Raw genomic sequence first — 114667 nt, 5'->3', positions numbered from 1 at the left:
CACCGAACTGCCGATGGAGACGATACGGCTGGTATCCGCCACGCTCACGGTTCGACCGGCGGCGTCCCGGATGACACGCGCCGTTTCTGCCGCACCCCCGGGGTGCGAGGCGAGGCAAATGACCGCCAGAAAGATGGCGGCCAGACAGCTCCAATTTCGCGTATCTCGCGGCTTCATGTCCGACATTATCCGGCGATCTCTCACTTATATCCGTATCTTGTATCTATAAAATGTCTCTTTAGAATTTTTATATTCTAAATCTTGTGCGTTGATTCCTATAATAGTTGAAATATAAGTGCATCACCAGGGTAATATTGAAACATTCTCGCGAATCAACTTGACTCATCGCGGCGTGACCCATAGGCGGTAACGCAACGCTCGAGATGATGGTCAGCCTCGTCGGCGTCATCACGCGACGTATTTCAGTCGTCCCGTTCGGTCCGACCGCATGGGTTCACAGGCATTCCAGCCCGCCAAGCCTCCCTGGAGGCGGTAGCCAGCTGACACGACATCTGGAGACTTCTATGATTCGCGTCTTGGCGAAGGGCGGCGTTTGCCCGAGCTTCCGTTGCTTCTGGCTCTCCAGTGCCGCAGGTGCGGCGCTCCTCACGGGTCTCGCGACATCGGCATATGCGCAGACCGCGCCCACCGCCCCCGGTCAGCCGGTCGCGGCCAATGACTCGATCGCCCTCGATTCCATCACGGTGGTCTCCACCCTCACGGGCATCCAGACGGTGGATGCGCTCGGCCCCGTGAGCGTGCTGCGCGCGGATCAGTTCGAACAGCTGATGGCGAACCAGACCTCCGATCTGTTCCTCGGCATGCCCGGCGTCACCGCCATCCAGAACGGCAACAGCCAGCAGACCTCCATCAATATTCGCGGCATGCAGGATTTCGGCCGCGTCGCCGTGTTCGTCGATGGCGCCCGCCAGAACTTCACCCAGCTCGGCCATGCCAACGCGGCGGGCAGCTTCTTCCTGGAGCCGGCGCTTCTGTCGAGCGTGGACGTGTTCCGGGGACCGGCGTCCAACATCTATGGCTCGGGCGCCATCGGCGGCGTCGTCACCTTCCGCACCAAGGACGCGGACGACATCCTGAAGCCTGGCCAGACCTGGGGCGTGGAGAGCACCGGCGAGTTCGGCAGCAACGGGCCCATGGGCTTCGGCTCCATGTTCGGCGCGGCGCGCGTCGGCCAGAATGTGGACCTGTTCGTCGGCGGCACCTACCGCAAGGCGACCGACTATCAGGACGGCAATGGTGACGACGTTCCCGGCACCGCCTTCGACACCTGGACGGGCATCGCCAAGGCCACCTTCCGCCCGGCGGACTTCCATGAAGTGAAGGTGAGCGCGCTCAATTACAACTCGACCTATACGACCAGCAACGACGTTCCCACCCCAGGCCTCAGCCAGTATGGCACGCAGGTCATCAACCAGACCCTGACCGCCAGCTACAATTACGCCAATCCGGACGACAATCTGTTCGACTGGAACAGCACGGTTTACTGGAACCGGGTCGAGCAGAACCAGGTGAAGGTGGCGGGCACCCCGAGCGCCATCACCGGCGCCATCGGAAACCCCCGCTCCTTCACCATCGACACCACGGGCTTCGATGCGAACAACACGTCCCGCTTCGATTTCTATAGCGTGCGCAACGCCGTCACCATCGGCGGCGAGTATTTCAACGACAACGTGTCCAACATCGACAATTACGGCTTCGGCGACGGCTACAATCCGAGCGGCGAGCGTGATGTGGGCGGCGCGTTCGTGCAGTGGCAGGGGAATTATTCGAGCTGGCTCGAAGCCATCGCCGCCGTGCGCTACGACAGCTACTCCCTGAACGGCGGCAATACGTCAAACAGCGACAGCCGCTTCTCGCCGAAGTTCACCCTCGGCGTCACGCCGCTCCCGTGGTTCACGGTCTACGGCACCTATGCGGAAGCCTTCCGCGCGCCCACCGTCACGGAGACGCTGGTGTCGGGCGCACATCCCCCGGCCATCCCCATCGTGACCTGCCCGGATGGCAGCTACGGCACCTTCTGCTTCATGCCGAACCCGAACCTTCAGGCCGAGGTGGGCAAGAACAAGGAAATCGGCGTCAACATCAAGTATGACGACCTGTTCGTGAAGGGCGACAAGATCCGCCTCAAGGCCAACGCCTATCAGAACGATGTCTCCGACTATATCGAGCTGGTCCAGTATGGCCGGTCGCGGTACGGCACCACGGCCTATGCCCAGTATCAGAACATCGCGTCCGCCAAGATCACCGGCTACGAGCTGGAGAGCATGTACGACACCGGGATCTGGTTCCTGGGCGTGAACGGCACCATCACGCGCGGCGAGAATACCGAGGACGGGCAGCCGCTCTCCACCATCATGCCGGACAACATCGCCACCACCATCGGCGTGCGCATGATGGACGGAAAGCTCACCATGTCCGCCCGCTGGGTGGCGGTGGCGGCCGTGACGGCGGCGGACCTTCCGGTCGGCTCGGTCTATGATCCGACCTCGTCCTTCAATCTCGTGAACTTCTATGTGGGCTACCGCCCCAGCGAGAACGTCCTGGCCGCGGCCTCGGTGGAGAACGTGCTGAACGAGCAATACACGCAGTATCAGCAGTTCCTGCCCAGCGCCGGCATCACGTTCAAGGGCTCGCTCACCATCAAGTTCGGCGACGGCTATCTCGCCTCCCTGTCCCCCAGCGGCTTCACCCGGTGAAGCCCACTCCATGCGTAAGGTGAAATATCTCATGTTCATCGCAATGAACCGCTTCAAGGTGAAGCACGGATCGGAAGCCGAGTTCGAGCGCGTCTGGCGCGAGCGCGACAGCTATATCGCTGCGGTTCCCGGCTTCGTGACCTTCAACCTCATGAAGGGCCCGTCGCGGGACGAATATGTCCTCTACGTCTCCCATACGCATTGGCGGACCAAGTCCGATTTCGAGGCCTGGACCAAGTCCGAAGCGTTCCGCGCCGCGCACCGCGACGCCAGCAACAACAAAGTGAACTATATCGGCCCGCCGGAATTCGAGGGCTTCGAGTCGGTCCTCGCGCTGGAACCCGCGTGAGCACCTGCCGGGGCGTCGTCATCCGCCGCCCCGGCACCGGCCCCTCGGGGTCTTAAGGATGGGATGGAGCGCGAGGTTCGCTCCATCCGAAGTCATCCCGCCGACAGGGCCGAGCCGTCCGCGCCGAACGGCCTCACAGCACCTGGTCGGCGAGTGCGGCTGAGACGAAGTCCATCTGCACCACGAGGTCGTTGAAGTCGCGGTCGCCGCCGCCATGGAGGTCTTCCCAGCCCCAGGTGTTCAGGCCGTAATTCCACACATGGTTGACGCTCTCGCCGTTCACCGTCTCGTTGGCAGTGGCAAACATGTAGAAATCATGCCCGCCCGCGCTGAGGCGCATGGCGATCAGGTCGCCGTCATCCACACCGGAGAGGCGCGCCTCGCCATACTGGCCGTAGCCCGCCCCGGCGATCCAGACGGCCCCGCTATCGGTCTGGTAGGCATGGGAGCGGCTGGCCGCATCATAGCCCGCATCTCCCGGCCGCAGCCCGTCCACCATGCCGGTATAGTCGTCCACCGCGTAGAACATCACCTCCACGTCCTGCATGCCGTTCTGGCGCATGCGGATGATGGCCTGCTGGTCATCGGCCCCGCCCAGCGTGTGGGCGGTGGTGACGAGCCGCGCGACGCCCACGGCGCTGCCGCCGTCCTCGGTGAGGAAGTCCGCGAGGCCGAACGGGCTGGAGAGATCGGCATGGGGCGAGAGGGCCTGCGTGCCGTCGATCTTCACGTCCAGCCGGGCGCCCGCGCCCACATCGCTCTGGTGCGCCGCAGCCTGTGCGTTGCGGTCATAGGCGATGACGCTGGCGGGATCGAAGTCCGGCCGCAGCACCATCTGCGCGAAGGCCCGCGTCCAGGCGAGATCCTGCGTCATGCCGCCGGAGAAGCCGGTTGCCTCGTCTCCCGTCCCCACCGTGATGTCGGGATCCGCCCCGGAGAGGGACTGGATGGCGAGGCTCTGGAGCGTCGCGCTGGTCCAGCCGCCGGACCCGTCCGCGGTCATGAAGGCGGGGGCATCCGCATTCAGCCCCTGGGCGATCATGAGCATGGCGTTCAGCAGGCCGCCCGTATCGCCGGAGAGGCTGTCCGGGTCGAAGTCGAAACCGGCCGGGAGGACATAGCCGCCGGGTCCTGACGCGCCACCGGCGCCCCCCAGGACCCCGGGGAAGATCACCGAGAGGACGGGCAGCAGCACGCCCGGTTCACTCACCGTGAGGCCGATATTTCCCAGCGCTTCCTCGAACCGGGGAAGCAGGTCGGCGAGGACGGCGGAACTGGTGACCATGGCGGTGGCGGTTCCGCCCGCCGGGTCGGCCACCGTGTAGCTGAAAGTGACGGAGCCGGTCGTCCCCGCGCCGGGGGTGAAGCGCAGCGTGCCGTCTGTCGCGAGCGCCACCGCGCCGCCATCGACCGCCACGGCGCTGCCTGCGGTGATGGCATGGCCGTCAATGGCGGTGATCCGCAGGGTGTCGCCCTCCGGGTCGCTGTCATTGGCGAGGACGTCGATGGTGACGGCCTCTCCGGCCGCGAACGCGAAGCTGTCGCTCTGTGCCGCGGGCATCCCATTGGGGCCCGGTAGCGGGGCCACCGCGCCGGTCGGCGCGCTGGCGACGGCCTCGGCCGCCCCCATGGCGTCGGTGTAGCGCAGGGCGGCGCGGACCTGATGGCCGATATCCGCCTGGGTGAGGCTGTAGGTGGCCCCGATGGCCCCGGCGATATCCACCCAGGTGCCGCCGACCTGTCGCTGCCATTGATAGACGGGCGAAGAGGGCAGGCCGTCTTCATCCGCCACCGTATTCGTGGCGGTCAGGAGCGCGCCGGCCGTGGCGGCGCCGGTCACGCTCACCGTGCCGGTGGGCGCGGTGTTCAGGTGGGCAACGGACGCGGTGGCGGCGCTGGTCACCGTCTCCGCCGTGCCGAGGCCATCGGTGTAGCTGATCTGCGCCCGCACTTGGTGGCCCACATCGGCCTGGGTGAGGGCGTAGGTCGCGCCCGTGGCGCCGCCGATATCCACCCAGGCGACGCCGTCGAAGCGCTGCCACTGATAGGCGAACGAACCGGTCAGGCCGTCCGCGTCCGTGATGGTGTTGGCGAGGGTCAGCACCCCGTCTCGAACGGCGGTTCCGGTCACGGCTACACCGCCGGTGGGCGCGTCATTGACGTTCGACACGGGGCTGATGGCGGAACTGGTGACCGTCTCGGCGGTGCCCTGGCCATCGGTGTAGCGCAGCTCCGCGCGGACCTGATGGCCGACCTCCGCCTGGGTGAGCGTGTAGGTCGTGCCGGTGGCACCGGTAATGTCCACCCAGGTCCCACCGTCCAGCCGCTGCCACTGATAGGCGGGCGAAGCGGGAAGCCCGTCCGCGTCCGCAACCGTGCTGGTGGCGGTCAGCACCGCGCCCTGTTCCGCCACGCCGGCTACGCTGACCGTGCCGGTGGGAAGATCATTGACGTTCGCGATGGCGCCCGTGGTCGCGCTGGAGACGCTCTCCACGCTCCCCAAATCGTCCGTATAGCGCAGCTGGGCGCGGACCTCGTGGCCCACGTCGCTTTGGGTGAGGGCGTAGGTCGCGCCCGTGGCGCCGGAAATGTCCACCCAGGCCCCGCCGTCCAGCCGCTGCCACTGATAGGTGGGCGCGGCCGAGAGGCCGTCCGCGTCCGCCACCGTGCTTGCGGCGGTCAGCACAGCGCCTTCCTCCGCCGTACCCGTCACGGTCACGGCGCCGGTGGGCGCATCATTCACATTGGCGATGGCGCTCGTGGCGGCGCTGGTCACTACCTCGGCCGCGCCCAGGTTGTCGGTGTAGCGCAGTTGCGCGCGGACCTCATGGCCCACATCGTCCTGGGTGAGGGTGTAGGTGGTGCCGGTGGCGCCGCCAATATCCACCCATGTGGCCCCGTCGAGCCGCTGCCACTGATAGGTGAGGGACGCCGGAAGGCCGTCCGCATCCGCCACCGTGTCGCTGGCGGTGAGCACCGCGCCCTGCTCCGCCGTCCCGGCCACGCTGACCGTGCCGGTGGGTGCGGTGTTCAGGGGGGCGACCACGGCGCTGGAGGTGCCGGTCACCACCTCGGCGGTGCCCTGGTTGTCCATATAGCTGAGCTGCGCACGGACCTCGTGGCCCACATCGGCCTGGACGAGGGTGTAGGTGGTGCCTGTGGCGCCGCCGATATCCACCCACGCAGTCCCGTCGAAGCGCTGCCATTGATAGGTGAGCGAGGCCGGAAGACCATCCGCATCCGCCACCGTGCTGGCGGCGGTCAGCATCGCCCCTTCGCGCGCCGTGCCGGTCACGCTCAGTGTTCCGGTGGGCGCGTCATTCACGTTGGCGATCGGAGCGGTGCCTGTGCTGGTCACCACCTCGGCCGCACCCTGGGCGTCGGTGTAGCGCAGTTGGACGCGGACCTCATGGCCGACATCGGCCTGGGTGAGGGCGTAGGTGGTGCCTGTGGCACCGCCGATATCCACCCAACTGGTCCCGTCGAAGCGCTGCCACTGATAGGCGGGCGAGGCCGGCAGACCATCCGCGTCAGCCACCGTGTTCGCGGCGGTGAGCACCGCTCCCTGCTCCGCCGTCCCGCCCACCGTGACCGTGCCGGTGGGGGCATCGTTGACGGGCGCGAAGGTGACCGTGCGGGTCTGCCCGGCGAGGGTGCCGCCCTGTCCGTCCGCGACGCTATAGGTGAGCGTGACCGTCCCGAAGAAATTGGGGGTGGGAGTTAAGGTCCAGGTGCCGTTCGAATTGGCGACAAGCGTTCCGCCGGAGGCGGTGAGGCCGGTCACGGAAAGCGTGTCGCCGTCCGCGTCGCTGAAGCCCGTGAGCAGGTCGGCGGCCGTGAGGGTGAAGGCCGTGTCCTCCGTGCCGGAGAGCGGCGCCGCCACGGGCGTGCCGATGGGCCCATCATTCACGTTCGCGATGGCTGAAGTCGCCGTGCCGGCGACGGTCTCGGCCGCACCTTGAGCGTCCGTGTAGCGCAGGTGCACGCGGACCTGATGGCCCACATCGGCCTGGGTGAGGGTGTAGGTGGTGCCGGTGGCGTCGCCGATATCCACCCATGTGGCGCCATCGAGCCGCTGCCATTGATAGGTGCTGGCGGCGGAGCGCCCGTCCGTATCATCCACCAGGTCGCTGACCGTGAGAACCGCGCCTTGCGCCGTCGTGCCCGTCACCGTGAGAAGGCCGGTGGGGGCGTCGTTGACGGGCGCGAAGGTGACCGTGCGGGTCTGCCCGGCGAGGGTGCCGCCCTGTCCGTCCGAGACGGTGTAGGTGAGCGTGACCGTCCCGAAGAAATTGGCGGCGGGGGTGAGGGTCCAGGTGCCGCCCGAATTGGCGACGAGCGTCCCGCCGGAGGCGGTGAGGCCGGTCACGGAAAGCGTGTCGCCGTCCGCGTCGCTGAAGCCCGTGAGCAGGTCGGCGGCCGTGAGGGTGAGGGCCGTGTCCTCCGTGCCCGAGAGCGGCGCGGCGACGGGCGTGCCGGTGGGCGCGTCGTTGACGGCGGCGAAGGCCACCGCGCGGGTCTGCCCGGCAAGGGTGCCGCCCTGTCCGTCCGCGACACTGTAGGTGAGCGTGACGGTGCCGGAGAAATTGGCGGCCGGCGTCAGCGTCCAGGTGCCGTTGCCATTGTCCGTCAGCGTGCCCGCGCTGGTGGTGAGGCCCGTGATGGAGAGGGTGTCGCCGTCCGCGTCGCTGAAGCCCGTGAGCAGGTCGGCGGCCGTGAGGGTGAGGGCCGTGTCCTCCATGCCCGCGAGCGGCGTCGCCACGGGCGTGCCGGTGGGCACGTCATTGACGTTCGCGATGGCGCTGGTGGCCGCGCTGGTGACCGCCTCGGCCGTGCTCTGGCTGTCGGTGTAGCGCAATTGGGCGCGGACCAGATGACCCACATCCGCCTGGGTGAGGCTGTAAGTGGCGCCGGTGGCGCCGGAAATGTCCACCCAGGTGCTGCCGTCCAGCCGCTGCCACTGATAGGCGGTGGCCGTGGGCATGCCGTCCGCGTCCGCCACCGTGTTGGTGGCGGCGAGGACCGCGCCCTGGGTCGTCGTGCCGCTGACGGTCACCGTACCCGTGGGCGCGTCGTTCACGTTCGCGATGGCAGTCGTGGCGGCACTGGTGACCGTCTCGGCCGTGCCCTGGCCGTCCGTGAAGCTGAGCACGGCCCGCACCTGATGGCCCACATCGGTCTGGGAGAGCGTGTAGGTGGCGGCGGTGGCGCCGGAGATGTTCACCCAGGTGCTGCCGTCCAGCCGCTGCCATTGATAGGTCGCGGCCGTGGGCATGCCGTCCGCATCCGCCACCGTGCTGGCGGCGGTGAGGACGCTGTCTTCCTCTGCCGTGCCGGTGATGCTCACCGTGCCGGCGGGCGTGGAATTGGCGGCGGCGACGGCGCTGGTGGAGGCGCTGATGATCGTCTCGGCCGTACCCTGGCCGTCCGTGTAGCGCAGCACGGCCCGCACCCGATGGCCCACATCGTCGTCGGTGAGGGTGTAGGTGGCGGCGGTGGCGCCGCTGATGTCCGTCCAGGTGCTGCCGTCGAGCCGCTGCCACTGATAGGTGGGGGATGACGGCATGCCGTCCGCGTCAGTCACCGTGTGGCCGGCGGTGAGGACAAAATTCTCCCGCAGCGTGCCGGTCAGGCTCACCGCGCCGGTGGGCGCGTCATTCACATTGGCAACGCTCACCGTGAGGGAGACGGGGGTGCTCGCGGCGCCGTCGGCGTCGGTCACCACCACGGAGATGGTGCGCGGATCGGTGTTGGGGCTGTCGGAGCTGTTGGCATAGGCCACGAGGCGCAGCGCCGCCTGATAGTCGGCGGCGCTCGCGTCGCCCGACAGGGTCAGGGTATGGGTCGTGGGATTATAGCTGGCGGTGATGCCCGCCGGCAGGGTTCCGGCGATGGACAGCGTCTCGGCGGCGCCGTTGGGAGCGCTCGCGATGGTGACGGTGAGCGAGGCGAGCGTCCCGCTGTCGTCCGTGAGCGTCGCGATGGGGGCGATGAACACGGCGCCCGCATTCTCCGTGAAGCTCACGGCCGGCGCGACGGAGGTCGTGCGAACAAGCACGCCCTGAATGTCCGAACTTCCGTTGCCGGAATTGATGTCCTTCAGCAGAACGGTTCCCTGGCTGGTCCCGTCGCTGATCCACACTTCAGAGCCATTGGTCCCGTCATCCGCACCGAACAGGAAACGTCCCCCGCCGAGGGGTTATATCTGACCGGGAGACGAGCTTGCCGTGCCCGGTGCGATGTCCTTCAGGAGGACCGTTCCCTGCTCCGTGCCATCGCTGATCCACAGCTCGGAACCATGGACCCCGTCATTGGCCCGGAACACGAACTTTCCACCCCCGATATCCGTGATGCCGGAGACACTGGAGGGGTTGATGCCGGGATAGATATCCTTGAGGAGAAGGGTGCCCTGTGCCGTGCCGTCGCTGATCCACAACTCGCCACCGGTCAGTCCGTCCGAGGCCTGGAAGGCGAATTTGCCCCCACCCAGCGCCACGATGGCTGTCGGGTCTGAATGGGCCGCGTTCGGCGCGATGTCCTTGAGGAGGACAGTCCCTTGATCGGTTCCGTCGCTGATCCATAGCTCACGGCCGGTCGAGCCGCCATTGGCTTGGAAGACGAACTTGCCACCGCCGATATCCGTGAGACCGGTGGGATTGCCGCCGCCGGAGCCCAGCCGTATCTCCTTGAGAAGGCTCGTTCCCTGCGCTGTTCCGTTCGTGATCCACAGTTCCGTTCCAACCTCTCCGTCGTCCGCGGCAAACACGACCCTGCCGCCGCCGATGGCGATAAGGCTGGTCGGGTTAGAGGATGCGCTGCCGGAAGCAATATCCTTGAGAAGCGTGGTTCCACTGGTGGTTCCGTCAGAGACCCACAGTTCGTTGCCATTGGCCGAGGTGCCGTTACTGGCAACGAAGACGAAGGTGCCGTTTCCCAAACTGACGATTTTTCCGGGACTGGACGACAAGGCGCCGGCCGCGATGTCCTTCAGCAGCACAGTTCCCTGCGTGGTCCCGTCGCTGATCCACAGCTCGGTGCCACTGACGCCGTCCGTGGCTTGAAACACGAACCTGCCATTGCCGATGGGGGTGAAGTTCGTGGCACTGGAGGAGGCAATGCCCGGAGCGATGTCCTTGAGAAGCACGGTTCCTTCAGGCGTCCCATCGCTGATCCACGCCTCGGTGCCGGTGTCGGCGTGGTTCGCCCGAAAAACAAACTTGCCGCCGCCGATATCGGTAAAACCTGTGGCCGCGGAACCTCCACTGCCCGGATTGATATCTTTGAAAAGCCGTGTCCCTTCAGGCGTTCCGTCGGTGACCCACACTTCCGAGCCATTGGTGGCGTCGGTCGCCCGGAAGAAGATTGTCTGGATGCTTGCCCCACCCTCCAGTACGGGCGCGGCATTGGGCGCGGCGATGGTGACGGCCTGTGTCTGTCCGGCAAGCGTCGCGGTGCCGTCGGAGACGGCATAGGTGAGGGTGAGCGTGCCCATGAAGCCGGTGGCCGGGGTCAGGGTCCAGGTGCCGTCGCCATTGTTGACGAGCGTGCCGCCGGAGGCGGTGAGGCCGGTCACCTGGAGCGTGTCGCCCTCCGCATCGCTGAAGCCCGCCAGGAGGTCGGCGGCGGAAAAGACGTAGGCGGTGTCCACGGTTCCGCGCGCCAGCGTCGCGGTGGGCGCGCCGGTGGGGGCGTCGTTCACGGCGCTCACGGTCACCGTGAAGGAGAGGGGACTGCTGGCGGCGCCTTCGTCGTCGGTGGCCACCACGGTCAGGATGCGTGCGGCCGTGTCGGGGTCTTCCGAGCTGTTGACATAAGCCACGAGGCGCAGCGCGGCCTGATAGGCGGCGGCGCTGGCCGTGCCGGACAGGGTGAGGGTGTGGGTGGCCGCGTCATAGCTGGCGGTGATGCCCGAGGGCAGGACCCCCGCCAGGGACAGGGCCTCGGCGGCACCGTCCGAGGCGTTGGAGAGAGTCACCACCAGCGAGGTGAGCGGCGAATTCTCGGCGTCGGTAATGCTCGTGCTGGCGGCAATGAGCACCGCCCCGCCATTCTCCGTGAAGGCGGCGGGGACAACGGTGGGGATGAAGACGCCCGGCGCGAAGCTGGCCGGGTTCGATCCGTTGGAGCCTGGAAATATATCCTTAAGGAGGCCGGTGCCCGCTTCGGTGCCGTCCGTCACCCACAATTCGGCGCCGTGCGTCCCGTCCGTGACCCGGAACACCACGCGCCCATCGCCGAGGCTGGTAAAAGACGCGAAGGTGGAACCGGTTGCGCCGGGCGTGATGTCCTTGACCAGAAAGGTGCCGTCAGCTGTCCCATCTGTGACGTACAGCTCTCGGCCTTGCGTGGCGGAGATGGCGATAAAGACAAATCGCCCGTCGCCGAGCGCGGTGAAATTGTCGGGGGAAGAGCTGCCCGTGCCGGCATACAGGTCCTTCAGCAGGACCGTTCCGGCTTCGGTGCCGTCGGTGATCCACAATTCGCGGCCGGTGGTATTGGGGCCGTTTGTAACGCCGTCTTGGGCGGCGAACAGAACCTTGCCATTGCCGAGATATGTGAGGCCCGTGGGCGAGCTGCTGCCGGTGATATTGATATTCTTGACAAGGGTGGTGTTCGCCGTCGTCAGGTCGGTGATCCACACCTCGGCATCGCCGCCGGTGTTCGAGACGAACACGTATTTGCCATTCTCCAGCGACGTGATGCCGGAAATGCCGGAACTGCCGGATCCGACATAGGTGTCCTTGAGGAGAACAGTCCCGGCCTCGGTGCCGTCGCTGATCCACAACTCGATGCCCTGGGTCCCATTATTGGCGCCGAACAGGAAGCGTCCGTCGCCAATCGGCGTGAAGACCTGCGTCGTAGTCACACCATTTGCGGTACCAGGATTGATGTCTTTCACCATGCGGGTGCCGGCGGCGGTCCCGTCAGTGATCCACGTTTCGATGCCGTTAGTGCCATTCGTGGCCGTGAACACGACCCGGCCATCCCCGAGCGCCGTGAAATTGGCCGGGTTGGACGTATTGGTGCCGAGATTGATGTCTTTCAGCAGGACGGTTCCGGCCGAGGTCCCATCAGTGACCCAAAGCTCGTGGCCGGTAGTAGTCCCGCTTCTGCCGACAAAGACGAACTTCCCCTCGCCCACGGGCGTGAAGCTGGTGCTGGAGAACACGCCGTCATTGACGCCGGAGTAAAGCTCCTTGAACAGCACCGTTCCCGCTGACGTACCGTCTGTCACCCACAATTCGTAGCCCTGCGACGCGGTCATGGCGGTGAAGATGAACCGCCCATCGCCGAGGTCCGTGAAGCCGCGGGGAAAGGAGTCAGCGGTGCCGGAAGCGATATTTTTGAGCTGAACCGTGCCGGCCGTCGTCCCGTCGGTGAACCAGAGCTCCACGCCCTCGCCGCCATTGGCCTGGAACAGGAACCCTGAGAGCGGCTCGGCGGGACGCACCACGGGCGCGGTGTTTTCCTCGGTGAAGGTCAGGGCCAGCGACTGCCCGCCGAGCATGGCGGTGCCATCGGAAACGCCGTAGGTGAGCGTGATGGCGCCCGTGAAGCCGGCGGCCGGCGTCAGGGTCCAGGTGCCGTCGCCATTGTTGACGAGGGTGCCTGAGGAGGCGGTGAGGCCGGTCACCTGGAGCGTGTCGCCCTCCGCATCGCTGAAGCCCGCGAGAAGGTCGGACGCCGCGATGGTGTAGGCGGTGTCCATGGTTCCGCGCGGCAGGAGCGTGGTGGGCGCGCCGGCGGGCGCGTCGTTCACGGCGGTCACCGTCACCGGAAGGGAGAGGGGCGCACTCGCGGCGCCATCGGCGTCGGTGGCCACCACGGTCAGGTTGCGCGTGGCGGTGTCCGGGTCTTCGGAGCTGTTGGCATAGGCCACGAGCCGCAGAGCCGCCTGGTAGTCGGCGGCACTGGCGGCGCCGGACAGGGTCAAGGTGTGGGTGGCGGCATCATAGACGACGGTGATGCCCGCCGGCAGCGACCCCGCGATGGACAGGGTCTCGGCAGCCCCGTCCGGGGCGCTGGAGAGGGTGACGACGAGCGAGGAGAGGGCCGCGCTGTCGTCATCGGTGAGGCCGGCGGTGGCGGCGATGAGCACCCCCGCGCCATTCTCCGTGAAGGCGGCGACGGACGGCGTGGGGACATAGGTGAAGGGCGTCAAGGCGGTGGGCGATGATCCCGTGCTACCGGGATTGATGTCCTGGAACAGGACGGTGCCTGCGGCGGTCCCGTCGGTGACCCACAATTCGGAACCATTGGTGCCGTCATTGACTGTAAAGACGAACCTGCCGTCGCCCAGGGCGTGGAAATTCGCGGGTGCGGAATTGCCACTGCCGGGATTGATGTCCTTGAGCAAAACGGTTCCCGCAAAGGTCCCGTCGCTGATCCACAATTCGGCGCCGCTGCTGCCGCCATTGGCCTGGAAAATGAACGTCCCGTCGCCGATGAGCGTGATGTTCTGCGGGACGGAATGCCCGCTTCCGGGATTGATGTTCCTCAGCACATTGGTGCCCGCGAGGGTCCCGTCGCTGATCCACAACTCGCTGCCGCTCACACTGTCGCTGGCCTGGAACACGAACCTTCCGTAGCCGAGAGCGGTGAAGTTGGAAGGGTTTGAATTTCCGACACCTGAATAGATGTCCCTGACCAGGGTGGTGCCGGCTGCCGTCCCATCGGTGATGTAAAGCTCATTCCCATTGTCGGTGATGGCGGCAAAAACCGCCTTTCCGCCGCCAATCGGCGTGATGTTAATGGGGGAGGAGCCCGTAGCACCTGGGAGGATATCCTTCAGGAGAACCGTTCCGGCCTCAGTCCCGTCGGATATCCAGAGTTCATCGCCCGTGGTGCCGTCATCGGCGCGGAAGAGGAACTTTCCATCTCCAATGACAGCGAACCCGGACCGAAACCCGTTCGCTGTCCCGGGATCGATGTTCTTGAGCAGCACGGTGCCCGCAGCCGTCCCATCGGTGATCCATAGCTCACGTCCGGCTGCGCCGGTGAGGGCAGAGAACACAAACTTGCCGCCGCCGATGGACGTCATGTCGCCGAGACTGGAACTGGCACTTCCGGGATTGATGTCCTTGAGCAGAGTTGTCCCTGCCGCCGTCCCGTCCGTGATCCATAGCTCGGTGCCGTTGGTCGTGTCGTAGGCGGAAAATATGGCCCGTCCATCGCCTAGGGCTTGAAAGTCCGAGGGACTGGAATTGTTGGCACCAGCCCGGATGTCCTTGACCAGGACCGTGCCCGCCGCCGTCCCGTCCGTCACCCACAATTCATTGCCGTTGACGCCGTTATTGGCGGCGAACACCGCCTTTCCGTTGCCGAGATCGGTCAAAAGCTGCGCGCCTGAGCCCGATGTGCCGGAATAGATGTCCTTGACCAGCCTGGTGCCGCCGGCCGTGCCGTCGGTGAACCACAGCTCGGTGCCCGTGCCCGCGCCTGCAGCCTGGAAAAGGAGGCCGGAAACCGGCCCTGTTGCGCTCAGCACCGGGGCCGCATTGGCGGCGAGGCTGCCGACATCGGCGGGTGCGCGCAGGACGGTGCCGGCAAACGGCAGGGCATCGAAATCTCGCAGCACGGCAATCTCCTCGTCGCCCGGCAAACGGGCTTAAATTCATGCGCCGGACGCATTGGAGCCGTCCGGTCGTCCCAGAAAATGGGATCGCAATCAGAGAAAAAGTTTGCAGAGCGACCCAATGGCGCCCTCGTAGCAAGGATTCTTGAAATTAAGATGTATTAATATTGTATTTCTGATATATATTTTATTATAAGTTTAGTCGTATAAATAATTTTATTACATAAATTTCATAAAATTACAGGGCGTAAGCGAAACATTTTCAGATATTTTGCACGTACGTAAGTGTGTCGCCAAAGGAGATGTTTGCACGGCACCCAAAGCGACGCACGCATGACACATTCGGTTGATCATTTAAACTAATATTATATTTTAAAGCCGAATCGCAGGTGTGTTTGTTGTCCATTTGTCTATACGCTTAGTCAAATATACATAAAATATTTGAGTATCGACTGTGGACATAAAAAACTGAATTGGATATCCCCGCCGCATCGAAGCGGGGATGCATTAGGTGGCTGACAGTCATGGTCAGGCGGGCCCTGTCGGCCCCCTTTCGAAAGACACCTCTCGGGGCGAGGGGCGCGCATCGTTCCGCAGCCGTTTGAGGCGGCAAGTCCCGTCTTTCCTGCTTCGCTCAACGGCACTGGCCGGCACCCTCGCGGGTTTCCCCTTCGCCTTCTATTCGCGCGCCTATGCGCAGAATTGCAGCCCGGTGGTGGCGACCTATGCCGTCAGCGGTGCGAGTGCCGGCGGCAAGCCCAATACCAAGGTGCCCGCCGTCACCTTCAATTGCGTCGTGCCCGTTGACGACACGCCGCTGGACAGGCCCCGTTATGCCTATGGCGGCGCCTACAGCTTCTATTTCGCTCCGCCCGAGCAGGTGCGGCAGGAGACGAGCGGGAAAAAATACAGCTATGCCGGCGCCATCGCGGGCCAGCCGGGGCTCAACATCACGCTGACCAACGGCCTCTCTCTTGCGGTCGCCACGAGCTATTCCAGCTTCTCGCTCCTCGCCGCCGCCCCGCAGGCCAGCAAGCCGCCCCATAAGCCGCAGAAGCAGTCCTCCACGCTCTCGGTGGTGTCGCGCGGCAGCAATGCCTGGAGCACGCACGTAAAGGGCTGGTACACGCGCTATAGGGGCGGGACCGGCGGTGTGGTCACCATCGTCAATACGGGAACGCTGGCCAACACGACACCGTCCGGGGCCGCGATCTACGGTCTGTCGGTGGGTGGTGACGCCTATTACGGCAGCGGCGGCGCGGGCGGCAACGTCAGCATCACCACCAGCGGACAGGCGACCTCATCGAGTGCGGCCGTGGTCGGCATGAGCATTGGCGGGGCATCCGGCGTCACCAAGGGGCAGCATTTCGGCTCGGGCGGCATTGCGGGCGGCGCGGGCGGGCAGGTGGCCATCACCGTCACGGGCGATGTGGCATCGCTCTCGGCCGGCCCCGCCATTCTCGGCGCGTCCTATGGCGGAAACGCAACCTTCCAGACCAACGCCATCTATGCGTACGGCCTCAAGAATGCCTTCGCCATGGGCAATGGCGGCGCGGGCGGGCAGGTGGATGTCACGCTCGGCAGCACCGATGCCGCCTTCGCCGGAACCATCGCCTCCAAGAGCGTCGGCGTTGTCGCGAGCCGGCTGGCCATGTCCACGGGCGGCGCCATCGTCGCGCACAGCACCGGGGGGCGGGGCCTCGGCCATTACAAATATTCCGGCGTTCACTCCTATTACAACGGCGGAGACGGAGGCGCCGTCAATGTCACCGTTCACGGCGGGGCGGCGGCGCGGATCGTGACCATCGGCGATGCCTCGCCCGGCATCTATGCCCAGAGCCTGGGCGGCGGGGCCTATCACAATGGAACGGCGCCGAAGGTTGTCGGCGGCAATGGCGGCGCGGTGACCGTGACGCTCGCGGGTGGCGGCACCATCGCCACGGAAGGCCAGCATTCCTTTGGCATCCTCGCCCATTCCGTCGGCGGGCAGGGCGCCTATGGGGTGAAGGGCAGCGTCCATGCCGCGACCGGCGGCGTCGTCACCGTCACCAGCGACTTCTCGATCTATACAGTCGGCCGCTATTCCCACGGCATCGTCGCCCAGTCCACGTCCTCCACCCAGGGCGACGGCCTGTTCGTGAATTCCGGCAGCAAGAATATCGTCTGGGGCACGAACAACTCCTATGGCCCGGGAAGCAACGACGTCCACGTTACCAATAGCGGGAAGATCGAAACCTTCGGCATGGATGCGGGCGGCATCGTCGCCCAGTCCATCGGCGGCGGCGGCGGCCTGCTCACCTCCAACGGCCCCGCCGATCTCAGCACGCTGACAGCCACGAGCACGAGCACCGGCCAGCAGGTGGGCGGCAATGTGGGCACCACGCACGGCTCCGATGTGCATGTGGTCAATACGGGCGTCATCATCACCCATGGCGGCCTGATCAGGCAGTATTCCGCGGATGGCGGCAGCTATCTCCCGCCGGAAAGCGCGACCACCGGCGGGGGCATCGGCATCCTCGCCCAGTCCATCGGCGGCGGCGGCGGCACCAATACGGGCACCGGCGTTCTGGGCTTCATGGGCGGCGGTTCCGCCGCCATCAAGGATCTGGGCGGATCAAACGGCGGCTATGCCGGGGTACGCAATTACGGGTCCGTCTCCACCGCAGCGTCCGAGGCCCACGCCATCATGGTGCAGTCCATCGGCGGCGGCGGCGGCAGCGGGCGCAACAAGGCCGGGCTGGTGGTCACGGTGGGCGGGCGCGGCGGGGCCGGCGGCAATGGCGGACAAGCCTATGCCTACAATGCCGGTACGCTGCTCACGGTGGGCGACTATGCCAGCGGCATCATCGTCCAGTCCATCGGCGGCGGCGGCGGCAATGGCGGCCGGGCGGCCGGCTGGTCGCACGAGATCGGTGTCTCCGTGGGCGGGTCCGCGGGCGGGGGCGGCAATGGCGGCGCCGTCTCGGTCAAGACCTCCAAGACCAGCGATATCACCGCCCAGGGGACCATGGGCCACGCCATCCTCGCCCAGTCCATCGGCGGTGGCGGCGGCATCGGCGGCTCGTCGAAGCAGAGCACGGACAGCCTGCTTGTGGGCATGAGCGTCGCGTTCGGCGGCACGGGGGGCACCGGCGGGGCCGGCGGCTCCGCCAAGGTGGAGAATGCGGGCAAAGTCAGCACGCTCTACCAGAATTCCTACGGCATGCTGGTCCAGTCCATCGGCGGCGGCGGCGGGGCCGGCGGCGGGTCCAGCGCCCACAGCATGACCATCGGCGTGCCCCTTCCGCAGAACCCGAAGGAGACGGTGGGCCTGTCGGTGGCGGCCACGCTGGGCGGCACGGGCGGCACGGGCGGCGCGGGCGGTGCCGTGTCCGGCATTCTCGACAAGACCGGCTCCATCGCCACCCTGGGTGACGGCAGCAGCGGCATGGTGGTGCAATCCATCGGCGGCGGCGGCGGCGCGGGCGGCGATGCCTTGTCCTCGTCCACCGTCACCACCATGAGCAACATTCTCGGCAGCGCGGTTCTGCCGAAAATGCTGAAGTTCAAGGACGATGCCTTCACCATGGACCTGTCGTTCGCCTTCGGCGGAAGCGGCGGCACGGGCAATGTGGGCGGCACCGGCTATGCCCATAATCTCGGCCGCATCTCCACTTCGGGCGACTTCGCGGACGGCATCCTGCTGCAATCCATCGGCGGCGGTGGTGGCGCGGGCGGCTCCGGCGATGCCCAGAGCGTCTCCTTCATCTCCGCCGCGACGGCGTCGGCCGATCTGAGCGCCGGCGGCAAGGGCGAGACCGGCGGCCTGGGCGGCAAGGTGCAGGGGGGCGTGGGCAATACCGGCTCCGTCTATACGACCGGGCACAATTCATCCGGCCTCGTGGTCCAGTCCATTGGCGGCGGCGGCGGAAAGGGTGGCGCGGGCGCGGGGGCCGGGGCCGGCAAGACCGTCATCCAGATCGGCATCGGCGAGACGGGCGGCAGCGGCAACAAGGGCGGCCTCGTCTATGCCTGGAACAATGGCAGGATCGTCACCACCGGCGATGCCAGCGTGGGCCTGCTCGCGCAATCCATCGGCGGCGGCGGCGGGCAGGGCGGATCGGGCACAAGCTCGGTCTCCCAGAAGATCCAGATGACCCCCTTCCTGGCGGAGCAGGCGGGCGACAAGATCAACGCCGCCCTGAAGACCTATGTGGCCGACAATCTGAAGGTGGGCCTCAACTCGCCCTCCTTCACCGTCACCGGCACCATGCGCACCGGCTCCAATGGCGGCAGCGGCGGCGATGGCGGAACGGTGTTCGTGGGCGTGGCCAAGACCGGCACGTCCATTTCCATCGGCACGACCCAGACCGTCGGCACCTTCGCCCACGGCATCGTCGCCCAGTCGGTGGGCGGCGGCGGCGGCATGTCGTCCTTGGCCTCGCCCGCCAATTCCTATTCCCTCAGCCAGAGCGGCAACGCGCTCGGCCAATGGCTGCAGGACAATCTGAGCTTCGACCTCAAGAGCCTGAAGGGCACGGCGAGCTTCGCGACCTTCACCACCGGCTCGTCCAGCGGGGGCTCGGGCAAGGGCGGCGCCGTCACCGTCTATGCCAACAGCGTGCAGGCCGCCGGCTTCGGCGCCCATGGCGTGGTGGCGCAGTCCATCGGCGGCGGCGGCGGCAATGCGGAGTTTTCCGGCTATGCCGTCTCCGCCATCACGGCGTCGCTGGGCGCCACCTCCACCGACAAGTCGGACAATGCCTCCGGCGGCGCGGTGAGCGTGAAGACGCTGGGCAGCACCCACATCAAGGTCAGCGGCGACAATGCCAACGGCATCGTCGCGCAGTCCATCGGCGGCGGCGGCGGCATGATGGGGATCGCGCTCGGCACATCCGCGCGGATCAATGACGACACGCTCCAGAACATCGTGACCATGACGCTGGGCGGCACGATGAATCCCAACAATGTCAACACCCTGGATGGTGGCGTGGTCTCCATCGACCATGCCGGGACCATCGTCACCAGCGGCACGCGATCGGCGGGCATCATCGCGCAATCCATCGGCGGCGGCGGCGGCCTGCTGTCCATCTCGGAGGCCAACCTTGCCGATGTGAAGTTCGCCGCCGACCAGACGCGCGGCGCCGGCTATGCCGTGAATGTCTCGCTCAGCGGCAACGGCTCCATCGTCACCAGCGGCGACGGCAGCGCGGGCATCATCGCGCAGTCCATCGGCGGCGGCGGCGGGCTGGCGGCGGACATGAACGGCTGGATCTACGCCTATTACACCACCACCGCCGCCTCCCTGAGGAAGAATCCGGGCTATGCCCATGACCATCACGGCCGGCATTCCGGCATCGTGACCGTGGACGTGGCGGCGGGGGCCTCCATCACCACCACCGGCCGCTATGCCCACGGCATCGTGGCCCAGTCCATCGCCGGGACGGGCGGCATCTTCGAGCGCGGGGGCAAGCTCTATGCGGGCTCCCTGCACCGGAACGGGGACAACAACCAGGCGGGGGTGAAGGTCACCGTCGCCGGCAGCGTGACCACCACCGGCCCGGATTCCTGGGCCGTCTGGGGGCAGACGCAGAATACCTATGCGAGCGTGGTGGTGAGCCCCGGCGGCGCGGTGTCCGGCTATGCGGGGGCCTATCATTCCGGCGGCGCGGTGGCGCTGTTCGGCAATGAAGGCGCGGCGCTGACCATCACCAATAGCGGCCATCTGGCGGGCAACGTCATGCTGAATACCGGCAAGGGCGTGACAGCCGGGCGGCTGGTGACGGAGGGCACCGGCACCTTCCAGCCGGGCGTGATCGTGGACGTGGCCTATTCCACCATCAACGGCACCCTCAATGTGGGCGGAACCGGCACCACCCAGACCACCCGTTTCACCGGCGATCTCGTCACCACGGGCGAAGGCGCGCAGTTCCAGGCCCGGAGCTATTTCCGGGGTGCGCAGGCTCAGACCTGGAGCACCGCCACCTCCAGCCGTGGGGGCGTGATCGCCGATCTCGACGTGGACATGGCCGCAGGTACCAGCGACCGCATCATCGTGGACGGCCGGATGAGCGGCACATGGGGCCTGAGCCTGAAACCCACCACCTTGCTTCCCAACGCCAAGGTGAACTTCCTATCGGTGGCGGGCGAGAACACGGCGGATATCACGGTCCTGTCCAGCCACATCTTCAGCTTCACCACGCCATCCCAGGACGCGAGCGGGTGGACCGGGTTCAGCATCGCGAAGGCCGATTTCGCGGGGGCGGGGCAGGGGCTCGGCGCGAACAGCGCGGCGGCGGCCGGCGGATTGCAGAATGCCTGGGACGCGCTGGCCAGCGGCCGCGCACAGCAGGCGGCGACGGACGGCATCTCCATCGGCGCGGCTTTCGCGGCCTTCCACGGCTCCGAGCCGGCAACGGTCGGCGACATGATGGATGCGGTCTCCACGGAGACGGCGGGCGCGGTGAATGTGCTCGCGGTGGAAATGGCCATGATGACCGCCGCCAGCGTGCTGGACTGCCCGACCTTCACCACGGATGCCGTCCTGCAGGAGGAATCCTGCGCCTGGAGCCGCGGCATCGGCGGCATGGCCCGGCGCAGCGGCGCCTTCGATGCCAGCGGCTTCTCCATGGCCTCCGGCGGGCTTCAGCTCGGCGGCCAGACGGCGTTGGGGGAGGGCTGGTATCTGGGCGGCAGCGCGGGCGTGCTGTGGGGCAATTTCACGGGCACCGGCAATGGCGAGCAGGCGAGCGCCACCACCGGGCTTCTGGCGGTGGCCCTGAAAAAGGAGATCGGCCCCTGGCTCTTCTCGGCGGCCATGGGCGGCGGATATAGCTGGACCGAGAGCAGCCGCTTCATCAGCCTCGGCACCTACAACGCGCAGGCGGAGGCATCGCCGGAATCGGGCTTCCTGTTCGGCCGGTTGCGCGGCTCCTACGAGGTTCTGCTGGGCAACGACTTCTATATGCGCCCGACGGTGGATCTCGATGTGATCGCCGTCCACCAGCAGGGCTATACGGAGAGCGGGGCCGGGGCGCTGAACCTCAATGTCCGGAGCAACAGCCAGAGCTTCTATGCCATCACGCCCAGCGTGGAATTCGGCCAGCGGCTGAACCTGCCGGGCGGCGCGGGCCGCCTCTATCTCAGCCTCGGCGCCACCTTCATGTCCGGCGACGATTGGCAGACCAGCGCGACCTTCGCGGGCGTATCCGACATGGATGCCTTCAGCAGTTCCGTTCCCATTGCCGGAGACCTTGCGCGCATCGGCCTGGGTCTGGACCTGCCGCAGAGCGCGGGCTTCCAGGTCAAGGTTCAGTATGACGGGGCCATCGGCACCGATTTCCAGGCCCATGGCGGGTCCGTGTTCCTGAATTTCCGCTTCTGACCGAGGTTCGGGCCGGGCGCCGGGCGGCGGTCCGGCCTTTCCCCCTCATGGGTCGCCACGGCGCCAGCCGCACAGGATTTCCGATAATGACCACCGATGCTTCGGCCCCCGCTCCCGCAGATGCGGCGCAGGCCGACACCCTGCTGCAGACCAGCATCACCTGCTCGCGCGGGTTTGCCCAATGGCTGGCGATGCACAATTGCTCCATCGCCTTCACCTCCTACCAGACCGGGCAGCTCTTTCTCGTGGGCGTATTGCCGGACGGTTCGCTCTCCCTGCACCAGCGCAATTTCGTGCGCGCCATGGGCCTGTGGGCCAGCGCGCAGACGCTTCTGCTGGCGGGCCTCGCCCAGATCTGGCGCTTCGAGAATGTCCTCGGCCCCGAGGAGCGGGCCAATGAGCATTTCGACCGGCTCTATGTCCCCCGGCGCGGGCAGACGGTGTCCGATCTGGATGTCCATGAAATGGGCATCGATGCCGCCGGGCGGCTGATCTTCGTCAACACCCGCTATTCCTGCCTCGCCACGGACAGTGCTTTGCATTCCTTCAAGCCGGTATGGCGCCCGCCCTTCATCTCGCGCCTTGCGCCGGAGGATCGGTGCCACATGAACGGGCTTGCCATGGAGGACGGCGTGCCGCGCTTCGTGACGGCCGTTTCCACCACGGACGTGGTGGATGGCTGGCGCGCCCACCGGCGCGACGGCGGCGTGGTGGTGAATGTGGCCACCGACCAGATCGTCGCCGAAGGCTTGTCCATGCCCCATTCGCCGCGCCTGTATGGCGGGGCGCTGTGGCTGCTGGATTCCGGGAATGGCGCGCTTGTCCGCATGGACCCGAACGGGGGCGCACGCGAGACCGTGGCCTTCTGCCCGGGCTTCATGCGCGGCCTCGCCTTCCATGCGGGGCACGCCATCATCGGCCTCTCCCTCGCCCGCCACGAGGGGGTATTCTCCGGCCTCAACCTTCAGGACCAGCTGGACAAGCGCCGGACGGAAGCCTGGTGCGGCATCCAGATCGTCAACACCCGCAACGGCGATATCGTGGAATGGCTGCGCCTTGAGGGCGGCATCCGCGAATTGTTCGATGTGCAGGTCCTGCCCGGCGTGCGCTGCCCCATGGCGCTTCCCACCTTCGGGCCGGACCTTGCGAGCTTCATCACCATCGAGGCGCCCGATCGCCCCCTTTCCGAGCGGGGCTGGCTGGATCCGCTCGCCTCCTAAGGCCGGCGAATTCTCGGGCCTGTCCGCCGGCGGGGGGAGCGTCGCGCAGGCTTCATGTTTCCGGGGCTATCTGGGATGAAATCGACCGTGTGTGCTCAACTGGTCGTGAAGAGTCTTGCTCTTCTCTCGCTTGAACCGCACAGTCATTGACGTTGCGAGACGCATTTTGCTTCGTGGGAGTGCGATCCGGGCAGATGGGCTTTTCCCGCTCGGCGAACCGCCCTTTCCCTTATTGATCGGCGCTTGTTCCGGAGAGATCGGGGCCACCGCCCGAACGGTTTGCAGTCAGGGGATTTCCACATGCCACCGCACCGCAAGAAGCCGAGCCGCGATGCTGGAAGCCTCGATCCGAACCTGCCGCTGTCCGCCGCTGCCGCGGACTTCGCCCATCGCCTGAAGACCTGGCGGCGGCTGAACGGCATCAAGCAGGTGGCCCTGGCGAACATGCTGGGCGTCTCCCAGTCCGCCGTCTCCTTCTGGGAAACCGGGCGCGACATGCCCGGGCCCGTGCAGATGAGCCAGATCAACGACCTGATCGCGGCCTCCACGCGGGACGAACTCGCCATGGAAAAGGCGTTCACACGGCGGCAGGGCAGCGTGCGGGCGCTGTATGATTTCGACGGGGCGGTTCTGCTCACGGCGTCCGCCGGCTTCCAGGCGCTCTGGCCGCGATATGCCTCCCTGGAAGGCCAGTCCATGCGGGATCATCTGGTCAACGAGGTGCAGACGCTGGCCACCGACACGACGCTCTACCAGGACATCGTCAAAGGGGAGCTTGGCATTGTCAGCGGCGTCAGCGACCGCATGACGGACCTTGAGCTTGACCCGGCCGTTCGCCATCGCTGGCACATGTGCTTCCGCCATTCCGGCTATCACACCATCATCGAGATCGCCTACGAGCCGACGACGCTGGATGTTTCGACCGGGATTACCGACCTCATCTATCTGGACGGTTCTGCCGGCCCGAAGCGCGATTGACCTGCGCGCCGCGTGGGCGATGGCGGGCCGCCATCGAGGTGGGCAGAGCCGTCGGCGTGATCTGGAATGCCGACGCGGCCTGCATTGCGGGCCAGTGATGCTCCTGCTTTCTCTTCGCGAAGAGACGGACCTAACGCCCTCCCGCTGGCGCCTACATGATGAGCCGCTGGCTGTGCTCCTTGTTGGTGCGCTTCAGGAACTGCCAGACCGCCTGCACGCGGGCGATGCGCTTCAGTTCCACCGGCATCATCATCCAGTAGGTGCGCTGGAAGCTCACCTCGCCGCCCAGGACCGGGGTGAATTCCGGCCGGTCGCGCACCAGATAGGACGGGAGGATGGCGATGCCGCCGCCGGAAGCGACGATGGCCATCTGCGAGAAGACGCTGGTGCTGCGGATGCCCGGATGGTTGGAGGGCACCATCTCCCAGATGACCGGCAACCCCTTCGCCGGGCCGGTCTCCTCGATATAGCTCACGTAATGGTGATCCCGCAGGTCCTGGAGGCTCCGGATGGGTGGGTTCGCCTCCAGGTAGGAGCGGGCCGCGTAGAGCCGCAAGGTGTAGTCGTAGAGCTTGGTGATGAGATACGGGCCGCGCCCCGGCCGGTCGATGGTGATGACGATGTCCGCCTCGTTGCGCGCGAGGAGGATGGGGCGGGGCATGACGATCAGGTCCACGCGCAGGTTCGGATGGCGGGCGCGCAGCTTGTCCATGTCCATGGGGAGAACGCCCACGCCGTAACCCTCCGTGCAGCCCACGCGAACGATGCCGGACACGGATTCCGTAGGCGCGCTCTGCTCGCCGTCGATGCCGAGGAACAGGTCCTCGATGGCCTGGGCCTCCGCCATCAGGTTCTGCCCGCGCCGCGTCAGGTCGTGGCCGGAGGGCGTGCGGGTGAACAAGGGGGCGCCGATGGCCACTTCCAGGCGCTGGATGCGGCGGGAAACGGTGGTGTGCTGCACGTCCAGCCGCCGCGCGGCCTCCGCCAGGGTGCGGGTGCGCGCCAGCTCCAGGAAGAACCTCAGATCATCCCATTCCATCGGCGTCCGTCGTCCTTGTGCATTTTTGAACAGTAGCCTTGCGTGGAGCGTGGGTTCAAGCCCGCGACCTGCGTGTTACCAATTTCCCTGAGGGCACCGATCCCCGAGCGCGCCGCGAAAACCGCAGTGACGCTCAAGCCGAAGCCATGGGCGGAGGTGGAGAATGGACGGGCCCGGGGAGTGCGTATCAATGTCCAGGATTGCCTTCATTGGCCTCGGAAACATGGGATTTCCGATGGCGGCCAACCTCGTGCGCGCCGGTCACGAGGTCCATGCGTTCGACCTTTCGGTCGAGACGGTGCAGCGCCTCGCCGCCGAGGGCGCGCAGGCGGCGGAAAGCCCGCGCGCCGCCGCCGAGGGGGCGGACCTCGTCATCACCATGGTGCCCAACGGCAAGGTGGTCGCGGACCTCTATCTCGGCGCCGAAGGGCTGCTCGCGACCCTCCAGGGCCGACCGCTGCTGGTGGACTGCTCCACCATCGCCCCGGAGACGGCGCGCACCCTCGCCGCCGCCGCGCAGGAGGCGGGCTTCGCCATGCTGGATGCGCCGGTGTCCGGCGGTGTGCTGCGTGCCGCCGAGGGCACGCTCAGCTTCATGGTGGGCGGCACTGAGGATGCGCTCGCCCGCGTGCGGCCGGTGCTGGAGCAGATGGGCCGCTTCATCGTCCATGCGGGTGGAAACGGCGCGGGGCAGGCGGCCAAGATCTGCAACAACATGCTCGCGGCCATCGCCATGGCCGGGACTGCCGAGGTGATGGAGCTGGGCGCCCGCAACGGGCTCGACCCGGCCGTTCTCACCAGCATCATGCAGAAGAGTTCCGGCGGGAATTTCTTCCTGGAGCGCTGGCATCCCTGGCCGAACGTGCTGCCGGATTCCCCTTCGAGCAAGGGCTATGCGGCGGGCTTCCAGCTGGCCCTGATGCTGAAGGATCTCGGCCTCGCCCTCGACAATGCCCGCGCGCACGGCGCCGCCGCGCCCATGGGGGCGCTCGCCCAGAACCTCTACGCCCTGCGCTCCAAGGAAGAGGGCGCGCCCGCCTTGGACTTCTCCTGCATCCAGACCCTCTACACGCGCAACGCCTGACCGGCTCGCCGAAATCCCAAGGAGTTCCCTTCATGTACGGCATCGACCACTATATCGGCGGCGTGTTCAGCGCCGGTTCCGGCACCCGCTCCGGCCCCGTCTTCAACCCCTCCACGGGCGAGGAGATCTATCGCTGCCACTATGCCAACCGCGAGACGGTGGACGCGGTGGCCAAGGTCGCCGTCGCGGCCGGCCGCGCCTGGGCGCGCCAGTCCCATGCCCGCCGCCTGCAGGTCATCTTCAAGATGCGCGAGCTGGTGATCGGCCAGACCGAGGCGCTGGCCAAGATCATCGGCCTGGAGCACGGCAAGACCATCGACGACGCCAAGGGCGAGATCGGCCGGGCCATCGAGGCGCTGGAATTCGCCACCAATGCCCCGCAGGTCACGAAGGGCGAATATTCCATCAATGTGGGCGGCGGCATCGACACCTTCTCCATCCGCCAGCCGGTGGGCGTGGTGGGCTGCATCGCGCCGTTCAACTTCCCGGTGATGGTGCCCATCATGATGGGCTCCATGGCGGTGGCGGTGGGCAATTCGGTGATCGTGAAGCCGTCCGAGCGCGTGCCCGGCGCCACGGCCTTCGTGAGCGACCTGTGGAAGCAGGCGGGCCTGCCGGACGGCGTGTGGAACGTGGTGAATGGCGATGCCGAGGTGGTGGACGCGCTGCTGGAGCATCCCAGCGTGCCGGCCATCAGCTTCGTGGGCTCCACCCGCGTCGGCGAATACATCTACCAGAAGGGCTGCGCCCATAATAAGCGCGTGGCGGCCTATACGGGCGGCAAGAACCACATGGTGGTGATGCCCGACGCCGACCTCGAAGCGGCGGCCACTGCCTTCGTCAGCGCCGGATACGGCTCGGCGAGCCAGCGTTGCATGGCCATCTCGCTGCTGGTGGCGGTGGGCGACCAGACGGCGGACCGGCTGCGTGCGCTCATCGTGCCCATGGTGGAGAAGCTGCGCGTCGGCTCCTATGACGACAAGACCGCCGATTTCGGCCCCGTGGTCACCGCCGCCGCCAAGGCGACGGTGGAGACCGCCATCCAGCGCGCGGTGGACGAGGGCGCGGAATTGGTGGTGGACGGCCGCAATGCGGGCGCGGGCCTCAACGGCTTCTATGTGGGTGCCTCGCTGGTGGATAACGTCACCGCCGACATGCAGATGTGGAAGGAAGAGATTTTCGGCCCGGTGCGCGGCATCATGCGCGTCGCCTCGCTCGATGACGCCATCGAGCTGGTGAACGCCCACGAATACGGCAACGGCGCGGTCATCTTCACCCGCAACGGCCGCTCGGCGCAGCGCTTCTACATGGACGTGGAAGCGGGCATGCAGGGCGTCAACGTCCCCGTCCCGGTGCCGGTGGGCTACCACAATTTCGGTGGCCTGCGCCGCTCGAAGTTCGGCGACGCCCACATGTTCGGCCCCGACGCGGCGCGCTTCTACACCAAGATGAAGACCATCTCCCAGCGCTGGCCGGAGCCGGACGCGGAGCAGGAGCGCGCGCTCTCGCTCGCCTTCCCCAGCAACGACTGACCTCGCGCCCGCCGAACCGGCGGCCGAACCGGGGAGGGATGCGTGCGCGTCCCTCCCGTCCTCACGGACCAAAGGACGTGAGGACCCATAAAGACCAACAAATATAACTGGAGGAACGCCATGAAAATAATGACTTCCCTTGCCGCTCTCCTTGCGTCCGCGTCGCTGTGTCATGCGGCGGATATTTCGGGCGGCGTGGTCAAGATCGGCGTCTTGAACGACCAGTCCGGCGTCTATGCCGATTTCGGCGGCCGGACCTCCGTGGATGCCGCGCGCATGGCGGCCGAGGACTTCAACGCGAAGAACAAGAGCATCAAGGTGGAGATCGTCTCCGCCGACCACCAGAGCAAGGTGGACGTGGCCTCCTCCATCGCCAAGCAATGGTTCGAGGCGGAAGGCGTGGACGCCATCGCCGACCTGACGAATTCGGCGGTCGCCATTGCCGTCAACACGATGGGCAAGGACCTCGGCAAGATCACGCTGATGACCGCCCCGCTGACCACGGCGCTCTCCAACGAAAGCTGCTCGCCCACCGGCTTCCACTGGGGATGGGACACCTTCTCCCAGTCCGTGGGCACCGCCTCGGCGCTGCTCCAGCGCAATGAGAAGGACTGGTTCATCCTCGCCGCCGACTATGCCTTCGGCGCCGCCATGACCGCCGAGCTGGACCGCGTGGTCACGGCGAAGGGCGGCAAGATCGTGGGGCAGGTGAAGGCGCCGCTGGGCGCCGCCGACTTCTCCTCCTTCCTGCTGCGCGCGCAAAGCTCCAAGGCGCAGATCGTCGCCCTGGCGAACGGCGGCATGGACACCATCAACGCCATCAAGCAGGCGGGCGAGTTCGGCATCGCGGCGGGCGGGCAGAAGCTCGCGGGCCTCGCGGTGGTGATCAGCGACGTGCACGCGCTGGGCCTCAAGGCGGCGCAGGGCCTCATCGTGACCACCCCGTTCTACTGGGACCACAATGCCGAGACCCGCGCCTTCTCCCAGCGCTTCTATGAGCGCACCAAGCGCATGCCGGGCGTGGTGCAGGCGGCGACCTATTCCGCCGTGCTCCATTATCTCCAGGCCATCGCCGCCGCGGGCACCGACAACGGCACGACGGTCGCCGAGAAGATGCGCGCGACGCCCGTCCACGACGCCTACGCCCCCAACGGCCGCATCCGTCCCGATGGCCGCATGGTCACGGACATGTATCTGGTGGAGGTGAAGACCCCCGCCGAATCCAAGGGCGCGTGGGACTATTTCAAGGTCCTCGACAAGATCCCCGATGGCGACACCGCCGCGCCCCTCTCCGCCTCCAAGTGCCCCCTGGTGAAGGAAGCCAAGGCCACCGCCAAGTAGGGCTGGCCAAGTAGGGCTGGCCAAGTAGGGCTGGCCAAGTAGGGCTGGCCAAGTAGGACTGGCCAAGTAGGCCCGGAAGCAAGGCTTCCCTCCGGCCGGTCTCGTGCCGGCCGGAGGGAAGACAGGGAGACACCAACAGGCGCCATGGACCCTCCGCCGCAGGCCGGGGATACGTCGCGCCGGAACGGGGAAGCGCCGTGGCAAACATTGCATTCATCGGGCTCGGCAATATGGGCCATCCCATGTGCCGCCATCTCATCCAGGCCGGCCATGCCGTGTCCGGCTTCGACCTCTCGCCGGAGCGGCGCGCCGCCCTCGAACAGCTCGGTGGCCGGGCGGCGACGGATATCGGAGATGCGGTCCGCGCGGCGGATTGCGTGCTCACCATGCTGCCCACGGGGCGGCATGTGCGGGCGGTCTATGAAGGCCCCGGCGGCGTGTTCGCGCACGCTCCGGCCGCCGCCCTGCTCATCGACAGCTCCACCATCGACATCGAAAGCACCCGCGCCGTCTCGCGCGCGGCGGCCGAGGCGGGCTTCACCATGGTGGACGCGCCGGTCTCCGGCGCCGTGCCGGCGGCCGAGGCCGGGCGGCTCACCTTCATGGTGGGCGGCACGGCGGAGGGCTATGCGCGCGCCGTTCCGGTGCTGGAGGCCATGGGCCACCGCTTCTTCCATATCGGCGAGAGCGGTGCGGGGCAGGCGCTGAAAATCTGCAACAACATGATGACCGGCATCAGCATGGTGGCGATCTCGGAGGTCTTCACGCTTGCCGATCGGCTCGGCCTCGATCCCACCGTGGTGCGGGACGTGATGCTGGGCTCGTCCGGCAATTGCTGGGCGCTGGAGCATTACTGCCCCGTGCCCGGCCCGCTCCCCACATCCCCCGCCAGCCGGGACTATGCCCCCGGCTTCTCGGGCCACATGATGCTGAAGGACATGCGCCTGTCCCAGGAGGCGGCGACCGCCGCCTCGGCGGCGACGCCGCTGGCAGGCACGGCCGCCGCCATCTACCAGATGCTCGTGGCCAACGGCCATGGCGACCGCGATTTCAGCTATGTCTTCAAGATGATCTCCGGCCGCTGACCCCTGGGGTCCGGCCTTCCCACATCCCGCGCCGGACGGCTGAGGGCCGGCGGCGCGCACCTGCACACGGGGATGACCAATGAAATCGAAAGTTGTTCGGGTTCACGCCGCAGGCGGCCCTGACGTGCTGACCATCGAGACGGTGGATGTGCCCGCGCCGGGGCCGGGCGAGGTTCTGGTCCGGCACACGGCCATCGGGGTCAATCTCGTCGACATCTACCACCGCTCCAGCACCGCCGGGCAATATGCCATCCCGCGCCCCGCCACCCTCGGCGTGGAGGCCGCAGGCGTGGTGGAGGCGGTGGGGCCGGACGTGGAGGGCCTGAAGCCGGGCCAGCGTGTGGCCTACTGGAATTTCCTCGGTGCCTATGCGGAGCGCCGCCTCGTGCCCGCATGGCGCCTCGTGCCCATTCCCGACGCGGTGGACGACCGGCAGGCGGCCGCATCGCTCGTGAAGGGTGCCACCGCCTTCTATCTCCTCACCCGCATCTGGCCCGCCCAGGTGGGGGCGAGCATCGTGGTGCATGCGGCGGCCGGCGGCGTCGGCCAGCTCCTGTGCCAATGGGCGAGCCGCCTCGGCGTGCGCGTCATCGGCGTGGTGGGGTCCGATGAAAAGAAGGAGGTGGCGCGGGCGGCCGGCTGCGATCTGGTGGTGAACTACCGGGCGGAAAACTTCGCCGAGGCGGCGCGCGGCTTCACCGGCGGCGCGGGGGTAGACGCGGTGTTCGATTCCGTGGGCCGCGACACGTTCGACACGTCCCTGGATTGCCTGAAGCCGCTCGGCCTGATGGTGAATTTCGGCCAGGCCAGCGGCCCGGTCCCGCCGCTCGATCTGGGTGTCCTCGCCGCGAAGGGATCCCTCTTCCTGGCGAAGCCGACGCTCGCCACTTTCACCCGCACGCCCGCAGACATCGCGGCGCTCACCGAGGGCGTGTTCGATGCCATCGCGCGCGGCCTGATCACCCCCGCCATCGGCCTGACCGCGTCCCTGGATGATGTCCGTTCCGTCCATGAAAGCATGGAGGCACGGCGCACCACGGGAGCCATCGTCCTGGTGCCTTGAGGCGCGGCGCCCTCGGGCGCCCATGACGCCTCGGGTGGCGCGTCGCTGCGGGTGCGGCGACGCGCTACCGCCGTTTGCCTGCAGAACCGGCAGCGGGCGGCATTGGCAACGCCCGATCCGGGAGAGAGGGCTTTCAATCTCTTGCTGATCTGCGGATAAGCTGGCGCGCAGGTCTCATCCGATGGCGCCACGCCTCATGTCCGTGCGTCCCTCACGGAGGCAAGGCACGCCATGAGGGCCGAACCCACATGCTCGGCCACCACGCTTTGGGCTGACGCAACCTGTCGCGGGCCGTGAACCGGGCTCTGCGACCAGGCATTCGGCGTGGGCATTTTCCGGGTCCGGGAGTGGCGTGATTTCTTGAATTCCGACCACGGATCAGCAGGGCCCTTCGATCCAGAGAAGGACGATGCAACGCAAGCGCTTCTCGCGCGCGGCGATGAGGTGTCCTGCTCGGAACTGTTTCGGAAACTCGGCCCAACCAACCAAGCGTTGACGGTTTGGGACCGGAATGGCGCACCGACGTTGATAAAAGTGAGAACTACGTCTTCGCCGCGGCTCTCTAGGATGCGAATTTCAGTATGGCTGATCAGTACTAGTGAGAGCCCAGTTCGTATTCCTTTCGCGCTCTACTGCCCCAGCTAACAATATGAAAATACTGCTGATTTCAAAATGTCCTTAGCGCAGCTCCCCTGCGCGGAGCCTCCACGTCAATTGCTGTGATCGTTCTCTTTCCACGACCTCAGCCCCCACAGGTGGCAATGCCGCAGAGGGCGGCCGCAGAAGTTGCACGCTTAGGAAAAATAGGCCTTAGTACGGGAGGTACTTTTGGGGCTTTGGGGGTTCCGCTAGGTGTTGAGCGCGATATCTGTTGTTCGCACCTACCTCATCTCTCGAAGATGCGGTCGCTCGGGGAGGGCAAACTATGTCGGCGGTTGTTACTGTGATGAATATGAAAGGGGGAGTCGGAAAAACAACGGTTACCCTAAATCTCGCAGGCCTGTTAGCGCGGTACAACGTCGGAGGTCGGCCAGCTTTACGCGTGCTGATGATCGATTACGACCCTCAGTTCAACCTGTCCCAAGCCTACATACCGCCCAAGGAATATTTTGCTCTAGAAAAAAAGTATAAAACAACGCTAGCCATTCTAATGGATAGTGGAACCGCACTGAACCCCTATCAATTACAAGTATCTGGAAATCATTCGCCACCTAGCGTATCTTCTCTTGTCACAAATGTATTTGCGCATCACACTGGTGCCAAATTAGATATTGTGCCATCTACACTAAATTTGATGTACGTCGCGCTAGGTCAAGCAACTACCAATACCAAACCAATTGAAGAGAGGTTTGAGAAATTCATAGGTGAGTGCCGACTTCACTATGATCTTATTATGATTGACTGCCATCCCGCTGGATCTCTTTTTACGAAAACGTCATTGACCAATTCGGATTTTGCTCTGATCCCCGTTGTCCCGCAAAAATATGCGGTACGCGGTATAGGTCTGATGATGGAGTTTATGAAGGCTAAAAAGGCGGGGACGAAGGCTCCTGAGCCCCTAATCCTATTTAATTCAACCGGGCGAACCGGAACATCGTCCGAGGAGGCGACCATTCGCGCCGACGGAAAATATGCGCCGTACTGCCTCGCCAGTACGCTCAAATGGTATAAGGCGTTTGGGGAACCGGAGGGCGGCTCGGGGTTTGTGTGGCAAAGCAATAAGCCATACAGCACGTCTGCCTTCTTGAATCTATCTGCCGTCGCGCGCGAGTTTCGAACAAAGATCGCCTTATGATGATGCAAAGCACCCGATACAAAGCCCTGCTGAGATCACTCTTTGCGAGCGTGATGCAGTCCGAGCTGAGCGCTTCTGACCTGCGCTTGCTGGCAGAGGAGCTGAGGAGGGGGCGCTTGGGCGATGAACTCGCCTATATGGTCGAGGAGGCCGCATCCCATTTCCAGGACCCGATTAGAGAAACCAGCTCAGATTTGCGTGCGTTGGAGCGCCTTGTAAAAGATAAAAGACTTACGAAGGCGGCAATTCAAAACATTATTACCAGCATAGACGCGAGGTCGACCGCACAAGAAGCAGCCACAATGCGCCAAATCCTTCAGGAATTTTTACTATCCTCCTCTCCGCGACAGTTGGAGAAGTTTAAAGATATTATCACTTCCTCCGGGAACACTGATCCATATCTAAAGGGAATCTCGGAGAGAGACAAGTAATAATGTCTCTCTTGTCCGTTTTGAAAAGCGTCGACTGGCACAAAAACATCGATGCCGCGCTCGTCAACGCGGACGACTTAGCTCGCATCGAATCGGCTCTAATGCGGATTGCAGTTTGGTCGAAGCAACTGGAGATCTGCGACAAGGAAAACCCGGCCCTATGTTTTATAAGAGAGGCGCAGATAGCAGCACAGCAGGCTGCTGCGATACTAAGCCTCTGCATATATAAGGCATCAGCAGCCTCTTCCCGAGCTCTTTTCGAGACGTGCCTATATTACACTTATTTTCGTACCCACCCAAGCGAACTGGCTACATTGGTGCGAGTAGATAAGTACTATGTTAACAAGAGCGAGCTTATAGAATATCATAAGCTCCACACGCCAAATTTTACAAAACGTCAAGAGGCATTTGACCTTATAGGAAAGATCGAGAAATGGTATTCGCAAGTGTCGGCAGTGGTGCACGGCCAGGTCCCTGGTGCCTGGAATGCGCACTCTTCACTTGACAATATTAGCTTTTATAAATCAGCTCACGATCTTGCTCTTTCGACCTTTATACAAGGCGAGGAGTTAATGCACCACTTATTGTTATGTACCGCCGGTTTTGAACTTTGGCAGGGCTTCGCCCCTGATGCAAAAACGCATCTTTTGAAAGGTCTGCACGGCGACAAGAAGGCTATATTGGGTCTTGATGGAAAGTAGACCAGGCGTATTATTTATCATGTAATTTTTTAGTTTTTCATTGGAATGACTGATCTTGATCTGATCAGTCCATCCGATGATCGCGACATGATGATTTCTAAGTGTGAACCTATACCGATAGCATGCGCGCCTTCATCAACCGGACCGGACGCTGCACTGCCCCGTACTGGGCCTAGAAGCCCCGTGTCTCCAATCCCTGCTTTAGCATCGTGAGGACGGCTTCAAGCAGTGAAGTCGGCGGTATCATAACGCGGTAACTGCACTATGCGCGCAACGTCTCTACGAATGCGCCGCAGCTCCGGCCACGGGAATTGCCGCCCCTCCGCGCCCTCAGCCCCGACGGCGATCAAAGCGTCGAGTTTCGCCGAAAGGCCGCACAGAGAGGTGGCATCCGTTGCAAAGAGCGTCGCGATCAGTCGGTCTTCATCGACGGATGCAGCTGCCTCCGCGTTCCTAGTGGCGGTGTATCCGGTGGAGATCGATGAAGGCATGCCCGACGTGGCCGCTGGGTCCACGCCTATCGCGTTCGGCAACTTCGCGCTCGGCTACAGTTCATTCGGGACCGCATTCTCAGCCTTCCGGCTGCCAGCGCGGCTGACCTCTCTGCGAAGCTCAGGGTGTGGCGCAGCGTCATCGATGACTACGCCTGCATCTTGGATGCGCAACCCGAGATCTGGGCGCTTCTGGAGGCGGACTTCTGCGCTGTCACTGGCGCCACCAGCCTGCCTGCCACTGCGAGCCTGGAGGCGGCGGAATGACCCTCGTTCCTCTCCATCTCCCAACGCCAGCTTTCAGCAGTGGCGTGCGCATGGTCCAGGTCCGCGGCGACAATATGGAACCGGGACTTCGACGCGAGCGTGACTGGGTGGTGATGCTGCCCTGCGACGATCTCCAACACGAGGGCCTCTATGTCCTCGACATGGATGGGCGTGGCGCGGCTGTCAGGCGGGTGCAGCTATGGGGCAAAGGTGAAGTCGGCCTGATCTCCGACAATCCCGCCTATGGCGCCACGCCGGGCGCCAGAATGCAGGTCGTGCCCCGGGACTATTTTCGGGGCATTTGCTTGGGATTCGTCGTCGGGCGTTTGCTGATTGACGAACTGGCCACGCTCCGCGACGCGGGGTTCGAGATCGGCGTCTAATCGCTGGCCGTAGCCCCGTCGTGTAACGCGCAGGATCAGGTGTCATCTCTGACCCAATTCCGGACCTCGCCGGATTAAGCCGGGAATATCCGGATAGCGACAATGATTGTAAGGGTTTGCGGGATGGTCGCGGTGCCGCTCCATCTACGCGAGGCGCGCAAGATCAAATGTCACCCCTTTGCGTCGAAGGGGCCGCGCGCAGGATCATATGTCACCGCCGGAGATCGGCTAAAGCCGTTGAGCCACCAGCGTTCCGATGAGGGGCGCCCGCGACGTTGCCCAACAACAGGTGTTACGCACAGCCCGCCGAGCCGTTACATGCGCAACGGCTCGTAAGTGTCTATAAAATCAGTGGCTTAGGTCGATCCTTGCGGCGCTTTTCACTGGCACAGGTGTTACATTGCCCGCCGCCATCAGCCGCAACCAAGACGGGAAGCGCCAGTCGGCCATTTGCGCTCGGACACTGCCATTCGTGCCAACCCTTCCACACATAGGGTTGGCAAATCCGCAGGTAGGGTTGGCAGATGCCAAACCTACATTATCCCGATATTTCAGATGGTTGATCCGGTGGGCACTTCGTGCAGCATTGGCACTTGCTGCGCCTTGGTGGGGTGCATGGTCCTTTTCACCGGCACGTCACGCCGCTGAAACGGACGTATCCTCGGTTGAAAGCACTTTCAGCGGCCCAAAATCGTTAATCTGCGCCATTCTGACGGCGCGGCCCTGGATCGGTCACTGAAAGAGGCAGTTCCGGGCTGCTGTCGATCCGTAGGAACTATTACGGCGCAGGTAGGAACTGGTTTCGACCTACGAAAGTAATTGTAAATCAATTGTTTATATAGATTTCTGCATCCATTTCGGGCCGATCAGGTAGAAACTCACGGTTAGCGACGCGCACCACCCATTGGTTGTGATGCCCACGTGAGCTTGGCCCTGACATCCTGGTGATTCGCCTCCCGGTCTGGTCCGGCGAGGGTGGTTATGATTTAGGACTTCGCGGTTGGAACGCCGAAACGACGGGCAACAATCAAGGCGCTTTTTCGGAGTTGCGATATCACCTAAGAAACAATGGCTTAGCCGCTCAATCGTCCTAGTCTCCGGTGGGGAACTCCGAAATCGGCGAGTGGGGCCGTTCATCACCCAAGGTTGCGTATCGCACATGGAAAAGCCAGCCGCTCCGATTGGAGCGACTGGCTTCCAAGGTCTTTCTTACCTTTCACGCGGATCCGGGTCGGGTTGCGTGCCTTTCCGGGCCGTCAGCGTAGCCGGTTGAACGCAGTGAGAACTTCCTCCGGCGTCGGTAGCGGAACGGAGGGTGGCAGAGACACCGAGAGGCGGCGGCACGCTTCCTCCGGCGACAGATGCGCGTCGCTCCGCAGCAGCCGCATGAGCGGCAATAGCCAAGGCGGCTCCGCGTTCTCCGGAAGCACGCGGGGCGGCTGCACGGCCGCTGACTGGCGGGCTACTCCCGGTCCCGGTTCCCGCCTTTCCTGCGCCTGGTGCTCGGAAGGCGCGACGATGCGCCGGATCAGTTCCGCGAAGGCGTGGCGGGGCAGGCTCGAAAAGTGGAACTCGAACCGTTCGCCGCCGCGTCCCTCCGCCGTTCGGGTCTCCCAGTGTTCCATGTGAGCACGCCGCAGGAGCCCGCGCCGGGAGGTTGGAACGGTGGGTAGTTGAAGCGCCAGAAGGTCGCTCGCGGAAAACCACTCTCTCAATTGTCGCTGGCCGCGATACGCCTGCACCAAGGCGGCTTCCAGATAGCGCACGCGCATGTTCAGTCGGGACCATTCTTCCGCCGCGACTGTCACCTCAAGAGGCAATACGTCATCATCCATGACACCCTCGCCGGATGGGAGAGGACAAGAAAAAGGTGGGGCTTTCGCCCCACCTGCGGCATCACCGGGCCTCAGCCCGCAGCGGCTGCGGTGCCGCGCCCTCGCTCGGGCGGGGCGGGTTCCGACAGGTCCGGTGCGTCACGCCCTGCCTCGTGCCGCCGGAGCCGGTGTAGTTCCTCCACGAGCGCGTCCCGCTCGCGCTCCGTGGCGCGGGCGGCGGTCATCTCGCGTTCAACCAGCCGTTCAAGCTCGGTGAGGGACCGACTCATGCCCATAGCGATGTACATAAAGCCGCTGCGGGTACCTTCATGACTCAGAAGCTCGCGGTCGGGGCTGCCGAGGACAGAGGCGAAGGTGTCCGCGAAGTCACGCAGGATTTCGATGGTCTCGACCGCGCTGTCGAGCGACGGAGTGAGCTTGATCATGACGCCAGCCCTCCCCGCAGCGCGCCCGCCGCGTCGGACGCAGCAGGTTCCGAGAGATCGGGCGCGGGGTGGGCTCGCTGACCCTCCAGAGGGGTGCGCTCTGCCTCCAGCCGCCGCAGCTTGAGGGCAAGGGCGTCCGCCTCCTGCCGGGCGCGGTCGCGCTCGGCTATCAGGAACGTGGTGGAGCGAAGGTGATCCCCCATCCTGCCCTGGAATTCCTCAAGGCTTTCAGCGAGCGCGGACGCCATGCGGCCGAAGCCGCTGCGCACGTTCTCGCTCTCCAGAAGGTCGTCATCGTTGCACTGGAAAACCGCAGTGAGCGCATGCGCGACCTCGATCAGGACGTTCAGGCTGTCCAAGGGCGTGTCGCGGTATTTCGGGATGAGATCGGCCATGGTCAGACCCTCCCTTCCAGATAGTCCGCGAGCGGGCGTACGAAGGGATTGGTTTCTGCCGCCTTGCGGATCAGCGTGGCGACTTCGGTCAGCGTGAGTGCGGCCGAATCTTCGGAGGGAAACGGCGGAGGGAGAAGCAGTGGCTCCTGCCTTGTTGACGCCCACTGGCAGGCATCCAATCCCTGCCTCAGTAGCCGCCTAATTGCTTCGGATCGGCTGGGGCCGACCGGGCCGAACTCCTTCTCCATCCAAGCATGGATTTCCTCTACCATTGTTGGAGGCACTTGTGCTGCGACGGTTACAGAGGCGGCCATGTCACTTGCCCTCCCGCGCGAGGTCGACGGCCTGGAAAGCGTCGGTGAAGGGCTGAGGCGTGAGCACAGGGCGCGGTGCCGCGACCGTGAGAACGGAAGGGCGTCCCACCGGTGTGTGTAGGGCGAAGGCCTGAATGGTGGCGCGGCGCCCGCCTTCTGTGGGCACCGGCCTTCTGATACTGATGAAAATAGCCTTTTGCATGGGTCTCATCCGCGCTTGAGGTCAGACCGAATGCGGCGGTCTCAACGCCGCATTCGGTCGCAATGGTGCATTTGCACCAAAACACCATTGCACCACAAAGCGCCCTAGGCAAGCACCATTCGCACCATTGCAGCAGTGGTGCATATCAGTTAACTTCCGTTTATGAGCGACAAGTTTGATCCCCCAATCCGAAAGACCGTTTCGCTTCCGACCAGCCTTTGGCAGCGGATCGAGGACTATCAGTTTCGAGCCCGTATAAAGCGCGATGCAGAAGCCATCCGCAGGCTAGTAGAGTTGGGACTGAGGGCGGCTGAAGCTGCCGAGCCCCCAATCCCGCCAGCCCTTCCCCCGCCCTCGGACGTTCCCGAACCATCAAAACCTCGGCGCGCTCGCAAACCAGCCTCTGAAATATAGAGTGCTGGTCCGCACAGGATTGGAGACAGGAAGCGCGATGGCAGATATCGACCCCAAGATTGCCGAGATGCTCACGCCGGAGGGATTCGCGCGGAAGGTGATCACCATGCACGACGAGGTGGCGGCCTCTCTCGCCGCCGCGCAGGAGGCCGGCAACAAGAAACTGGCGGGCACATTCGCACGCGAACTGCGCAAGCTGGACAAACTCATTGAGCAGCGCGGGCTTAAGCGGCTAGCCCAGGGGGCATAGTCCGGGAAGGCGCCGGTCCCAGGTTCGCCGGAATGTGCGTTTAGCGGGCGCTTTGAGCTGTCAGGCGGCTCCCGGACCATCCTGGCCTTCGTAATCCCGCCGTTAAAGGGCCATTGAAAGCCCTGAGCGGCCGTTTTACGCTTTTCCGCGCTCAGGGTGCCCGAAGCTGAAATCGGACGCTGGCTGCGCTTGGAATTGTCGCCCATTCTTCTGGCAGACAGCCGCGTAGATCCTTCACGAGACGGATCAAAAGCACACCTATTTACTTGGTCACAAGCTGTTGGGTCTAAACAAACCCTTGCGACCAATTCATGATCTGTGCATGTACCAAGAATGGACATGCGGGAGTGGCGTCAAGCACAAGGCGCTCATTCCGGAGCACATCGCAAAATTTGTGCGCATCATTGGAGAGGATGACACCGCATCCCTCCTGCTCAATTTTGGTGGCGCCACGAGTTATTTCGCGGCGCGCCCGGAGAAGATTAGCGCGCTCAGAGAAATTCTGAGCGTCGAAAAAATTCAACTTCTTGCCGAGCATTTCGGCGGACGTGTCGAGCGCGTTCCTCTCGGCAATGCTTTCATCGCCCGCCATATGCGGTCGAAAGGCACGTCGATCCAGGAGATCGCCCGCAAGCTCCATGTCTCCGATGTGAGCGTGCGGGACATCCTCCGAAACGGGAGGAAGGGCGTGAAGGACACCTCCGACGCGCCCAAGAAGGTGCGCCGATGAGCGACGCACCTCCCGTCCAGACACCTTCGGCCTATGCAGCCGGAGCACCGCGCACGCGGCTTGCGGTACGCGTCATCAATGCCGGGCCTTCCGGCAACAACAACGTATATCCCGATGCCGTCTTGCGCGCGGCCGTCCCGCTCTTCGATGGGGTGCGCGTGTTCGTGAAGTCCGACGCGGAACACCTTTCGAAGGGTGGCAAGGACGTACGCAACCTCATCGGCCGCATCGTCGAGCCCAAATTTGTTCCGCCCGCTGGTTCCAAACCGGCTGGCATCGACGCGGTGCTTGAGCCCTTGGACCCGACCGATCCCATGGTTCGTCGCATGACCGAAGCGGTGCGCCAGAACATGACGGGCCTGTTCGGCCTCTCCATCGACGCGGAAGCGGCGTACCGGGCGCAAGGCGGGCAGCGCGTCGTCACCAAGTTCACCAAGGTCAATTCCGTCGATGTCATCGTCGCGCCGGGCGCCGGCGGCGCGGTGCTCGGCATCACCGAAGCTTTAGGAGCCACATTCATGGACGTCCTGTCCCCCCTTGAAATCGGCCGCCGCATTGAGCGCACCGCCCTGTGCGCGGGCTCGAAAGATCGTCTCATCAGCAACCTCGAAGAGGCCGATGACGTCACCGAAGCGCGCCTGACCGAGGCCATCAACGAAGCCTTGCAGCAGGAAGAGGAAATCGCCCGTTCCGTCAGCCATGCCGGAAAGGTGAAGGGCCTCGGCTCCAGCGCGCGGATCATCGAAGCCGAGGAAGACAAGCAAGGACGGATGCTCGACGCCTTCTTCGATCCCCAGGACAATTCCGTGCGCTCCATTCGCGAGTGCTATGTCGCGATCACTGGGGACCGGGACATCACCGGCCGGGTGCCACGTCACGGGCGGTTTTCGGAAGCGCTCACTACCGTAAGCTTCCCTGACGTTCTGGGGGAGGCCATCCAGCGGCGGATGCTCACGGACTACCGCAATCTGGGCATCTATGACGTGTGGCGCGACCTCGCGAATATCGTGCCGGTGAGCGACTTCCGCGATCAGCATAGGGTACGCTTCGGTGGATACGGCGACCTGCCGACCGTCAACGAGGCCGCACCCTATCTGCCCGTGGACAGCCCCACCGATGAAGAGGCGGTCTATCGGGTCCAGAAGCGCGGCGGCACGGAAACCGTGACGCTGGAAATGATGAAGAATGACGACGTGGCCGCCATGATCCAGGTGCCGCTGCGCATGTCGCGCGCGGCGAAGCGCACGCTGTCCAAGTTCGTCCTCGACTTCCTGCGGGTGAACGGCACCATCTATGACGGCAAGGCGCTGTTCCATGCCGACCATGGCAATCTTGGCACGGCCGCGTTGTCCGGCCCCTCCATCGCGGCCGGGCGGCTGGCGATGAAGGGCCAGAAGGAGAAGGACAGCGAAGAGGCGGTGGGCATCCCCCCTCGCTTCCTGTGGGTGCCCGACGCTCTAGAGCAGACAGCCTTCGATCTGTTCCGCCTCGGCACGAACAACGAAGCGAGCTTCGTCCAGTCGCTCCAGTGGCAGATCCGTCCCGTGTGGTACTGGACCGACGCCAACGACTGGTGCCTGTCTGCCGACAAGGCCGATATTCCCTCGGTGGAAGTCGGCTTTCTGGACGGGAATGAAGAGCCGCAACTCTTCGTGCAGGACAACCCGACCTCGGGTTCGATGTTCACCAATGACGTGATCACGTACAAGATCAGGCACGTCTATGGCGGGGCGATCACGGATTTTCGCGGCCTGTTCAAGTCGGTGGTGGCGGCATGATGGCGCCTCATGATCCGGTGGCCGAGCGCGTGACCGCGACCGCCCGCGTGCTGTACCAGCAGTTGATCACGCTCGACATGAAGGCGGCGGAAGACGCCATCGAAGATGCGCGCAAAATCCTGTGGGTGAGCCATTTCAGTGGCTCACCCCGTTCGGCGGTGGTGGAGCTTTATGCCCGTGCGCCCGTCGCCGCAACGCTCGCATCCGACCTGGGAGGGCGCACGCTCCTGGAGATCGAAGCGATCCTCCAGGAACTCCGCTTTGCGCTGTACGTGAACGCCTACGGGTGTTTGGAGAACACACACTTCGGCAGCCTTCTGAAGGCGCACCTGGAAGACGAGCGCGACGGGTTCGGTCCGATCCTGCGGCAATGACCTCAGGTTCCGCCTCTGCCTTCCACTAGCTTTAGGTGATGTTGAATGACCCTTAAACTCGCCATTGACATCACCGCCAATTCCGCCGGAGCGAAGAAGGGCATCGCGGAGACGCGGGCCGAACTCTCGGGTCTCAAGGGCGAGGCGGAGAAGGCGGCCGGCGGCATTGGCCGCCTCACGGATGCGCTCGAAGCCGAGGGGCATGCTGCGAGCCAAGCGACGGTGGCAGTGCGCCAACTCCGCGCGGCTGAACGTGAGGCGGCGCAGTCGATGCGGGGCGGCAACGCCAATGCCCGCCAGCCGGTGGGCTCCACATGGTCTCAGCTTCGGCCGGATCAGCGGTTCGGCGTGATGCGTCAGGCGCCCGATATCGTGGGCTCCCTCGCCATGGGCATGTCTCCTTCCATGGTGGCGGTGCAGCAGGGTCCGCAGATCGTGGAAGCTGTGGGCGGCTTCGGCAACGCGCTGAAAATCGCCCGTGAATCCATTCCGCCCGTGGCTGCCTTGCTGGGCGGCATGACCGTTGCGCTCGGTGTGGGTGCGACGGCATGGGTCGATTACACGGGGCGCCTCAAGGAAGCGCGCATCGCCGCGCAGGCGTTCGGGCTTGCGACCGGCACCACCGCCGCCGACATCGAGCGCGTGGCGGCCCAGGCGGCGGCGGCCGGGAATGTGTCGGTGTCCATGGCGCGCGAGATCGCCACCTCTCTGACACGATCCGGCAGGATCGGAGCGGACCAACTCCTAGGCTTGACCGCCATCGCCAAGGACTTCGCGGCGGTGATGAACACGGATGTCGCGAGCGCGAGCGGGAAGCTCGGGGACATCTTCGGAGACCCGGCGAAGGGTGCGGCCCAATTGCGCCAGATGGGCCTTTTGGACGGCGCCACCGAGCGCCTGGTCAAACGGCTGAACGACCAGAACCGGACGGTTGAGGCGGGCAACGTTCTGCTGAACGCCGTGACGCCGCGCCTTCAGGGAGCGGCCACGGCAACGACGGCCATCGGGCGGGCCGCCGAATGGTCCGCGCGCATGTGGGACAATCTCTGGGGTTCCATGGGGAGCGCCGTGGATCGGCTGTTCGGTGGTGGCCCTGACAGCCTGGAAGGCCGCCTTGCGCAGTTACAGGACCGCCTGCGCAACATGCCCACGCTCGCAGGCCGCCTTCAGAACCCCAATCAGCGGCAGGCTTTGACGGCAGAGATTGCCGACCTTCAAGAGCAAATACGCTTGCGCAATCGCGTTCAGGCGAACGCCACCTCGGCTGCGACCGACGATAGGCGCGGATCAGCTGCCCTTGATATCGCCCGAGGTTCGCCCGCCAACGACATGGAAAACCGGCGTCGCGAGTTGGAAAACCAGATAGCCGCCTTGCGCACCGGGCAGGGCGCGGGTGGCCTCAGCGACGCTGAAAACGAAAGCATCACTCGCGCCATCCAGGCGAAGGAGAACGCGCTGAAGGGCCTCACTACGGCCCAAGAACGCATGACGCAGGTTGACCGCCTGGACGTGCAGATTGCCCGCGAACGTGACCCGATCGCCCGCGCCGATCTGATCGCGCGTCGGGAGCGCTTGGCGCTGGCGGGTGAAGAGATCACGTCGGCCGAAGTTGAGGTTCGGGCCAATCAGGCGCGCTCCAGGGCGCTCATGGAAATGACATCGGCCTCGGGCGAGGCGGCGCGAAGCCTGTTGGCCACGCAGCGCGAGCAATCCGAGATGTTGCGGCTCGAAATCTCGCTTCTCGGGCAGAGCGAGGGCGCGCGCTCGCGCGCCATTGCCCTGTTGCAAGTAGAGCAGCAAATCCGCGCCCAAGGGATCGGCAAGGACAGTCCGGCGGCAGAGCAGTTGCGGCGGCAAGCCCTCGAAACGTCCGACATGCAAACGCAGCTTACGCGGCAGCAGGACGCGCTCCAGACCTTCCGCAATACGGGGGAACAGAGCATCGATTCCCTGACGGACACATTGCTCCGCAATGGTGGTTCCTGGAAGTCATGGGGTGATGTTGCCACAAGCGTCCTGGAGGATGTCGCCAGCAGCGCGATGAAGCTCGCGGTGACCAATCCGCTTAAGAACGCCCTGTTCGGGACCAACTACGGAACCATGGGTGACTTAGGCGGCGGTGGTGGTGGCGGGGGCGGTGGTTTGTTCTCTGGCTTGCTTGGGATCGGCGGTAGCCTGCTTTCCGGAATGTTAGGCATGCCCATGCCGATGTTCGCGAAGGGTGGCGTCGCGACGCGGGCATCCGTCTTCGGTGAAGCTGGCCCGGAGGCGGCAGTTCCGCTGCCTGATGGGCGGCGCATTCCCGTCGAGTTGAGGGGTGGGGGCGGCGCACAGCGAGGCGGGACGCAGGTCAACGTCAGCATCCAGAACAACCATGGGGGCGCCGCCGTCTCGACAGGCCCCGTCACCATGGGGCCGGACGGGACGCCTACGCTCACCGTAATGGTGCAAGAAATCGTTCGCGGCACCATGCTCGATGATCTGGCAGGCGACGGGCCTATCTCGCAAGGGTTTGGCGGAAGGTTCGGGGTTTCCGCTTCCGGTGGGCTTTACACATAGGCTTGTCGAATTGGGCGCAAGCGTATGTATAGGAGAGGGCCGGTCGCGAACCCTGAAATCGCGGTGAGCCCCGAGCGGGATGGCACCCTGACCGCCATCCCGCTCACTTCGCACAACCAATCATCGGTTGTATTTCACCCCGTCCACTGGGGGTGACATATGATCCTGCGCGCGATGACATTCGATTTTGCGCGCTACACGTCGCCTTCGGGCGGCGGGGTTTTTGATTCCGCTAGATAGCTGGCATTTCCGCCGCTGGTGGCGATTCGTTGTTTCGTCAGGGGAGTATGAAATAAGCTAAGCGCTTGATTTTATTGGCGCACCCGGCACGATTCGAACGTGCGACCTCTGCCTTCGGAGGGCAGCGCTCTATCCAGCTGAGCTACGGGTGCTGACGCCGAAGAACCCTCTACCCTATCGCCCGCGCGCTGACAATCGTCGGCCGGGGAGGCGGGCGGGAGAAACGGGGACAACAGGACCGGACCAGCCGCCGGTCAGGGCCATTTCACCACGGGCGGCATTGAGGAGAGGATCGAGGCGACGTTGCCGCCGGTCTTCAGGCCGAAAATGGTGCCACGGTCGTAAAGCAGGTTGAACTCCACATAGCGGCCCCGCCGCACCAATTGCTCCTCGCGGTCCTCCACGCTCCAGGGCGCCGCGAGGTTGGCCCGCACGAGGCGCGGATAGATGTCCAGGAAGGCGAGCCCCACATCTCGCGTGAAGGCGAGGTCCGCGTCGAAATCGCCGCTGTCCAGCCAGTCATAGAAGATGCCGCCGATGCCGCGCGGCTCGTTGCGGTGCTTCAGGTGGAAATATTCGTCGCACCACGCCTTCAGCTTCCCATAGTCCGCCACCGCATGACCCGCGCAGGCGCCCTCCATGGCCGCATGGAAGGCTAGGCTGTCGGGGTCGTCCTGGGTGCGGCGGCGCGCGAGGACCGGGGTGAGGTCCGCCCCGCCGCCGAACCAGCGCTTCGTGGTGGTGACGAAGCGGGTGTTCATGTGGACGGCGGGAATGTGCGGGCTCGCCATGTGGGCGATGAGCGAGACGCCGGTGGCCGAGAAGCGCGGATCTTCCGCGGCGCCGGGAATCTGGCCGCGGAATTCGGGGGCGAACTCGCCGAACACAGTGGAGACATGGACCCCCACCTTCTCGAACAGGCGCCCGCGCATCATGGCCATGGTGCCGCCGCCGCCGGGCGCGCCGCTATGGTCCGTGCGTTGCCACGGGGTGCGCTCGAACCGGCCGGGCGCGCCGGGATACAGCGCGTCGGGCGCTTCGTCCTCCAGCGCCTCGAAGGCGGCGGTGATGCGGCCCTGAAGGGTCTCGAACCAGGCCCGCGCCTGGGCCTTCTGGTCCTCGATGCCGGGGGGGAGCATGGGCGGTCCTTCCTGGGTGGCGTTCCTGGGGGCGATCCTGGGTGGCGATGCGTCCGGCTTTTAATCCGCTTCGGGCGGCGACGGAACCTCGGGCAGGGCGCCGGTCTGCCGCAGCGCCTCGGCCACCGCGATGCCGGCCGAAACAGCCACATTGAGCGAGCGCAGGCCCGGGCGCAGGGGGATGACCACCCGCGCGTCGGCGGCGTCATGCACCTCCGGCGGCGCCCCGGCGGATTCGCGGCCGAACAGCAGCACGTCGCCGGGCTGGAAGGCGAAGCGGTGATAGGGCGTGGCGCCCTTCGTGGTGAACAGGACGAGGCGACGCCCTTGCGCCTGTCGCCAGGCATCGAAGGCGGCGAAGGAGGGGTGGCGCACGAAGTCCACCACGTCGAGATAGTCCATCCCGGCGCGGCGAAAGGCAGCGCTGCCCACCGGAAAGCCCGCCGGCTCGATGAGATGGACGGGAACGCCCAGGCACGCCCCCGTGCGCAGGCAGGTGCCCGTATTCTGGGCAATGTCCGGGCAATAGAGGGCGAGGACCGGGGCGAGGCCGGCGGGTGCCGGAACGGGTCTGTCTGTCAATGCGGTAGAGCCCCATGTCCCTTGCGCGTTCATGCCGCTGCCACAGGACCGCGTGCCGCATAGTCACGATCTGGACAAGGGTAAAGGTAGGGTGCAATTAGAGGCAATCGAAAGTGGCAAACCTCTTCAAGAGGGCATTGTTGCTCATAAGGCCTCGCGTCGCGCGCGGAATGGGGCTTCCCGCGCATGAAGCTGTTTCCCGCTTTCATGCGTGCCGCGACGGTCTGGCCATATATAGACGAGTGAGGAAGAACGCCGTGGCACATACGGAGACCTCGGGAACCAACCGTCGAGACTTTCTCTACATCGCCACGGGCGCGGTCGGGACGGTGGGCGCGGCCGCCTTGGCTTGGCCGTTCATCTCCCAGCTCCAGCCCGACCAGTCGGTTCTCGCCCTCTCCACCACCGAGGTGGACCTGTCTCCCATATCTGAAGGGCAGATCGTGACCGTGCAGTGGCGCGGCAAGCCGATCTTCATCTTCAACCGCGCCCCGAAGGACGTGGAGGCGGCACGCGCCGTGCCCATGAGCCAGCTCATCGACCCCCAGCCGGACCAGGACCGGGTGAAGTCTGGGCACGACAATTTCCTAGTGGTTGTCGGCATCTGCACCCATCTGGGCTGCGTGCCGCTGGGCCACCAGGGCAATTATGACGGCTGGTTCTGCCCTTGCCATGGGTCCCAGTACGATTCCTCGGGCCGGGTCCGTGTCGGACCGGCACCGCTGAACTTGCCGGTGCCGCCCTACACCTTCACCTCCGACACCAAGATCGTGATCGGCTGACGCGCGCGTCGCCTCGCTCAAAGAAGGTTGGACCCCATGGAAGGACATTCCACCTACCAGCCCCAGGGAAAAATCGCGCGCTGGTTCGAGAGCCGGCTGCCGTTGGTCGGGCTGTTACATTCGTCGGCTGTTTCCTATCCGACCCCGCGGAACCTGAACTATCTCTGGACGTTCGGCGGCATCCTCACGTTCATGCTGATCTGCCAGATCGTCTCTGGCATCGTGCTGGCCATGCACTACACGGCCTATGCGCCGGTGTCGTTCGCGCGCGTCGAGCACATCATGCGTGATGTGAATTACGGCTGGCTGATCCGCTACATCCACGCCAACGGCGCCTCGATGTTCTTCATCGCGGTCTACATCCACATCTTCCGCGGCATGTATTACGGCTCCTACAAGGCGCCCCGCGAAGTGCTGTGGATCCTCGGCGTGATCATCTACCTGCTGATGATGGCCACCGCCTTCATGGGCTATGTGCTGCCCTGGGGCCAGATGTCCTACTGGGGCGCCACCGTCATCACCAACCTGTTCTCGGCCATCCCCTATGTGGGCGAGACCATCGTGCTGTGGCTGTGGGGCGGCTATTCGGTGGGTGACCCCACGCTGAACCGCTTCTTCTCGCTGCACTATCTGCTGCCCTTCATGATCGCGGGCATTGTCGGCCTGCACATCTGGGCGCTGCACCATGTGGGCCAGAACAATCCCGACGGCATCGACGTGAAGAGCGTGGCCAAGGACACGGTGCCCTTCACCCCCTACGCGACCATCAAGGATGTGTTCGCCATGGTGGTGTTCATCATGTTCTTCGCCTGGTTCGTCTTCTACATCCCGAACTATCTCGGCCACTCGGACAATTACATCCCGGCCAACCCGCTCGCCACGCCCGCGCACATCGTTCCGGAATGGTACTTCCTGCCCTTCTACGCGATCCTGCGCTCGGTGCCGGACAAGCTGGGCGGCGTGCTGGCCATGTTCGGCGCCATCGCCGTGCTGGCCTTCCTGCCCTGGCTGGACACGTCCAAGGTGCGCTCCGCGCGCTACCGGCCGCTGTTCAAGCAGTTCTTCTGGATCTTCGCGGTGGTGGCGGTGGGCCTGGGTTATCTGGGCGCCATGCCGGCCGAGGGCGGCTACGTCATCGCCTCGCGCATCCTCACCGTTTATTACTTCGTCCACTTCCTGGTCATCCTGCCCGTGCTCGGCCTCATCGAGCGGCCATCGGTCATGCCTGCATCCATTGCGGACGCAGTGCTCGCACGAGGGGCAAAGGGCGCTGCGGCGCCTGGTGCCAAGGCCTGAACGAGCGCGGGGAGAGAGACATGATCAAGCGTAGCATTCTCCTCGGCGCCCTGGCGGCGGTGGCGATTTTCGCCGCCCCCGCCAACGCGGCCGAAGGCACGGACCGTCCGCACCGGGAATCCTGGTCCTTCGCGGGGCCCTTCGGCTCCTTCGACCAGGGGCAGCTCCAGCGCGGCTTCAAGGTGTTCCGCGAGGTTTGCGCCTCGTGTCACTCCGCCAATTACTTCTACTTCCGCAACCTCGCCCAGCCGGGCGGCCCCGGCTTCTCCGAGGCGCAGGCCAAGGTGGTGGCAAGCTCCTACCAGGTCACGGACGGGCCGAACGACCAGGGCGAGATGTTCCAGCGCCCCGGCCGTCTCTCCGACCACTGGCCCGCGCCTTTCCCCAATGAGCAGGCGGCGCGCGTGGCCAATGGCGGCGCCTATCCGCCGGACTTCTCGGTACTGGCCAAGGCGCGCTCCTACCATGTGGGCTTCCCCGGCTTCATCACCGACGCCTTCATCCAGTATCAGGAGCACGGCGTGGACTATATCCACGCGCTGCTGATGGGCTATGTGGAACCTCCGGCGGGCACCACCGTGCAGCCGGGCCTGCACTACAACACCTATTTCCCCGGTCACCAGATCGCCATGCCCAAGCCCCTGTCCGACGGGCAGGTGGAATATACGGACGGCGCGCCGCAGACCGTGGACCAGTATTCCCGCGACGTGAGCGCCTTCATGATGTGGCTGGCCGAGCCCCATCTCGATGCCCGCAAGCGCATCGGCTTCCAGGTGTTCATCTTCCTCATCGTGCTGTCGGGCCTGCTCTACTTCACGAAGAAGAAGATCTGGAAGAACATCGCCCACTGAGGCTCGGTTCGCCGGATATGAGACGAGAAAGGCCGCAGGCACATGGTGCCTGCGGCCTTTCTGCTTTCGGGGGCCGGGCTTGGTCTCAAGCTTGCCGGGGCATCGGCGCGGGGCCGGAGCGCTCGCGCACCAGCACGATGGCCAGCGCCGCGAACAGGCAGAGCACGCCGGCCACGAAGCAAGCGGGCAGATAGGTCTGGTAGAAGGTCCGGCTGAAGCCCGCGCCATAGGCGGCCACGCGGCGGATGCCGAGGCGGTTCATGAAGGCGGCGGCGAACGGCCCCAGGAGGCCGAACAAAACGAGGCGCACCGCAAGGCGGGAAGAGATGTCGGCGGTGGCCCATCCGAACTCGGACTGAAGCGGGCCGATCAGGCTGTGGTCATACGCGCACTGATACCCGCTTCTGCTGTGTCTATCCACTCGCATCATGCTGTGGGATTGCGGAACGGGTGGTTTTCAAGGGCGCCGGGACGGTGTTGGATGGCACCTGACCCGAGGCGGCGCATCCCGCGCCCGGTCCGGGCCACCACCGGACGACCGATGCAAGTTCCCCCCGCCTTTGACCTGTCCCACGCCGTCCGCACCATCAAGGATTATCCGAAGCCCGGCATCCTGTTCCGCGACATCACCACCTTGCTGGGGGACGCACGGGCCTTCCGGCGCGCCATTGACGAACTGGTTCAGCCCTGGGCGGGAGCGAAGATCGACAAGGTGGCGGGCATTGAGGCGCGCGGCTTCATCGTGGGCGGCGCGGTGGCGCACCAGCTTTCGGCCGGTTTCGTGCCCATCCGCAAGAAGGGCAAGCTGCCCCACCAGACCGTGCGCATGGCCTACGCCCTCGAATATGGCGAGGACGAAATGGAGATGCATGTGGATGCGGTGGCGCCCGGTGAGCGCGTGGTGCTGGTGGACGATCTCATCGCCACCGGCGGCACGGCGGAAGGCGCCGTGAAGCTGTTGCGCAATATCGGCGCGAAGGTGGAGGCCGCCTGCTTCATCATCGACCTGCCGGACCTGGGCGGCGCGGAGAAGCTGCGGGCCATGGACGTGCCGGTGCGCACCCTGCTGAGCTTCCCGGGGCATTGATGCCGGCGTCCCAGCTGGCCCCACAGGTCGCGCCTCAAGCCCTGCCCATGTGAGGGAACGCACCGGAACGCGCTCAAAGCCCTCTCCCGCTCGCGGGGGAGGGTTGGGAGGGGGAAAGCACGAAGAGGCCCCGTCCCCCTATGGATCGCCCCCCGCCGCGTGCGGCGGGGGAGGGGCTTCACATATTGGGATAGTTCGGCCCGCCGCTGCCCTCGGGTGCGGTCCAGACGATGTTCTGGTTGGGATCCTTGATGTCGCACGTCTTGCAGTGGACGCAGTTCTGCGCGTTGATCTGGAAGCGCGGCTCGGCCCCGTTCTCTTCCACCCATTCATAGACGCCCGCCGGGCAATAACGGTTCGAGGGGCCCGCGAACACGTCGTGCTCCGAGCTTTTCTGAAGGGCCATGTCCTTCACCTTGAGGTGGATCGGCTGGTCCTCCTCGTGATTGGTGTTGGAGATGAAGACCGAGGAGAGCTTGTCGAAGGTGAGCACGCCGTCGGGCTTGGGATAGACGATCTTCTTGCACGCGGCGGCGGGCTTCAGGGTGGCCGCGTCGCTCTTGCCGTGCTTCAGCGTGCCGAACAGCGAGAAGCCCAGCGTGTTGGTCCACATGTCCAGCGCGCCCAGCGGAATGCCCGCGAAGGTGCCGAGCTTGGACCAGAGCGGCTTCACGTTGCGCACCTTGTGCAGATCGTGGCCGATGGCCGAGCCGCGCCAGCTCGCCTCATAGCTGGAGAGTTCGTCCTGTGCGCGCCCTTCCGCCAGCGCCGTCGCCAGCTGGTCCGCCGCCAGGATGCCGGACAGCATGGCGTTGTGGCTGCCCTTGATGCGCGGCACGTTCACGAAGCCGGCCGCGCAGCCCACCAGGAGGCCGCCGGGGAAGGCGAGCTTGGGTACGGACTGCCAGCCGCCCTCGGTGATGGCGCGCGCGCCGTAGGAGATGCGCTTGCCGCCCTCGAACGTGTCGCGGAAGAAGGGATGGGTCTTGAATCGCTGGAACTCGTCGAAGGGCGAGAGCCAGGGATTCTGGTAGTTCAGGTGGACCACGAAGCCCACCATCACCTGCTCGTCTTCCATGTGATAGAGGAACGCGCCGCCGCCGGTCTTGCCGTCCAGCGGCCAGCCGAAGCCGTGCTGCACCAGGCCGGGCTGGTGCTTGTCCTTCTTCACCTTCCACAATTCCTTCAGCCCGATCCCGAATTTGGCCGGTTCGCGGCCGGCATCGAGGGCATATTTGGCGATGAGCTGCTTGGTCAGGTGGCCGCGCGCGCCCTCGGCGAACACGGTGTAGCGTCCGCGCAGCTCCATGCCGCGGGTGAATTCCCCCTTGGGCGCGCCGTCGCGGCCCACGCCCATGTCGCCGGTGGCGATGCCGCGCACCGCGCCTTTGTCGTCATAGAGGATCTCGGAGGCCACGAAGCCGGGATAGATCTCGACGCCCAGCCCCTCGGCGCGGGTGGCGAGCCAGCGGCACACATTGCCGAGCGAGCCGATATAATTACCGTGATTGTTCATCAGCGGCGGCATGGCGAAATTGGGCAGGCGCACGCCGCCCGCCGGGCCCAGCAGATAGAAGCGGTCGTCGGTGACCTGGGTGGTCAGGGGCGCGTCGCCTTCCGAGGCCCAGTCCGGAAACAGGGCATTGAGCCCGATGGGATCGATCACGGCGCCGGAGAGAATGTGGGCGCCCACTTCGGAGCCCTTCTCCACGACCACAACGGAAATCTCTTCCCCCCGCTCGGCGGCAGCCTGCTTGAGGCGAATGGCCGTCGCAAGGCCCGCCGGCCCTCCGCCAACCACCACCACGTCATAATCCATGCCGTCCCGTTCGGGCAGTTCCGCCTCTGTCATTCCCGCGTCCTTGCGCATCGCATCAATCAACCTGGAGTTCTTCCATGGTTGAGGCTTTCTGACAATTCGCTTTCCACCGCACCCCGCCCACAGGCGGAATCGCGGTCCGCGCACGGATGCTCTATGGTGGGGGCAAATCTGCGCGGGCCCATGGATTCCAACCTTTCCTCCCTTAGCGACATCCTTGCCTTCCATGCGCAGGCCGGGGTGGATGCCGCCCTCGAAGAGGCGCCGGTGAACCGCTTCGCCACCGCCGCGGCGGCGCGCGATCTCAAGCGCGTGGCGCCGCAGGCCCAGGAGGCGCGGCCCGCGCCTGCCGGTGCCCGCCCGGCCGCCGCGCCCGTGGCGTCTGCGCGTCCCGCGCCGGCGCCTGCCGGTGCGTCCGTTCTGCCCATGCCCAATCTCGCCGCCCAGCCGCCCGACGAGGCGGTGATGGCCGCGCGCGAGGCCGCACGGGCGGCCGGCTCGCTGGAGGAATTGCGGGAGATTCTGGAGCGGTTCGAGGGGTGCCCCCTGAAGCGCACCGCCACCCGGCTGGTGTTCGCGGACGGCAACCCCAAGGCGCGGGTCATGCTGGTGGGCGAGGCGCCGGGGCGCGACGAGGATGCCCAGGGCCTGCCCTTCGTGGGCCGTTCCGGGCGCCTGCTGGACCTCATGCTCGGCGCGATCGGGCTCGACCGGACCAGCGCCTATATCGCCAATGTCATTCCCTGGCGCCCGCCGGGCAACCGCACGCCCACGCCCCAGGAGACGGCCATCTGCCTGCCCTTCATCCGGCGGCAGGTGGAACTGGCGGATCCCGATTTCCTGATCTGCCTGGGCAATCCCTCGGCCCAGACATTGCTGGGCGTGACGGAAGGCATCACGAAGACCCGTGGGCGCTTCTTCCCCTATGACACGGGCACGCGCACCATCAAGGCCATGCCCACCTTCCACCCGGCCTATCTGCTGCGCACGCCCTTGGGCAAGCGCATGGTCTGGCGCGACCTGCTGGCGGTGGAAGCAGCCCTGAAAGCGGGCGAGGGGCAATAAAAAACCCCTCCGCAAGGGAGGGGTTCTTTCGTCTCGCTCGCTTGAAGGCCTCAGGCCAGCTCGCTCTCGCGCTTGCGCTCTTCGCGCTTGCGGTCGTTGGGATCCAGCAGGCGCTTGCGCAGGCGGATGGACTTGGGCGTCACCTCCACCAGCTCGTCGTCCTGAATCCAGGCCAGCGCGCGCTCCAGCGTCATGCGGATCGGCGGGGTCAGGCGCACCGCCTCGTCCTTGGAGGTGGTGCGGATGTTGGTGAGCTGCTTGCCCTTCAGCACGTTCACTTCCAGGTCGTTGTCCCGGTTGTGCACGCCGATCAGCATGCCCTGATACACCTTCCAGCCGGGCTCGATCATCATCGGGCCGCGATCTTCGAGGTTCCACAGGGCATAGGCCACCGCTTCGCCCGCCGCATTGGCGATGAGCACGCCGTTGATGCGGCCCGCGATCTCGCCCTTATAGGGGGCATATTCGTGGAACAGCCGGTTCATGATGGCCGTGCCGCGCGTGTCGGTGAGCAGTTCCGACTGGTAGCCGATGAGGCCGCGGGTGGGGGCGTAGAAGACGAGGCGCTGGCGATTGCCGCCGGAGGGGCGCATCTCGATCATCTCGGCCTTCCGCTCGCTCATCTTCTGAACGACCGTGCCGGAATATTCCTCGTCCACGTCGATGAGGACTTCCTCGATGGGCTCCAGCATCTGGCCGGTGGCCTCATCCTTCTGGAACACCACGCGGGGACGCGACACGGCCAGCTCGAAGCCCTCGCGACGCATGGTCTCGATGAGCACGGCGAGCTGAAGTTCGCCGCGGCCGGACACGAAGAACGAATCCTTGTCCGCCGATTCCTCGATCTTGAGGGCGACGTTGCCTTCCGCTTCGCGCAGCAGGCGGTCGCGGATGACGCGGCTGGTCACCTTGTCACCTTCGGTGCCTGCCAGCGGGCTGTCATTCACGATGAAGGACATGGTGACGGTGGGCGGATCGATGGGCTGCGCCTCCATGGGCGTCGTCACTTCGAGCGCGCAGAAGGTGTCGGCCACGGTGCCCTTGGTGAGGCCGGCAATGGCGACGATGTCGCCCGCAATGCCTTCCTCGATGGGCTGGCGCTCGATGCCGCGGAAGGCGAGGATCTTGGAGACCCGGCCCTGCTCAAGCTGCGTGCCGTCGCGGGAGAGCACCTTGAGGGTCTGGTTGGGCTTCAGCGTGCCGGAGGCGATACGACCCGTGATGATGCGGCCGAGGAAGGGGTTCGCCTCCAGGATGGTGCCGATCATGGTGAAGGAGCCGGAGGCGTCCACGTTCGGCTCGGGGACGTGCTTGAGCACGAGGTCGAACAGGGGCGCCATGCCCTGGTCGCTGGGGCCTTCGGGGGCGTCCGCCATCCAGCCGTTGCGGCCGGACCCGTAGAGGATCGGGAAGTCGAGCTGCTCGTCAGTGGCGTCCAGCGCCGCGAAGAGGTCGAACACCTCGTTGATCACCTCGGAGGCGCGCGCGTCGGAGCGGTCCACCTTGTTGATGGCGACGATGGGCTTGAGGCCGATCTTGAGCGCCTTGCCCACCACGAACTTGGTCTGGGGCATGGGGCCTTCGGCGGCGTCCACCAGCACGATGGCGCCGTCCACCATGTTCAGGATGCGCTCCACCTCACCGCCGAAGTCGGCGTGGCCGGGCGTGTCCACGATGTTGATGCGCGTGTCCTTCCAGACCACCGAGGTGGCCTTGGCGAGGATGGTGATGCCGCGCTCCTTTTCCAGGTCGTTGGAATCCATGACGCGCTCAGCGACGCGCTGGTTCTCGCGGAAGGCGCCGGACTGCTTCAGCAGCTCGTCCACCAGGGTGGTCTTGCCATGGTCAACGTGGGCGATGATGGCGATGTTGCGCAGCTTCATGGGGTTCCAACAGCAAAAGGCGGGCCTGAATCCTCAGGTCCGCTCCAAGGGGAATTTTGCGGCGCAAAAATACACGAGAGCGGCCGCAAATCAATGCGCCGTCGCGGTTCGCGCCCGATTAGCCTCCGATCAGCTCCGCCGCAGCTCGAAAGCGCGGCGAATCTGGTCGGGCTTCATCACCTGCCCATCGGCCGTGCGCAGCCATGCCAGCTCCCGATTGGCGGGGGCCTGTGTGATGGCGAAGACGACCGCGTCCTCCACGGTCGCGAACCCATAGGGTTCGGGCCAGGCCTCCGGGGCGTTCACGCAATGGGATGTGGACCAGTATTGCAGCTTGACCGGCGCGGATTCGCGCGCCTCCATGCGATGCGACATGGCGGGTCTCCTTTTCCCCAGCCTCCCGGAACAACGGGGACGGCACGGGCGGGTTCCGCCCGGCGGGGACGAGGAGCGGGCGATGGGGGACAGTGCCGTGTTCAACGCCGGTTGGGTGCCGGTGGAACTGGTCTATGGCCTGTGCTTCAGCCTCGTGAACATCGCCATTCATTGCGTGGTGATCGTCTCCCTGGTGCGCTTCATGCGTGGCTTGCAGCGCAAGGATGTGCAGTTGCATCGCGTCCTCGCGCTGGCGCTGACCATGATGCTGACCACGGCCGTGCTCACCTTGTCCCATATGATCCAGGTGTGGATCTGGGCGGGGGCCTATACGCTGGTGGGGTCGGTGAAGGAAGGGGACGCCTATTATTTCGCCTTCGTCAATTTCACCACGCTGGGCTACGGCGACGTTCTCGGCGTGCCGCGGTGGCGCATCCTGGGGCCCATCACCGCTGCGAACGGCATGCTGCTGTTCGGCTCCTCGACGGCGCTCATGTTCGCCGTCCTGACGCGCGCGGGCACCATGCTGCATGTCTATGATCCGGCACCGGCCCGAAAGCGCCCGGTGCGCCGGAAGAAACCGGCCCGCATCGCCGAGGCGAGCATTGGCGGGCCGGTGGATATCCAGAAGGACGGGTAAAAGCGGGCAGGCCGCCTCCGTCAGGCGCCGGTGATCTGGGTGAGGCGCACGCTTTCCTGGAGCACCGTGCCGAAGGGCGTGGCGAGGGGGGTGATCTGCTTCTCCGCCACGATGTGCGGCGCCGTGACCGGCTGGCCTTCCGGGTTGACCGCCAGCAGGTTTCCGGCCCCGTCCGTCACATCGAACGACATGGGCAGGCCCGAAAGATAGGCGGTCAGCTTCTCCAGGCGCCCGGCGGCCACCTGGGAGCCCGACTGCCCGCGCTCTTCCGAAGAGGGGAAGCCCATGCGCGTGAAGTCGAAGCCTTCCACGGACACCACGACGCCGTTGTCATGGACCCGCGCCACCAGCACGCCGCCCACCTTGATCTCGTAGCGCACGGGGCTGGACGTGTAGGAGGCGTCCGTCAGGCCGGGAAAAACGCCGACGCCCGGCACGGACACGGTGCCGCTGGGGTGGGCCGTGGTGTCGATCTGGCCCGTGGAATTATAGATGAAGTCGCCCACGGTGGTGTCGCCGCCGATATAGACCGGCGGGATCGGCTCCAGGGCCGGAGCCTGCTGGAGGAAGGTCGCGGCCGCCTGGGCGGTGCGCAGGTCATCGTTCAACGGCTTCGCGGCGGAGGACGCTTCGTCCACCTTCCCGACAGCGCCTACGGGAGTGATCATCAACGCCTCGCTTCGGTTTCGTCGCGGACCCTGATCCGATCTCTTCAGATACGCATTGGCAAAACGAGCCAACTGAAAATTCGGAAATCAAAATAAAACTATGGCTCATGATCGCACGCGAAGCTTGCGCGAGGCTGGCGTCCCATCGCCTCAGGCGAGGGGCAGCACGTTGGAATATTTCACCTGCTCCAGCGCGAAGGAGCTTTCGATGGAGGCGATCCCCTCCACGCGGGTCAGCTTGGTCTTCAGGAAGCGCTCATAGCTGTCGAGGTCGGCCACCACGACCCGCAGCAGGTAATCGCGCTGCCCGGTCATGAGATAGCATTCCAGCACTTCGGGCCAGCGCCGGATGGCGTTCGCGAAGGCATCGAGCGCATCCTCGCGCTGGCGCTCCAGCTTGATGGAGACGAACACGCTCACCGGCAGTCCCGCCGCCCGCTGGTCCAGCACCGCCACATAGCGGTCGATCAGTCCCGATGCCTCCAGCGCCCGCACCCGCCGCAGGCACGGGGAGGGGGAGAGGCCGACCTTGGCGGCAAGGTCGGAAATGCTGATGCGGCCATCCTCCTGGAGAAAAGCGAGGATCCGGCGATCGACGGCATCGATCTGCATGTTCTTGCCAATCTGTTCTTCGTTTGCGCAAGGATAGTGCGCACTCAATGATGCGGCAGCAAAAATCGATGCATTTCGTGCGTATCCCCGGCGCTATGATGCGCGGATAAGAAAACCGGGGAGGCCGGTCATGGCCGTCGATGCGCGCACGCTGAAGATTCTCGCCGATTTGGAGCGCAAGGCGCTCTGGCTCGCGAGCTGGACCATCCATAACGCGAACCATCTCCGCGACAGCGTGGACGGGCTGAAGGTGGGCGGCCACCAGGCCTCCTCCGCCTCGCTCGCCACCATCATGACGGCTCTCTATTTCCACACCCTGCGGCCGCAGGACCGGGTGGCGGTGAAGCCCCATGCCTCGCCGGTCTTCCATGCCATCCAGTATCTGCTGGGCCAGCAGACGCGGGAGAAGCTGGAGGCGTTCCGTGCCTTCAAGGGCGCGCAGTCCTATCCCTCCCGCACCAAGGACACGGACGACGTAGACTTCTCCACCGGCTCGGTGGGCCTCGGCGTCGCCCAGACGCTGTTCGCCAGCCTCGCCCAGGACTATGTGCGCGCCCACGGCCTGCTGAAGCGGCCGGAAGGGCGGATGATCGCCCTGGTGGGCGATGCGGAGCTGGACGAGGGCAATGTGTTTGAGGCCCTGCTGGAGGGCTGGAAGCACGATCTGCGCAACACCTGGTGGATCATCGACTATAACCGCCAGAGCCTCGACGCCGTGGTGCGCGAGGGACTCTATGAGCGGTTCATCGGCCTGTTCGAGGCCATGGGCTGGCAGGTGGTGATCCTGAAATACGGGTCGCTCCAGCAAGCCGCCTTCCGCGAGCCGGGCGGCCAGAAGCTGAAGGCCTGGATCGATACCTGCCCCAACACCGAATATTCAGCGCTGACCTTCCAGGGCGGCGCCGCATGGCGCAAGCGCCTCATGGACGATCTGGGCGACCAGGGCGAAGTCTCGGCTTTGCTGGCGCGCCGCTCGGACGCGGAATTGTCCGCGCTCATGACCAATCTGGGCGGCCATGATTTGCCCACCATCATCGACGCCTTCGACGGCATCGACCATGACCGTCCGGTCTGCTTCCTCTGCTACACGGTGAAGGGCGCGGGCCTGCCGCTGGCGGGCCACAAGGACAATCATGCGGGCCTCATGACCGCCACGCAGATGGACACGCTGCGCGGCGCCATGAATATCCGCCCCGGCCATGAATGGGACCTGTTCGAGGGGCTCGCCACGCCCCCCGCCCAATTGTCCGCCTTCCTGAAAGACGTGCCGTTCCGCCGCGAGGGCACGCGCCGCTTCACCGCGCCCGCGCTCCCCGTGCCGCCGGTGGAGCCTCCGCGCAATGCGAGCCTCTCCACCCAAGCGGGGTTCGGCCTCATCCTGCAGGACCTCGCCAAGGGCGACAGCGACCTTGCCGCGCGGATCGTCACCACCTCGCCGGACGTGACGGTCTCCACCAATCTCGGCCCCTGGGTGAACCGGCGCGGCCTGTTCGCCGAGCGGGAGCTGGCGGATGTGTTCAAGCGCGAGCGCATCCCCTCCACCTTCAATTGGGAATTCTCGCCGGACGGCCAGCACATGGAGCTGGGCATCGCCGAGATGAACCTGTTCCTCATGCTCTCCGCGTTCGGCCTCTCCCATTCCCTGTTCGGCGCGCGGCTCATTCCCGTGGGCACGCTCTATGACCCCTTCATCTGCCGGGGGCTCGATGCGCTGAACTATGCCTGCTACCAGGATGCCCGCTTCATTCTGGTGGCGACGCCCTCGGGCATCACGCTGGCGCCGGAGGGCGGGGCGCACCAGTCCATCTCCACGCCGCTCATCGGCATGGCGCAGGACGGCCTCGCCTCGTTCGAGCCCGCCTTCGTGGACGAGCTGGCCGTGCTCATGGGCTTCGCCTTCGACTATGTGCAGCGCGACGGCGATGCCGAGCCCGATGCGCGCAACTGGCTGCGCGACGAGACCGGCGGCTCGGTCTATCTGCGCCTGTCCACCCGCACCCTGGAGCAGCCCGCGCGGAGCTTCACCGACCTTCAGCGTCGCCACATGGTGGACGGTGCCTATTGGCTGCGCGAGCCCGGCCCCAATTGCGAGGTGGTGGTGGCCGTGCAGGGCGCGGTGGCGCCGGAGGCCATCGCGGCGGTGGGCCTCATGGCGGAGGACCGGCGGGACGTGGGGCTGCTCATGGTCACCTCCGCCGACCGGCTCAATGCCGGCTGGACCGCCGCCGCGCGGGCGCGGGAGGCGGGGCACTGGGACGCCATGAGCCATGTGGAGCGCCTGCTGGCGCCGCTGCCGCGCCATTGCGGTCTCGTGACGGTGTTGGACGGCCACCCCGCGACGCTCGGCTGGCTCGGCTCGGTGCTCGGCCATCGCACGCGGGCGCTGGGCGTGGAGCATTTCGGCCAGACCGGAACGCTTCACGACCTCTACCGGCACCACGGCATCGACACGGCGGCCATCGTCTCTGCCGCCCAGTCCATCGCCCCCGGCCGCCCGGTGCGCCACCTGCGCGCGCTTTAGCCCGGACCTACCACCGTCATGGTCGGGCTTGTCCCGGCCATCCACGGGGTTCGGCCGGGTGCGCGCTCGACCCAGAGGCGTGGATACCCGGGACAAGCCCGGGCATGACGGGTGCTAAGGACGGAAGGCCCACGGCCACGGGCAAAGCCCGGCGCCGTCGATGTCACTTGCCGGTGATGGGGGCGCTGATGAGCGCGGAATTGCGGTAGCGGGGATCGTCGGTGACTTCCTCGCCGATCCAGGGCGGAAGGTCCACCACCTCCGCGCCGTGCACCAGTTCCACCTCGGCGACGATCAGGCCGTCATTCTCGCCCTCGAAGACGTCCACGGTCCAGAGCTTGCCGGCGAACGATACCTCGTAGCGGGTCTTCTCGATGAGCGGCTTCAGGCAATGGTCCCGAAGCATCACCTCCGCGTCGGCGGGGGGGATCTCATATTCGAACTCGGCGCGGGAGATGCCGGAGGTGGCGCCCTTCACCGTGAGATAGGCGCGCTCGCCTGCGTGGCGCACGCGCACCGTGGCATCCGTGGACACGCACAGATAGCCCTGCCGGAAACGTTGCCCCTTCGCGCCCTCACGCCACGCATCGGACGCGACCAGGAACTTCCGCTCGATTTCGACAGCCATGAACGCCTTCCACGCGACGCGAACCGCCTATCTCTGGCGTGCCCGCGCGGCGCGGGGAAGCGAAAAATGCCGCTGGCGCACCGTATTTTTTCCCAATGGTGGTCAGCGGCGCCCGGTGGGGGCGCCGCGCTGTTCTCACCGTCGTCCGGTTGCGGACGGCCGGTGAACCTACCGGGGTGGGTCAGGCCGGTTCCCGCACGCGGGGTGGCGGGGCCACGTCCAGCTCCACGTCGTGTTTGCTGGGCGGATCGGTGTCGCCGATGATGGTGACGCGCAGGATATTGGTGGTGCCCGGACGGGCGAAGGGCACCCCGGCCGTGATGGCGAGCCGGTCGCCCGGCGTGCCCAGCCCCTCATGCACCGCGATGCGCACCGCATTGTCCACCATCTCGCCGAAGGAATGGATGTCCTGCGGGGCGTGCACGGCGTGCACGGCATAAGAGAGGGCGAGGCGGCGGGCGGTCTCGATGCGGCTGGTGATGCCGAGGATGGGCTGGGCGGGCCGCTCGCGCGCGGCGCGCAGGCCCGTGGTGCCCGACAGCGTATAGGCCACCAGCGCCTTGGCGCCCACGGCGGTGGCGGTCTGGGTGGCGGCCTTGATCACCGCGTCGCCGATGCCCGTACCGCTGGGCGCGGGCATGGCGTCCAGCGTGCGGCGATAGCCGGGGTCGCGCTCCACATGGCGGATGATCTCGTCCATGAAGGCCACCGCTTCCACCGGATATTGTCCGGCGGCGCTCTCGGCGGAGAGCATCACGCAGTCCGCGCCCTCATAGACGGCGGTGGCCACATCCGAGACTTCCGCGCGGGTGGGCACGGGCGCCGTGATCATGCTTTCCAGCATCTGGGTGGCGACGATGACCGGGCGGCCGAAGCGGCGCGATTCCGCGATCATGCGCTTCTGGATGGCGGGCACTTCCGGCAAAGAGAGTTCCACGCCGAGATCGCCGCGCGCCACCATGATGGCGTCGGAGAGTTGCACCAGCTCGGTGAGATGCTCTACCGCGGCGGGCTTCTCCATCTTCAGCATCACCGCCGCCCGGTCGCCGATGATGGCGCGGGCCTCGTGGATGTCCTCGGGCCGCTGGACGAAGGAGAGCGCGATCCATTCCACGCCCTTGGACAGGGCGAACAGCAGGTCCGCATGGTCCTTCGGGGTCAGCGGGGAGAGGGGCAGCAGCACGTCCGGGATGTTGAAGCCCTTGTTGTTGGACAGGCGCGTGCCGCTGATGACTTCCGCGTCCAGCCAGCCCGGTCCCTTGCCCACCACCTTCAGGCGCACCTTGCCGTCGTCGCACAGCACCGTGGAGCCGAGCGTCAGGGCCTCGATGATGTCCGGGTGGGGAATGGGCACGCGGCTCTCGTCACCCAGCCGCTCCACTTCCGCGTCGAACCGCAGCACCTTGCCGGGCGCGAAGGTGATGGCGCCCTCGGTGAAGCGGCCGAGGCGCAGCTTCGGGCCCTGCAGGTCCGCGATGATGCCGATGGGGCGGCCCGTGTCGGTTTCCAGCGCGCGGATGCGGTCGATGACCGTGCCGTGGTCGGCCTGGGTGCCGTGGCTGAAATTGAGCCGGAAGACATCGACGCCGGCCAGGAACAGGGCACGGAGCTTTTCCGCGCTGTTGGAGGCGGGACCTACGGTGGCAACGATCTTGGTGGACCTGTTGCGTCGGATGGTCATGGCTTTCCTCCCTTTGATGGCCCTTTTGGCGTTGCGTCACTTATACCCGTGAATGCAGTCATTCGCGCGACAGGCATTCACGGTTGCGGCCGTTTCTCCTCCCCAGTCCTCCCCCGCAAGCGGGAGAGGGGGGATGTCGTGCGGATGACGTGGGGCTCAGGCGTCGGGGGCGACCGTGTGGTTGCCCAGCAGTTCCAGTGCCTTCACCATGCCGGAATGGTCCAGCTTCCCCCCGCCATGGGCGGCCACGGAATTGAACAATTCCTGGGCCGTGGCGGTGTTGGGCAGGGACAGGCCGAGCGCCCGCGCCGAGGACAGAGCGAGGTTCAGGTCCTTCTGGTGCAGCTCGATGCGGAAGCCGGGCGCGAAATTGCGCTTCACCATCCGCTCGCCATGCACTTCGAGGATGCGCGAATTGGCGAAGCCGCCCATGAGCGCCTGGCGCACCTTGGCCGGGTCCGCGCCCGCCTTGGACGCGAACAGCAGCGCCTCGCCCACCGCCTCGATGGTCAGAGCGACGATGATCTGGTTGGCGACCTTGGTGGTCTGCCCATCGCCGTTTCCGCCCACCAGCGTGATGTTCTTGCCCATCTTCTCGAACAGCGGCTTCACGGTCTCGAACGCGCCCTCCGGCCCGCCCACCATGATGGTCAGGGAGGCGGCCTTGGCGCCCACGTCGCCGCCGGAGACCGGCGCGTCCAGATAGTCGCAGCCCAGCGCGTTGATCTTTTCCGCGAAGCCCTTGGTGGCCACGGGGGAGATGGAGCTCATGTCCACCACGATCTTGCCCGCCGAAAGCCCTTCCGCGACGCCGTTCGCGCCGAACAGGGCCTCGTCCACATGGGGCGTGTCCGGCACCATGAGGATGATCACATCGGCACTCTTCGCCACTTCGGCGGAGGAGGCGCAGGCGGTGGCGCCCTTGGCCGTCAGCTCGGCGGGCACCTTCACCACGTCATGCAGGAAGAGCGTGTGACCGGCGTCGATGAGATGGCCGGCCATGGGGGTGCCCATGATGCCGAGACCGATGAAACCCACATTCATGTGCGTGCCTCCAGCGCTATCTGTTTTTGACGGCCCGGCCGGATGTTGCCCGGCGGGGGATGGACGGCGCGCCCGTGTGGGGGGCGCCCACCGGCCTCGGGTGTTCCCGATGCCGGTACGTGGCGAGATGTGCGGCGCGCCCCGCGCGGGGCGCGCCGCCCTGATGCTCAGCGATAGGTATCGAGCCAGCCGAGGCCGGCATCGGTGGTGGTCTTCGGCTTGTATTCGGCGCCCACCCAGCCGGTGTAGCCGGCATCGTCGATGGCCTTGAGCACGAAGGGATAATTGATCTCGCCCGTGCCGGGCTCGCCGCGGCCCGGATTGTCCGCAAGCTGGATGTGCTTGATGCGGGGCATGAGCGCGCGCAGCGTGGGGGTGAGGTCACCCTCCATGATCTGCATGTGATAAATGTCGTACTGCAGGAAGATGTCGTCCGCGCCCACCTCGTCGAACAGCGCCATGGACTGCTTGGTGCCGGTGAGGTGGAAGCCGGGAATGTCGCGGGTGTTGATGGCCTCGGCCACGAAGGGGATGCCCGCCTTCTTCAGCTCGGCGGCGGCGAACTTCAGGTTCGACACCAGCGTCTCGTGCACCTTCTCGGCGGGCACGTCCTTGGGGGTGAGGCCGACCAGCACGTTGAGCGTCTGGGTGCCCAGCACCTTCGCATAGTCGATGGCCTTGCCCACGCTGTCCTGGAACTCGCCCACCCGGTCGGGAAGCACAGCGAGGCCCCGCTCGCCGCCCGCCCAGTCGCCGGCGGGCAGGTTATGGAGCGCCTGGGTCAGGCCGTTCTTCTCCAGCTTCTCTTTCAGCTGTTCGGCCGGATAGGCATAGGGAAACAGATATTCCACGCCCGTGAAGCCGGCCTTGGCGGCTTTCTCGAACCGATCGAGGAAGTCGATCTCGTTCCAGAGCATGGTCAGATTGGCAGCGAACTTGGGCATTCACCTCTCCGCTTGGCTGAGCCTTGGTTTTTGGCCTGATGTTGGATGCGCCGCGCCGGCAGACGGCCGGTCGCGAAGAACCCTCCGGCTGATGGCCGGAGGGTTAGAGCCTGATCCGATCAGGTTGAATAAACCTGATCGGTGAATCAGCCTCTCATTTATCGAGAGAGCGATTCACATCCCATATCGAAGCAAGGCTTTGCTTCGATATGGGATGATCGCACTCTAGTTTACCCAATGTCCGGAGGGGAGGTCACTCCGCCGGCTCGGGCTGCCGGACCTTCTCGACGGGCAGGTCGAGAATCTCTTCAAACTCGTTGATCTTGTCGATCTCCACGCCCATGGCGATGTTGGTCACCCGCTCCAGGATGAACTCCACCACCACCGGCACCTGATGCTCCTTCATGAGCGTCTCGGCATGGGCGAAGGCGTCCTTGAACTCGTTGGGCGTGCGCACCCGGATGGCCTTGCAGCCGAGGCCCTCGGCCACCGCCACATGGTCCACGCCATAGCCGCCCGCTTCCTCCGAATTGATGTTGTCGAAGGCGAGCGACACCTCGAAGTCCATCTCGAAGCCGCGCTGGGCCTGGCGGATCAGGCCGAGATAGGAATTGTTCACGACCACATGGAGGTAGGGCAGCTTGTGCTGGGCGCCCACCGCCAGTTCCTCGATCATGAACTGGAAGTCGTAATCGCCCGAGAGCGCCACGATCTTCGCGTCGGGCCGCGCGGCGCGCACGCCGAGGGCGGCTGGCAGCGTCCAGCCGAGCGGGCCGGCCTGTCCGCAATTGATCCAGTTGCGGGGCTCATAGACGTTCAGGAACTGCGCGCCCGCAATCTGCGAGAGGCCGATGGTGGTGACATAGGTCACGTCGCGGCCGAACGCCTCGTTCATCTCCTCATAGACCCGCTGGGGCTTGAGCGGCACATTGTCGAAATGCGACTTGCGCTGGAGGCTCTGCTTGCGCGCGAGGCATTCGTCCGCCCAGTCGGAATAGTCGGGCAGCTTGCCCGCCGCCTTCCACTCCTTGGCGATGGCGACGAACAGTTCCAGCGCCGCCTTGGCGTCGGAGACCACGCCGAAATCGGGGCCGAAGACGCGGCCGATCTGGGTGGGCTCGATGTCCACATGCACGAACTTGCGGCCCTTGGTGTAGACCTCCACCGAGCCCGTATGGCGGTTCGCCCAGCGATTGCCGATGCCCAGCACGAAGTCGGACGCCAGCATGTTGGCGTTGCCGTAGCGGTGCGAGGTCTGGAGGCCGCACATGCCCGCCATGAGCGGGTGGTCGTCGGGAATGGTGCCCCAGCCCATGAGGGTGGGGATGACCGGCACGCCCGTCACTTCCGCGAGTTCCACCAGCAGGTCGGCGGCGTCCGCATTGATGATGCCGCCGCCCGCCACGATCAGCGGCTTCTTGCTGTCCAGCAGGAAGGAGAGCGCCTTTTCTGCCTGGGCGCGGGTGGCCTTGGGCTTGTAGGCGGGCAGGGGGGCGTAGGTGTCCTCGTCAAACTCGATCTCGGCCAACTGGACATCCACCGGCAGGTCGATGAGCACCGGGCCGGGGCGGCCGGAACGCATGACGTGGAAGGCCTGCTGGAACACCATGGGGACGAGCGCGGGCTCGCGCACCGTGACCGCCCACTTGGTGACGGGCTTGGCGATGGATTCGATGTCCACCGCCTGGAAGTCTTCCTTGTAGAGGCGGGCGCGGGGCGCCTGGCCGGTGATGCACAGGATCGGAATGGAATCCGCCTGGGCCGAATAGAGGCCGGTGATCATGTCCGTGCCCGCCGGGCCGGACGTGCCGATGCACACGCCGATATTGCCAGCGACGGCGCGCGTGTAGCCCTCGGCCATGTGCGAGGCGCCTTCAACGTGGCGCGCCAGGACATGGCGGACGGAGCCGCGCAGCTTCAGCGCGGAATAGAGCGGATTGATTGCCGCGCCCGGAACACCGAAGGCACAAGTGATGCCTTCCTTTTCCAGAACCCGGACCGCCGCATCGACGGCACGCATGCGAGCCATGGCTTCCTCCCGAAATTGCTTTTCAAGAGGGATACGCCCGGACCGTAATTGCTTCTATGGCAAGAATTGGAAGTACATTCGTTCCAAAATGGAAACAATCGCAGGGGAGGCCGCTCAGGCCACTTCCACCCGGTTCCGTCCGTTCTGCTTGGCGCGGTAGAGCGCTTCGTCCGCCCGCGCGATGGGGCGGTCGATGGCCACATGCTCCCCATGGGTGCGCAGCACATGGACGCCGGCGCTCACCGTGAGCGGCCAGCGCAAATCGCGGGAGGCGGCGATGCGCTTCAGCAGCCGCTCGGCGACGCTCTTCGCATCGGTTTCCGAAGTGTTGGGCAGGACCAGCAGGAATTCCTCGCCGCCGAACCGGCCCACCGCGTCGCTCTCCCGCGCGGCGGTCATGAGGCATTGCGCCACCACCTTCAGGGCGAAGTCCCCTTCCAGATGGCCGTGGGCGTCGTTGTAGGCTTTGAAGTGGTCCACATCGACCATGATGAAACCCAGCGGCGCGCCGGTGCGCTGGGCGTCCTGCATGTCGGCGTCCAGCCGCTGGCGCAAGGCGCGGCGGTTGAGCGTGCCGGTCAGGGGATCGTGCGCGGCGAGCTGGAGCAGCTTGCTGTTGGCTTCCTCCAGCTCCGCCTGCCGCACCGCCAGTTCCGCGCTCATGGAGCGCCGGGTGCTGATGTCCTGGATCTGCGAGACGAAGCAGCGGGGCGTGCCGTCCTCGAACCGCACGAGCGTGGCGTTGAGCTGGGCCCAGACCACCTCGCCGCCGGGCCGCACATAGCGCTTCTCGATCTGGTAGTCCTTGGCCTTCCCGGCCAGCAGCGCTTGCACCATCTCCAGGTCCCCCGGGAGGTCGGCGGGATAGGTGATGGACTGGAAATCCAGCTTCAGGAGTTCCGCCTCGCTGTAGCCGAACAGGGCGCAGGCGGCCTTGTTGACCTCCAGCAGGTGGCCGTCCAGGCCCACCAGCGCCATGCCGATGGGGGCGTTGGCGAAGGCGGCGCTGAACATGACGTTGGCCTCGCGCCGCTTCGTCTCGGCTTCCCGCCGCCGCGTTTCCAGCCCCGCGCGCTCGATGGCGCGCCCCAGCGTGTCGGCCAGGAGTTCCAGGAAGGCGCGGTCCGCTTCGTCGAATGGCCGGTCGCGCGGCTCGGGATCGAGCAGGCTCAGCACGCCGAAGATCGTGCTGCCCACGCGGATGGGGGCGGCGGCATAGGTCTCGAAGTTGCCTTCCAGATAGATGGGGTGGGCCCGCAGGCTCTCATGGGCTGCGATATGGTGGCACAGCAGGCTGGTATGCTGCTTCAGAGCGAGGGACACGAACAGCGTGTCCAGCGGGCGCGACGCGCCTTCCAGGAATGGAACGGGCACGTCCGAGCGCACGCACAGGAAGACCATGGCGTCGCCCTCGATCGCCCCGACGACGCCGGTCCGCAGGCCGAAAACCCGCCTCGCGGTATCGAGATAAGCATCGTAAAGAGCTTCGAGGCAGACATCGTCGAGGTTCAGCAATTCGCGAAGCGCACGCAGAGACTCCGCCCCGTCCCGCCGGCTTGCGGCGTGGGCGTCTTGCTCTTTCGTCACCTGCGTATCCCCGCCGCGCCGCGCCAAACTGACCCCTTCCCCTCGGTCAAGATTTTCGAAAAGGCGCCACCCCTTATCATTTCGTGTCATCTCAGCCGAGGATTATTTGATCCGCCGGATACCGCCCGCCGAACCGGCGCTTTTTTGCACTCCTGCCGCCGGAGCCGATAGGCGCGGGGCCTGTCCGCTGATATGTCAAAACGAAAATGGCGCGGGGGAGGCGGTTCCCCCGGAGCCCCGGCTGCGCCAATGTGGAGCCGATTCGGTTGGCAGGCCGCCCGGCCGGGCCGGCGGCACCCGCCGGTTGCCCGGGATGGTCCCTGGGATATGGTCATGATCGATATTGCGGCCCGCGTTTACAATCATACGTGGAAGATCGATCCCATCGTCCGGTCGGTTCTCGACACGGACTTCTACAAGCTCCTCATGGGCCAGGCGATCCATCGCCGCCATCCGGCCGTGCAGGTGACCTTCGGCATCCACAATCGCTCAAGCCATGTGCGCCTCGCCGAGATCATCGACGTGGGCGAATTGCGCGAGCAGCTGGACCATGTGCGCACCCTGTCGCTGACCCGGGGCGAGTCCACCTGGCTGCGCGGCAACATGTTCTACGGCAAGCGCCAGATGTTCTCGCCCGACTATGTGGCGTGGCTGGAGCGCTTCCGGTTCCCCGCCTACCATCTGGAGAAGCGGGACGGGCAATATGAGCTGACCTTCGAGGGCCCCTGGGTGGAAACCACCATGTGGGAAATCCCGGCCCTCGCCATCATCAACGAGCTGCGCTCGCGCGCGGTGCTCAAGGGCCTGGGCAAGTTCGAGCTGCAGATCCTCTATGCGCGGGCCATGTCCCGGGTGTGGGAAAAGATCGCCTTCCTGAAGACGCTGGGCCAGGTGAACGTCGCCGATTTCGGCACCCGCCGCCGCCACGGCTTCCTGTGGCAGGACTGGTGCATCCAGGCACTTATCGAGGGGCTGGGCGAGACGTTCCTGGGCACCTCCAACTGCCTCATCGCCATGCGCCGGGAAGTGGAGGCGGCGGGCACCAATGCCCATGAGCTGCCCATGGTCTATGCCGCGCTCTCGCGGTCCGAGCAGGAACTGAGCTGGTCGCCCTATCAGGTGCTGGCGGACTGGCAGGAGGAGTATGACGGCAATCTGCGGATCATGCTGCCCGACACGTTCGGCACCACCGGCTTCCTCGCCAATGCGCCCGCATGGCTGGACAGTTGGACCGGCATCCGCATCGACAGCAAGGATCCGCTGGAGGGCGGGGAGGAAGCCATCGCCTGGTGGCGCGCCCGCGGCCAGGACCCGCGCGAGAAGCTGGCCATCTTCTCAGACGGGCTGGATGTGGAGGAGCTGGCGCGCATCAATGCCCGCTTCTCCGGCCGCATGCGCCTGGGCTTCGGCTGGGGTACTTTGCTCACCAACGATTTCCGGGGCCTTGCGCCGGACGGGGCGCTCGACCCCATCTCCATCGTCTGCAAGGTGATTTCGGCCAACGGCCATCCGGCCGTGAAGCTCTCCGACAATCCCACCAAGGCCATGGGGCCGCCGGACGAGGTGGAGCGCTACAAGCGCGTGTTCAATGTGGGGCCGCAGGTGGCCCGGCGCACCATGGTGTGATCAGCCCGCCCCGCCGGGCAGGCCGACGCGCTGGCGCAGTGGGCGCGCGGCGACCGAGAGGAGCGAGCGGTAGCGGCGCTTGGCGTCGGTCACCGTGCCGCTGTCGCCGATGGCTGCCTCCTGCAGTTCGGCAAGGGCGAAGGGGCTCGGCTCGGCCGGGAGCACCACCACTTCCGGCACGCAATTGGCAAGGCCCAGCACGTCGCGGGCAGTGAGGGTGGACAGGGCCTTCGCCATGAGCGCGCATTGATAGGCCCGGCGGTCCAGGCTGAGGCGGTCCCAGGGCTCAAGCAGCGGGTAGCGCTCCCGCGCCGCCGTGTGCGCGCCCTTGGCCATCCGCTCCACCATATCCGCAGAAATCATCGCTCTGTCCCAAGGCCCGCCCGGAGACCGATCCGATCCGGTTGAAGCAACCTCACCGGAGAACCAGCCCCTGAAACATTGATGGAGAGCGTTTCACCCCCATGCCGAAGCCGGTATCCGCTTCGCCACGGTAAGATCAGGCTCCCGTATCACCCCCCTGAGAGTGGCCGGACGCTCCTTTCCCAACCCTTGCCGTGGGCGGGTGGTCACGCAACGTGGTGAACGGAGGGTTAGGCAATGGATTGCGCCCCACGGCCCGCCTGCTACACTCGTCGCGAATTTTAGCAATGTGAGCCTGGAATCCGTGTGCCCGTATGGCGCCGAGCCGGGTGACAAGGGGATTGAGATGAGGGACGAGACGCTCGGATCCTGCAGGGATCCGGCGCCGTCGGGCCAGAATCGCCCCCGCGCATCCCAGGGGGCGGAGGCTGCCGTCGCCCCCGGACCGGGTGCGCGGGACGAGCGCGTCTATGCCGCCGTCGATCTCGGCACCAATAATTGCCGCCTTCTCGTGGCCCGTCCCACCGGCCGCTCCTTTCGCGTGATCGATGCCTTCTCGCGCATCGTGCGCCTGGGCGAGGGGGTCGCCGCCAGCGGGCAGTTGGGCGCGGCCGCCATGGAGCGGGCGCTGGGTGCCCTGGACATCTGCGCGGGCAAGATCGCCGCACGGGGCGTCACGCGCGCCCGCATCATCGCCACCGAAGCCTGCCGCGCCGCCGCGAACGGCATGGAGTTTCGCGCCAAGGTGGAAGAGCGCACGGGCCTGCGCCTTGAGATCGTGGACCGGCGCACCGAGGCGTCCCTCGCCGCTGCCGGCTGCGCGCCCTTGGTGGATCCCACCTGCGACGGCGCCATCCTGTTCGATATCGGCGGCGGCTCCACGGAAGTGGTCTGGCTCGGCCGCCGGGCGGCGGGCGACGAAGGGCCGCCCCGCGCCCGCATCCGCTCCTGGGCCTCGCTTCCCACCGGTGTGGTCTCGCTCGCCGAGCGTCACGGCGGGGTCAAGGTCTCCCGCGAGCTGTTCGACGCCATGGTGGCCGAAGTGGCCGAGCGCCTGGACGGGGTCCGCCAGAGCTGGGGCCTTCGGGCGCCCGGCCGCATGCATCTTCTGGGCACGTCCGGCACGGTGACCACCGTGGCCGGCATCCATCTCGGCCTCCAGCGCTATGACCGCACCCGCGTGGACGGCGCGTGGCTGCGCGCGCAGGACATCAACCGGGTGGTGGACCAACTGGTGGGCATGTCGTTCGAGGAGCGCGTCTCCAATCCCTGCATCGGCGCCCAGCGCGCCGATCTCGTGCTCGCCGGCTGCGCCATCATGGAAGCCGTGCGCGAAGCTTTTCCCACTGATCGCCTGCGGGTGGCGGACCGTGGCCTGCGCGAGGGCATGCTCGTGCAGCTCATGCGCGCCGACGGCGTCTGGCGCCGTACGGCCGGGCCCTCCGCCGCCATGGAGCCCACCCCATGAGCACTTCGACCAAAGGCCCGGACGGCCGCCCCCTCAAAGTCCGCGTGAAGACCGCGCGCGGGCGCACCACCTCCTCCCAGAAATGGCTTCAGCGCCAGCTGAACGATCCCTATGTGGTGCGCGCCAAGCGCGAGGGATGGCGCTCGCGCGCCGCGTTCAAGCTCATCGAGATGAACGACAAGGTCCATATCCTGAAGCGCGGCATGCGGGTGGTGGATCTCGGCGCCGCGCCGGGCGGCTGGAGCCAGGTGGCGGCCCAGCGCATCGGCCTGGAGGAGGGCAAGGGCAAGATCGTCGCCATCGACCTGTTGGAGATGGACCCGGTTCCCGGCGTCACCTTCGCGCAGATGGACTTCCTCGACGAGGATGCCCCGCGCCGCCTCATGGAGATGCTCCAGGGGCAGGCCGATCTTGTCATGTCCGACATGGCGGCCAATGCCACGGGCCATCGGGCCACGGACCATCTGAAGATCGTGGCGCTGGTGGAGCTTGCCGCCGAGTTCGCCCGCGATGTGCTGGCGCCGGGTGGGGCGTTCGTCGCCAAGGTGATTCAGGGGGGCACGGAGGGCAGCCTCCTGACGAACCTGAAGCAGGACTTCGCCCAGGTGAAGCACCTGAAGCCTGCCGCGAGCCGCGCGGATTCGGCGGAGCTTTACGTGCTCGCCACTGGCTTCCGGGGCCGCGCGCGCCCGGCGAAGGACGATGCCGCCGATGAGGCGGACGAGACCGCGGCGCCCGAGACGGCCTGACGGGCCTCTGGCCCATCCTTCGAGGCGTGAGAAACGCTTGGCCCGGCCCCCATCAGGGACCGGCCCTGGCCTTCAGTCGATCTCGCGATCCACAGCCACCACGCGCCCGCGCTCCACGGCGAGGGCGAGGCGCCCGGCCTTGAGCGCGATGGCGCGCTCGCCGAACAATTCGCGGCGCCAGCCGCTCAGCGCGGGCACCGGCGCCTCGTCGTTCACGGCGATCCGTTCCAGATCGTCGGTGGTGGCGATCACCTTGGCGGCGACGCCGTGCTGCTCGGCGGTCATGCGCAGCAACACCTTCAGAAGCTCCACGGTGGCGGTGGCCCCGTTGGGCAGCGTCCGGTCCCGCTCGATGCGCGGCAGGGTCTTGGGGTCGCGCTCCAGCCCGCGCCGCACGGCGTCCAGCACTGCCTCGCCATAGCGCGAGCGCTCGAAGCCCTTGGGCAGGGAGCGAAGCTCGGCCAGCTTCTCGGGGGTCTGGGGCTGCTGGAGGGCGATCTCGCCGATCACCTCGTCCTTGATGATGCGTCCGCGCGGCTGGTCGCGGGTCTGCGCCTCGCGCTCGCGCCAGGCGGCCACTTCCACCAGCACCGCCAGTTCGCGCGGCTTGCGCACGCGGGACTTCAGGCGTTCCCACGCATGCTCGGGTTCCTGCCGGTAGGTGGCGGGGGAGGTGAGGACATGCATTTCCTCGCCCATCCATTCGCCCCGCCCGCGCCGCTCCAGGTCGCTGAGCAAGGCGAGGTAGATGTCGCGCAGATGGGTGACGTCCGCGATCGCATAGACGAGCTGGGCCTGGGAGAGGGGGCGGCGCGACCAGTCGGTGAAGCGCGACGACTTGTCGAGCGCGTGGCCGCAGATGCGCTGCACCAGCTGGTCGTAGGAGATGCTGTCCCCATAGCCCAGCACCATGGCCGCCACCTGGGTGTCGAACACGGGATGGGGGATCAGCCCGGCACGGTGCCAGACGATTTCGATGTCCTGCCGGGCGGCGTGGAACACCTTGGTGACGCGGGGATTGGCCATCAGCTCGAAGAAGGGCGTCAGATCCAGGTCCGGCGCGAGCGCGTCAACGATGACGGCCTCATCCGGCGAGGCCGCCTGGATGACGCAGAGTTTGGGCCAGAACGTCGTCTCACGCAGAAACTCGGTGTCTACGGTGATGAAGTCGTGGCGGGCGAGCCGGGAGCAGACCGCGGCGAGCGCCTCGGTGGAGGTGATGGGATCCATATGGGAACCATAGCGCGCCGGATGGCTGCCTTGAAAGGGCCTGATTAATGGGTCTCGCGCATTTCCCCGAGGAGCATGGCGGTCGCTTGCTCCTTTTCCACGGCGGCGCCCAGGTACCATCCCTGCACCAGGGTGCAGCCCTCCGCCTTGAGGATTTCAAGCTGTTCCTCGGTTTCCACCCCTTCGATGGTGGTCTCCAGCGGCAGCGCCTTGGCCAGCGCCAGCATGGCGCGCAGCACCGGCAGGCTCTGACGCTCGATGCCCAGCCCCTCCACGAAAGCGTGGTCGATCTTGATGCGGTCCACAGGCAGGGTGCGCAGATAGGCGAAGGACGAGTAGCCGGTGCCGAAATCGTCCAGGGCGATTCGGATGCCCTGGTGCCGGAAGCCCTCGATGATCTCGGTCGCCACGGGGCCCTCCTGCATGAGGGCGCTCTCGGTGATTTCCAGCTCCAGGCGGCCGGGCGGCAGGCCGGTGGCGGACAGCGCCTCCGCCACCTGGTTCGCCACGCGGTTCGCCCGGAACTGGATGGTGGACAGGTTGACCGAGATGAAGATGTCTTCAGGCCAGGAGAGGGCCGCGCGGCAGGCTTCCTCCAGAACCCAGCCGCCCAGCGGCAGGATGAGGCCGATGCTCTCCGCGGCGGGCAGGAAGGCGGCGGGGCTCACCACGCCGCGCGTGGGATGGCGCCAGCGGATCAGCGCCTCGAACCCGCGCACCCGCCTGTCCCGGCAGTCGAAGATGGGCTGGTAGACCACGAAGAACTGTCCGGTCTGCCAGGCGGCATCCAGGTCCAGTTCCAGCACGCGGCGTGCCAGGGCATTGCGCTCCATCTCGCGCTGGAACACGTGGGCCTGTCCTCGCCCGTCCGCTTTGGCGCGGTGGAGGGCGAGGTCCGCGTTCTTCAGCAATTCCTCCAGCGTCTGCCCGTGCTGGGGGGCGATGGCAATGCCGATGCTGCCGCCGACGACGATGCGGTTATGGTCGAGGTCGAAGGGCTGCTTGATGGCCTCGATGACGGCGCCGGCGATTTCGATGGCACGCTCCTCGTCCGTCGCCGGGAGCACGATGGCGAACTCGTCGCCGCCCAGCCGGGAGACGATGAGCGCATGGGACGCCACCATGCAGATGCGCTCGGCCGCCGCCCGCAGCAGGGCGTCGCCCACCACATGCCCCAGCGTGTCGTTGATGGACTTGAAATAATCGAGGTCGAGGAAGAGCAGCGCGAAATCCGGCCGCTCCCCGGCGGTGCCCAGCCGCCCGTCCAGGTTTTCCACCAGCCCCAGGCGGTTGGGCAACTCGGTGAGGCTGTCGCGCCGAGCCGCGGCCATCAGGGCCTCGGCCACCTTGCGCTGATTGTCCAGGCGCCGCTCGGTGAGGACCACGGCGGCGGCGATGCCCAGGCAGATCACCACGGCGAAGGCCATGATGGGGAGCGCCTGTCCCCATGCGCGCCGCATGAGGGCGTGCTCGCTGTCGGTGACCAGGATGCTCACGGGGTATCCCGCCAGCCTGCGCATGGCATAGACCCGGACGCGCCCGTCGATGAGACCCTCCGAGGTGATGCCGTCGATCTCGGCGCTGTCCAGGAGCCGGGCTGTGGCCGCGCGCGCCGCCGGGGTTTCATTCCGGTGGGCGGGAGCGTGCGGATAGCCGGCCAGATAGGTGCCGTCGGAGCGGAACATGGCGATGGCGGCCTCGCGGCCGAGATCGATGGTGCTGAAGATTTCCTCGAAATAGGACTGCCGCAGCGCCCCCAGCAGGACGCCGAGGAAATGGCCGTCCGAAGCGCTGATGCGCCGCCCCAGATAGATGGTGACGGTTCCCGTGGCGCGGTTCGCCACCGGCGCGCTTACGGCGATGCCCGGATTGTCCGGCTGAAGGAGGGCCTGGAAATAGTCCCGGTCCGAGACCACGATGGGTGGGATGGGCCAGTAGCGGCTGAAATTCTGCAGCCGGCCATTCTCATCGACAACCGTGATGGCATCCACATAGGGCAGGGCGTCGATCTTGTCCTGCAGCATGCGGTGCACGCTTTCCCTGCCCATGACGGCTTCGAACTGCTCCTGGGTTTGGATGCGGGCGGTGGCGATTGTGTCCATGATGGCGCGCTGCGCCAGTTCCACGCCCTGGAACGCGCGCTCGGTCTGGCCCGCCAAGGCGAGGGCGAGATTGCCCAGCTCGCGGGTGCGGTCGGACATGGCGCGCTCGCCCGCCTGCAGGGCCAGCAGCGCGGCAAGCGCGATCACCAGCGCGCAGACGCATCCGGCCAGGTAGCGGGTGCGCCGCGTCACCCGCTCATGGGGGGGGAGATGCGCCTCGATGCCTGGTTCCTCGGACGTTTTCTGCTCCTGCGCGCGCCCAGCCACCATCCGATCCCTTCGGCGTTCCAAGACAGGGGTGTGCCTCGATCCCGGTCCGATGCGGCTCCAACCTAACCTGAATTGAGTAAGGCCGCTTCCGTCAGTTCGTTCCTATCAAACTCTAAGATATTGTTTCGCGGCACAATTTGGCTTTAAGGCGTAGAGGTTCGCCCCAGCCCCCGAATGGCCGCTTCTAGCGGGGAATGCCACCTCCGTGCCGAGCCGCGCTTGACAAGGCAGGGCTCCCATGCCCTTTCCGGCGGCCTGTGGCGCCGCCCGGCGGCTGCCGCGCCGATCCTTCATGTCCGAAAGGCCGTCTCCATGCACCGCTACCGCACCCACACCTGCGGTTCGCTCACCGAGGCGCAGGTGGGCGAGACCGTCCGCCTCTCCGGCTGGTGCCATCGCATCCGCGACCATGGCGGCGTGCTGTTCATCGATTTGCGGGACCATTACGGCCTGACCCAGGTGGTGGTGGACCCCGACAGCCCCGCCTTCGCCGCCGCCGAGAAGGTGCGCGCGGAATGGGTGGTGCGGTTCGACGGCAAGGTGCGCCCGCGCCCGGAGGGTACGGAGAATCTGGACCTCGCCACCGGCAAGATCGAGATCTACGCCACAGAGTTGGAAGTGCTGGGCCCGGCCGCCGAGCTGCCCCTGCCGGTGTTCGGCGAGCAGGACTACCCGGAAGACATCCGGCTGCGCTACCGCTTCCTCGACCTGCGGCGCGAGCGCATCCACAACAACATCATGACCCGCGGGCGGATCATCGACAGCCTGCGCCAGCGCATGAAGGGGCAGGGCTTCTTCGAGTTCCAGACGCCCATCCTCACGGCATCCTCGCCGGAAGGCGCGCGCGACTTCCTCGTGCCCTCGCGCATCCATCCCGGCAAGTTCTACGCGCTGCCCCAGGCGCCCCAGCAGTACAAGCAGCTGATCATGATGAGCGGCTTCGACCGCTACTTCCAGATCGCCCCCTGCTTCCGCGACGAGGACCCGCGCGCCGATCGCCTGCCGGGCGAGTTCTACCAGCTCGACCTGGAAATGAGCTTCGTGGAGCAGGAAGACGTGTTCGCGGCCGTGCAGCCGGTCATCACCGGCGTGTTCGAGGAGTTCGCGAACGGCAAGCCGGTCACCAAGGACTGGCCGCGCATCCCCTATGCGGAGGCGCTGCGCAAGTATGGGTCCGACAAGCCGGACCTGCGCAACCCGCTCATCATGCAGAACGTCTCCGAGCACTTCCGGGGCTCCGGCTTCAAGGTGTTCGCGCGCATGCTGGAAGACCCCAAGAACGAGGTGTGGGCCATTCCCGGTCCCACCGGCGGTTCGCGCGCCTTCTGCGATCGCATGAATTCGTGGGCGCAGGGCGAGGGCCAGCCGGGCCTCGGCTACATCATGTGGCGCGAGGGTGGTGAAGGCGCCGGCCCGCTCGCCAACAATATCGGCCCGGAGCGCACCGAGGCGATCCGTGAGGCGCTTGGCTTGAAAGCGGGCGATGCCGCCTTCTTCGTGGCCGGCGACCCGTCCAAATTCTACAAGTTCGCCGGCCTTGCCCGCACCCGGGTGGGCGAGGAGCTGAAGCTGGTCGATCATGACCGCTACGAGCTGGCCTGGATCGTGGACTTCCCCTTCTACGAATGGTCGGAGGAGGAGAAGAAGATCGACTTCTCCCACAATCCCTTCTCCATGCCCCAGGGTGGCCTGGATGCGCTGAACGGGCAGGACCCGCTGACCATCAAGGCGTTCCAGTACGACATCGCCTGCAACGGCTATGAGATCGCCTCCGGCGGCATCCGCAACCATCGCCCCGAGGCCATGGTGAAGGCGTTCGAGCTTGCGGGCTATGACGAGGCCACCGTGGTGGAGCGGTTCGGCGGCATGTATCGCGCCTTCCAGTATGGCGCGCCGCCCCATGGCGGCATGGCGGCGGGTATCGACCGCATCGTGATGCTGCTGTGCGGCGTTACGAACCTGCGCGAGATCTCGCTCTTCCCCATGAACCAGCAGGCCCTGGACCTGCTCATGGGCGCGCCGTCCGACGTGGCGCCCAAGCAGCTGCGCGAACTGCATGTCCGGCTGAACCTGCCGCAGAAGTGAGGCGCGGCGGGGCGTTTCGTCCCGCGTGCCGGTTTCCGTTTCGAGCCCTTCCCCGCCAGCGGGGGAGGGCTTTTTTGTTTGTTTGATGGGGCTCGCCGGCGATGCGCCGCGCCCCCTCCCCCCTCGCGGGAGAGCGTTGGGGTGAGGGGGGCTTTTCCGCGCGCGCGGACGTCGGAAAGCCTGCGCCAGGCGGCACCGCCCCCTCACCCGCCTCGCTTTGCTCGGCACCCTCTCCCCCGGGGGGAGAGGGGCGCGAACGGCTGGCGGATGGCCGATTGGGGATGTTGCGCCCGGCGGTGCTCCAACCGCGTTCGGCCCCGCTCCGCTCGGAAAGTGAGGACGTGCGCAGCCCTCACGGCATCAGGCGCACCGTGCCTCCATCCCGCAGACATGAAAAAAGGCCGGGCAATGCCCGGCCTTTCGTCTTTTCGGGATGCGTCCGCTCAGGCGGGGCGAGGGGTCGCCTTCTTCGCCTTCTGCAGCTGGCCGTTGACGATGCGCGAGAGCACCACGATCACCAGAACCGTGCCGATATAAGCGAGCACCTGCATGCCCGTGGGCTGAGCGCGATAGCCCACCATGGTGCGCAGCACGCGGCCGACCGGACCGTCGTCGGACAGCAGCCAGGACGTGTCCCAGAGCGGGTCGGACAAGGACTGGATGAAGCCGGTATCCTGGAGGATGCCGACAGCCTGCGCCGCAAGGCCCGCCGCCAGCAGCGTGATGAGGATGGTGGTGGTCTTGAAGAGCGCCTTCACCGGAATGGCCACGAGGCCGCGATAGAGGGCGAAGGAGACCGCCGCGCCCGCCAGCACGCCCAGCGCGAAGCCCAGCGCCACGTTGAGGGGCGATTCGCCGCCGATGGCGATGCCGTACATGAACAGCACCACTTCCACGCCTTCGCGCAGCACGGCCATGCCGACGACGATGCCGACGGCGGCGAGAGGCTTGCTGCCTTCGCGCACCTCGCGGCCCACCGCCTTCATCTCCATGACCATTTCCTTGCCGTGGCTGGCCATCCACACCACGGTCCAGACCAGCATGATCACGGCCACGCCCAGGATGGCGGCGTTCAGCACGTCCTGGCCCGAGCCGTCGAACAGGGTCGCGATCTTTTCGGCGAACAGCGCGATGAGGGCGGAGCCCAGGACGCCGCCGCCGATGCCGAGGGCGATGACGCGCCCGCGCCCGGCGACGCCTTCCGTGGCGGCGAGCATGACGCCGACGATGAGTCCGGCTTCCAGCACTTCGCGGAAGACGATGATGAAGGCTGCGAGCATGGGCCCCCTCCCGCTCCGGGGCGGCCGGCGCACCCCATCGGCCGATCGCGTCGGCCGTACGTTCAAGACTCGACAGGTTGCCGAACCGACCTGCACAATCCGAATGCTTGGACTATATTTTTGGTACACGCGGGGATCGGGCCTGTCACCGCCTCCGACATTGATTGGAATTATTCAAATCTAATGTTTTGACCGGAGATGCTGGCAGCGGCCCGGAAGGCGCGTTCACAGCGCACAATTTCCGTTCCGGAAGAGCCTGGAAAAGCTTCAGCGCGGCCTTGGAATTCGCTCCTTGGCGGCATCATTATGCCGCACTCGCCGCAAAAGCGGTTCGGCGGCACCGCCCGCGAAGCCGCGTCTATATTGGAATCAGCGTTGTTTGCGAGAAGAACATAGAACTGTTCCATAGTCGCTTGGTAATCTTGTTCGCTCGCCATGGCAGCGTTTAGGGTGGGATCGGCGCGAAGCGGACCCATGCGGCCCCGTGCGTCGCCCGGCAGGCCCGTGGGGCAGCCGGTTCGTTCATCAGGGGAGAGTTTCATGCGCGCGCCATTCGCTGCCGCCGCCATTGCCTTTGCGGTCGGCTTGTCCGGCCCGGCCTTCGCCCAGGCACCCGCCTCGGCCCCGGCCAAGCCCGCGGCTTCCGCTCAGCCCGCAGCCTCGGCCAAGCCTGCGGCTGCCCCAAAGGCTCGCGACGTGGTCCTGCACTACGCCAATCAGGCGCAGGCCATGTACACCAATTCCTATCAGGCCGCGGTGGCGATGCAGACGGCGATCAACGCCTTCCTCGCCGCCCCCAGCGCCGAAACCCATCAGGCGGCCAAGGCGGCCTGGAAGAAGGCCCGCGATCCCTACCAGATCACCGAGGGCTTCCGCTTCGGCAATTCCATCGTGGACGAGTGGGAAGGCAACGTGAATGCCTGGCCGCTGGACGAGGGTCTGATCGACTATCTCGACAAGTCGCGCCCCCAGTCCTCCGATGAGAATCCGCTCTATGCGGCCAACGTGATCGCCAGCAAGACGATCCGCATCGGCAAGAAGACGGTGGATGTCTCCAAGATCACGCCCCAGCTCCTGCACCAGCTGAATTCTGCGGCGGGCGTGGAAGCGAACGTCGCCAGCGGCTGGCACGCCATCGAATTCCTGCTGTGGGGCAAGGACCTGCACGGCACCGAGCGTGGCGCGGGCGAGCGTCCGTGGACCGACTATGACCTGAAGGCCTGCACCGGCGGCAATTGCGACCGGCGCGCCCAGTATCTGAAGGTGGCCACCGACACCCTCGTGGCCGACCTGAAGGAAATGGCTGATGATTGGGGTCCGAAGGGCTCTGCCCGCGCGGCGCTGCTGAAGAAGAAGGACAAGGCCGCGCTGGCCGTCATCTTCACCGGCATCGGCTCGCTCTCTTATGGCGAACTGGCGGGTGAGCGCATGAAGCTCGGCCTGCTGCTGCACGATCCCGAAGAGGAGCAGGACTGCTTCTCCGACAACACCCACAACTCGCATTATTATGACGAAGTGGGCATCCAGGACATCTATTACGGCCGGTTCACCAAGATCGACGGCTCCACCATGAGCGGCCCCTCCGTAGCTGACCTCGTGCGCGCCGCCGACCCCAAGGTGGCCGACGAGATCGATGCCAAGATGGCCGCCGCCCTCGCCGCCATCAAGGTCATCAAGGACACCGCCGACAGCGGCGAGATGTTCTACGACATGATGCTCGCGGAGGGGAACGCCAAGGGCAACCAGATGATCCAGAACGGCGTCGATGCCCTGGTCGCCCAGGCCCACGCCATCGAGCGCGGCGTCGCGGTGCTCAAGCTGCAGATCAAGGTCGAGGGCTCGGACAGCCTCGACAATCCCGACGCTGCCAAGAAGAAGTGAGGCAAAGACGTGAGGCCATGGGCCGGCGCGTGTGACGCGCCGGCCCTCGGTCACTCCCGCACGGCGGGAGCCAAGCAGATGCGGTGCCGGTCCTGACCGGAGCCGCAGCCGGAGCGGGCGCCGTGCGCGCCCGCTTTATCTTCGGGGCCTCGGCCCGGCGTTCGAGAGAGAGGGGGCCGTACGCCCCCGGCGGGTGGGGCGATGATTTCACGGCGCGGACTGTTGCTCGGAAGTGCTGCGGCGGGGATGCTGAGTGCCATTCCCTCGGCCATAGGCCAGGTGCCCGCCTCCATCGATACCCTGCCACCCAACGCGCCGGTGAAGCGCCTTTCCCTCTCCGCCGGAGAGATGGACGTGCACCTGCTGGGCCCGGACAAGCCGGCCACCAAGCATTTCTGCGCCTATGACGGCGAGCCCTTCAAGATCTTCCGCTTCGAGCGCGGCACGCGCTTGGCGGTGGACTTCAAGAACAACCTGCCCGACCCCACCACCGTGCACTGGCACGGCATTCGCGGGCCCTATCTGTCGGATGGCGTGGCGCCGCTGACGCAGGACGTGATCCAGCCCGGCGGCACCTTCGCCTACAACGTGCCCCTGCCGGATGCCGGCTTCTATTTCTTCCATCCCCATTGCGACGAGACCGGACAGGTGGGACGCGGCCTGTTCTCGCTGCTGATCGTGGACGATGCGGAAGAGCGCAAGGTCAAGTTCGACGCCGAATGCTTCGTGGTGGTGAAGGACTGGCGCCTGGGCGATGACGGCCAGTGGATCGCCATGAGCACCGACGAGGGCGCCTCCACGGCGGGCACCTTCGGCACCGTGCGCGCCACCAATGGCAGCGTCACGCCGCCGCGCGTGGAAGTGCCGGCCTATGGCGATGCGCGCGTGCGCGTCATCATCGCCGATTCCACCCGCGTCATCGATCTCGGCACCGACCATGACGATGCCGCCCTCATCGCCGTGGACGGGCAGGCGCTGCTGCCGCCGCAGGTGCTGGACAATCTGCCGGACGGCATCTGGCGCATGGGCCCCGCCATGCGGGCCGATCTCCAGGTGCGCATGCCCGGGCCGGGCGAGGAAGTGAAGATCTTCGACTACCGCACCAGCGAGCCCTATCTGCTCACCACGCTGGTGGCGGTGGACAAGGGGCTGAAGAAGACCGCCTTCAAGCCGAAGGCGCTGCCGGCGTCCATCGCGCCCATGCCGGACCTCGCCAAGACCTTGCCGCTGGAATATCTGGTGCAGGTCTCCGCCGGGGCCACCATCGTGAGCCCGCCTCTGCCGGCGGACGATCCGCTCTCCAAGGCGCTGGTGGATTCCCTGTGCGTCGGCCAGAAGACCCATTGGGCCATCAGCCGGGATTCCTGGTCCACCGACGAGGCGCTGCGCCTGCCGCCGCCGCTCAGCCAATTGGCCACGGGCAGCAGCTATGTGGTCACCTGCACCAACGTGACCAAGCACGTGCATCCCATGCATCTGCATGGCCATGTGTTCAAGGTTCTGTCGTCTTCCAAGAAGAAGACCATGCCGCAATATCTGGCGGACACGGTGCTCGTGGAGCCCAATGAGAGCGTCCAGTTCGCCTTCAAGGCGGCGAGCGGCAACTGGGTGTTCCACTGCCATATCCTCGAACATATGGATACCGGCCTCATGGGCTGGTTCCGGATCGCGTGAGCGGGGCGCGGGCGGCGCTCGGCGCGGGGCTGGCTGCGGCCGGGCTGATCGCAGCCGGGTCCGCCGTCGCCGGGCTCGACGCCCTGGATGTGCAGATCGGCAAGGCGCTGTTCGATCGCGCCTGGGTGGTGGCGCCCGCCTCCACCAAGGCCGATGACGGCCTCGGCCCCCTGTTCGATGCGCGCGCCTGCGCCTCCTGCCATCCTCGCGACGGGCGCGGCTCCATCCATGTGGAGGCGGACGGCACGCTGGAAGGGCGCGGCGCTGTCCTGGCGCTCGGGCGGCCGGACGGGTCCGGTGACCCGGTCTATGGGCGTCGCCTCCAGATCGATGCGGTGCAGGGGTTGACCCCCGAGGGCGTTCTGGCCGTGGAGGAGCGTGTGCTGCCGGACGGGCGCAAGGCGCGCGTCGCCGCGCCGCGCCATCTGGCGTACGGCCCGCTCGATCCCGCCACCGGCCTGTCATTGCGCGCCGCGCCGGACCTGCGCGGGCGCGGTCTTCTGGAAGAGGTGCCCGAGGCGGCGTTGGCCGCCATCGCCGCCGCCCAGCCCGAGGCGGTGCGCGGGCGCCTGCGCCATGTGACGCTGCCCGACGGGACGAAGGCGCTGGGGCGCTATGGCTGGAAAGCCTCCCAGCCGAGCCTGGAAGCGCAGAGTTCGGAAGCCTTCTTCCTTGATATGGGCCTCTCCACCCCGCTCCATCCCGAGCCCTGGGGCGACTGCACCGCCGCCCAGGAGGCGTGCCGCGCCGCGCCCCACGGGATCGAGGCGGAGGGCCAGGTGGAAATTGCCCAGTCGCTGCTCGTCCGTGTGGTGGCCTATGTGGCCTCCCTGCCGGTGCCGCAGCCGGAGGGGTCAGCGAACCGGAAAGGCGCGGCGGTCTTCGCCGCCGCCGGTTGCGCCCAGTGCCACCAGCCCGCTCTGCCCACCGCGAGCGGCGGCACCGCCCGCCTGTTCACCGACCTGCTGCTGCACGATCTCGGCCCCGGCCTTGCCGACACGCTTTCCGAGCCGGGCGTCGCGGCGGGCGAGTGGCGTACCGCGCCGCTGGCGGGTATCTCCGACGCGCTCAAGCGCAAGACCGGCCTGCTGCATGACGGCCGCGCCCAGAGCGTGGCCGAGGCCGTCGGCTGGCATGGCGGGCAGGCGGATGGCGCGCGCCGCGCCTTCCAGGCGCTGAACGCGGCCGACCGCGCCGCGCTCGTCGCCTACGTTTCCAGTTTATGAGACCCTTCGACTATCCGAGGATGGGAGCCCATTAGGATGAAGACGATCACCGCCCGCCTTGCCCCCGCCGTTCTGGCGCTGGCGGCCTTCGTCCAGCCCGTGCAGGCCGCCCCGGCGCTGGATCCCGTGCCGATCATCGAGACCTGGCTCCTGCCGCGCTATGACACGCTGGTGTCCACCAGCGTGGACCAGCAGGCCGCCTGGACCACCTTCTGCGCCGCCCCCTCCGCGGCGGGCGTGGACACGCTGAAGGCCGCCTTCCTGAAGACCGCCGATGCCTGGACCGCGGTGGAATTCGTCACCATGGGCCCCATCAGCCTGTCCCTGCGGGCGGATCGCTTCAACTTCTTCCCCGACCGGCGCAACGCCATCCAGCGCGGCATGGCCGAGGTGCTGGCCAGCACCGACGAGGGGCGCTTCGAGGCGGAGCGCTTCGGCAAGTCCAGCGCGGCGGCCCAGGGCCTGCCTGCCATGGAGCGGCTGCTGTTCGAGCAGGGCGCGGCGGACGCGCTGGCTGCTGGCGCCGAGGCCAAGGTGCGCTGCCAGTACGGCACGGCCATCGCACTGAACCTTGCCTCTATCGCCAAGGACGTGCGGACGGGCTGGGGCGACAAGACCTCCGGCGCGCTCGGCGCCATCGTGTCCGGCAAGGGCGACCCGGTCTTCTTCCCCGATGTGGTGGCGGTTCCGGGCATGATCCTCACCGACCTGTCGGGCGCCTATCAGCGCGCTTCCGACACCCGCGTGCTGCCTGTTCTCGGCAATGGCGATCCCAAGCCGACCCTCGCGGAAGGCTGGCGCTCGGGCCGCTCGGGGCAGGTGGTGAAGGTGATGATCACCTCCGGCGACGCGCTGCTCCAGGAAGTGGCGAAGCAATTGCCGAGCCGCACCCAATGGGCCGTGAACAAGGCCGCCACCGCCGCCGACAAGGCCGCCGCCGACTTCCCCGCCGATCTCGGCGCGGCGGCGCAGACCAGCGACGGCGCGGCCAAGATCCAGGCGGCGCTCAAGCTCTTCAAGGGCGCCCAGATCACCATCTACCGGCCCATCGCCGCCTATTTCGGCATTTCCCTGGGCTTCAACGCCCTGGACGGCGACTGAGCCCATGGTGGTCCTATCCCGACGCGCCCTCATCGGCGCGTCCGCCGCTGCGCTGTTCCTGCCGCGCAGCGCGTTCGCCCAGGGTCTGGCTGAGGTCAACAACCAGATCCATGCCCGCTCCCACGCGCTGGAGGGCGGCTGGCTGACCACGGCGGGCGAGGGCGAGGGCTTCGGCGCCTTCGCCGTGGCGGACGGGCTGGACGCCGCCGCCAAGGCCCCCTCCGCCGCGCGCCTGCACGGCATCGAGGGCAGCCCCACCGGGCCGCTCGCGGTGGCGGTGGGCCGTCGCCCCGGCCATGTGGCCCTGGTGTTCGACCGGGTGAAGGGCGGGCAGGTGGGCACGTTCACGCCCGGCGCGGGCCGGGTCTTCGCCGGCCATGGCCGCTTTTCGCCGGAAGGCGACATCTTCCTCACCACCGAGATCGAGCGGGCGCCTGACGGGCCCGTGCGCGGCATGGGGCGCGGCATCGTCGCGGCCCGGCGGGTGGATGGCGGCTTCGAGATCGTCGCGGAATGGCCGAGCGCGGGCGATGGTCCGCACGATCTCATGCGCTCCGGCGCCTCCCTGGTGGTGGCCAATGGCGGCATCGAGCCCAACACGCCCGAGGCGCGGGACGCCGAGGTGACGGGCAGTTCCATTGCTCTGTTCGATCCCGCCAGTGGGGCACAGAAGGGGGAGGGCGTGCTCTCCGGGGATCTCGGGAGCCTTTCGCTGCGCCATCTGGCGCGCGATGGCCAGGGCTTCACCGTGGTGGCCGCGCAGGACCTTCTGAAGGACGGCGTTGCCCGTCCGCTCATGTTCGGCATCGCGGCTTCGGGCGCGCTCTCGCCCTTCGAGGCGCCGGACGAGGAATGGCGCGCGCTGCGCGGCTATATCGGCTCGGTGGCCATCGACCGCTCCGGCGCCTATGTCGCGTGCGCGACGCCGCGCGGCAACCGGGTGGCGGTGTGGACCCGCGCGGGCCGCTATGTGGGCGCCATCCCCCTCAATGACGGCTGCGGCCTCGCCTCCACGCCGGAGCCGGGGCGCTTCATCGCCACCAGCGGCTATGGCGAGGTGATCGTGGTGGCCGTGGAAGAGGGCCGCGTCGGTGTCGCCGCGCGCCATACCGGCGGGCCGCGCTTCGACAATCACATGGTGGAAGGCTGAGGTTTTCGCAGGGGTAGGGCGCGCATCGCCCGGCCCCTGCGACGCCGCGTGCGGCGGTTCAGCCTGTACAATCAGTGCGGGTATATTAGGGTGCTTCCCGGCGCACCGGGGGGCGGCGATGAGGGGCGAGCGCAGGCGACGCATTGCGGTGGGGATCGCGGCCTGCCTGTCGGTATTTCTGGCCCAGCCGGCGCCCGTGGCCGCGCAGACGCCCCGGGAAAAGTTCATCGCCGACAATCGCTGCGCGATCATCGTTCGCCTGCACATGATCCACAGCCAGCCGGGCGAGGCTCATCGCTACCTGGCGGTCTTCCCCGCGCGCTATCCCGGCGCCTATGTGCAATGCCTGCTGGAGGATGACAGCCGGCGGTTGCTCTGCGAGGCGGCGTCGGGATTCTTCTCCGTGCCGGAGGGCGAGACGCCCCCGCCGGTGCCGCCCGCGCGGCTGAAGGTGATGGGGGCGGCGGGTTTCTCCACCGACATATCGGCGGGCAATTTCCAGAGAGAATTTGTCATCACCCATCCGGGCAGGGATTTTCCGGTCATCGCCGATATGCTGCTGGGCATCCTCTATGACGGCTACGGCGTCCGGCCGGGCGCCCGCATGCGTTTCGACGCCCCGCTCGCGCCCCTGGAGCCGTCGAAGGGCGCCGACGCCTGCGCGCTCAGGGTGAGCAGCTTGTAGGAGGGGGGACTTGCCGGCTTCGTTCCGCCTCGGCCCGCTCCCTAGGCCGGATCGACATTTATGATTCCCGATATTGTTGCTGTCTGATTCATGAGGTTCCGTGTTTTGGCGCGGAGCGTGGGATGGGGATCAATCGATACGAGTTGAGCGCGCCGCAATGGCTGCGGATCGAACGCCTGCTGCCTGGTAAGGCGGGCGATCGAGGCCGGACGGGATCGGATAGCCGCTTGTTCGTGAATGGATGTTTGTGGATGCTGCGCTCGGGCGCGCACCGGCGCGATCTCCCGGGGCGCTACGGGCACTGGAAGACGGTGCACAAGCGGTTCAGCCACTGGTGCCATTCAGGCGTATGGGAACGGGTGTTCGCCTCGCTGGGGGCGGACCGGGACAACAAGTATCTGATGCTCGACAGCACCATCGTCCGCGCCCACCAGCAGGCAGCGACCGGAAAAGGGGGGCCTCGGATCAGGCGCTGGGGCGTTCCCGAGGTGGGCTGACCACCAAGATTCACATGCTCGCCGATGCGCTTGGCCGAACCGCCGCGCCAGCCCTGCTCGACGCGATGCCCACCGAAGCCGTGCTCGCCGATAAAGCCTATGGCAGCAATGCCTTGCGCGCGCTGATCGCCGGCATGGGCGCCGAGGCGGTAATCCCGTCGAACTGCTGCCGCAAGATCGCCATCCCGCATGACATCGCCAGCTACAAACACCGTAACCGCATCGAGCGATGCTTCAACAAGCTCAAGCACGTCCGCCGCTTCGCTATGCGCATGCGCCTCGTGCGGGCAGAGGGCGCGCTCGATGTGTGCGACGCGCTGGAGGCGGGCATCCGCACCACGAGCGCCGAGCATCTGGTGCTGATGGCGGGCGATGTGCTGCCGCGCACGCGGGGATGGCTCGGCCTTCTGGAGCGCGCCTATCGCGCGGGGCGGCAAGTGCCTCGCCGCGCCCACCTTGCTGTTCGAGGCCGCTTCCGTCCGCTGGGCGGGAACGGTGATGGAAGGGGAGGGCACCGCCCGCGCTTTGGTGGACCGCTATGTGGGCTATCCCCGCGCGGTGCTGGACATGGCCGAGCCCGACGAGGTGGCGGCGGGCGCGGTGCAATGCTGCATGCTGCCCCGCGCTGTCTTCGAGGCGGTGGGCGACGCCACCGTGTGGGACCGCCTGCGCGCCGGAATCCGGGCGCCGCAGGACCATCTGTCCTTCGCCCGTGCCCATCTCGACCTTTACCGGCGCCTGCGCGAGCAGCGTCGGCCCCCCGCGGAGGCTTCCCCCGAAGCAGCCGTGGTCCGTACCGCCTGAACCCAAGGGAGGCTTGAGTGGCGCGTGTCCTCGTGATGATCCCGTCCGGTGAAGTGTATGATCATGATTGCGTCCGCTGGTATAATTACAAGGATATCCAGCGGTCCATCGATCATGTCGACAATATCGGTGACGCCTTCGTCTTCGGTTCATCGCTGAAGCGGATGAATTACGACAAGCTCGGCGTGCTGCCCATCGCCAATCTCAAGATGGAGGATATCGAGCGGCTGCGCAGCGAATACGACTACGTGTTCCTGCGCGGGTCGAACTATGTCCATAGCGGCATGAAGTGGCAGAACACCATCGAGGAGGAGCATTGGGACCAGGGCCTGTTCGACAAGTTCAACCGCGCCTGGTTCATGACCTATCGCGAGATGAAGACCTTCCTCGACGAAAACGGCGTGGACAACAAGGTGGCGGACCTGAGGGGCGCGCGCTCTGTTGCCCTGCCGGTCCTGGAAGCCCCCCGCAAGGTGGCCTGACAGCGACTGCGGATGCCGGGTTCCCGGCATCCGCAGTCCGTTCTCACATATTCTTCTTCAACTGCTGGAGCGCCTTCGCGCAGCCGACGCTGATCTGCTGGCCATGGTTCTGCAGGCAGGCGAGGAGGCGGCCGTCCCCTGCGGGCACGCCCTTGCACAAGCGCGCGATGTCGGCCTGGCAATAGGTGACGAGGGGGTTCTGCTGCGCCAGAGCGGCGCCGCCGGTGAACAGCACGGAAACGAGGGCGAGGGTCATGACACGAATGGGCATGTGGGGATCCTGCCGGTTGATGACGACAGGCCGCGTCTAGCCCACGGATTCCACCCCCCGCCATGGCGAAGACTGACCGGGCCAAAAATCGCCGTCCCGCCGCGTGGCGATCAAGCGGCGGCGCTGGAGGAGGAGCGGAAGGCCCAGCTCACCATGCGCTTCTCAAGCGCGGCGAACACCGCGTACATGAGGATGCCCTCGATGGCGAGGGCCATGAGCCCGGCGAAGACCAGGGGCATCTGGAAGTTGGAGCCCGCCTGCACCATGAGGTGCCCCAGCCCCGCATTGGCGCCGATGGTCTCCGACACCACGGAGCCCACGAAGGCCAGCGTGATGGCCACCTTCAGCGCGCCGAACAGATAGGGTCCCGTGCGCGGGATGCCCACCTTGCGCATGATGTCGAACTTGGAGGCGCCGAGCGCGCGCAGCACGTCCTCCAACTCCGGCTCGGTGGTGGCAAGGCCGGTGGCCACGTTCACCACGATGGGGAAGAAGGAGATGAGGAAGGCGGTGAGGATGGCGGGGATCTCGCCGATGCCGAACCACATGATGAGGATGGGCACCACAGCCACCTTGGGGATGGAGTTGAAGCCGATCATCACCGGATAGAGGCCGCGATAGATGGCCCGCGACCAGCCCACCACAAGGCCGAGCGCGATGCCGAAGGCCACCGCCAGGAGGAAGCCCACGGCGGTGGTCCAGAGCGTGACGAAGGAGTTGCGCAGCAGCGGCCACCAATATTGCACCATGGCCGAGAAGATGGCCGTGGGCGCCGGCAGGATGAAGCTGTCGATGCGGAACACCACGCAGGCCAGCTCCCACAGCACGAACAGCGCCAGGGTGAAGGCGACGGGCGTGAGATCCTCGGCGGTCATCTTCATGCCTGCCTCACTTCGGCGATCTTGTTGCGCAGGGAATGGACGAGGTCGGTGAAGGCGGGCTCGTAGAGCACCTCCAGCGGCCGGGGGCGGGGGAAGTCCACGGTGCGGGTCTCCACGATGTGGCCCGGCCGGGCGCTCATCACATGGATGGTGTCGGCGAGGAAACCCGCCTCGCGCAAATCATGGGTGACGAGGATCACCGTGAAGCCGAGCCGCTGCCAGAGATCGCGCAGCACCACCCACAATTCCTCGCGGGTGAAGGCGTCGAGCGCCGCGAAGGGCTCGTCCAGCATGAGCAAGGCGGGCTCGTGGATGAGCGCGCGGCAGAGCGAGGCGCGCTGCTGCATGCCGCCCGACATCTCCCAGGGATAGCGGTCCGCGAAATCCCGCAGGCCCACCACGCCCAGCAGGTTCAGGGCCCGCTCGCGATAGGCCGCCTTGTCGCGCGAGAGGCGGCCGCGATGGGGCGACACGATCTCCAGGGGCAGCATCACGTTCTGGAGGACGGTGCGCCAGGGCAGCATGTTGGCGGCCTGGAAGGCCATGCCCGCGATTTTCACGGGGCCGGTCACATCCTCCCCGTCCACCTCGACCTTGCCCTTGGTGGGGCGGATGAGGCCGGTCACCAGCTTCATGAGCGTGGACTTGCCGCAGCCGGACGGGCCGACCACGGCGGCGAACTCGCCCTTTTCCACATTCATGGAGCATTGGGAGAGGGCGGTGACCTCTCCGGCCCGGCCCTGGTAGGAAAGCGTCACGTCGAGAAGGCGGATCACGGGCGGGCACCTCCAGCCAGATACCGGTCACTGGGCCGTTCAGCCTCCCCTCCGCACTCCGCAGGGGAGAGGAGGCCGTCCGTCATCGGCTCACTTCAGCTTGCGCTCGGCGGCGGGGGGCAGGAATTCCTCGGTGAAGATATCCATGGCCACCGGCTGCTTGTTCTTGAAGTCGTAGGTGACGGCGATCTGGTCCACGGACTTGTCCATGCGGCTCCGGTCGATGCCGCCGATGCCGTTGGCGCTCACCCATTCGGTGGCGATATTGTCCTTGATGGCCATCTTGAGCCGGGCCAGCTCGATCTTCTCGTCGCCGGTCTCGTTGCGCTTCATGACCGACTTGATGGCGTCCTCGGGATTGGCCACCGTGTACTGGATGCCCTTGATGGTGGCGCGCACGAAGCCGGCCACGGCCTTGGGATTGGCCTTGGCGAATTCGTCGTTCACGATCACCGCATTGCCGTAGAGGACAAGGCCGTAATCGGCCATGAGCATGACCTTGATGTCCTCGGGCTTCAGGCCCTTCTGCAGCAGGTTGAAATAGGAGGAGAAGGAGAAGCCGGTGATGGCATCCACCTTGCCGTCCGCCAGCATGGGCTCGCGCACGGGGAAGCCCACATTCTCGATCTTCACCTTCTCGGCGTCGATCCCGTTCTCCTTCACGAAGGCCTTCCACTGGGCGAAGGCGCCGTCCGGCGCGGGCGCGCCGAGCACCTTGCCTTCCAGGTCCTTGGGCTTGGAGATACCGGTCTTCACCAGGGTGACGATGGAGAAGGGCGGCTTGTCATAGACCATGAGCACGGCCTTGACGCCCTTGTCCGGATTCTGGTCGCGGAACTTCACCAGCGAATTGATGTCGAAGAAGCCGAGCGGATAGGTGCCCGCCGCCACCCGGGCGATGCCCGCGACCGAGCCGGGGCCCGTGTCGATGGTCACGTTCAGCCCTTCGGCCTTGTAGAAGCCCTTGTCGATGGCCACGAAATAGGGGGCGGAGGGGCCCTCGAACTTCCAGTCGAGCGCGAACTTGATGTCCGTGTCGGCCCGCGCGGGAAGGGTCGCGCCCGCAAGGGCGGCGCCCATGACGGCGGTGGCGACGAAAGTGGATACGAAGGACCTCATGGTGTTCTCCCGGGGGTTTCCCTGGGTGAAGCAATCCATGTGCCATAGGCCGGGCCAATACGGCCCGCGCGGCGGCGCGTCCGGCGCCCGTCGCGCGGGATCGGTTCTGCCTATAAAATGTGCAGTCGATCAGACGCCCAGATAGGCCGCGCGCACCTTGGGGTCTTCCAGCAGGTCGCTGCCCTTGCCTTCCAGCACCACATGCCCGGTTTCGAGCACATAGCCCCGGTCGGCGATGGCGAGGGCGGCGGAAGCGTTCTGCTCCACCAGCAGCACCGTGATGCCCTCGGCCTTCAGCTTCACCACCGCCCCGAGAATCTGGTCGATAAGCAGGGGGGCGAGGCCGAGCGAGGGCTCGTCCAGCAGCAGCAGCTTGGGCGCGGCCATCAGCGCGCGGCCGATGGCCAGCATCTGCTGCTGCCCGCCCGACAGGCTCATGGCCGAGATGCGCCGCTTCTCCGCCAGCACGGGGAACATGTCATAGACATGGGCCAGCGTGTTCTTGTCGGGGCTGCGGCGGCGGAAGGCGCCGAGGCGCAGATTGTCCTCCACCGAGAGCGGGCCGAACACCTGCCGCCCCTCGGGCGACTGGGAGATGCCCAGCGCCACGCGGGCATGGGCCTCCATGCGCTCGATGGGCTTGCCCTCGAACAGGATGCGGCCGGAGGCGGCGGGCTGCACGCCGGAGAGCGTGCGCAGCAGCGTGGTCTTGCCCGCGCCGTTGGAGCCGACCAGCGCGACGATCTCGCCCGCCTTCACTTCCAGGTTCACGTCGTGGAGGACGGCGATGCGGCCATAGGCCGAGTTGAGATTCTCAACCGTGAGCACGATCCGCCTCCCGGGTGCCGTGTTCGCCCAGATAGGCCGCGATCACCGCCGGGTTCTCGCGCACTTCGCGCGGAGGGCCCTCCGCGAGGTGGCGGCCCTGGGCCAGCACCAGCACGCGGTCGGAAATCTTCATGACCAGCTTCATGTCGTGCTCGATCAGCACCACCGCGACCCCGCTCTTGGCGATCTCGCCGATGAGATGGTCGATGGCTTCCGTCTCCACCGCGTTGCAGCCTGCGGCGGGCTCGTCCAGCAGCAGCACCTTCGGCTCGGCGGCGAGCGCGCGGGCGATCTCCAGGCGCTTCAGAACGCCATAGGAGAGCGAGCCGGCGGTGGCCTCCGCCACATCGGTGAGGCCGACGCGGGCGAGCAGCGCCATGGCGGCATCCCGCGTCAGGGCGTTCTGCCGCCCGGCGGTGGGCAGGCCGAGAATGTCGGAGAGGAGCGAGGAGCGTTCCGCCATGTGGCGGCCCACCATCACATTCTCCAGCGCGGTCATGCGGAAGAAGATCTGCAGGTTCTGGAATGTGCGCGACATGCCGCGCTTCGCCAGCAGGTGGGGCGCGAGGCTCGTCACATCCTCGCCCGCCATGGAGACGCGGCCCCGCAGCGGCTTGTAGATGCCCGTGACGAGGTTGAAGAGGGTGGTCTTCCCCGCGCCGTTCGGCCCGATGATGGAAAAGACCTGACCGGCTTCCACGTTGAAGCCCACATTGTCCACGGCCACGAGGCCGCCGAAGGAGATGCCGATGCCTTCGACCGAAAGGAGGCTCATGACAGGCGCTCCAGCAGCCATTTGCGCACGGTGGGGACGATGCCCGCCGGCAGGAAGATCATGAACGCCATGATGAGGAAGCCGAGCACGGCCTGCTCGTAATCGTGCATGAAGGTGAGGGCCTGGGGCAGCACCACCAGGAAGGCGGCGCCCACCACGGCGCCCAGCACCGAGCCGAGGCCGCCGATGATGACCATGGCCACCAGCTCGATGGAGTGCATGAAGCCGGCCGCGTCGGGCGTGATGAGGCCGTTCATGGCCGCCAGCAGTCCGCCGGCCACTGCCGCATAGACCGCGCCGATGACGAAGGCGGCGAGCTTCTTGGCGCTCACGTCGATGCCGGACCCGGCGGCGGCCACCTCGCTGTCGTGCAGTGCCTTGAGCGCCCGCCCCGTGGGGCTCGCGCCGATATTCAGCGCCAGCCACGCCCCGATGAGCAGCGCGCCGCCCGTGACCCAATACCAGTTGGCCGAGCCCGACAGGCGCCAGCCGAACAGGGTGACGCGGGCCACCTGCATGCCGTCCGGGCCACCGGTCCATTGGCTCTCGCTGTGGAAGACCAGGGAGAGGATGACGCCGAAGCCCAAAGTGGCGATGGCGAGGTAATAGCCCTTTAGCTTCAGGATCGGTCGCCCCACCAGGAAGGCGAGCACGCCCGCGATCACCGCGCCGATGAGCAGGCAGAGCGCCGGGTGAAGGCCGAACTGGGCCGGGCCGATGGCCACCGCATAGCCGCCGATGCCCAGGAAGCCCGCATGGCCGAGGCTCACCTGGCCCGCATAGCCCATGAGGACGGTGAGGCCGAGGGCGGCGAGCGCGAACACCCACACCACCGCCGCCACCCGCAGATAGAAGGCGGACGGGGCGAGATAGGGGATCACGCCGATGATGATGGCGAGGAAGACCAGCGTCGCGAGACGCGAATTGAGAAGCTTCGCCGCCATCACACGCGCTCCACGGAGCGCCCGCCGAACAGGCCGCGCGGGAGGAAGAACAGCACCAGGAGGATCACCACGAAGGCCACGGCATCCTTGTAGGTGGAGGAGATGTAGCCCGCGCCGAACGCTTCCAGCAGGCCGATGAGCAGGCCGCCCACCACCGCGCCCAGCGGATTGCCCATGCCGCCCACCATGGCGGCGGCGAAGCCCTTGAGCGCGAACATGGTGCCCACGTCATAGCGGGTGAGCGTGATGGGCGTGACCACCACGCCCGCAATGGCGCCGATGGCCGCCGAGACGCCGAAGGCGAGCGCGAGGATGATGGTGACGTTGACGCCCACGAGGCGCGCCGCGAGCCGGTTGGCGGCGGTGGCCAGCAGCGCCTTGCCCAGCAGGGTCTTCTCAAGGAAGAGATACAGCGCCACGAACAGGCCGAGCGCGACGCCCATGACCCACAGGCTCTGGGGCAGGATGGTGGCGCCGCCCACCTGGATGGGGGTGTCGCCGGAGAAGGCGGGCAGGGAATGGAACTGCTTGTCGAACACCACCTGGGCGATGCCCTTGATGAAGATCGACGCGCCGATGGTGATCATGATGAGGGCCACCGGCGAGGCACCGCGCGCGGGCTCGATGGCGAGCCGGTGCAGCAGCAGGCCGACAATGACCGCGCCCACGATGGCCATGAGGGCCGCGAGCGGCAGCGCGATGCCCGCAGCCGCCAGGAACACGGTGCCCATGCCCCCGATCATCACGAAGTCGCCCTGGGCGAAATTGATGACGTCCGAGGCGTTGTAGATGAGTGTGAAGCCGAGCGCGACGAGCGCGTAGACCGCGCCCACCGTCAGACCCGAAAACACCAATTGCAGGAACTCGGCCATGGATTGCTCGCGCGGGTCCTGTTGAAGGGGGCTCCTCTCCCGTGAGCGGGAGGAGAGACGATAAGGAAAGGGCTGCGGTTTTTGAAACCCAGGCGATGCCGCACTGCCTGGTCGGCCCCCTCCCAACCCTCCCCCGCAGGCGGGAGAGGGCTTTCCGTTACACCTGTCCCAGCTCCCTCTCCCGCGTGCGGGGGAGGGGTGGGGAGGGGGAAGGGAGGAGGGAGCTAGCGGCTCACTTGCCTTCGATGACCCAGTCGCCGCCCTTGATGAGGAGCAGGCGGAAGGAGTCCGTGCCGAGGCCGAGATGGTCCTTGGCAGACATGGTGTAGATGCCGGTCACGCCCACATAGTCCTTGGTGTTCTCAAGGGCGTCGCGGATCTTCTGCGGGTCGGTGGACTTGGCGGTCTCGATGGCCTTGACCATGAGCTGCATGCCGTCGAACGCATAGCCGCCGAAGGTGGAGACCGGCTGGCCCGTGGCCTTCTCGTAGATGGTCTTGTACTCCATCACGACCGCCTTCTGCCGGTCGTCTGCGGCGAGCTTGTCGGCCACCAGCAAGGCGGGGGCGGGCAGGCGCACGCCGTCGGCGGCGGGGCCGGCGAGGTCCACGTAGCTCTTGGAAGCGACGCCGTGGCTCTCATAGAGCGGCAGGGTGATGCCGAGCTGGGCGTAGTTGCGGGTCACGATGGCCGGGCCCTGGCCGAAGCCGGGGTTCAGCACCGCCTGGATGCCCGCGGTGTTCTTGATCTTGTTGAGCTGGGGCGTCATGTCGGAATCCGACGCGCCGTAATTCTCGTCCACCAGCACGGTGATGCCGTAGTCGCCGATCACCTTCAGGCACTGGGCGCGCATGGACTTGCCGAAGCCGTCCGTGCCCGAGATCATGCCGATCTTGGTGAAGCCCTTGGCCTTCATGTCCTCGAAGATCTTCTGGCACGCGGTCTTGTCCGTGTGCGGGGTCTTGAAGACGAATTCGCGCACCGGCTCGATGATCTCGATGGCGCCGGCCAGCGAGATGAAGGGCACCTTGGCATCCTCGAAGACCGGGATCATGGCCATGGTGGTGCCGGTGGTGGTGCCGCCGACCATGGCGACCACCTTGTCGTCCTCGACGAGGCGGGTGGCGAAGGTCTTGGCCTTGTTGGCGTCGCCCCCGTCGTCATAGAGCACAAGCTCGACGGGCCGGCCCAGCAGGCCGCCCTTCTTGTTCAGCTCTTCGACATAAAGCTTCAGCGTCTTCGCCTCGGGGTCGCCCAGGAAGGCGGCCGGACCGGTGGCGGAGACCACGGAGCCGATCTTCACAGGGTCCGCCGCGAGGGCGAAGCTGGATCCAAGGCTCGTGGAAATGGCGGCGGCAAGGGCGACGGCGCGCAGCGCCCACCGTCCGGTTACGGACGTTCGCATGTGGCGTTCCTCCCAAAAGGGTCCTGATCGATGGGAGCGGGTTTGGCCCGCCTCCCGGCCGCCACCTTAGGGAAGGACGGCGACGTTGCCAATCTAAGATTAACCGACCGATTGGTCAATCTTATCCGTGGCGGCCCCCGCGATGTTCCGTTACATTGATCGGCCAACCGGACAATGTTTGAAGGGCCGGACGGAATTCCCACGGGGGACGGGTTTTGGTTCCGGGCTCCGGTGAAGGATGGATGGACTTAAGGATGGCTCGCACCCGCGCACAGGATTACGACACCAAGCGGCAGGCAATTCTGCACAGCTCCGCGGAGCTGTTCGCGCGGTTCGGCTATTCCGGCACCTCGATCACCATGATCGCGGATGCGTGCGGCGTGTCCAAGGCCTTGCTCTATCACTATTATTCCGACAAGGAAGCGCTGCTCTTCGACATCATCTCGGCCCATCTCGAAAGCTTGATCCAGGCGGTCGAGGCGGCGGCCGCTGCGGCGGAGGGCCCGAAGGCGCGCCTCGAAGCCATCTGCGCGGCGCTGCTGGAAGCCTATCGGGATGCCGATGCCGAGCATCAGATCCAGATCGCGAATCTCAAGCTGCTGCCGAAGGAGCGCCAGGAAATCCTGCGCGGCATGGAGCGGACCATCGTGGTGCTGTTCTCCGACGCCATCGCCGAGGCGGTGCCGGAAGTGGGGCGCGGGCCGCTGCTGAAGCCGGTCACCATGTCCCTGTTCGGCATGCTGAACTGGCACTATCTCTGGTTCCGCGACGGCAAGGGCCTGACCCGCACCGATTATGCCCGGCTCGTCACCGCGCTCATCTCCGGCGGCGCGGCGCAGGCGATGGCCTCGGTGGGCGTCGAGGCGGAGGCAGTGCCCGCGAAGGGCGCGGACGCGCAAGAGAATGGCCAGGCCGCTGCAACACCGGCCCCCAGGCCCACGCCGGCGGCGGGCGTGAAGGCGCCGGCCAAGCCCCGCACGGCGGCCGCCAAGCCGCGCGCCACCGCCGCGAAAGCGCGGGTTCCGGCAAAGGCGCTCTGACGCGCCCACGGGACGGTTTGACCGCACGGATGCGTCCTGCATGGGCGTGACGGCTTCCGCAAGGTCTCGCGGGGCTTTATGGATCGGGCATGTCCCATCCCCTTGACGCCATCCTCGACCATATCCGCGCCGAGCCCTCGCGCACCTGGTCCATCATCGTGACCATCTATGGCGACGCCATCGTGCCGCGCGGCGGCAGCGTCTGGCTCGGCACGCTTTCCGCTTTCTTCAAGGCCATGGGCATTTCGGACGGTGTCGTGCGCACGGCCATGTCGCGCCTCGCCTCGGACGGATGGCTGGAGCGCACCAAGGTGGGGCGCAATTCCTATTACCGGCTGGCGGAAAAGGGCCGGGACGTCTTCCGGCAGGCCACGGCCCACATCTACAGCGCCGATCCGCCGCCCTGGGCTGGCCGGTTCGAGCTGGTGGCGGGTGATCCCGCCGCGCGTCCGGTCATGGAGGAGGCGGGCTTCGGCACGCTGGCGCCCGGCGTGTGGGTGGCGCCCGGCGGCACGCCTGTGCCGGACCTGGACGGGCTGGTGCGCCTCAGCGCCACGGGGGATGCGGCGCAAAGCCGGGCACTGGCGACGCGCGCCTTCGCGCTGGAGGCGACCGGCGCCGCCTATGGGCGCTTCCTGGAGACGTTCGGGCCGCTGCGCGCGGCGCTGGCCGAAGGCGATGCGCTCTCCGACATCGAATGCCTGCTGGCCCGTGTGTTGCTGATCCATGAATATCGCCGCATCGTGCTGCGCGATCCCATGCTGCCGGAGGAGCTTCTGCCATCCGCATGGCCGGGCGGCGAGGCGCGGCGGCTCTGCGCGGAGGTCTATGGCGCGCTGCTGCCGGGCGCCGAGCGCTGGCTCGATGCCCATGCGGTGAACGAATATGGCGAACCGCTGCCGCCGGGCGAGGAGAACTGGCGGCGCTTCAGGAGCGCTCCGGCGTCAGATAGCGCGGCGGGAACAGGTCCTCGATCATCGTCTTCGGCAGGATGAGGCCGAAAGCCATGGCGATGAGGATGGTCGCGGCATTGGTGCCGTTGACCATGGCCGCGAACAGGAGCGGCGGGGCCGTGGCGGCACTGGCATTCACCAGTTGAATGAGATTGTCGCACATGCGGAACACGAACGAGCCCGGCACCAGCGACACCACGGAGGCGAACGCCACCGCCGCGAACGGCAGGCGCAGGCGATTGGCCAGAGGCGTGACCACGCAGCCCACGAACAGGCAGGCGATGAAGGCCGGGAGCGCAAGGCCGAGCCCCGCGCTCTGGCCCAGCCAGTGAAGGGCGTGCGCCAGCATGCCCACCACCATGGGAAACGGCAGCATCCGCCAGGGCATGGAGAAGAAGGTGCCGTAGGCGGCGACCGCCAGGGCGGCGGCGATCATGTCGATGATGAGCGGCACGTCGTCCAGGCCGCCGGCGAGCGGTAGGTTCCGCCCGCCGGAGACCAGGCCGGAAATGAGCCCGATGGAAATCAGCAGGATGATCACGCTGCCATAGGCGAGCCGGGCCGCGCCCAGGGGAACGCGCAGATGGGCGATGTCCAGCGTTCCGTTCAGCAGGTGCGGCCCCGGCACCAGGACCATGCAGGGGCACAAGGCGATCAGGAACACGGATTCGGGCGGCAGGAACCAGGAGGCGGCGGTGGCCACAAGCCCTGCCAGGAAGGCCGCGCCCAGAGGCTGGGGCAGGGGGCTTGGGAAAGCGTGGGCGATGCCCCGGCGCAGGCACGCGCCCGCAAGCGTGCTGGCGAAGACGATGAGGAGCACGAGCGGCTGCGTTGCCCCGCCGATGACGGCCAGCGCAGAGGCGCCCAGGGCGGCCAGGAGGCCGAAGCGCAGCAGGGAGACCGGCTTGAGCTTCGCCACCTGATTGAGCTGCGTCAGCGCCGCGCCGACGGTGAGCGCCCCGCTGCACACCTTGTCCACGATATGGAGCGCCTCCATCACCTTGTGCATCTCGACGCCCATAGGGACGAGGGAAAGCACCGTGATCTGGTCGGAGCCGTCCTCTTCCAGGCTGCGCAGGGTGAACTCGCCCCAGCGGGCGGTGACTTCAAAGTTGAAGCCCAGATGCTTTCCGAGGCGCACCACCGCATGGACGGTACGCTCCGTTGTCTGGCCGTTCGTGAAGAGAAGGCGGGCCGTGGCCTCCACCAAAGCGAGCGCCTGCTTGCGCTCGTCGGTCGCTGTTGTCGGCATGGGGCCCGCCTTCATTTTCACACCTTCGGATAGGCGGGCTGGTAGGCCATCGCCTCGATATGGGCGGCGATATCGTCCGGGCGCGGGACGCGGGCGAGGCCCTTGTCATAGATGCGCTCGGCGATGCGCGCCGCCACATGGAGCGAGGCTTTGCGGATGTCGTTCTGCGGCGGATAGATGAGGCCCTTGTCCAGGTCCTCCTGCGTCACCAGTTCGGCCACCGCCTGGGCGGCGACGATGAACATGTCCTGGGTGACGCGGGTGGCCTGGGTGGCCAGCACCGCCATGCCCATGGCCGGGAAGATATAGACGTTGTTGCCCTGGCCGGGGACGAAGGTCTTGTCACCCAAAGTCACCGGCTGGAACGGGCTGCCCGAGGCGAAGATGGCCTGCCCGGCGGACCACTTATAGGCCTCTTCCGCCGTGCACTCGGAGCGCGAGGTGGGGTTGGAATAGGGGAAGATGACGGGCCGCGCATTGATGCGCGACATGGCCTCGATCACCGCCTGGTTGAACAGCTTCGGCACGGTGCTGACGCCGATGATGGCGGTGGGCTTGATCTGCTCGATGGCCTCCACGAAGGAGGTGCACGCCGCATGGTCGTGGGCGAACGGCTTCTGGAAGTCGGCGAGGTCGGTGCGCGACTTCACCATCAGGCCGTTAATGTCGAACAGCCAGTTGCGCGCATGGCCCTCCTCGATGGTGAGGCCCTCCAGCACCATGGCTTCGCTGATGAGTTCCGCGATGCCGGTGGCCGCGGAGCCTCCGCCCAGGAACAGGAAAGTCTGGTCGGTGAGCTTCTCCTTGGAGATGCGCAGCGCGCCATAGATGCCGGCCACCGCCACGGCGGCCGTGCCCTGGATGTCGTCATTATAGGTGCAGGTGCGGTCCTTGTAGCGCTCAAGGATCGGCACGGCATTGATGTTGGCGAAGTCTTCCCACTGCAGGCAGCACTTGGGATAAAGCTCGGTGATGGCGGTCACGAACTCCTCGATGAAGGCATCGTATTCCGCGCCGCGCACCCGGTTCTGGCGCAGGCCCAGATAGAGCGGGTCGTCGAGATAGAGCGGGTTGTTGGTGCCGACATCCAGGGTGATGGGCAGGGTCAGCTCCGGGGGAACGCCCGCGCACACCGTGTAGAGGGCAAGCTTGCCCACCGGAATGCCCATGCCGTTCACGCCGAGATCGCCGAGGCCCAGGATGCGCTCGCCATCGGTGACGACGATGAAGCGCACGTCCTTCTGCGGCCAGTTGGCCAGGATGGACTTGAGGCGCCCCTTGGCGGTGATGGGCAGATACATGCCGCGGCTGGCGCGCAGCACATGGTCGAACTTCTGGCAGGCCTCGCCCACGGTTGGGGTATAGACCAGCGGCATGAAGGTGGCCGGGTCCGACTGGAGCACGGCGTAATAAAGGGTCTCGTTGCGCGCCTGGAGGTCGCTCAGCAGCAGGTATTTCTGCAGGTCGTTGTCCAGGGTTTCGAGCTGCAGATGCACCCGGGCGATCTGGGTTTCCAGGGTGTCCGCCACGGGGGGCAGCATGCCCTCAAGCCCGAGGCGGGCGCGGTCGGCCTCGGCGAAGGCGCTTCCGCGGTTGAAGGTCGGACTGTGCAGCAGGGCTTGGCCGGTCAGAGTCTCGGACATGATGCGGTGTCCCTCATATGGGTGACCCGCCACCCGGAGGGGCGGCGGGAAAGGAGCAGACGGAGAGCGAGGCGGCTGTGGGCCTCAGGCATCTTCCTTGGCGACGTAGGGCGCCACCATCTTGGCGGGATCGACCACGCGCAGGAACTCCTCCTCGGTGACGAAGGCGAGGTCGAGCGCCGCCTCCTTGAGGGTGAGGTCGTTGTCCATGGCGTGGTGGGCGATCTTGGAGGCCTTGTCATAACCGATGACCGGGGCAAGCGCGGTCACCAGCATGAGCGAGCGGTCCACATATTCCTGGATCTTCTTGTAGTTGGGCTTGGTGCCCTCGATCAGGAAGGTGCGGAAGTTGGTGCAGCCGTCGGTGGCGATGGTGATGGAGTGGCAGATGTTGTGGATCATCAGCGGCTTGTAGACGTTCATCTCCAGGTAGCCGCTGGCGCCGCCGAAGCCGACCGCCACGTCGTTGCCCATCATCTGCACCGCGATCATGGTGAGCGCTTCGGCCTGGGTGGGGTTCACCTTGCCGGGCATGATGGACGAGCCGGGCTCGTTCTCCGGGATGATCAGCTCCGCGAAGCCCGCGCGCGGGCCGCACGACATCAGGCGGATGTCGTTGCCGATCTTGTAGAGCGAGGCCGCCAGCGTGCGCAGGGTGCCGGAGAACTGCACCAGGGCATCATGGGCGCCCTGGACCGTGAACTTGTTGGGCGCGGTCACATAGGGAAGGCTGGTGAGGCTGGCGATCTCGGCCGCCACCGCCTCGGCGAAGCCGGGGGCCGCATTGATGCCGGTTCCCACCGCCGTGCCGCCCAGCGCCAGGCGATAGACGCCCTTCAGCGCGTCGTTGAGGCGGTCCAGGTCGTCGGTGAGCATGCCCGCATAGCCCGACCATTCCTGGCCGAGGGTGAGGGGGGTCGCATCCTGCATGTGGGTGCGGCCGATCTTCACCACATCCGCCCATTCCTCGGCCTTGGCCGTGATGGCGTCGCGCAGGGCGGCGACCGCCGGGATGAGGCGGGTGGTGGCGTTCACGCCCACCGCGATGTGCATGGCGGAGGGGAACGAATCGTTGGACGACTGGGACATGTTGACGTGGTCGTTGGGATGGACCGGCGTCTTGCTGCCGATGGGCGTGCCCGCCAGCTGACAGCAACGGTTCGAGATCACCTCGTTCACGTTCATGTTGAACTGGGTACCGCTGCCGGTCATCCAGACGTGCAGCGGGAACATATCGTGGTGCTGGCCCGCCAGGATTTCGTCGCAGGTGGCGGTGATCAGCTTGAACTGCTCTTCGCCCAGCCGGCCACCCTTGTGGTTGGCGGCGGCGGCGCCCTTCTTGAGCGTGGCATAGGCCGTGATCATCTCGCGGGGGATGAGGTCTTTGCCGATGCTGAAATGCTCCAGGGACCGTTGGGTCTGGGCGCCCCAGAGCTTGTCGGCCGGAACCTGGACTTCGCCCAGGCTGTCGGTTTCAGTGCGCATCTCAGTCACGTTTGCCTCTTCGCGTTATGGGGAGGGGGCGGCGGCAGGAATGTGGCCAGCGTGGCTTGCCCGAGGGATGCAACTGCTTTGTGACGACCAAGGCAAGTCGAAACAGGGGCTTTTCGGTGTCGGGGATCCAGGAACCGCGCGTCGAGGTTAAAGCGTTACAGAATTAGATTGAGTTTAGATTTTTTGTTACATATAGTGATTCCAACATAGGGAGGAGCCACATGTACACGCAGGCCCTGAACGCCAATCCGGATGCCGGTGACCGCACCCTTGAGGATGCCGCGCTGGTGGCGCGCTTCCAGGAGCGCATCGATGACGAAGACCGCATCGAGCCCAATGACTGGATGCCGGCGGCCTATCGCAAGACCCTGACCCGCCAGATTTCCCAGCATGCCCATTCCGAGATCATCGGCATGCTGCCCGAGGGCAACTGGATCACCCGCGCGCCCTCGCTGCGCCGCAAGGCTGCGCTCCTGGCCAAGGTCCAGGATGAGTGCGGCCATGGCCTGTATCTCTATGCCGCCGCCGAGACGCTGGGCACCTCCCGTGAGGAACTGGTGGACCAGCTCCTGTCCGGCAAGGCCAAGTATTCCTCCATCTTCAATTACCCGACCCTCACCTGGGCGGATATCGGCGCCATCGGCTGGCTCGTGGACGGCGCCGCGATCATGAACCAGATCCCGCTGTGCCGCTGCTCCTACGGCCCCTATGCCCGCGCCATGATCCGCGTGTGCAAGGAAGAGTCGTTCCATCAGCGCCAGGGCTACGAGATCATGATCTCGCTGTCGAAGGGCTCCGCCGAGCAGAAGCAGATGGCGCAGGACGCGCTCAATCGCTGGTGGTGGCCCTGCCTCATGATGTTCGGCCCGCCCGATGCGGCGAGCATGCATTCCGACCAGTCCACCAAGTGGAAGATCAAGCGCTTCTCCAATGACGAGCTGCGCCAGAAGTTCGTCGATGCCACCGTGCCCCAGGCCCAGTATCTCGGCCTGACGCTCCCCGACGCGGACCTCAAGCTCAATGAGGAAACCGGCCACTGGGACTACGGCACCATCAATTGGGACGAGTTCAAGCAGGTGATCGCCGGCAACGGCCCCTGCAACCGCGACCGCATGTCCGCGCGCCGCCAGGCCCATGAGGATGGCGCCTGGGTGCGCGAGGCCGCGCTCGCCTTCGCCGAGAAGCGCCGCGTCCAGGCCGAGGCGGCCTGAGCGAAATCCCTGCGGCACCGGCCATGGCCGGTGCCGATGGTCCGAACCAACCGAGGCGGCCCGGGTCAGCCGGGCGCCCATCTTCCTGAGGAAACGCATCATGGCCGGCCAGACCATCCCGCTCTGGGAAGTGTTCATCCGTTCCCGCAACGGCCTGTCCCACAAGCATGTGGGCTCGCTGCACGCCCCGGACGCCACCCTCGCGCTCCAGTCCGCCCGCGATCTCTATACGCGGCGCGGCGAAGGGCTCTCCATCTGGGTGGTGCCGTCCAACGCCATCACCGCCTCCGATCCCTCGGAGAAGGGCATGATGTTCGAGCCCACCGCCTCGAAGATCTATCGCCACCCCACCTTCTATGAAGTGCCCGACGAAGTCGGCCACATGTGATCCGGTCCGCCCTTCGGGGCGGACGGAGGGCCTCTCCCGCCTGCGGGGGAGGACGGGGCGGGCGGGTTCCTCGCGGATGGGTGCGTCGCGCTTGAGGGCCGCCCCCCATGCCCCTCTTTAATGGAAGAGATCCCGGCCTCGCGCGTGCGGGCAGGGAGGAAGTTGCGGCGGCTGCGCGTGATGCGGCCGCGTTCCGATCCCGGATGCGGGACGGGCTGTCAGCAAATGAGGAAACACCAATGGCCGGAGCGTCCATTACCGTGGCGGAGACGCCGCTCGTCCGTTACCTCCTGCGGCGCGCCGACGACGCGCTGATCCTGGGCCATCGCCTGTCCGAATGGTGCGGCAAGGCGCCCATGATGGAAGAGGAAATGGCCCTCGCCAATATGGGCCTCGACCTCATCGGCCAGGCCCGCTCGCTCTATACCTATGCGGGCGAAGTGGAAGCTGCCGGCCGCGACGAGGATGCCTATGCCTATCTGCGCGACGTGCGCGGCTACGGCAACCTGCTGCTCGTGGAGCAGCCCAACGGCGACTTCGCCGCCACCATGGTGCGCCAGCTCTTCTATTCGGCCTTCATCGATCCCTATTGGCGGGCGCTGATGGGCTCCTCCGACGCCACCCTGGCCGCCATCGCCGCCAAGGCGGAGAAGGAAAGCGCCTATCATGTGCGCCATTCCGCCGAATGGGTGATCCGCCTGGGCGACGGCACGCCGGAGAGCCACCGCCGGGCCCAGGAGGCGCTGGACGGCCTCTGGGCCTTCACCGGCGAGATGTTCGAGACCGATGCGGGCGAGCGCTCGCTGATCGCCGAGGGGATCGTTCCCGATCCGGAGGCGCTGCGCGCCGTGTGGCTGGAGAGCGTCGCCAAGGTGGTGGCGCAGGCCGGCCTCACGCTGCCCCAGAACGCCTGGATGCAGAAGGGCGGCCGCAGCGGCGAGCATTCCGAGCATCTCGGCCACCTGCTGAGCGACCTGCAATACATGCAGCGTGCCTTCCCCGGGGCGACCTGGTGATGTCCGCGGCGCTTCACGATTCTGAGGCGCTGCGCGGCGAAGTCTGGCGCGTGGCGGGAGCCGTCACCGATCCGGAGATCCCGGTCCTGTCCATTGCCGATCTCGGCGTCCTGCGGGACGTCGCCATCGTGGACGGGCGCGTGGAAGTGGCCATCACCCCCACCTATAGCGGGTGCCCGGCCATGAACATGATCGCGCTGGAGATCGAGCTGGCGCTGGAAAAGGCGGGGATCGGCCCCGTCACGGTCAAGACGGTGCTCTCGCCCGCCTGGACCACCGAGTGGATGACCGAGGACGGGCGCCGCAAGCTCCGCGAATACGGCATCGCGCCGCCCGCCAAGGGCGGCGGGCGCCGGGCCCTGTTCGGCGAGGATCAGGTGGCCTGCCCGCAATGCGGCTCCACCAGCACGGCCGAACTCGCCCCGTTCGGGTCCACGTCCTGCAAATCGCTCTGGCAGTGCAAGACCTGCCGCGAGCCGTTCGATTACTTCAAATGCCACTGAAGGGTGACGCCATGCCCGCTACCGACAACGCCGCGCCGACCAAGGCCGCTGCCCCCAAATTCCACCGCCTCAACGTGCGCGACGTGAAGCGCGAGACGCAGGATGCCGTCTCCATCGCTTTCGACGTGCCGTCCGACCTTGCCGGCGACTATGCCTTCGCGCCCGGCCAGTATCTGACGCTGCGCGCCATGGTGGAGGGCGAGGATGTGCGCCGCTCCTATTCCATCTGCTCCGGCCCCGATGACGGGGAATTGCGCATCGCCGTGAAGCAGGTCGAGAACGGCCTGTTCTCCACCTGGGTGAACGACACGCTCAAGGCCGGCGACGCGCTGGAGGTGATGACCCCCACCGGCCGCTTCGGCCTCGCGGCGGCCGAGGACGGGCGCCTGCATGTGGGATTCGCGGCGGGCTCGGGCATCACGCCCATCCTGTCCATCGTGCGCGGCGTGCTCACCCGCGAGCCGCGCAGCCGCTTCTTCCTGTTCTACGGCAACAAGTCCACCGGCGACATTCTCTTCCGGGAGCAGCTGGAGGAGCTGAAGGACCGCTTCCTCGGGCGCCTGTCCATCTTCCATGTCCTGTCCAAGGAAGAGCAGGACCTGCCCATCCTCAACGGGCGCCTGGACGGCGAGAAGGTGCGCCTGCTGCTGACCGCCATGGTGCCGGCGGCGGCGGTGGACCACGCCTTCGTCTGCGGCCCCACGGGCATGATCGACGACCTTGAGGCGACGCTGAAGGATCTCGGCCTGGGCGAGGACAAGATCCATGTGGAGCGCTTCGTCTCCGCGCTGGGCGGCAAGCCGCGTCCCAAGCCCGTGGTCCAGGCCGACGCGCCGCCCGCGCACGTTGCTTCCATGATCGTGGACGGCAAGCGGCGCGACGTGCCGGTGGCCGAGGGCGAATCCATCCTCGACGCCGCGCTGCGGGCAGGCATGGACCTGCCCTTCGCCTGCAAGGGCGGCATGTGCTCCACCTGCCGGGCCAAGGTGGTCGAGGGCACGACCCAGATGGAGCTGAACTATTCGCTGGAGCCGTGGGAAGTGAAGGCGGGCTTCGTCCTCACCTGCCAGGCGCACCCCACCAGCCCGCGCGTGGTGGTGGATTACGACCAGATGTGAGACCGGGCTCCGGCCCCTTTGCGACTGCTGCCCCGGCCGACCCTCAGCGGTTTGCCGGGGCAGTTTCGTTTAGAAAAGGCGTATCCAGGATGCCTTTTGTGACGCGGGCGGCATTTGACCCTGCTCAAGGCGTGATTCTCGTGGTTCGGCGCAGGTGGGACGGTGCCACCGGCCCTTGCGTTTGCTGCGTCGTTGACAGTTGGTCGCAGCGATCCTACCACTGATGGGCCGGCCGGTTTGTAAGAACGGGAGGGGCACGGGGGAGCTTCCCGCGACCAACTCCAAAGGGGACCAAATCGCATGGCCTTACGCGTGTCGGGTAAGAATATCGACGTTGGAGAGGCGCTCCGCACCCGGTTGTCGGACCGCGTTTCCGAAGTGCTTGGCAAATATTTCGACGGCGGGTGGTCCGGACACGTCACCGTGTCCCGCGACGGCTCCGGCTATCGTTCGGAATGCATGCTGCACTTGGACTCCGGCGTGAACCTGCAGGCCCACGGAAGCGCTCACGACGCCAATGCCAGCGCGGATGCCGCCCTGGAGAAGGTGGAGAAGCGGCTTCGGCGCTACAAACAGCGCATGAAGGATCGCCAGGGCCACGGCAACAGCAATACCAACGGCGCGCTCGCCGCTCAGGCCTATGTGCTTGAGGCGGCGCCCGAGGGGGAGGAGGACGAAGACCTCTCCGGCTGGAGCCCCACCGTGGTCGCCGAGCAGGTGACCAAGCTGCGCGAGCTGACCGTGGCCGACGCTGTGATGGAACTGGAGATTACCGGCGCGCCGGTGGTGGTGTTCCGTCATGCCAGCCACGGGCGCATGAGCGTGGTCTATCGACGCCCGGACGGGCATGTGGGATGGATCGATCCTGCGGCCTTCTCCGAGGAAAAACATTGAGCCCCACGAGGGGCGGGGACGGTGTTGCGCCGTCCTACCCGCTCCGTCGCGTCGCCGACGCCACTCCGGCGCCGGCGCGGACGGTGCGTTAGAGCCTGATCCGCTCAGGTTGATTCAGCCTGAGCGGTGAATCAGTCTCTAAACCATTGATTACAGAGCGATTCACGTCCCCCTTGAGGTGCCCAGGCGCTTCGAGGGGGACGGTCGCGCTCTAGATCCGGGATATTGGTTCGATGCCCCTTGCCGATCTTCTCGCCCCCGAGGCGGTCTTCCCGTCCTTGCGGGCGAGCAGCAAGAAGCAGGCTCTCCAGGAGCTTGCGCTTCATGCCGCCGATCTCGCAGGGCGGGACCAGCGGGAAATCTTCGAGACGCTGCTCCAGCGCGAGCGGCTGGGTTCCACGGGCGTCGGGAATGGAATCGCCATTCCGCACGGCAAGCTGGCCGGCCTGCCGCGCCTGTTCGGGGCCTTCGCCCGGCTGGAGAAGCCCATCGATTTCGAATCGCTGGACGGCGAACCGGTGGACCTCATCTTCCTTCTGCTCGCGCCCGAGGCGGCGGGGGCGGACCATCTGAAGGCACTCGCCCGGGTCGCCCGCATGCTGCGGGACCCGGCGGTTGCCGAGAAGCTGCGCGCCACCCGCGATGGCGGCGCCATCCATGCGCTGCTGACGGCGACCTCGGCTTCCGACGCCGCCTGATACGGCGGCGGGTGTCTTTTTCGATCTGGCGGAAGGCCCGTGAGACACATCTCACGGGCCTTTTTGCGTCAGGGCGTGCGGACAACCCAGTGCTTGCGCATGGGCTCCAAGACCTCCCAGGTGCCCGCGAAGCCCGGTTCCAGCACGAACGTGTCGCCGGGGCCGGCCGTGATCACGGTGCCGTCGTCGCCTGTGACGATGCAGCGCCCCGAAATGATCAGGCAATATTCCCACTCGTCATAGGTCACGCGCCACTTGCCGACGCCCGCCTCCCATTCGCCGGCGCACAGGCGCTCGGCCGGGGCGTCGTAGGTGACGAGGGCGCGCGGATCGGGCGCGCCGGAGATCAGGGCCTCGGGCTTGACGGGGGCGTCGATGATGTCCGCCGTGGAGCGGTCGAGAGAATGCAGCTTCATGGGCGATCCCGGTTGCGCAAGGCGCGGTAAAGGCGAGCGACATTGGCCCTGCGCGCCGGGCCCGTCCAGCCCGAAGCGCCCTCGGCGAGGCCCCTTCGGGGCATGGCGACGCAGCGGCAGGGGGCGCCATGAAACGCAGGGCTCTTTCTCATCCCGCCATTCGGGTATAATTCCATGGGGGAAAGCGAACAGATGGGTCGAAAACAATGAATGTGGTGGTGCCCGTTCCTCAGGACGATAAGGTGCGCAGCCTGTGGACCCGCGAGGATGCGGAGCGTCTCTATAACCTGCCCCTGAACGATCTCCTGTTCGAGGCGCAGACCATCCACCGCACCCATTTCGATCCCAACAAGCTGCAGATGAGCCGCCTGCTCTCCATCAAGACCGGCGGCTGCCCCGAGGATTGCGGCTATTGCAGCCAGTCCGCCCTCGCCCCCACCGGGCTGAAGGCGTCCAAGCTCATGGAAGTGGAGCGCGTGCTGGCCGAGGCCCGCAAGGCCAAGGACGGCGGCGCGACGCGCTATTGCATGGGCGCCGCCTGGCGCTCCCCCAAGGAGCGCGACATGGACATGGTCATCGCCATGGTGGAGGGCGTCAAAGCCCTCGGCATGGAGACCTGCATGACGCTGGGCATGCTGGACCCGTTCCAGGCCAAGCGCCTCGCCACGGCGGGCCTCGATTATTACAACCACAATATCGATACGTCCGAGCGCTATTACAGCGAGATCATCACCACCCGCACCTTCGCCGACCGGCTGGAGACCCTCTCCAATGTGCGCGAGGCGGGCATGAAGGTGTGCGCGGGCGGCATCCTGGGCATGGGCGAGAGCGAGGGCGACCGCATCGACATGCTGCTCACCCTCGCCAACATGACGGTGCCGCCGGAGAGCGTGCCCATCAACATGCTCATCCCCATTCCCGGCTCGCGCCTCGCCAACGCGCCGAAGGTGGATCCCATCGAGTTTGTGCGCGTCATCGCGCTCGCCCGCATCCTCATGCCCACCTCCTATGTGCGGCTTTCCGCCGGACGCACGGAGATGAGCGACGAACTGCAGGCCATGTGCTTCTTCGCGGGCGCCAATTCCATCTTCATCGGCGATTGCCTGCTCACCGCCGACAATCCGGGCGAGGACCATGACACGGCGCTGTTCCGGCGGCTGGGCGTGAGCGCCGAGGAGCTGGACACCGCGCAATGAGCGCAGGGCGGCTCGGCCGCTTCACGGCAACCCTGGAGGGATTGCGGGAGCGCAGCCGGGGCCGCGCCCTGGAGCCGCGCACCGGCCACGATTTCGCATCCAACGATTATCTCGGCCTCGCCGTCGCGCCCCGCATGCGCGCGGCCATGGCCGATGCGCTGGAGCGGGGCGTGGATATCGGCGCGCGCGGCTCGCGGCTGCTGCGCGGCAACGATCCCGAGCATGAGGCGCTGGAGCGCGAGGCGGCGGCTTTCTTCGGCGCGCCCGCCTGCCTGTTCTTCGCCTCCGGCTTCGACGCGAACCTCGCCATCTTCTCCACGCTGCCCCGCCGGGGCGACCTCATCGTGCATGACACGCTGATCCACGCCTCGGTCCATGCGGGCATGCAGGCGGGCAAGGCGGAGTGCGTGGATGGCGGCCATAACGATCCCGGCCGGGTGGAGGAAGCGATCCGCGCCTGGCGCGCGGCGGGCGGCAAGGGCACGCCCTTCATCGCCGTGGAGAGCATCTATTCCATGGACGGCGACGCGGCGCCGCTCGCCGACCTCATGGAGATCGCCGAGCGCCATGACGGCTTCCTGGTGGCGGACGAGGCCCACGCCACGGGCGTGTTCGGCCCGGACGGGCGCGGGCTCGCGGCGCCCTATGAGGGGCGCGAGGGGCTCATCTGCGTGCACACCTGCGGCAAGGCGCTGGGCGTCTCAGGCGCGCTGGTGACGGCCCATCCGGCGCTGCTGGACTTCCTGGTCAACCGCGCCCGGCCCTTCATCTATGCCACCGCGCCCTCGCCCTTGGTGGCGTCGGGCGTGCGCGAGGCGCTGCGCATGCTGAAGGACGAGCCGGAGCGCCGCACCCGCCTCGCCGATCTGGTGAAGGTGGCGGAAGGCTCGCTGCGCCAGCGGCTTGGGGTTCCGGCCTCGGGCTCGCAGATCATCCCCGTTCTGCTGCGCTCCAATGCCCGCGCCGCCGCCGTCGCCGCCCGGGTGCGGGCGGACGGGTATGATTGCCGGGCCATCCGCCCGCCCACCGTACCCGAGGGCACGGCGCGCCTGCGCATCTCCATCACGCTCAACGTGGATGCGGAAACGGTCATGGGCCTCGTGGATTCCATCGCCCGCGCCATGGACGAGGTTCCCGCATGAGCCGCCTCATCGTGACCGGCACCGATACCGGCATCGGCAAGACCGTCTTCTCCGCCGCCCTCGCCGCCGCCCTTGGCGCCTTCTACTGGAAGCCGGTCCAGTCCGGCCTGGAGGAGGCCACCGACAGCGAGACCGTGACCCGCGTGGGCGGCGTCCCGGCGGCGCGCATCCTGCCCGAGGCGTACCGGCTCCAGCTTCCCGCCTCGCCGCATCTGGCCGCCGAGGCGGAAGGCGTGGAAATCGATCCCGACCGCCTCGTCTTGCCGCTGCACGACCCGCTGGTGGTGGAAGGGGCGGGGGGGCTCATGGTGCCGCTCACCCGGCGCCTGCTCACCATCGATCTGTTCGCCCGCTGGGGCTTGCCCGTGGTGCTGTGCGCGCGCACCACGCTCGGCACCATCAACCATACGCTGCTCTCCGTGGAGGCGCTGAAGGCGCGCGGCATTCCGGTGAAGGGCATCGCTTTCATCGGCGAGGAGATGGCCGACAGCCAGGCCGTCATCGCCGCCTTTTCCGGGGTGAAGGTGCTGGGCCGTCTGCCGCCCATCGCTCCGCTCACCCCGGACGCCGTGGCGGCCGCCTTCGGGCAAGCGTTCGAGATCCGGGACTTTCTGTGATGACCCAATCGCCCGTCTGGCACCCCTTCACGCAGCATGCGACGGAGCCGGCGCCCACCTTGATCCTGCGCACCGAGGGGGCCTATCTGGAGGCGTCCGACGGGCGCCGCATCCTCGACGCCATCTCCTCCTGGTGGGTGACCACCCACGGCCACCGCCATCCCACCATCATGGCGGCCATCCGCGAGGCGAGCGAAAGCCTCGACCAGCTCATCTTCGCGGGCTTCACCCATCCGCCCGCCGAGGCGCTGGCGCGGGAGCTGGTGACCCTCGCGCCGCCCGGTCTCACGCGGGTCTTCTATTCGGATTCCGGCTCCACCGCCGTGGAAGTGGCGCTGAAGATGGCGCTGGGCACCCACCGCAACCGGGGCGAGGCGCGCTCGCGCATCGTGGTGATGGAATCGAGCTATCACGGCGACACCATCGGCACCATGAGCGTGGGCGCGCGGGGCGTGTTCAATGCCGCCTACGAGCCGCTGCTGTTCGAGGTGGACCGCATCCCCGTGCCGGTTGCCGGCCGGGAACAGGAGGTGGTGGACGCCTTCGAGGCCATCGCCCGCCAGCGTCGCGCCGCCGCCCTCATCGTGGAGCCGCTGGTGCTCGGCTCGGGCGGCATGCTCTTCTATTCCCCGGCCGTGCTGAAGGAACTGGCGCGCATCGCCAGGGAGACCGGCACGCTGCTCATCGCCGACGAGGTGATGACCGGCTGGGGCCGCACGGGCAGCCTGTTCGCCTGCGACCAGGCGAATGTTTCTCCGGACATCTTGTGCACCTCCAAGGGCCTGACCGGCGGCGCCGTTCCGCTGGCCGCCACGCTCGCCACCGAGGAGGTGTTCGAGGCCCATTATTCGCCCGACCGCTCTCGCACCTTCTTCCATTCCTCCTCCTACACGGCCAATCCCATCGCCTGCGCGGCGGGGCTCGCCAATGTGAAGGTGTGGCGCGAGGAGCCCGTGGCCCAGCGCATCGCCGCCTTGTGCGCGGCCCAGTCCGAGCATGTGGCCCGGTTCGAGGAGGATGCCCGCTTCGAGAATGTCCGCTCCTGCGGCACCATCGCGGCGCTGGACCTGAAAGTGCCGGTGGGCGGCTATCTGGCGGAGGTTGGGCCGAAGCTGCGCGCCTTCTTCCTGGAGCGCGGCTTCCTCCTGCGCCCCCTGGGCAATGTGCTTTATGTGATGCCGCCTTATTGCGTCACCGGCGCCGAGCTGGGCGCCCTCTATGACGCCATCGACGAGGCCGGCACCCTGTTCGGGAGCGCGGCGTGAGCAATACGCGCCTTTTGGGGATCGGCCATGCTGCCCCCGCGCGGGTGGTGACGAGCGCGGAGATCGAGGCCAGCCTCGGCCTGGAGCCGGGCTGGATCGAGCGGCGCACGGGCATTCGGGAGCGCCGCTGGGCGGGGCCGGAGGACACGCTGTCGGGCCTCGCGCAGGAGGCGGGGGCCATGGCGCTCGCGGAAGCCGGGATCGACCGCTCCGACGTGGGACTGACCCTTCTCGCCACCTCGACGCCCGACCATCTGCTCCCGCCCTCCGCCCCGCTGGTGGCGCACCGGCTGGGCCTCACGAAGTCCGGCGCGGTGGATCTGGCGGGCGCCTGCGCGGGCTTCCTCTATGCCTATGTGATGGCGGAGTCGTTCGTGCGCACATGGCGGCGGCCGGTCCTCGTCATCGGCGCCAACCTTCTGTCCCGGCGCATCAATCCGGCCGAGCGCGGCTCCAGCGTGATCTTCGCGGATGGCGCGGGCGCGGTTGTCGTTGGGCCGGGCGGCGAGGGGGGCCTGCGCGGCATCAGCCTCGCGGCGGATGGTACCGGCTATGAGCTTGTCCATATCCCCGCCGGAGGATCGAACCGTCCCTTCTCCCCGGACCTGCCGGTGGAGGACACCCGCATGACGCTCACCGACGGCAAGGCGCTGTTCCTGGGGGCGGTGCGGCTCATGAGCGACAGCGCCCGCGCGGCACTTGCCGAGGCGGGCCTGAGTGTGGGGCAGGTGGACCGCTTCATCGCCCATCAGGCCAATGCCCGGCTGGTGGATGCGGTGGCGCACGGCCTCGGTATTCCCGACGAGAAGGTGGCCCGGTCCATTGACCGCTTCGGCAATTCCTCCTCCGGAACCATCCCTTTGTCCCTGTCCCTCTCCCACCAGGAACGGCCCCTGCGGGCGGGCGAGGTGGTGCTGATGACCGCCGCGGGCGGCGGGCTCACCGGCGGGGCGTGCGTGCTGACGGTGTAAGGGTTTTGCGGGCCGTGTCTGTGGGCGGTCTTTTCTTTTTCCTGCAACCTTTTCCCCCTCCCCAACCCTCCCCCGCAAGCGGGAGAGGGAGTTTTCGGCATGCGGGTGAGAAGAGGCCGTCTCGATAGAGAAGAGTGGGCTTG

At 66.4% G+C, this 114667-nt stretch carries 91 protein-coding genes, 1 tRNA gene and 2 pseudogenes (1 of these 94 running past the window's edge); 54 read left to right on the top strand and 40 right to left on the bottom strand.

Features of this window, described 5'->3' with window-relative positions; genetic code table 11:
* Positions 1–48, bottom strand: the 5' end (the start) of a protein-coding gene (locus EJJ38_RS18790; RefSeq protein WP_164738579.1) for a heme/hemin ABC transporter substrate-binding protein. 789 nt of this gene lie to the left of the window's left edge; only the first 48 of its 837 coding nucleotides appear in the window; it begins with the start codon at positions 46–48; the stop codon falls past the left edge of the window.
* A 476-nt stretch (positions 49–524) separates the two neighbouring features.
* Here EJJ38_RS18790 and EJJ38_RS18785 point away from each other — a divergent pair, with 476 nt between their 5' ends.
* Positions 525–2717 (top strand): TonB-dependent hemoglobin/transferrin/lactoferrin family receptor, encoded by a 2193-nt coding sequence (locus EJJ38_RS18785; RefSeq protein ID WP_127091969.1) that lies wholly within the window; start codon positions 525–527, stop codon positions 2715–2717.
* Positions 2718–2748: 31 nt separating this feature from the next.
* Positions 2749–3066: a heme-degrading protein HmuQ gene (gene hmuQ / locus EJJ38_RS18780; protein ID WP_127092223.1), complete on the top strand. Its 318-nt coding sequence runs from the start codon at positions 2749–2751 to the stop codon at positions 3064–3066.
* A 133-nt stretch (positions 3067–3199) separates the two neighbouring features.
* On the opposite strand, the gene EJJ38_RS18775 is transcribed toward hmuQ, so the two are convergent.
* A complete protein-coding gene (locus tag EJJ38_RS18775) occupies positions 3200–9124 on the bottom strand; it encodes a cadherin-like domain-containing protein (RefSeq protein ID WP_127091968.1) in 5925 nt (1974 codons plus the stop codon).
* A gap of 141 nt (positions 9125–9265) precedes the next feature.
* Positions 9266–14644: an ELWxxDGT repeat protein gene (locus EJJ38_RS18765; protein ID WP_164738578.1), complete on the bottom strand. Its 5379-nt coding sequence runs from the start codon at positions 14642–14644 to the stop codon at positions 9266–9268.
* A gap of 598 nt (positions 14645–15242) precedes the next feature.
* On the opposite strand from EJJ38_RS18765, the gene EJJ38_RS18760 reads away from it, so the two are divergent.
* From EJJ38_RS18760 to EJJ38_RS18750, 3 genes are all read left to right on the top strand, one after another.
* Positions 15243–22004 carry an autotransporter outer membrane beta-barrel domain-containing protein gene (locus tag EJJ38_RS18760; RefSeq protein WP_127091966.1) on the top strand — a complete coding sequence of 2254 codons (6762 nt, stop codon included), beginning with the start codon at positions 15243–15245 and terminating at the stop codon, positions 22002–22004.
* Between the two features lie 86 nt (positions 22005–22090).
* On the top strand, positions 22091–23224 hold the full coding sequence (locus tag EJJ38_RS18755) for a TIGR03032 family protein (RefSeq protein ID WP_164738577.1): 1134 nt from the start codon (positions 22091–22093) through the stop codon (positions 23222–23224).
* Positions 23225–23524: 300 nt separating this feature from the next.
* Positions 23525–24202, top strand: a complete 678-nt coding sequence (locus tag EJJ38_RS18750) for a helix-turn-helix domain-containing protein (RefSeq protein WP_127091964.1) — start codon at positions 23525–23527, stop codon at positions 24200–24202.
* A 151-nt stretch (positions 24203–24353) separates the two neighbouring features.
* Here the strand turns inward: EJJ38_RS18750 and EJJ38_RS18745 are convergent, their stop codons facing one another.
* Positions 24354–25241, bottom strand: a complete 888-nt coding sequence (locus EJJ38_RS18745; protein WP_127091963.1) for a LysR family transcriptional regulator — start codon at positions 25239–25241, stop codon at positions 24354–24356.
* 163 nt (positions 25242–25404) lie between these two features.
* Between EJJ38_RS18745 and mmsB (EJJ38_RS18740) the strand changes: the two genes are divergently transcribed.
* The 9 genes from mmsB (EJJ38_RS18740) (at position 25405) to EJJ38_RS18690 (ending at position 35414) form a co-directional block, all read left to right on the top strand.
* Positions 25405–26325, top strand: coding sequence for a 3-hydroxyisobutyrate dehydrogenase (mmsB, locus tag EJJ38_RS18740; protein ID WP_338021898.1), 921 nt, complete (start codon positions 25405–25407; stop codon positions 26323–26325).
* 32 nt (positions 26326–26357) lie between these two features.
* Complete coding sequence (locus tag EJJ38_RS18735) at positions 26358–27857, top strand: CoA-acylating methylmalonate-semialdehyde dehydrogenase (RefSeq protein WP_127091961.1); 1500 nt, start codon at positions 26358–26360, stop codon at positions 27855–27857.
* Between the two features lie 120 nt (positions 27858–27977).
* A complete protein-coding gene (locus EJJ38_RS18730; RefSeq protein WP_127091960.1) occupies positions 27978–29198 on the top strand; it encodes an ABC transporter substrate-binding protein in 1221 nt (406 codons plus the stop codon).
* A gap of 197 nt (positions 29199–29395) precedes the next feature.
* Positions 29396–30283 carry a 3-hydroxyisobutyrate dehydrogenase gene (mmsB, locus tag EJJ38_RS18725; protein ID WP_127091959.1) on the top strand — a complete coding sequence of 296 codons (888 nt, stop codon included), beginning with the start codon at positions 29396–29398 and terminating at the stop codon, positions 30281–30283.
* A gap of 79 nt (positions 30284–30362) precedes the next feature.
* Entirely contained in the window at positions 30363–31346 is a 984-nt protein-coding gene (locus EJJ38_RS18720) for a quinone oxidoreductase family protein (RefSeq protein WP_127091958.1), read from the top strand.
* A 925-nt stretch (positions 31347–32271) separates the two neighbouring features.
* A complete protein-coding gene (locus EJJ38_RS18715; protein ID WP_127091957.1) occupies positions 32272–33141 on the top strand; it encodes a ParA family protein in 870 nt (289 codons plus the stop codon).
* Positions 33138–33572 carry a hypothetical protein gene (locus EJJ38_RS18710; protein ID WP_127091956.1) on the top strand — a complete coding sequence of 145 codons (435 nt, stop codon included), beginning with the start codon at positions 33138–33140 and terminating at the stop codon, positions 33570–33572. Before EJJ38_RS18715 ends, EJJ38_RS18710 begins: the two co-directional genes overlap by 4 nt.
* Positions 33573–33574: 2 nt before the next feature.
* Positions 33575–34273, top strand: coding sequence for a hypothetical protein (locus EJJ38_RS18705; RefSeq protein WP_127091955.1), 699 nt, complete (start codon positions 33575–33577; stop codon positions 34271–34273).
* Positions 34274–35027: 754 nt separating this feature from the next.
* The gene (locus tag EJJ38_RS18690; RefSeq protein WP_164738576.1) at positions 35028–35414 is read left to right on the top strand and encodes a S24 family peptidase; all 387 of its coding nucleotides are present in this window, start codon (positions 35028–35030) and stop codon (positions 35412–35414) included.
* 1256 nt (positions 35415–36670) lie between these two features.
* Here the strand turns inward: EJJ38_RS18690 and EJJ38_RS18685 are convergent.
* The 4 genes from EJJ38_RS18685 to EJJ38_RS18670 form a co-directional block, all read right to left on the bottom strand.
* Positions 36671–37249 carry a DNA-binding protein gene (locus tag EJJ38_RS18685; protein WP_127091952.1) on the bottom strand — a complete coding sequence of 193 codons (579 nt, stop codon included), beginning with the start codon at positions 37247–37249 and terminating at the stop codon, positions 36671–36673.
* Positions 37250–37320: 71 nt separating this feature from the next.
* A complete protein-coding gene (locus EJJ38_RS18680; RefSeq protein WP_127091951.1) occupies positions 37321–37674 on the bottom strand; it encodes a hypothetical protein in 354 nt (117 codons plus the stop codon).
* The gene (locus tag EJJ38_RS18675) at positions 37671–38069 is read right to left on the bottom strand and encodes a hypothetical protein (protein ID WP_127091950.1); all 399 of its coding nucleotides are present in this window, start codon (positions 38067–38069) and stop codon (positions 37671–37673) included. Before EJJ38_RS18675 ends, EJJ38_RS18680 begins: the two co-directional genes overlap by 4 nt.
* A gap of 2 nt (positions 38070–38071) precedes the next feature.
* Positions 38072–38383, bottom strand: a complete 312-nt coding sequence (locus tag EJJ38_RS18670) for a ribbon-helix-helix domain-containing protein (protein WP_127091949.1) — start codon at positions 38381–38383, stop codon at positions 38072–38074.
* A 653-nt stretch (positions 38384–39036) separates the two neighbouring features.
* On the opposite strand from EJJ38_RS18670, the gene EJJ38_RS18660 reads away from it, so the two are divergent.
* The 5 genes from EJJ38_RS18660 to EJJ38_RS18640 all read left to right on the top strand — a co-directional run bounded on the left by EJJ38_RS18660 (position 39037) and on the right by EJJ38_RS18640 (position 44690).
* Positions 39037–39249 carry a hypothetical protein gene (locus EJJ38_RS18660; RefSeq protein ID WP_127091947.1) on the top strand — a complete coding sequence of 71 codons (213 nt, stop codon included), beginning with the start codon at positions 39037–39039 and terminating at the stop codon, positions 39247–39249.
* Positions 39250–39571: 322 nt separating this feature from the next.
* Entirely contained in the window at positions 39572–39979 is a 408-nt protein-coding gene (locus EJJ38_RS18655) for a helix-turn-helix domain-containing protein (RefSeq protein ID WP_127091946.1), read from the top strand.
* A complete protein-coding gene (locus tag EJJ38_RS18650) occupies positions 39976–41757 on the top strand; it encodes a phage major capsid protein (protein WP_164738575.1) in 1782 nt (593 codons plus the stop codon). The genes EJJ38_RS18655 and EJJ38_RS18650 overlap by 4 nt, the downstream gene beginning before the upstream one ends.
* Positions 41754–42131: a hypothetical protein gene (locus EJJ38_RS18645; RefSeq protein WP_127091944.1), complete on the top strand. Its 378-nt coding sequence runs from the start codon at positions 41754–41756 to the stop codon at positions 42129–42131. The genes EJJ38_RS18650 and EJJ38_RS18645 overlap by 4 nt, the downstream gene beginning before the upstream one ends.
* Positions 42132–42482: 351 nt before the next feature.
* The gene (locus tag EJJ38_RS18640) at positions 42483–44690 is read left to right on the top strand and encodes a phage tail length tape measure family protein (RefSeq protein ID WP_420836898.1); all 2208 of its coding nucleotides are present in this window, start codon (positions 42483–42485) and stop codon (positions 44688–44690) included.
* Between the two features lie 315 nt (positions 44691–45005).
* On the opposite strand, the gene EJJ38_RS18635 is transcribed toward EJJ38_RS18640, so the two are convergent.
* The 3 genes from EJJ38_RS18635 to EJJ38_RS18625 form a co-directional block, all read right to left on the bottom strand.
* Positions 45006–45082 (bottom strand) — tRNA-Arg (locus EJJ38_RS18635).
* A gap of 102 nt (positions 45083–45184) precedes the next feature.
* Entirely contained in the window at positions 45185–46069 is an 885-nt protein-coding gene (hemF, locus tag EJJ38_RS18630; RefSeq protein ID WP_127091942.1) for an oxygen-dependent coproporphyrinogen oxidase, read from the bottom strand.
* A 60-nt stretch (positions 46070–46129) separates the two neighbouring features.
* The gene (locus EJJ38_RS18625; protein WP_245454328.1) at positions 46130–46651 is read right to left on the bottom strand and encodes a tRNA (cytidine(34)-2'-O)-methyltransferase; all 522 of its coding nucleotides are present in this window, start codon (positions 46649–46651) and stop codon (positions 46130–46132) included.
* A gap of 257 nt (positions 46652–46908) precedes the next feature.
* On the opposite strand from EJJ38_RS18625, the gene petA reads away from it, so the two are divergent.
* From petA to EJJ38_RS18610, 3 genes are read left to right on the top strand one after another with little or no spacing between them, the layout of a single operon-like run.
* On the top strand, positions 46909–47433 hold the full coding sequence (petA, locus tag EJJ38_RS18620) for a ubiquinol-cytochrome c reductase iron-sulfur subunit (protein WP_245454327.1): 525 nt from the start codon (positions 46909–46911) through the stop codon (positions 47431–47433).
* A gap of 36 nt (positions 47434–47469) precedes the next feature.
* Positions 47470–48729, top strand: coding sequence for a cytochrome b (locus tag EJJ38_RS18615; RefSeq protein ID WP_127091939.1), 1260 nt, complete (start codon positions 47470–47472; stop codon positions 48727–48729).
* A 20-nt stretch (positions 48730–48749) separates the two neighbouring features.
* Complete coding sequence (locus EJJ38_RS18610; RefSeq protein WP_127091938.1) at positions 48750–49580, top strand: cytochrome c1; 831 nt, start codon at positions 48750–48752, stop codon at positions 49578–49580.
* A 187-nt stretch (positions 49581–49767) separates the two neighbouring features.
* On the opposite strand, the pseudogene EJJ38_RS18605 reads toward EJJ38_RS18610, so the two are convergent.
* Positions 49768–50010: pseudogene (locus EJJ38_RS18605) on the bottom strand (hypothetical protein); the annotation flags it as partial.
* Between the two features lie 111 nt (positions 50011–50121).
* Between EJJ38_RS18605 and EJJ38_RS18600 the strand changes: the two are divergent.
* Positions 50122–50667: an adenine phosphoribosyltransferase gene (locus tag EJJ38_RS18600; RefSeq protein WP_127091937.1), complete on the top strand. Its 546-nt coding sequence runs from the start codon at positions 50122–50124 to the stop codon at positions 50665–50667.
* A gap of 178 nt (positions 50668–50845) precedes the next feature.
* Here EJJ38_RS18600 and EJJ38_RS18595 read toward each other — a convergent pair whose 3' ends face one another.
* Positions 50846–52519: an electron transfer flavoprotein-ubiquinone oxidoreductase gene (locus tag EJJ38_RS18595; RefSeq protein ID WP_127091936.1), complete on the bottom strand. Its 1674-nt coding sequence runs from the start codon at positions 52517–52519 to the stop codon at positions 50846–50848.
* 150 nt (positions 52520–52669) lie between these two features.
* Between EJJ38_RS18595 and EJJ38_RS18590 the strand changes: the two genes are divergently transcribed.
* The gene (locus tag EJJ38_RS18590) at positions 52670–53551 is read left to right on the top strand and encodes a uracil-DNA glycosylase (RefSeq protein WP_127091935.1); all 882 of its coding nucleotides are present in this window, start codon (positions 52670–52672) and stop codon (positions 53549–53551) included.
* A 50-nt stretch (positions 53552–53601) separates the two neighbouring features.
* Here EJJ38_RS18590 and typA read toward each other — a convergent pair whose 3' ends face one another.
* Both typA and EJJ38_RS18580 read right to left on the bottom strand, forming a co-directional pair.
* Complete coding sequence (typA, locus tag EJJ38_RS18585; RefSeq protein ID WP_127091934.1) at positions 53602–55434, bottom strand: translational GTPase TypA; 1833 nt, start codon at positions 55432–55434, stop codon at positions 53602–53604.
* 129 nt (positions 55435–55563) lie between these two features.
* Positions 55564–55809, bottom strand: coding sequence for a hypothetical protein (locus EJJ38_RS18580; RefSeq protein ID WP_245454326.1), 246 nt, complete (start codon positions 55807–55809; stop codon positions 55564–55566).
* An 82-nt stretch (positions 55810–55891) separates the two neighbouring features.
* On the opposite strand from EJJ38_RS18580, the gene EJJ38_RS18575 reads away from it, so the two are divergent.
* Positions 55892–56449 carry a potassium channel family protein gene (locus EJJ38_RS18575; protein ID WP_127091933.1) on the top strand — a complete coding sequence of 186 codons (558 nt, stop codon included), beginning with the start codon at positions 55892–55894 and terminating at the stop codon, positions 56447–56449.
* A gap of 20 nt (positions 56450–56469) precedes the next feature.
* Here EJJ38_RS18575 and EJJ38_RS18570 read toward each other — a convergent pair whose 3' ends face one another.
* Together EJJ38_RS18570 and EJJ38_RS18565 are read right to left on the bottom strand one after the other, a co-directional pair.
* The gene (locus EJJ38_RS18570; RefSeq protein WP_127091932.1) at positions 56470–57117 is read right to left on the bottom strand and encodes a hypothetical protein; all 648 of its coding nucleotides are present in this window, start codon (positions 57115–57117) and stop codon (positions 56470–56472) included.
* A gap of 150 nt (positions 57118–57267) precedes the next feature.
* On the bottom strand, positions 57268–57729 hold the full coding sequence (locus EJJ38_RS18565; protein WP_127091931.1) for an Lrp/AsnC family transcriptional regulator: 462 nt from the start codon (positions 57727–57729) through the stop codon (positions 57268–57270).
* A gap of 130 nt (positions 57730–57859) precedes the next feature.
* On the opposite strand from EJJ38_RS18565, the gene EJJ38_RS18560 reads away from it, so the two are divergent.
* The gene (locus EJJ38_RS18560; RefSeq protein WP_127091930.1) at positions 57860–60250 is read left to right on the top strand and encodes a transketolase; all 2391 of its coding nucleotides are present in this window, start codon (positions 57860–57862) and stop codon (positions 60248–60250) included.
* A gap of 163 nt (positions 60251–60413) precedes the next feature.
* On the opposite strand, the gene EJJ38_RS18555 is transcribed toward EJJ38_RS18560, so the two are convergent.
* The 6 genes from EJJ38_RS18555 to EJJ38_RS18530 form a co-directional block, all read right to left on the bottom strand.
* A complete protein-coding gene (locus EJJ38_RS18555) occupies positions 60414–60878 on the bottom strand; it encodes a CYTH domain-containing protein (protein WP_127091929.1) in 465 nt (154 codons plus the stop codon).
* A 181-nt stretch (positions 60879–61059) separates the two neighbouring features.
* Positions 61060–62559, bottom strand: a complete 1500-nt coding sequence (gene pyk, locus EJJ38_RS18550) for a pyruvate kinase (protein ID WP_127091928.1) — start codon at positions 62557–62559, stop codon at positions 61060–61062.
* A 156-nt stretch (positions 62560–62715) separates the two neighbouring features.
* The gene (locus tag EJJ38_RS18545) at positions 62716–63603 is read right to left on the bottom strand and encodes a 2-hydroxy-3-oxopropionate reductase (protein WP_127091927.1); all 888 of its coding nucleotides are present in this window, start codon (positions 63601–63603) and stop codon (positions 62716–62718) included.
* 167 nt (positions 63604–63770) lie between these two features.
* On the bottom strand, positions 63771–64547 hold the full coding sequence (hyi, locus tag EJJ38_RS18540) for a hydroxypyruvate isomerase (RefSeq protein WP_127091926.1): 777 nt from the start codon (positions 64545–64547) through the stop codon (positions 63771–63773).
* A 253-nt stretch (positions 64548–64800) separates the two neighbouring features.
* A complete protein-coding gene (gene gcl, locus EJJ38_RS18535; RefSeq protein WP_127091925.1) occupies positions 64801–66576 on the bottom strand; it encodes a glyoxylate carboligase in 1776 nt (591 codons plus the stop codon).
* A 114-nt stretch (positions 66577–66690) separates the two neighbouring features.
* Positions 66691–68163, bottom strand: a complete 1473-nt coding sequence (locus EJJ38_RS18530) for a GGDEF domain-containing protein (protein ID WP_164738573.1) — start codon at positions 68161–68163, stop codon at positions 66691–66693.
* Positions 68164–68496: 333 nt separating this feature from the next.
* On the opposite strand from EJJ38_RS18530, the gene pncB reads away from it, so the two are divergent.
* Positions 68497–69789, top strand: coding sequence for a nicotinate phosphoribosyltransferase (pncB, locus tag EJJ38_RS18525; RefSeq protein ID WP_127091923.1), 1293 nt, complete (start codon positions 68497–68499; stop codon positions 69787–69789).
* Here the strand turns inward: pncB and EJJ38_RS18520 are convergent, their stop codons facing one another.
* Positions 69790–70152, bottom strand: a complete 363-nt coding sequence (locus EJJ38_RS18520; protein ID WP_127091922.1) for a hypothetical protein — start codon at positions 70150–70152, stop codon at positions 69790–69792. It abuts the gene before it with no gap.
* A 346-nt stretch (positions 70153–70498) separates the two neighbouring features.
* Here EJJ38_RS18520 and EJJ38_RS18515 point away from each other — a divergent pair, with 346 nt between their 5' ends.
* The gene (locus EJJ38_RS18515) at positions 70499–71620 is read left to right on the top strand and encodes a Ppx/GppA phosphatase family protein (protein ID WP_127091921.1); all 1122 of its coding nucleotides are present in this window, start codon (positions 70499–70501) and stop codon (positions 71618–71620) included.
* Positions 71617–72369, top strand: coding sequence for an RlmE family RNA methyltransferase (locus EJJ38_RS18510; protein ID WP_127091920.1), 753 nt, complete (start codon positions 71617–71619; stop codon positions 72367–72369). Before EJJ38_RS18515 ends, EJJ38_RS18510 begins: the two co-directional genes overlap by 4 nt.
* Positions 72370–72441: 72 nt before the next feature.
* On the opposite strand, the gene rnd is transcribed toward EJJ38_RS18510, so the two are convergent.
* Positions 72442–73599 (bottom strand): ribonuclease D, encoded by a 1158-nt coding sequence (rnd, locus tag EJJ38_RS18505; protein WP_127091919.1) that lies wholly within the window; start codon positions 73597–73599, stop codon positions 72442–72444.
* A 44-nt stretch (positions 73600–73643) separates the two neighbouring features.
* On the bottom strand, positions 73644–75971 hold the full coding sequence (locus tag EJJ38_RS18500; protein ID WP_127091918.1) for a putative bifunctional diguanylate cyclase/phosphodiesterase: 2328 nt from the start codon (positions 75969–75971) through the stop codon (positions 73644–73646).
* 312 nt (positions 75972–76283) lie between these two features.
* Between EJJ38_RS18500 and aspS the strand changes: the two genes are divergently transcribed.
* Positions 76284–78056 (top strand): aspartate--tRNA ligase, encoded by a 1773-nt coding sequence (gene aspS, locus EJJ38_RS18495; RefSeq protein WP_127092221.1) that lies wholly within the window; start codon positions 76284–76286, stop codon positions 78054–78056.
* A gap of 443 nt (positions 78057–78499) precedes the next feature.
* Here aspS and EJJ38_RS18490 read toward each other — a convergent pair whose 3' ends face one another.
* Complete coding sequence (locus EJJ38_RS18490; RefSeq protein ID WP_127091917.1) at positions 78500–79336, bottom strand: FTR1 family iron permease; 837 nt, start codon at positions 79334–79336, stop codon at positions 78500–78502.
* 540 nt (positions 79337–79876) lie between these two features.
* On the opposite strand from EJJ38_RS18490, the gene EJJ38_RS18485 reads away from it, so the two are divergent.
* From EJJ38_RS18485 to EJJ38_RS20515, 10 genes and pseudogenes are all read left to right on the top strand, one after another.
* Positions 79877–81217 carry an imelysin family protein gene (locus EJJ38_RS18485; protein WP_127091916.1) on the top strand — a complete coding sequence of 447 codons (1341 nt, stop codon included), beginning with the start codon at positions 79877–79879 and terminating at the stop codon, positions 81215–81217.
* A gap of 246 nt (positions 81218–81463) precedes the next feature.
* Complete coding sequence (locus EJJ38_RS18480; RefSeq protein ID WP_245454325.1) at positions 81464–82891, top strand: multicopper oxidase family protein; 1428 nt, start codon at positions 81464–81466, stop codon at positions 82889–82891.
* Positions 82888–84117: a di-heme oxidoredictase family protein gene (locus tag EJJ38_RS18475; RefSeq protein ID WP_127091914.1), complete on the top strand. Its 1230-nt coding sequence runs from the start codon at positions 82888–82890 to the stop codon at positions 84115–84117. Before EJJ38_RS18480 ends, EJJ38_RS18475 begins: the two co-directional genes overlap by 4 nt.
* Positions 84118–84153: 36 nt before the next feature.
* Positions 84154–85218 carry an imelysin family protein gene (locus EJJ38_RS18470; RefSeq protein WP_127091913.1) on the top strand — a complete coding sequence of 355 codons (1065 nt, stop codon included), beginning with the start codon at positions 84154–84156 and terminating at the stop codon, positions 85216–85218.
* A 4-nt stretch (positions 85219–85222) separates the two neighbouring features.
* Entirely contained in the window at positions 85223–86368 is a 1146-nt protein-coding gene (locus EJJ38_RS18465; protein ID WP_127091912.1) for a DUF1513 domain-containing protein, read from the top strand.
* Between the two features lie 118 nt (positions 86369–86486).
* Positions 86487–87053 carry a hypothetical protein gene (locus tag EJJ38_RS18460; RefSeq protein WP_127091911.1) on the top strand — a complete coding sequence of 189 codons (567 nt, stop codon included), beginning with the start codon at positions 86487–86489 and terminating at the stop codon, positions 87051–87053.
* A gap of 122 nt (positions 87054–87175) precedes the next feature.
* Positions 87176–87550, top strand: a complete 375-nt coding sequence (locus tag EJJ38_RS20930; protein WP_127091910.1) for an IS5 family transposase — start codon at positions 87176–87178, stop codon at positions 87548–87550.
* A gap of 14 nt (positions 87551–87564) precedes the next feature.
* Positions 87565–87768, top strand: a pseudogene (locus EJJ38_RS20925) (IS5/IS1182 family transposase); the annotation flags it as partial.
* A gap of 154 nt (positions 87769–87922) precedes the next feature.
* Positions 87923–88354, top strand: coding sequence for a hypothetical protein (locus EJJ38_RS20715; protein WP_127091909.1), 432 nt, complete (start codon positions 87923–87925; stop codon positions 88352–88354).
* A 17-nt stretch (positions 88355–88371) separates the two neighbouring features.
* Entirely contained in the window at positions 88372–88836 is a 465-nt protein-coding gene (locus tag EJJ38_RS20515) for a hypothetical protein (RefSeq protein WP_205666214.1), read from the top strand.
* A 43-nt stretch (positions 88837–88879) separates the two neighbouring features.
* Here the strand turns inward: EJJ38_RS20515 and EJJ38_RS18435 are convergent, their stop codons facing one another.
* The 9 genes from EJJ38_RS18435 to EJJ38_RS18395 form a co-directional block, all read right to left on the bottom strand.
* The gene (locus tag EJJ38_RS18435; RefSeq protein ID WP_127091908.1) at positions 88880–89107 is read right to left on the bottom strand and encodes a cysteine rich repeat-containing protein; all 228 of its coding nucleotides are present in this window, start codon (positions 89105–89107) and stop codon (positions 88880–88882) included.
* Positions 89108–89217: 110 nt separating this feature from the next.
* On the bottom strand, positions 89218–89988 hold the full coding sequence (locus EJJ38_RS18430; protein WP_127091907.1) for an ABC transporter permease: 771 nt from the start codon (positions 89986–89988) through the stop codon (positions 89218–89220).
* On the bottom strand, positions 89985–90764 hold the full coding sequence (locus tag EJJ38_RS18425; protein ID WP_245454323.1) for an ABC transporter ATP-binding protein: 780 nt from the start codon (positions 90762–90764) through the stop codon (positions 89985–89987). Before EJJ38_RS18425 ends, EJJ38_RS18430 begins: the two co-directional genes overlap by 4 nt.
* Positions 90765–90854: 90 nt before the next feature.
* Complete coding sequence (locus tag EJJ38_RS18420) at positions 90855–91883, bottom strand: ABC transporter substrate-binding protein (protein ID WP_127091906.1); 1029 nt, start codon at positions 91881–91883, stop codon at positions 90855–90857.
* A 129-nt stretch (positions 91884–92012) separates the two neighbouring features.
* Positions 92013–92711, bottom strand: a complete 699-nt coding sequence (locus EJJ38_RS18415; protein ID WP_127091905.1) for an ABC transporter ATP-binding protein — start codon at positions 92709–92711, stop codon at positions 92013–92015.
* Complete coding sequence (locus EJJ38_RS18410) at positions 92698–93486, bottom strand: ABC transporter ATP-binding protein (RefSeq protein WP_127091904.1); 789 nt, start codon at positions 93484–93486, stop codon at positions 92698–92700. The genes EJJ38_RS18415 and EJJ38_RS18410 overlap by 14 nt, the downstream gene beginning before the upstream one ends.
* Entirely contained in the window at positions 93483–94430 is a 948-nt protein-coding gene (locus tag EJJ38_RS18405) for a branched-chain amino acid ABC transporter permease (RefSeq protein WP_127091903.1), read from the bottom strand. Before EJJ38_RS18405 ends, EJJ38_RS18410 begins: the two co-directional genes overlap by 4 nt.
* Complete coding sequence (locus EJJ38_RS18400; protein ID WP_127091902.1) at positions 94430–95302, bottom strand: branched-chain amino acid ABC transporter permease; 873 nt, start codon at positions 95300–95302, stop codon at positions 94430–94432. The genes EJJ38_RS18405 and EJJ38_RS18400 overlap by 1 nt, the downstream gene beginning before the upstream one ends.
* Before the next feature lie 232 nt (positions 95303–95534).
* Positions 95535–96707 carry an ABC transporter substrate-binding protein gene (locus EJJ38_RS18395; RefSeq protein WP_127091901.1) on the bottom strand — a complete coding sequence of 391 codons (1173 nt, stop codon included), beginning with the start codon at positions 96705–96707 and terminating at the stop codon, positions 95535–95537.
* Between the two features lie 254 nt (positions 96708–96961).
* On the opposite strand from EJJ38_RS18395, the gene EJJ38_RS18390 reads away from it, so the two are divergent.
* Both EJJ38_RS18390 and paaX read left to right on the top strand, forming a co-directional pair.
* Positions 96962–97747 (top strand): TetR/AcrR family transcriptional regulator, encoded by a 786-nt coding sequence (locus EJJ38_RS18390; RefSeq protein WP_127091900.1) that lies wholly within the window; start codon positions 96962–96964, stop codon positions 97745–97747.
* A gap of 89 nt (positions 97748–97836) precedes the next feature.
* The gene (gene paaX / locus EJJ38_RS18385) at positions 97837–98742 is read left to right on the top strand and encodes a phenylacetic acid degradation operon negative regulatory protein PaaX (RefSeq protein ID WP_127091899.1); all 906 of its coding nucleotides are present in this window, start codon (positions 97837–97839) and stop codon (positions 98740–98742) included.
* Here paaX and EJJ38_RS18380 read toward each other — a convergent pair.
* From EJJ38_RS18380 to fumC, 3 genes are all read right to left on the bottom strand, one after another.
* A complete protein-coding gene (locus EJJ38_RS18380; protein ID WP_127091898.1) occupies positions 98675–99952 on the bottom strand; it encodes a threonine/serine exporter family protein in 1278 nt (425 codons plus the stop codon). The genes paaX and EJJ38_RS18380 overlap by 68 nt on opposite strands.
* A gap of 17 nt (positions 99953–99969) precedes the next feature.
* Positions 99970–101595 carry an NAD-dependent malic enzyme gene (locus tag EJJ38_RS18375; protein WP_127091897.1) on the bottom strand — a complete coding sequence of 542 codons (1626 nt, stop codon included), beginning with the start codon at positions 101593–101595 and terminating at the stop codon, positions 99970–99972.
* Positions 101596–101679: 84 nt separating this feature from the next.
* The gene (gene fumC, locus EJJ38_RS18370; RefSeq protein WP_245454350.1) at positions 101680–103080 is read right to left on the bottom strand and encodes a class II fumarate hydratase; all 1401 of its coding nucleotides are present in this window, start codon (positions 103078–103080) and stop codon (positions 101680–101682) included.
* Between the two features lie 230 nt (positions 103081–103310).
* Between fumC and paaA the strand changes: the two genes are divergently transcribed.
* The 7 genes from paaA (at position 103311) to ptsN (ending at position 108917) form a co-directional block, all read left to right on the top strand.
* On the top strand, positions 103311–104300 hold the full coding sequence (gene paaA / locus EJJ38_RS18365; RefSeq protein WP_127091895.1) for a 1,2-phenylacetyl-CoA epoxidase subunit PaaA: 990 nt from the start codon (positions 103311–103313) through the stop codon (positions 104298–104300).
* A gap of 100 nt (positions 104301–104400) precedes the next feature.
* Positions 104401–104688 (top strand): 1,2-phenylacetyl-CoA epoxidase subunit PaaB, encoded by a 288-nt coding sequence (gene paaB, locus EJJ38_RS18360; protein ID WP_127091894.1) that lies wholly within the window; start codon positions 104401–104403, stop codon positions 104686–104688.
* A 239-nt stretch (positions 104689–104927) separates the two neighbouring features.
* A complete protein-coding gene (paaC, locus tag EJJ38_RS18355) occupies positions 104928–105704 on the top strand; it encodes a 1,2-phenylacetyl-CoA epoxidase subunit PaaC (protein ID WP_127091893.1) in 777 nt (258 codons plus the stop codon).
* Positions 105704–106207, top strand: coding sequence for a 1,2-phenylacetyl-CoA epoxidase subunit PaaD (paaD, locus tag EJJ38_RS18350; RefSeq protein ID WP_127091892.1), 504 nt, complete (start codon positions 105704–105706; stop codon positions 106205–106207). Before paaC ends, paaD begins: the two co-directional genes overlap by 1 nt.
* Before the next feature lie 11 nt (positions 106208–106218).
* Positions 106219–107325, top strand: coding sequence for a 1,2-phenylacetyl-CoA epoxidase subunit PaaE (paaE, locus tag EJJ38_RS18345; RefSeq protein WP_205666213.1), 1107 nt, complete (start codon positions 106219–106221; stop codon positions 107323–107325).
* Between the two features lie 300 nt (positions 107326–107625).
* Positions 107626–108219, top strand: a complete 594-nt coding sequence (hpf, locus tag EJJ38_RS18340) for a ribosome hibernation-promoting factor, HPF/YfiA family (RefSeq protein ID WP_127091890.1) — start codon at positions 107626–107628, stop codon at positions 108217–108219.
* A gap of 233 nt (positions 108220–108452) precedes the next feature.
* Complete coding sequence (ptsN, locus tag EJJ38_RS18335) at positions 108453–108917, top strand: PTS IIA-like nitrogen regulatory protein PtsN (RefSeq protein WP_127091889.1); 465 nt, start codon at positions 108453–108455, stop codon at positions 108915–108917.
* A gap of 68 nt (positions 108918–108985) precedes the next feature.
* Here the strand turns inward: ptsN and EJJ38_RS18330 are convergent, their stop codons facing one another.
* Complete coding sequence (locus EJJ38_RS18330) at positions 108986–109333, bottom strand: cupin domain-containing protein (RefSeq protein ID WP_127091888.1); 348 nt, start codon at positions 109331–109333, stop codon at positions 108986–108988.
* Positions 109334–109539: 206 nt separating this feature from the next.
* Between EJJ38_RS18330 and bioB the strand changes: the two genes are divergently transcribed.
* The 5 genes from bioB to EJJ38_RS18305 are packed head-to-tail and all read left to right on the top strand — an operon-like array spanning position 109540 to position 114524.
* Positions 109540–110529, top strand: coding sequence for a biotin synthase BioB (gene bioB / locus EJJ38_RS18325; RefSeq protein WP_127091887.1), 990 nt, complete (start codon positions 109540–109542; stop codon positions 110527–110529).
* Complete coding sequence (locus EJJ38_RS18320) at positions 110526–111671, top strand: 8-amino-7-oxononanoate synthase (protein ID WP_127091886.1); 1146 nt, start codon at positions 110526–110528, stop codon at positions 111669–111671. Before bioB ends, EJJ38_RS18320 begins: the two co-directional genes overlap by 4 nt.
* Entirely contained in the window at positions 111668–112288 is a 621-nt protein-coding gene (bioD, locus tag EJJ38_RS18315; protein ID WP_127091885.1) for a dethiobiotin synthase, read from the top strand. Before EJJ38_RS18320 ends, bioD begins: the two co-directional genes overlap by 4 nt.
* Positions 112288–113553: an adenosylmethionine--8-amino-7-oxononanoate transaminase gene (locus EJJ38_RS18310; RefSeq protein WP_127091884.1), complete on the top strand. Its 1266-nt coding sequence runs from the start codon at positions 112288–112290 to the stop codon at positions 113551–113553. The genes bioD and EJJ38_RS18310 overlap by 1 nt, the downstream gene beginning before the upstream one ends.
* A complete protein-coding gene (locus EJJ38_RS18305; RefSeq protein WP_127091883.1) occupies positions 113550–114524 on the top strand; it encodes a beta-ketoacyl-ACP synthase III in 975 nt (324 codons plus the stop codon). The genes EJJ38_RS18310 and EJJ38_RS18305 overlap by 4 nt, the downstream gene beginning before the upstream one ends.
* Positions 114525–114667 lie beyond the last annotated feature (143 nt).

This window comes from Aquabacter cavernae (assembly GCF_003993795.1).
Classification (GTDB): domain Bacteria; phylum Pseudomonadota; class Alphaproteobacteria; order Rhizobiales; family Xanthobacteraceae; genus Aquabacter; species Aquabacter cavernae.
This window is presented reverse-complemented; position numbering and strand designations above follow the sequence as displayed.

What these genes read in the sequence shown, in the direction of transcription:
- EJJ38_RS18785 (WP_127091969.1), top strand. Translation starts at nt 525, where the DNA reads ATGATTCGCGTCTTGGCGAAGGGCGGCGTTTGCCCGAGCTTCCGTTGC.
- hmuQ (WP_127092223.1), top strand. Translation starts at nt 2,749, where the DNA reads ATGTTCATCGCAATGAACCGCTTCAAGGTGAAGCACGGATCGGAAGCC.
- EJJ38_RS18755 (WP_164738577.1), top strand. Translation starts at nt 22,091, where the DNA reads ATGACCACCGATGCTTCGGCCCCCGCTCCCGCAGATGCGGCGCAGGCC.
- EJJ38_RS18750 (WP_127091964.1), top strand. Translation starts at nt 23,525, where the DNA reads ATGCCACCGCACCGCAAGAAGCCGAGCCGCGATGCTGGAAGCCTCGAT.
- EJJ38_RS18745 (WP_127091963.1), bottom strand. Translation starts at nt 25,241, where the DNA reads ATGGAATGGGATGATCTGAGGTTCTTCCTGGAGCTGGCGCGCACCCGC.
- mmsB (WP_338021898.1), top strand. Translation starts at nt 25,405, where the DNA reads ATGGACGGGCCCGGGGAGTGCGTATCAATGTCCAGGATTGCCTTCATT.
- EJJ38_RS18735 (WP_127091961.1), top strand. Translation starts at nt 26,358, where the DNA reads ATGTACGGCATCGACCACTATATCGGCGGCGTGTTCAGCGCCGGTTCC.
- EJJ38_RS18730 (WP_127091960.1), top strand. Translation starts at nt 27,978, where the DNA reads ATGAAAATAATGACTTCCCTTGCCGCTCTCCTTGCGTCCGCGTCGCTG.
- EJJ38_RS18720 (WP_127091958.1), top strand. Translation starts at nt 30,363, where the DNA reads ATGAAATCGAAAGTTGTTCGGGTTCACGCCGCAGGCGGCCCTGACGTG.
- EJJ38_RS18715 (WP_127091957.1), top strand. Translation starts at nt 32,272, where the DNA reads ATGTCGGCGGTTGTTACTGTGATGAATATGAAAGGGGGAGTCGGAAAA.
- EJJ38_RS18710 (WP_127091956.1), top strand. Translation starts at nt 33,138, where the DNA reads ATGATGATGCAAAGCACCCGATACAAAGCCCTGCTGAGATCACTCTTT.
- EJJ38_RS18705 (WP_127091955.1), top strand. Translation starts at nt 33,575, where the DNA reads ATGTCTCTCTTGTCCGTTTTGAAAAGCGTCGACTGGCACAAAAACATC.
- EJJ38_RS18690 (WP_164738576.1), top strand. Translation starts at nt 35,028, where the DNA reads ATGACCCTCGTTCCTCTCCATCTCCCAACGCCAGCTTTCAGCAGTGGC.
- EJJ38_RS18685 (WP_127091952.1), bottom strand. Translation starts at nt 37,249, where the DNA reads ATGGATGATGACGTATTGCCTCTTGAGGTGACAGTCGCGGCGGAAGAA.
- EJJ38_RS18680 (WP_127091951.1), bottom strand. Translation starts at nt 37,674, where the DNA reads ATGATCAAGCTCACTCCGTCGCTCGACAGCGCGGTCGAGACCATCGAA.
- EJJ38_RS18675 (WP_127091950.1), bottom strand. Translation starts at nt 38,069, where the DNA reads ATGGCCGATCTCATCCCGAAATACCGCGACACGCCCTTGGACAGCCTG.
- EJJ38_RS18670 (WP_127091949.1), bottom strand. Translation starts at nt 38,383, where the DNA reads ATGGCCGCCTCTGTAACCGTCGCAGCACAAGTGCCTCCAACAATGGTA.
- EJJ38_RS18660 (WP_127091947.1), top strand. Translation starts at nt 39,037, where the DNA reads ATGGCAGATATCGACCCCAAGATTGCCGAGATGCTCACGCCGGAGGGA.
- EJJ38_RS18655 (WP_127091946.1), top strand. Translation starts at nt 39,572, where the DNA reads ATGTACCAAGAATGGACATGCGGGAGTGGCGTCAAGCACAAGGCGCTC.
- EJJ38_RS18650 (WP_164738575.1), top strand. Translation starts at nt 39,976, where the DNA reads ATGAGCGACGCACCTCCCGTCCAGACACCTTCGGCCTATGCAGCCGGA.
- EJJ38_RS18645 (WP_127091944.1), top strand. Translation starts at nt 41,754, where the DNA reads ATGATGGCGCCTCATGATCCGGTGGCCGAGCGCGTGACCGCGACCGCC.
- EJJ38_RS18640 (WP_420836898.1), top strand. Translation starts at nt 42,483, where the DNA reads ATGCGTCAGGCGCCCGATATCGTGGGCTCCCTCGCCATGGGCATGTCT.
- hemF (WP_127091942.1), bottom strand. Translation starts at nt 46,069, where the DNA reads ATGCTCCCCCCCGGCATCGAGGACCAGAAGGCCCAGGCGCGGGCCTGG.
- EJJ38_RS18615 (WP_127091939.1), top strand. Translation starts at nt 47,470, where the DNA reads ATGGAAGGACATTCCACCTACCAGCCCCAGGGAAAAATCGCGCGCTGG.
- EJJ38_RS18610 (WP_127091938.1), top strand. Translation starts at nt 48,750, where the DNA reads ATGATCAAGCGTAGCATTCTCCTCGGCGCCCTGGCGGCGGTGGCGATT.
- EJJ38_RS18600 (WP_127091937.1), top strand. Translation starts at nt 50,122, where the DNA reads ATGCAAGTTCCCCCCGCCTTTGACCTGTCCCACGCCGTCCGCACCATC.
- EJJ38_RS18595 (WP_127091936.1), bottom strand. Translation starts at nt 52,519, where the DNA reads ATGACAGAGGCGGAACTGCCCGAACGGGACGGCATGGATTATGACGTG.
- EJJ38_RS18590 (WP_127091935.1), top strand. Translation starts at nt 52,670, where the DNA reads ATGGATTCCAACCTTTCCTCCCTTAGCGACATCCTTGCCTTCCATGCG.
- typA (WP_127091934.1), bottom strand. Translation starts at nt 55,434, where the DNA reads ATGAAGCTGCGCAACATCGCCATCATCGCCCACGTTGACCATGGCAAG.
- EJJ38_RS18580 (WP_245454326.1), bottom strand. Translation starts at nt 55,809, where the DNA reads ATGTCGCATCGCATGGAGGCGCGCGAATCCGCGCCGGTCAAGCTGCAA.
- EJJ38_RS18575 (WP_127091933.1), top strand. Translation starts at nt 55,892, where the DNA reads ATGGGGGACAGTGCCGTGTTCAACGCCGGTTGGGTGCCGGTGGAACTG.
- EJJ38_RS18570 (WP_127091932.1), bottom strand. Translation starts at nt 57,117, where the DNA reads ATGATCACTCCCGTAGGCGCTGTCGGGAAGGTGGACGAAGCGTCCTCC.
- EJJ38_RS18565 (WP_127091931.1), bottom strand. Translation starts at nt 57,729, where the DNA reads ATGCAGATCGATGCCGTCGATCGCCGGATCCTCGCTTTTCTCCAGGAG.
- EJJ38_RS18560 (WP_127091930.1), top strand. Translation starts at nt 57,860, where the DNA reads ATGGCCGTCGATGCGCGCACGCTGAAGATTCTCGCCGATTTGGAGCGC.
- EJJ38_RS18555 (WP_127091929.1), bottom strand. Translation starts at nt 60,878, where the DNA reads ATGGCTGTCGAAATCGAGCGGAAGTTCCTGGTCGCGTCCGATGCGTGG.
- pyk (WP_127091928.1), bottom strand. Translation starts at nt 62,559, where the DNA reads ATGACCATCCGACGCAACAGGTCCACCAAGATCGTTGCCACCGTAGGT.
- EJJ38_RS18545 (WP_127091927.1), bottom strand. Translation starts at nt 63,603, where the DNA reads ATGAATGTGGGTTTCATCGGTCTCGGCATCATGGGCACCCCCATGGCC.
- hyi (WP_127091926.1), bottom strand. Translation starts at nt 64,547, where the DNA reads ATGCCCAAGTTCGCTGCCAATCTGACCATGCTCTGGAACGAGATCGAC.
- gcl (WP_127091925.1), bottom strand. Translation starts at nt 66,576, where the DNA reads ATGGCTCGCATGCGTGCCGTCGATGCGGCGGTCCGGGTTCTGGAAAAG.
- pncB (WP_127091923.1), top strand. Translation starts at nt 68,497, where the DNA reads ATGATCGATATTGCGGCCCGCGTTTACAATCATACGTGGAAGATCGAT.
- EJJ38_RS18520 (WP_127091922.1), bottom strand. Translation starts at nt 70,152, where the DNA reads ATGATTTCTGCGGATATGGTGGAGCGGATGGCCAAGGGCGCGCACACG.
- EJJ38_RS18515 (WP_127091921.1), top strand. Translation starts at nt 70,499, where the DNA reads ATGAGGGACGAGACGCTCGGATCCTGCAGGGATCCGGCGCCGTCGGGC.
- EJJ38_RS18510 (WP_127091920.1), top strand. Translation starts at nt 71,617, where the DNA reads ATGAGCACTTCGACCAAAGGCCCGGACGGCCGCCCCCTCAAAGTCCGC.
- rnd (WP_127091919.1), bottom strand. Translation starts at nt 73,599, where the DNA reads ATGGATCCCATCACCTCCACCGAGGCGCTCGCCGCGGTCTGCTCCCGG.
- EJJ38_RS18500 (WP_127091918.1), bottom strand. Translation starts at nt 75,971, where the DNA reads ATGGTGGCTGGGCGCGCGCAGGAGCAGAAAACGTCCGAGGAACCAGGC.
- aspS (WP_127092221.1), top strand. Translation starts at nt 76,284, where the DNA reads ATGCACCGCTACCGCACCCACACCTGCGGTTCGCTCACCGAGGCGCAG.
- EJJ38_RS18490 (WP_127091917.1), bottom strand. Translation starts at nt 79,336, where the DNA reads ATGCTCGCAGCCTTCATCATCGTCTTCCGCGAAGTGCTGGAAGCCGGA.
- EJJ38_RS18485 (WP_127091916.1), top strand. Translation starts at nt 79,877, where the DNA reads ATGCGCGCGCCATTCGCTGCCGCCGCCATTGCCTTTGCGGTCGGCTTG.
- EJJ38_RS18480 (WP_245454325.1), top strand. Translation starts at nt 81,464, where the DNA reads ATGCTGAGTGCCATTCCCTCGGCCATAGGCCAGGTGCCCGCCTCCATC.
- EJJ38_RS18470 (WP_127091913.1), top strand. Translation starts at nt 84,154, where the DNA reads ATGAAGACGATCACCGCCCGCCTTGCCCCCGCCGTTCTGGCGCTGGCG.
- EJJ38_RS18465 (WP_127091912.1), top strand. Translation starts at nt 85,223, where the DNA reads ATGGTGGTCCTATCCCGACGCGCCCTCATCGGCGCGTCCGCCGCTGCG.
- EJJ38_RS18460 (WP_127091911.1), top strand. Translation starts at nt 86,487, where the DNA reads ATGAGGGGCGAGCGCAGGCGACGCATTGCGGTGGGGATCGCGGCCTGC.
- EJJ38_RS20930 (WP_127091910.1), top strand. Translation starts at nt 87,176, where the DNA reads ATGGGGATCAATCGATACGAGTTGAGCGCGCCGCAATGGCTGCGGATC.
- EJJ38_RS20715 (WP_127091909.1), top strand. Translation starts at nt 87,923, where the DNA reads ATGTGCTGCCGCGCACGCGGGGATGGCTCGGCCTTCTGGAGCGCGCCT.
- EJJ38_RS18435 (WP_127091908.1), bottom strand. Translation starts at nt 89,107, where the DNA reads ATGCCCATTCGTGTCATGACCCTCGCCCTCGTTTCCGTGCTGTTCACC.
- EJJ38_RS18430 (WP_127091907.1), bottom strand. Translation starts at nt 89,988, where the DNA reads ATGAAGATGACCGCCGAGGATCTCACGCCCGTCGCCTTCACCCTGGCG.
- EJJ38_RS18420 (WP_127091906.1), bottom strand. Translation starts at nt 91,883, where the DNA reads ATGAGGTCCTTCGTATCCACTTTCGTCGCCACCGCCGTCATGGGCGCC.
- EJJ38_RS18410 (WP_127091904.1), bottom strand. Translation starts at nt 93,486, where the DNA reads ATGAGCCTCCTTTCGGTCGAAGGCATCGGCATCTCCTTCGGCGGCCTC.
- EJJ38_RS18405 (WP_127091903.1), bottom strand. Translation starts at nt 94,430, where the DNA reads ATGGCGGCGAAGCTTCTCAATTCGCGTCTCGCGACGCTGGTCTTCCTC.
- EJJ38_RS18400 (WP_127091902.1), bottom strand. Translation starts at nt 95,302, where the DNA reads ATGGCCGAGTTCCTGCAATTGGTGTTTTCGGGTCTGACGGTGGGCGCG.
- EJJ38_RS18395 (WP_127091901.1), bottom strand. Translation starts at nt 96,707, where the DNA reads ATGCGAACGTCCGTAACCGGACGGTGGGCGCTGCGCGCCGTCGCCCTT.
- EJJ38_RS18390 (WP_127091900.1), top strand. Translation starts at nt 96,962, where the DNA reads ATGGCTCGCACCCGCGCACAGGATTACGACACCAAGCGGCAGGCAATT.
- paaX (WP_127091899.1), top strand. Translation starts at nt 97,837, where the DNA reads ATGTCCCATCCCCTTGACGCCATCCTCGACCATATCCGCGCCGAGCCC.
- EJJ38_RS18380 (WP_127091898.1), bottom strand. Translation starts at nt 99,952, where the DNA reads ATGCCGACAACAGCGACCGACGAGCGCAAGCAGGCGCTCGCTTTGGTG.
- EJJ38_RS18375 (WP_127091897.1), bottom strand. Translation starts at nt 101,595, where the DNA reads ATGTCCGAGACTCTGACCGGCCAAGCCCTGCTGCACAGTCCGACCTTC.
- fumC (WP_245454350.1), bottom strand. Translation starts at nt 103,080, where the DNA reads ATGCGCACTGAAACCGACAGCCTGGGCGAAGTCCAGGTTCCGGCCGAC.
- paaA (WP_127091895.1), top strand. Translation starts at nt 103,311, where the DNA reads ATGTACACGCAGGCCCTGAACGCCAATCCGGATGCCGGTGACCGCACC.
- paaB (WP_127091894.1), top strand. Translation starts at nt 104,401, where the DNA reads ATGGCCGGCCAGACCATCCCGCTCTGGGAAGTGTTCATCCGTTCCCGC.
- paaC (WP_127091893.1), top strand. Translation starts at nt 104,928, where the DNA reads ATGGCCGGAGCGTCCATTACCGTGGCGGAGACGCCGCTCGTCCGTTAC.
- paaD (WP_127091892.1), top strand. Translation starts at nt 105,704, where the DNA reads ATGTCCGCGGCGCTTCACGATTCTGAGGCGCTGCGCGGCGAAGTCTGG.
- paaE (WP_205666213.1), top strand. Translation starts at nt 106,219, where the DNA reads ATGCCCGCTACCGACAACGCCGCGCCGACCAAGGCCGCTGCCCCCAAA.
- hpf (WP_127091890.1), top strand. Translation starts at nt 107,626, where the DNA reads ATGGCCTTACGCGTGTCGGGTAAGAATATCGACGTTGGAGAGGCGCTC.
- ptsN (WP_127091889.1), top strand. Translation starts at nt 108,453, where the DNA reads ATGCCCCTTGCCGATCTTCTCGCCCCCGAGGCGGTCTTCCCGTCCTTG.
- EJJ38_RS18330 (WP_127091888.1), bottom strand. Translation starts at nt 109,333, where the DNA reads ATGAAGCTGCATTCTCTCGACCGCTCCACGGCGGACATCATCGACGCC.
- bioB (WP_127091887.1), top strand. Translation starts at nt 109,540, where the DNA reads ATGAATGTGGTGGTGCCCGTTCCTCAGGACGATAAGGTGCGCAGCCTG.
- EJJ38_RS18320 (WP_127091886.1), top strand. Translation starts at nt 110,526, where the DNA reads ATGAGCGCAGGGCGGCTCGGCCGCTTCACGGCAACCCTGGAGGGATTG.
- bioD (WP_127091885.1), top strand. Translation starts at nt 111,668, where the DNA reads ATGAGCCGCCTCATCGTGACCGGCACCGATACCGGCATCGGCAAGACC.
- EJJ38_RS18310 (WP_127091884.1), top strand. Translation starts at nt 112,288, where the DNA reads ATGACCCAATCGCCCGTCTGGCACCCCTTCACGCAGCATGCGACGGAG.